At 70.4% G+C, this 111,907-nt stretch carries 116 protein-coding genes and 4 tRNA genes (2 of these 120 cut by a window edge); 54 read left to right on the top strand and 66 right to left on the bottom strand.

Annotated elements, in window-relative coordinates:
* Positions 1–114, bottom strand: partial view of a GNAT family N-acetyltransferase gene (locus tag FHR82_RS15005; protein ID WP_184810989.1) — the beginning only. Its footprint begins 1,047 nt before the window's first position; 114 of the gene's 1,161 nt are visible here — the first part of the coding sequence; its start codon is at positions 112–114; its stop codon lies off the left edge, out of view.
* A gap of 133 nt (positions 115–247) precedes the next feature.
* On the opposite strand from FHR82_RS15005, the gene FHR82_RS15000 reads away from it, so the two are divergent.
* Positions 248–775, top strand: coding sequence for a ferritin (locus FHR82_RS15000; protein WP_184810988.1), 528 nt, complete (start codon positions 248–250; stop codon positions 773–775).
* Here FHR82_RS15000 and FHR82_RS14995 read toward each other — a convergent pair.
* The 3 genes from FHR82_RS14995 to FHR82_RS14985 form a co-directional block, all read right to left on the bottom strand.
* The gene (locus FHR82_RS14995; RefSeq protein WP_184810987.1) at positions 772–1,590 is read right to left on the bottom strand and encodes a hypothetical protein; all 819 of its coding nucleotides are present in this window, start codon (positions 1,588–1,590) and stop codon (positions 772–774) included. The two genes, FHR82_RS15000 and FHR82_RS14995, sit on opposite strands and share 4 nt — an antisense overlap.
* Positions 1,590–2,141 (bottom strand): SigE family RNA polymerase sigma factor, encoded by a 552-nt coding sequence (locus tag FHR82_RS14990; RefSeq protein ID WP_184810986.1) that lies wholly within the window; start codon positions 2,139–2,141, stop codon positions 1,590–1,592. Before FHR82_RS14990 ends, FHR82_RS14995 begins: the two co-directional genes overlap by 1 nt.
* A 97-nt stretch (positions 2,142–2,238) precedes the next feature.
* The gene (locus FHR82_RS14985; protein WP_184810985.1) at positions 2,239–3,354 is read right to left on the bottom strand and encodes an MFS transporter; all 1,116 of its coding nucleotides are present in this window, start codon (positions 3,352–3,354) and stop codon (positions 2,239–2,241) included.
* A gap of 41 nt (positions 3,355–3,395) precedes the next feature.
* Between FHR82_RS14985 and FHR82_RS14980 the strand changes: the two genes are divergently transcribed.
* Positions 3,396–3,986: a TetR/AcrR family transcriptional regulator gene (locus tag FHR82_RS14980; protein WP_184810984.1), complete on the top strand. Its 591-nt coding sequence runs from the start codon at positions 3,396–3,398 to the stop codon at positions 3,984–3,986.
* A gap of 111 nt (positions 3,987–4,097) precedes the next feature.
* On the opposite strand, the gene FHR82_RS14975 is transcribed toward FHR82_RS14980, so the two are convergent.
* The 3 genes from FHR82_RS14975 to FHR82_RS14965 are packed head-to-tail and all read right to left on the bottom strand — an operon-like array spanning position 4,098 to position 6,034.
* Entirely contained in the window at positions 4,098–4,280 is a 183-nt protein-coding gene (locus FHR82_RS14975) for a hypothetical protein (RefSeq protein WP_184810983.1), read from the bottom strand.
* Between the two features lie 6 nt (positions 4,281–4,286).
* A complete protein-coding gene (locus tag FHR82_RS14970) occupies positions 4,287–5,228 on the bottom strand; it encodes a DUF5926 family protein (protein ID WP_184810982.1) in 942 nt (313 codons plus the stop codon).
* A gap of 11 nt (positions 5,229–5,239) precedes the next feature.
* Positions 5,240–6,034, bottom strand: coding sequence for a glycerophosphodiester phosphodiesterase (locus FHR82_RS14965; protein ID WP_311771085.1), 795 nt, complete (start codon positions 6,032–6,034; stop codon positions 5,240–5,242).
* A gap of 31 nt (positions 6,035–6,065) precedes the next feature.
* Here FHR82_RS14965 and FHR82_RS14960 point away from each other — a divergent pair, with 31 nt between their 5' ends.
* The gene (locus FHR82_RS14960) at positions 6,066–7,247 is read left to right on the top strand and encodes a cytochrome P450 (RefSeq protein ID WP_184810981.1); all 1,182 of its coding nucleotides are present in this window, start codon (positions 6,066–6,068) and stop codon (positions 7,245–7,247) included.
* 136 nt (positions 7,248–7,383) lie between these two features.
* On the opposite strand, the gene FHR82_RS14955 is transcribed toward FHR82_RS14960, so the two are convergent.
* The 4 genes from FHR82_RS14955 to FHR82_RS14940 are packed head-to-tail and all read right to left on the bottom strand — an operon-like array spanning position 7,384 to position 10,045.
* The gene (locus tag FHR82_RS14955) at positions 7,384–8,280 is read right to left on the bottom strand and encodes a DUF4328 domain-containing protein (protein ID WP_184810980.1); all 897 of its coding nucleotides are present in this window, start codon (positions 8,278–8,280) and stop codon (positions 7,384–7,386) included.
* Between the two features lies 1 nt (position 8,281).
* Complete coding sequence (locus FHR82_RS14950; protein WP_184810979.1) at positions 8,282–8,620, bottom strand: rhodanese-like domain-containing protein; 339 nt, start codon at positions 8,618–8,620, stop codon at positions 8,282–8,284.
* A gap of 47 nt (positions 8,621–8,667) precedes the next feature.
* Complete coding sequence (locus FHR82_RS14945) at positions 8,668–9,537, bottom strand: hypothetical protein (RefSeq protein ID WP_184810978.1); 870 nt, start codon at positions 9,535–9,537, stop codon at positions 8,668–8,670.
* A gap of 1 nt (position 9,538) precedes the next feature.
* Positions 9,539–10,045: a SigE family RNA polymerase sigma factor gene (locus FHR82_RS14940; RefSeq protein WP_184810977.1), complete on the bottom strand. Its 507-nt coding sequence runs from the start codon at positions 10,043–10,045 to the stop codon at positions 9,539–9,541.
* Between the two features lie 102 nt (positions 10,046–10,147).
* Between FHR82_RS14940 and FHR82_RS14935 the strand changes: the two genes are divergently transcribed.
* Positions 10,148–10,546 (top strand): SgcJ/EcaC family oxidoreductase, encoded by a 399-nt coding sequence (locus tag FHR82_RS14935; protein ID WP_311771084.1) that lies wholly within the window; start codon positions 10,148–10,150, stop codon positions 10,544–10,546.
* Between the two features lie 61 nt (positions 10,547–10,607).
* Here FHR82_RS14935 and FHR82_RS14930 read toward each other — a convergent pair whose 3' ends face one another.
* The 4 genes from FHR82_RS14930 to FHR82_RS14915 all read right to left on the bottom strand — a co-directional run bounded on the left by FHR82_RS14930 (position 10,608) and on the right by FHR82_RS14915 (position 13,702).
* Positions 10,608–12,215, bottom strand: a complete 1,608-nt coding sequence (locus tag FHR82_RS14930) for a monocarboxylic acid transporter (protein WP_184810975.1) — start codon at positions 12,213–12,215, stop codon at positions 10,608–10,610.
* On the bottom strand, positions 12,212–12,547 hold the full coding sequence (locus FHR82_RS14925) for a DUF485 domain-containing protein (RefSeq protein WP_184810974.1): 336 nt from the start codon (positions 12,545–12,547) through the stop codon (positions 12,212–12,214). Before FHR82_RS14925 ends, FHR82_RS14930 begins: the two co-directional genes overlap by 4 nt.
* Before the next feature lie 139 nt (positions 12,548–12,686).
* Positions 12,687–12,866 carry a DUF397 domain-containing protein gene (locus FHR82_RS14920; protein WP_311771137.1) on the bottom strand — a complete coding sequence of 60 codons (180 nt, stop codon included), beginning with the start codon at positions 12,864–12,866 and terminating at the stop codon, positions 12,687–12,689.
* An 11-nt stretch (positions 12,867–12,877) separates the two neighbouring features.
* A complete protein-coding gene (locus FHR82_RS14915; protein ID WP_184810972.1) occupies positions 12,878–13,702 on the bottom strand; it encodes a helix-turn-helix domain-containing protein in 825 nt (274 codons plus the stop codon).
* A 75-nt stretch (positions 13,703–13,777) separates the two neighbouring features.
* Here FHR82_RS14915 and FHR82_RS14910 point away from each other — a divergent pair, with 75 nt between their 5' ends.
* Entirely contained in the window at positions 13,778–13,993 is a 216-nt protein-coding gene (locus FHR82_RS14910) for a hypothetical protein (RefSeq protein ID WP_184810971.1), read from the top strand.
* Here the strand turns inward: FHR82_RS14910 and FHR82_RS14905 are convergent.
* From FHR82_RS14905 to FHR82_RS14870, 8 genes are all read right to left on the bottom strand, one after another.
* Positions 13,966–15,654, bottom strand: a complete 1,689-nt coding sequence (locus tag FHR82_RS14905; RefSeq protein WP_184810970.1) for a sodium/solute symporter — start codon at positions 15,652–15,654, stop codon at positions 13,966–13,968. The two genes, FHR82_RS14910 and FHR82_RS14905, sit on opposite strands and share 28 nt — an antisense overlap.
* A complete protein-coding gene (locus tag FHR82_RS14900; RefSeq protein ID WP_184810969.1) occupies positions 15,651–16,001 on the bottom strand; it encodes a hypothetical protein in 351 nt (116 codons plus the stop codon). Before FHR82_RS14900 ends, FHR82_RS14905 begins: the two co-directional genes overlap by 4 nt.
* Positions 16,001–16,756 carry a LytR/AlgR family response regulator transcription factor gene (locus FHR82_RS14895; RefSeq protein WP_184810968.1) on the bottom strand — a complete coding sequence of 252 codons (756 nt, stop codon included), beginning with the start codon at positions 16,754–16,756 and terminating at the stop codon, positions 16,001–16,003. The genes FHR82_RS14900 and FHR82_RS14895 overlap by 1 nt, the downstream gene beginning before the upstream one ends.
* On the bottom strand, positions 16,753–17,769 hold the full coding sequence (locus FHR82_RS14890) for a sensor histidine kinase (RefSeq protein ID WP_184810967.1): 1,017 nt from the start codon (positions 17,767–17,769) through the stop codon (positions 16,753–16,755). Before FHR82_RS14890 ends, FHR82_RS14895 begins: the two co-directional genes overlap by 4 nt.
* 101 nt (positions 17,770–17,870) lie before the next feature.
* Positions 17,871–19,661 carry a sodium/solute symporter gene (locus tag FHR82_RS14885; protein WP_184810966.1) on the bottom strand — a complete coding sequence of 597 codons (1,791 nt, stop codon included), beginning with the start codon at positions 19,659–19,661 and terminating at the stop codon, positions 17,871–17,873.
* A gap of 10 nt (positions 19,662–19,671) precedes the next feature.
* Positions 19,672–20,100 carry a hypothetical protein gene (locus FHR82_RS14880; RefSeq protein ID WP_184810965.1) on the bottom strand — a complete coding sequence of 143 codons (429 nt, stop codon included), beginning with the start codon at positions 20,098–20,100 and terminating at the stop codon, positions 19,672–19,674.
* Positions 20,101–20,173: 73 nt separating this feature from the next.
* Entirely contained in the window at positions 20,174–21,007 is an 834-nt protein-coding gene (locus tag FHR82_RS14875) for a LytR/AlgR family response regulator transcription factor (RefSeq protein ID WP_184810964.1), read from the bottom strand.
* Positions 21,008–21,064: 57 nt separating this feature from the next.
* Entirely contained in the window at positions 21,065–21,898 is an 834-nt protein-coding gene (locus FHR82_RS14870) for a S49 family peptidase (RefSeq protein ID WP_184810963.1), read from the bottom strand.
* Between the two features lie 47 nt (positions 21,899–21,945).
* Here FHR82_RS14870 and FHR82_RS14865 point away from each other — a divergent pair, with 47 nt between their 5' ends.
* Positions 21,946–22,248: a hypothetical protein gene (locus FHR82_RS14865; protein ID WP_184810962.1), complete on the top strand. Its 303-nt coding sequence runs from the start codon at positions 21,946–21,948 to the stop codon at positions 22,246–22,248.
* On the opposite strand, the gene FHR82_RS14860 is transcribed toward FHR82_RS14865, so the two are convergent.
* From FHR82_RS14860 to FHR82_RS14845, 4 genes are all read right to left on the bottom strand, one after another.
* Positions 22,245–23,486, bottom strand: coding sequence for a histidine kinase (locus tag FHR82_RS14860; protein ID WP_376706413.1), 1,242 nt, complete (start codon positions 23,484–23,486; stop codon positions 22,245–22,247). The genes FHR82_RS14865 and FHR82_RS14860 overlap by 4 nt on opposite strands.
* Positions 23,487–23,529: 43 nt before the next feature.
* On the bottom strand, positions 23,530–24,393 hold the full coding sequence (locus FHR82_RS14855) for a DNA-formamidopyrimidine glycosylase family protein (protein ID WP_184810961.1): 864 nt from the start codon (positions 24,391–24,393) through the stop codon (positions 23,530–23,532).
* A gap of 27 nt (positions 24,394–24,420) precedes the next feature.
* Positions 24,421–24,873, bottom strand: coding sequence for a DUF983 domain-containing protein (locus FHR82_RS14850; RefSeq protein ID WP_184810960.1), 453 nt, complete (start codon positions 24,871–24,873; stop codon positions 24,421–24,423).
* A gap of 72 nt (positions 24,874–24,945) precedes the next feature.
* Positions 24,946–26,352 carry a sigma-70 family RNA polymerase sigma factor gene (locus tag FHR82_RS14845; protein WP_184810959.1) on the bottom strand — a complete coding sequence of 469 codons (1,407 nt, stop codon included), beginning with the start codon at positions 26,350–26,352 and terminating at the stop codon, positions 24,946–24,948.
* A 183-nt stretch (positions 26,353–26,535) separates the two neighbouring features.
* Here FHR82_RS14845 and FHR82_RS14840 point away from each other — a divergent pair.
* Positions 26,536–26,611, top strand: a tRNA-Gly gene (locus FHR82_RS14840).
* 7 nt (positions 26,612–26,618) lie between these two features.
* On the opposite strand, the gene FHR82_RS14835 is transcribed toward FHR82_RS14840, so the two are convergent.
* Complete coding sequence (locus tag FHR82_RS14835) at positions 26,619–26,771, bottom strand: helix-turn-helix domain-containing protein (protein WP_184810958.1); 153 nt, start codon at positions 26,769–26,771, stop codon at positions 26,619–26,621.
* 147 nt (positions 26,772–26,918) lie between these two features.
* A complete protein-coding gene (locus FHR82_RS14830) occupies positions 26,919–27,152 on the bottom strand; it encodes a helix-turn-helix domain-containing protein (protein ID WP_184810957.1) in 234 nt (77 codons plus the stop codon).
* Between FHR82_RS14830 and FHR82_RS14825 the strand changes: the two genes are divergently transcribed.
* From FHR82_RS14825 to FHR82_RS14745, 17 genes are all read left to right on the top strand, one after another.
* A complete protein-coding gene (locus FHR82_RS14825; RefSeq protein WP_184810956.1) occupies positions 27,142–27,534 on the top strand; it encodes a hypothetical protein in 393 nt (130 codons plus the stop codon). The two genes, FHR82_RS14830 and FHR82_RS14825, sit on opposite strands and share 11 nt — an antisense overlap.
* A 19-nt stretch (positions 27,535–27,553) precedes the next feature.
* The gene (locus FHR82_RS14820; protein ID WP_184810955.1) at positions 27,554–28,873 is read left to right on the top strand and encodes an alginate O-acetyltransferase AlgX-related protein; all 1,320 of its coding nucleotides are present in this window, start codon (positions 27,554–27,556) and stop codon (positions 28,871–28,873) included.
* Positions 28,874–30,583, top strand: coding sequence for a hypothetical protein (locus tag FHR82_RS14815; protein WP_184810954.1), 1,710 nt, complete (start codon positions 28,874–28,876; stop codon positions 30,581–30,583).
* Positions 30,584–30,678: 95 nt separating this feature from the next.
* The gene (locus FHR82_RS14810; protein ID WP_184810953.1) at positions 30,679–32,424 is read left to right on the top strand and encodes a hypothetical protein; all 1,746 of its coding nucleotides are present in this window, start codon (positions 30,679–30,681) and stop codon (positions 32,422–32,424) included.
* A gap of 2 nt (positions 32,425–32,426) precedes the next feature.
* A complete protein-coding gene (locus FHR82_RS14805; protein WP_184810952.1) occupies positions 32,427–33,431 on the top strand; it encodes a glycosyltransferase family 2 protein in 1,005 nt (334 codons plus the stop codon).
* The gene (locus FHR82_RS14800; protein ID WP_184810951.1) at positions 33,428–34,135 is read left to right on the top strand and encodes a class I SAM-dependent methyltransferase; all 708 of its coding nucleotides are present in this window, start codon (positions 33,428–33,430) and stop codon (positions 34,133–34,135) included. Before FHR82_RS14805 ends, FHR82_RS14800 begins: the two co-directional genes overlap by 4 nt.
* 23 nt (positions 34,136–34,158) lie before the next feature.
* Positions 34,159–35,109: a lysylphosphatidylglycerol synthase domain-containing protein gene (locus tag FHR82_RS14795; RefSeq protein ID WP_184810950.1), complete on the top strand. Its 951-nt coding sequence runs from the start codon at positions 34,159–34,161 to the stop codon at positions 35,107–35,109.
* A gap of 45 nt (positions 35,110–35,154) precedes the next feature.
* The gene (locus FHR82_RS14790; RefSeq protein WP_184810949.1) at positions 35,155–36,264 is read left to right on the top strand and encodes a methyltransferase domain-containing protein; all 1,110 of its coding nucleotides are present in this window, start codon (positions 35,155–35,157) and stop codon (positions 36,262–36,264) included.
* Positions 36,261–36,872, top strand: a complete 612-nt coding sequence (locus FHR82_RS14785; RefSeq protein WP_184810948.1) for a hypothetical protein — start codon at positions 36,261–36,263, stop codon at positions 36,870–36,872. Before FHR82_RS14790 ends, FHR82_RS14785 begins: the two co-directional genes overlap by 4 nt.
* Positions 36,869–37,780, top strand: coding sequence for a hypothetical protein (locus tag FHR82_RS14780; RefSeq protein ID WP_184810947.1), 912 nt, complete (start codon positions 36,869–36,871; stop codon positions 37,778–37,780). The genes FHR82_RS14785 and FHR82_RS14780 overlap by 4 nt, the downstream gene beginning before the upstream one ends.
* Complete coding sequence (locus FHR82_RS14775; protein WP_184810946.1) at positions 37,777–38,886, top strand: acyltransferase family protein; 1,110 nt, start codon at positions 37,777–37,779, stop codon at positions 38,884–38,886. Before FHR82_RS14780 ends, FHR82_RS14775 begins: the two co-directional genes overlap by 4 nt.
* A gap of 71 nt (positions 38,887–38,957) precedes the next feature.
* Positions 38,958–39,578, top strand: a complete 621-nt coding sequence (locus FHR82_RS14770; RefSeq protein ID WP_184810945.1) for a hypothetical protein — start codon at positions 38,958–38,960, stop codon at positions 39,576–39,578.
* Positions 39,563–40,666, top strand: a complete 1,104-nt coding sequence (locus tag FHR82_RS14765) for a hypothetical protein (protein ID WP_184810944.1) — start codon at positions 39,563–39,565, stop codon at positions 40,664–40,666. Before FHR82_RS14770 ends, FHR82_RS14765 begins: the two co-directional genes overlap by 16 nt.
* The gene (locus FHR82_RS14760) at positions 40,663–41,769 is read left to right on the top strand and encodes an acyltransferase family protein (protein ID WP_184810943.1); all 1,107 of its coding nucleotides are present in this window, start codon (positions 40,663–40,665) and stop codon (positions 41,767–41,769) included. Before FHR82_RS14765 ends, FHR82_RS14760 begins: the two co-directional genes overlap by 4 nt.
* Positions 41,735–42,931 (top strand): SHOCT domain-containing protein, encoded by a 1,197-nt coding sequence (locus FHR82_RS14755; RefSeq protein WP_184810942.1) that lies wholly within the window; start codon positions 41,735–41,737, stop codon positions 42,929–42,931. Before FHR82_RS14760 ends, FHR82_RS14755 begins: the two co-directional genes overlap by 35 nt.
* 106 nt (positions 42,932–43,037) lie before the next feature.
* Positions 43,038–44,153 carry an SHOCT domain-containing protein gene (locus tag FHR82_RS14750; protein WP_184810941.1) on the top strand — a complete coding sequence of 372 codons (1,116 nt, stop codon included), beginning with the start codon at positions 43,038–43,040 and terminating at the stop codon, positions 44,151–44,153.
* A 34-nt stretch (positions 44,154–44,187) separates the two neighbouring features.
* Complete coding sequence (locus FHR82_RS14745) at positions 44,188–47,751, top strand: glycosyltransferase (RefSeq protein ID WP_184810940.1); 3,564 nt, start codon at positions 44,188–44,190, stop codon at positions 47,749–47,751.
* On the opposite strand, the gene yidC is transcribed toward FHR82_RS14745, so the two are convergent.
* The 4 genes from yidC to FHR82_RS14725 all read right to left on the bottom strand — a co-directional run bounded on the left by yidC (position 47,748) and on the right by FHR82_RS14725 (position 52,058).
* Positions 47,748–48,587, bottom strand: a complete 840-nt coding sequence (yidC, locus tag FHR82_RS14740) for a membrane protein insertase YidC (RefSeq protein WP_184810939.1) — start codon at positions 48,585–48,587, stop codon at positions 47,748–47,750. The genes FHR82_RS14745 and yidC overlap by 4 nt on opposite strands.
* A gap of 69 nt (positions 48,588–48,656) precedes the next feature.
* Positions 48,657–48,962: a DUF6412 domain-containing protein gene (locus FHR82_RS14735; protein WP_311771083.1), complete on the bottom strand. Its 306-nt coding sequence runs from the start codon at positions 48,960–48,962 to the stop codon at positions 48,657–48,659.
* 88 nt (positions 48,963–49,050) lie between these two features.
* A complete protein-coding gene (locus FHR82_RS14730; protein WP_184810938.1) occupies positions 49,051–51,048 on the bottom strand; it encodes a glycosyltransferase in 1,998 nt (665 codons plus the stop codon).
* The gene (locus FHR82_RS14725; protein WP_184810937.1) at positions 51,045–52,058 is read right to left on the bottom strand and encodes an SH3 domain-containing protein; all 1,014 of its coding nucleotides are present in this window, start codon (positions 52,056–52,058) and stop codon (positions 51,045–51,047) included. Before FHR82_RS14725 ends, FHR82_RS14730 begins: the two co-directional genes overlap by 4 nt.
* A 308-nt stretch (positions 52,059–52,366) precedes the next feature.
* Between FHR82_RS14725 and FHR82_RS14720 the strand changes: the two genes are divergently transcribed.
* On the top strand, positions 52,367–53,197 hold the full coding sequence (locus FHR82_RS14720; protein WP_184810936.1) for a class I SAM-dependent methyltransferase: 831 nt from the start codon (positions 52,367–52,369) through the stop codon (positions 53,195–53,197).
* On the opposite strand, the gene FHR82_RS14715 is transcribed toward FHR82_RS14720, so the two are convergent.
* From FHR82_RS14715 to FHR82_RS14705, 3 genes are all read right to left on the bottom strand, one after another.
* A complete protein-coding gene (locus FHR82_RS14715; protein WP_184810935.1) occupies positions 53,124–53,996 on the bottom strand; it encodes a hypothetical protein in 873 nt (290 codons plus the stop codon). The two genes, FHR82_RS14720 and FHR82_RS14715, sit on opposite strands and share 74 nt — an antisense overlap.
* 97 nt (positions 53,997–54,093) lie before the next feature.
* Positions 54,094–54,780, bottom strand: a complete 687-nt coding sequence (locus tag FHR82_RS14710; RefSeq protein ID WP_184810934.1) for a class I SAM-dependent methyltransferase — start codon at positions 54,778–54,780, stop codon at positions 54,094–54,096.
* Positions 54,777–55,709: an oxidoreductase gene (locus FHR82_RS14705; protein WP_184810933.1), complete on the bottom strand. Its 933-nt coding sequence runs from the start codon at positions 55,707–55,709 to the stop codon at positions 54,777–54,779. The genes FHR82_RS14710 and FHR82_RS14705 overlap by 4 nt, the downstream gene beginning before the upstream one ends.
* Before the next feature lie 228 nt (positions 55,710–55,937).
* On the opposite strand from FHR82_RS14705, the gene FHR82_RS14700 reads away from it, so the two are divergent.
* Positions 55,938–56,900, top strand: a complete 963-nt coding sequence (locus tag FHR82_RS14700; RefSeq protein ID WP_184810932.1) for an aldo/keto reductase — start codon at positions 55,938–55,940, stop codon at positions 56,898–56,900.
* A gap of 4 nt (positions 56,901–56,904) precedes the next feature.
* Here FHR82_RS14700 and FHR82_RS14695 read toward each other — a convergent pair whose 3' ends face one another.
* The 3 genes from FHR82_RS14695 to FHR82_RS14685 all read right to left on the bottom strand — a co-directional run bounded on the left by FHR82_RS14695 (position 56,905) and on the right by FHR82_RS14685 (position 60,055).
* Entirely contained in the window at positions 56,905–57,660 is a 756-nt protein-coding gene (locus FHR82_RS14695) for an SDR family NAD(P)-dependent oxidoreductase (RefSeq protein ID WP_184810931.1), read from the bottom strand.
* A gap of 20 nt (positions 57,661–57,680) precedes the next feature.
* On the bottom strand, positions 57,681–57,992 hold the full coding sequence (locus FHR82_RS14690; RefSeq protein WP_376706412.1) for a GNAT family N-acetyltransferase: 312 nt from the start codon (positions 57,990–57,992) through the stop codon (positions 57,681–57,683).
* A 422-nt stretch (positions 57,993–58,414) separates the two neighbouring features.
* Positions 58,415–60,055, bottom strand: a complete 1,641-nt coding sequence (locus FHR82_RS14685) for a TM0106 family RecB-like putative nuclease (RefSeq protein ID WP_184810930.1) — start codon at positions 60,053–60,055, stop codon at positions 58,415–58,417.
* A gap of 83 nt (positions 60,056–60,138) precedes the next feature.
* Between FHR82_RS14685 and FHR82_RS14680 the strand changes: the two genes are divergently transcribed.
* The 5 genes from FHR82_RS14680 (at position 60,139) to FHR82_RS14660 (ending at position 63,384) form a co-directional block, all read left to right on the top strand.
* Positions 60,139–60,621, top strand: a complete 483-nt coding sequence (locus FHR82_RS14680; protein WP_184810929.1) for a DUF6474 family protein — start codon at positions 60,139–60,141, stop codon at positions 60,619–60,621.
* A 100-nt stretch (positions 60,622–60,721) separates the two neighbouring features.
* Positions 60,722–61,099, top strand: a complete 378-nt coding sequence (locus tag FHR82_RS14675) for a hypothetical protein (protein WP_184810928.1) — start codon at positions 60,722–60,724, stop codon at positions 61,097–61,099.
* Entirely contained in the window at positions 61,096–61,251 is a 156-nt protein-coding gene (locus FHR82_RS14670) for a hypothetical protein (RefSeq protein WP_184810927.1), read from the top strand. Before FHR82_RS14675 ends, FHR82_RS14670 begins: the two co-directional genes overlap by 4 nt.
* Before the next feature lie 19 nt (positions 61,252–61,270).
* On the top strand, positions 61,271–61,945 hold the full coding sequence (locus FHR82_RS14665; RefSeq protein ID WP_184810926.1) for a response regulator transcription factor: 675 nt from the start codon (positions 61,271–61,273) through the stop codon (positions 61,943–61,945).
* Positions 61,942–63,384 carry a HAMP domain-containing sensor histidine kinase gene (locus FHR82_RS14660; RefSeq protein ID WP_311771082.1) on the top strand — a complete coding sequence of 481 codons (1,443 nt, stop codon included), beginning with the start codon at positions 61,942–61,944 and terminating at the stop codon, positions 63,382–63,384. Before FHR82_RS14665 ends, FHR82_RS14660 begins: the two co-directional genes overlap by 4 nt.
* Here FHR82_RS14660 and FHR82_RS14655 read toward each other — a convergent pair.
* Together FHR82_RS14655 and FHR82_RS14650 are read right to left on the bottom strand one after the other, a co-directional pair.
* On the bottom strand, positions 63,362–66,103 hold the full coding sequence (locus tag FHR82_RS14655) for an FAD-binding and (Fe-S)-binding domain-containing protein (protein ID WP_184810925.1): 2,742 nt from the start codon (positions 66,101–66,103) through the stop codon (positions 63,362–63,364). The genes FHR82_RS14660 and FHR82_RS14655 overlap by 23 nt on opposite strands.
* Before the next feature lie 11 nt (positions 66,104–66,114).
* On the bottom strand, positions 66,115–66,954 hold the full coding sequence (locus FHR82_RS14650; RefSeq protein ID WP_184810924.1) for an SDR family oxidoreductase: 840 nt from the start codon (positions 66,952–66,954) through the stop codon (positions 66,115–66,117).
* A 53-nt stretch (positions 66,955–67,007) separates the two neighbouring features.
* On the opposite strand from FHR82_RS14650, the gene FHR82_RS14645 reads away from it, so the two are divergent.
* Positions 67,008–67,370, top strand: coding sequence for a winged helix-turn-helix transcriptional regulator (locus tag FHR82_RS14645; protein ID WP_184810923.1), 363 nt, complete (start codon positions 67,008–67,010; stop codon positions 67,368–67,370).
* Between the two features lies 1 nt (position 67,371).
* Here the strand turns inward: FHR82_RS14645 and FHR82_RS14640 are convergent, their stop codons facing one another.
* The 5 genes from FHR82_RS14640 to FHR82_RS14620 all read right to left on the bottom strand — a co-directional run bounded on the left by FHR82_RS14640 (position 67,372) and on the right by FHR82_RS14620 (position 72,424).
* Positions 67,372–68,835 (bottom strand): tetratricopeptide repeat protein, encoded by a 1,464-nt coding sequence (locus FHR82_RS14640; RefSeq protein WP_221463788.1) that lies wholly within the window; start codon positions 68,833–68,835, stop codon positions 67,372–67,374.
* A 71-nt stretch (positions 68,836–68,906) separates the two neighbouring features.
* Positions 68,907–69,884, bottom strand: coding sequence for a glycine betaine ABC transporter substrate-binding protein (locus tag FHR82_RS14635; RefSeq protein ID WP_184810922.1), 978 nt, complete (start codon positions 69,882–69,884; stop codon positions 68,907–68,909).
* A complete protein-coding gene (locus FHR82_RS14630) occupies positions 69,881–70,654 on the bottom strand; it encodes an ABC transporter permease (protein WP_376706411.1) in 774 nt (257 codons plus the stop codon). The genes FHR82_RS14635 and FHR82_RS14630 overlap by 4 nt, the downstream gene beginning before the upstream one ends.
* Positions 70,651–71,784 carry an ABC transporter ATP-binding protein gene (locus FHR82_RS14625; RefSeq protein ID WP_311771081.1) on the bottom strand — a complete coding sequence of 378 codons (1,134 nt, stop codon included), beginning with the start codon at positions 71,782–71,784 and terminating at the stop codon, positions 70,651–70,653. Before FHR82_RS14625 ends, FHR82_RS14630 begins: the two co-directional genes overlap by 4 nt.
* Positions 71,777–72,424, bottom strand: coding sequence for an ABC transporter permease (locus FHR82_RS14620; RefSeq protein ID WP_184810921.1), 648 nt, complete (start codon positions 72,422–72,424; stop codon positions 71,777–71,779). The genes FHR82_RS14625 and FHR82_RS14620 overlap by 8 nt, the downstream gene beginning before the upstream one ends.
* A 119-nt stretch (positions 72,425–72,543) precedes the next feature.
* Between FHR82_RS14620 and FHR82_RS14615 the strand changes: the two genes are divergently transcribed.
* The 4 genes from FHR82_RS14615 (at position 72,544) to FHR82_RS14600 (ending at position 75,490) form a co-directional block, all read left to right on the top strand.
* Positions 72,544–73,080: a hypothetical protein gene (locus FHR82_RS14615; RefSeq protein WP_184810920.1), complete on the top strand. Its 537-nt coding sequence runs from the start codon at positions 72,544–72,546 to the stop codon at positions 73,078–73,080.
* Positions 73,081–73,147: 67 nt separating this feature from the next.
* Positions 73,148–73,903 carry a YcnI family copper-binding membrane protein gene (locus tag FHR82_RS14610; RefSeq protein ID WP_184810919.1) on the top strand — a complete coding sequence of 252 codons (756 nt, stop codon included), beginning with the start codon at positions 73,148–73,150 and terminating at the stop codon, positions 73,901–73,903.
* Positions 73,900–74,460, top strand: coding sequence for a copper resistance CopC family protein (locus FHR82_RS14605; protein WP_184810918.1), 561 nt, complete (start codon positions 73,900–73,902; stop codon positions 74,458–74,460). Before FHR82_RS14610 ends, FHR82_RS14605 begins: the two co-directional genes overlap by 4 nt.
* Positions 74,461–74,467: 7 nt before the next feature.
* Positions 74,468–75,490, top strand: a complete 1,023-nt coding sequence (locus tag FHR82_RS14600) for a CopD family protein (protein ID WP_184810917.1) — start codon at positions 74,468–74,470, stop codon at positions 75,488–75,490.
* Between the two features lie 150 nt (positions 75,491–75,640).
* Here FHR82_RS14600 and FHR82_RS14595 read toward each other — a convergent pair whose 3' ends face one another.
* The 3 genes from FHR82_RS14595 to FHR82_RS14585 form a co-directional block, all read right to left on the bottom strand.
* The gene (locus FHR82_RS14595; RefSeq protein WP_225944020.1) at positions 75,641–75,943 is read right to left on the bottom strand and encodes a hypothetical protein; all 303 of its coding nucleotides are present in this window, start codon (positions 75,941–75,943) and stop codon (positions 75,641–75,643) included.
* 201 nt (positions 75,944–76,144) lie between these two features.
* Positions 76,145–77,101: a phosphotransferase family protein gene (locus tag FHR82_RS14590; RefSeq protein ID WP_376706410.1), complete on the bottom strand. Its 957-nt coding sequence runs from the start codon at positions 77,099–77,101 to the stop codon at positions 76,145–76,147.
* Between the two features lie 10 nt (positions 77,102–77,111).
* A complete protein-coding gene (locus FHR82_RS14585; protein WP_184810916.1) occupies positions 77,112–78,503 on the bottom strand; it encodes an NsdA family TPR-like regulatory protein in 1,392 nt (463 codons plus the stop codon).
* Between the two features lie 270 nt (positions 78,504–78,773).
* Between FHR82_RS14585 and FHR82_RS14580 the strand changes: the two genes are divergently transcribed.
* The 3 genes from FHR82_RS14580 to FHR82_RS14570 all read left to right on the top strand — a co-directional run bounded on the left by FHR82_RS14580 (position 78,774) and on the right by FHR82_RS14570 (position 80,389).
* Positions 78,774–79,013: a hypothetical protein gene (locus FHR82_RS14580; protein ID WP_184810915.1), complete on the top strand. Its 240-nt coding sequence runs from the start codon at positions 78,774–78,776 to the stop codon at positions 79,011–79,013.
* 13 nt (positions 79,014–79,026) lie between these two features.
* Positions 79,027–79,380, top strand: a complete 354-nt coding sequence (locus FHR82_RS14575; RefSeq protein WP_184810914.1) for a hypothetical protein — start codon at positions 79,027–79,029, stop codon at positions 79,378–79,380.
* 406 nt (positions 79,381–79,786) lie between these two features.
* Positions 79,787–80,389 carry a TetR/AcrR family transcriptional regulator gene (locus FHR82_RS14570; RefSeq protein ID WP_376706409.1) on the top strand — a complete coding sequence of 201 codons (603 nt, stop codon included), beginning with the start codon at positions 79,787–79,789 and terminating at the stop codon, positions 80,387–80,389.
* Here the strand turns inward: FHR82_RS14570 and FHR82_RS14565 are convergent.
* Complete coding sequence (locus tag FHR82_RS14565; protein ID WP_311771080.1) at positions 80,386–81,597, bottom strand: amino acid deaminase/aldolase; 1,212 nt, start codon at positions 81,595–81,597, stop codon at positions 80,386–80,388. The two genes, FHR82_RS14570 and FHR82_RS14565, sit on opposite strands and share 4 nt — an antisense overlap.
* A 217-nt stretch (positions 81,598–81,814) precedes the next feature.
* On the opposite strand from FHR82_RS14565, the gene FHR82_RS14560 reads away from it, so the two are divergent.
* Entirely contained in the window at positions 81,815–82,600 is a 786-nt protein-coding gene (locus tag FHR82_RS14560; protein ID WP_184810913.1) for an SDR family NAD(P)-dependent oxidoreductase, read from the top strand.
* Between the two features lie 25 nt (positions 82,601–82,625).
* Positions 82,626–83,921, top strand: coding sequence for a D-arabinono-1,4-lactone oxidase (locus FHR82_RS14555; protein ID WP_184810912.1), 1,296 nt, complete (start codon positions 82,626–82,628; stop codon positions 83,919–83,921).
* Here the strand turns inward: FHR82_RS14555 and FHR82_RS14550 are convergent.
* The 3 genes from FHR82_RS14550 to FHR82_RS14540 all read right to left on the bottom strand — a co-directional run bounded on the left by FHR82_RS14550 (position 83,910) and on the right by FHR82_RS14540 (position 86,333).
* Positions 83,910–84,560: an SDR family oxidoreductase gene (locus tag FHR82_RS14550; protein WP_184810911.1), complete on the bottom strand. Its 651-nt coding sequence runs from the start codon at positions 84,558–84,560 to the stop codon at positions 83,910–83,912. The genes FHR82_RS14555 and FHR82_RS14550 overlap by 12 nt on opposite strands.
* The gene (locus tag FHR82_RS14545; protein ID WP_311771079.1) at positions 84,557–85,123 is read right to left on the bottom strand and encodes a hypothetical protein; all 567 of its coding nucleotides are present in this window, start codon (positions 85,121–85,123) and stop codon (positions 84,557–84,559) included. Before FHR82_RS14545 ends, FHR82_RS14550 begins: the two co-directional genes overlap by 4 nt.
* Positions 85,124–86,250: 1,127 nt before the next feature.
* Positions 86,251–86,333 (bottom strand) — tRNA-Leu (locus tag FHR82_RS14540).
* A gap of 115 nt (positions 86,334–86,448) precedes the next feature.
* Between FHR82_RS14540 and FHR82_RS14535 the strand changes: the two genes are divergently transcribed.
* The 8 genes from FHR82_RS14535 (at position 86,449) to FHR82_RS14500 (ending at position 97,117) form a co-directional block, all read left to right on the top strand.
* Positions 86,449–87,624 carry an FHA domain-containing protein gene (locus FHR82_RS14535; RefSeq protein ID WP_184810909.1) on the top strand — a complete coding sequence of 392 codons (1,176 nt, stop codon included), beginning with the start codon at positions 86,449–86,451 and terminating at the stop codon, positions 87,622–87,624.
* A gap of 57 nt (positions 87,625–87,681) precedes the next feature.
* Positions 87,682–88,140 (top strand): FHA domain-containing protein FhaB/FipA, encoded by a 459-nt coding sequence (locus tag FHR82_RS14530; protein WP_184810908.1) that lies wholly within the window; start codon positions 87,682–87,684, stop codon positions 88,138–88,140.
* Entirely contained in the window at positions 88,137–89,564 is a 1,428-nt protein-coding gene (locus FHR82_RS14525; RefSeq protein ID WP_184810907.1) for a PP2C family protein-serine/threonine phosphatase, read from the top strand. Before FHR82_RS14530 ends, FHR82_RS14525 begins: the two co-directional genes overlap by 4 nt.
* Positions 89,564–91,021 carry an FtsW/RodA/SpoVE family cell cycle protein gene (locus FHR82_RS14520; protein WP_184810906.1) on the top strand — a complete coding sequence of 486 codons (1,458 nt, stop codon included), beginning with the start codon at positions 89,564–89,566 and terminating at the stop codon, positions 91,019–91,021. The genes FHR82_RS14525 and FHR82_RS14520 overlap by 1 nt, the downstream gene beginning before the upstream one ends.
* Entirely contained in the window at positions 91,018–92,514 is a 1,497-nt protein-coding gene (locus tag FHR82_RS14515) for a peptidoglycan D,D-transpeptidase FtsI family protein (protein WP_184810905.1), read from the top strand. The genes FHR82_RS14520 and FHR82_RS14515 overlap by 4 nt, the downstream gene beginning before the upstream one ends.
* A gap of 2 nt (positions 92,515–92,516) precedes the next feature.
* Positions 92,517–93,977 (top strand): serine/threonine-protein kinase, encoded by a 1,461-nt coding sequence (locus FHR82_RS14510; protein WP_184810904.1) that lies wholly within the window; start codon positions 92,517–92,519, stop codon positions 93,975–93,977.
* Positions 93,978–94,056: 79 nt separating this feature from the next.
* Positions 94,057–96,048 (top strand): Stk1 family PASTA domain-containing Ser/Thr kinase, encoded by a 1,992-nt coding sequence (pknB, locus tag FHR82_RS14505; protein WP_184810903.1) that lies wholly within the window; start codon positions 94,057–94,059, stop codon positions 96,046–96,048.
* Between the two features lie 7 nt (positions 96,049–96,055).
* On the top strand, positions 96,056–97,117 hold the full coding sequence (locus tag FHR82_RS14500) for an NAD(P)/FAD-dependent oxidoreductase (protein ID WP_184810902.1): 1,062 nt from the start codon (positions 96,056–96,058) through the stop codon (positions 97,115–97,117).
* Here FHR82_RS14500 and FHR82_RS14495 read toward each other — a convergent pair whose 3' ends face one another.
* On the bottom strand, positions 97,118–97,765 hold the full coding sequence (locus FHR82_RS14495) for an aminodeoxychorismate/anthranilate synthase component II (RefSeq protein WP_184810901.1): 648 nt from the start codon (positions 97,763–97,765) through the stop codon (positions 97,118–97,120). It lies immediately after the preceding gene.
* 31 nt (positions 97,766–97,796) lie between these two features.
* On the opposite strand from FHR82_RS14495, the gene FHR82_RS14490 reads away from it, so the two are divergent.
* Positions 97,797–99,005 (top strand): APC family permease, encoded by a 1,209-nt coding sequence (locus FHR82_RS14490; RefSeq protein WP_184810900.1) that lies wholly within the window; start codon positions 97,797–97,799, stop codon positions 99,003–99,005.
* Here FHR82_RS14490 and FHR82_RS14485 read toward each other — a convergent pair.
* A complete protein-coding gene (locus FHR82_RS14485; protein WP_184810899.1) occupies positions 98,989–99,147 on the bottom strand; it encodes a hypothetical protein in 159 nt (52 codons plus the stop codon). The genes FHR82_RS14490 and FHR82_RS14485 overlap by 17 nt on opposite strands.
* On the bottom strand, positions 99,147–100,034 hold the full coding sequence (locus FHR82_RS14480; RefSeq protein ID WP_376706408.1) for a class E sortase: 888 nt from the start codon (positions 100,032–100,034) through the stop codon (positions 99,147–99,149). Before FHR82_RS14480 ends, FHR82_RS14485 begins: the two co-directional genes overlap by 1 nt.
* Before the next feature lie 170 nt (positions 100,035–100,204).
* Here FHR82_RS14480 and crgA point away from each other — a divergent pair, with 170 nt between their 5' ends.
* A complete protein-coding gene (gene crgA / locus FHR82_RS14475; protein ID WP_184810898.1) occupies positions 100,205–100,471 on the top strand; it encodes a cell division protein CrgA in 267 nt (88 codons plus the stop codon).
* A gap of 218 nt (positions 100,472–100,689) precedes the next feature.
* Positions 100,690–101,040 carry a PH domain-containing protein gene (locus FHR82_RS14470; RefSeq protein ID WP_311771078.1) on the top strand — a complete coding sequence of 117 codons (351 nt, stop codon included), beginning with the start codon at positions 100,690–100,692 and terminating at the stop codon, positions 101,038–101,040.
* Here the strand turns inward: FHR82_RS14470 and FHR82_RS14465 are convergent.
* The gene (locus FHR82_RS14465; RefSeq protein WP_311771077.1) at positions 101,037–101,924 is read right to left on the bottom strand and encodes a rhomboid family intramembrane serine protease; all 888 of its coding nucleotides are present in this window, start codon (positions 101,922–101,924) and stop codon (positions 101,037–101,039) included. The two genes, FHR82_RS14470 and FHR82_RS14465, sit on opposite strands and share 4 nt — an antisense overlap.
* 36 nt (positions 101,925–101,960) lie before the next feature.
* A complete protein-coding gene (locus FHR82_RS14460) occupies positions 101,961–102,518 on the bottom strand; it encodes a peptidylprolyl isomerase (protein ID WP_184810896.1) in 558 nt (185 codons plus the stop codon).
* A gap of 83 nt (positions 102,519–102,601) precedes the next feature.
* Between FHR82_RS14460 and FHR82_RS14455 the strand changes: the two genes are divergently transcribed.
* Positions 102,602–103,276, top strand: coding sequence for a hypothetical protein (locus FHR82_RS14455; RefSeq protein WP_184810895.1), 675 nt, complete (start codon positions 102,602–102,604; stop codon positions 103,274–103,276).
* 53 nt (positions 103,277–103,329) lie between these two features.
* Here FHR82_RS14455 and FHR82_RS14450 read toward each other — a convergent pair whose 3' ends face one another.
* Positions 103,330–103,866 (bottom strand): DUF2020 domain-containing protein, encoded by a 537-nt coding sequence (locus FHR82_RS14450; RefSeq protein WP_184810894.1) that lies wholly within the window; start codon positions 103,864–103,866, stop codon positions 103,330–103,332.
* A 106-nt stretch (positions 103,867–103,972) separates the two neighbouring features.
* Here FHR82_RS14450 and FHR82_RS14445 point away from each other — a divergent pair, with 106 nt between their 5' ends.
* A complete protein-coding gene (locus FHR82_RS14445; RefSeq protein WP_184810893.1) occupies positions 103,973–104,530 on the top strand; it encodes a DUF6506 family protein in 558 nt (185 codons plus the stop codon).
* A 29-nt stretch (positions 104,531–104,559) separates the two neighbouring features.
* Here the strand turns inward: FHR82_RS14445 and FHR82_RS14440 are convergent, their stop codons facing one another.
* The 7 genes from FHR82_RS14440 to gyrB form a co-directional block, all read right to left on the bottom strand.
* A complete protein-coding gene (locus tag FHR82_RS14440; RefSeq protein ID WP_184810892.1) occupies positions 104,560–105,855 on the bottom strand; it encodes a ferredoxin reductase family protein in 1,296 nt (431 codons plus the stop codon).
* 196 nt (positions 105,856–106,051) lie between these two features.
* Positions 106,052–106,124 (bottom strand) — tRNA-Ala (locus tag FHR82_RS14435).
* A 47-nt stretch (positions 106,125–106,171) separates the two neighbouring features.
* Entirely contained in the window at positions 106,172–106,300 is a 129-nt protein-coding gene (locus FHR82_RS45215) for a DLW-39 family protein (protein ID WP_376706407.1), read from the bottom strand.
* A 269-nt stretch (positions 106,301–106,569) separates the two neighbouring features.
* A tRNA-Ile gene (locus FHR82_RS14430) sits at positions 106,570–106,643 on the bottom strand.
* 51 nt (positions 106,644–106,694) lie between these two features.
* The gene (locus FHR82_RS45210) at positions 106,695–107,432 is read right to left on the bottom strand and encodes a DUF3566 domain-containing protein (RefSeq protein ID WP_184811523.1); all 738 of its coding nucleotides are present in this window, start codon (positions 107,430–107,432) and stop codon (positions 106,695–106,697) included.
* 223 nt (positions 107,433–107,655) lie between these two features.
* The gene (gyrA, locus tag FHR82_RS14420) at positions 107,656–110,289 is read right to left on the bottom strand and encodes a DNA gyrase subunit A (protein ID WP_184810891.1); all 2,634 of its coding nucleotides are present in this window, start codon (positions 110,287–110,289) and stop codon (positions 107,656–107,658) included.
* Between the two features lie 33 nt (positions 110,290–110,322).
* Positions 110,323–111,907, bottom strand: partial view of a DNA topoisomerase (ATP-hydrolyzing) subunit B gene (gene gyrB / locus FHR82_RS14415; protein WP_184810890.1) — the 3' portion only. The gene runs 383 nt beyond the window's last position; only the last 1,585 of its 1,968 coding nucleotides appear in the window; its start codon lies off the right edge, out of view; the stop codon is at positions 110,323–110,325.

Genomic DNA, 111,907 nt, shown 5'->3' with positions numbered 1-111,907 from the left:
CTCCGGGTCCACGCACTGCACAATCACCTCATCCACATCGGACAGTGCGTGGGCACGCAGCGTGATCTCGCCGTCGGTGAGCGTGGGGATGTCGTCAGGGAAGGAGAGCGCCATCACACCATCGTCGACGGCAGGCCGCCCCGGTGCAATCCAGTTTAGGAATGCCTTACCTGAATTGCATTCTGATAGGCTTGCCTAATTAATTGTTGAATTGCTCTCCAGTGCGCCGCCGCGTATTCTTAAAATCATGTCGAAGTTCAACACCATGCTGCAAGAGCAGATCCGAAACGAGTTCACCGCCTCCCAGCAGTACGTGGCGCTTGCGGTCTGGTTCGACGGCCAGGACCTGCCACAACTCGCCAAGCACTTCTACCGGCAGTCGCTGGAAGAACGCAACCACGCGATGATGATCGTGCAATACCTGCTCGACAACGACCTCCGGCCCGCCATTCCCGGCGTGGACGAGGTGCGCAACGATTTTTCCGACGCCGCCGATCTGGTCGCGCTCGCGCTCAAGCAGGAGAAGCAGGTCACCGAGGACATCATCGGGCTCGCCAAGGTCGCCCGCGACGAGGACGACTACAAGGGCGAGCAGTTCATGCAGTGGTTCCTCAAGGAGCAGGTCGAGGAGGTGGCCCAGATGACGACGTTGCTCAACGTGGTCCGCCGGGCCAACGGCAACCTGTTCGACATCGAGAACTTCCTGGCCCGCGAGTCCGTCGGCGACAGCGGTGGCGACCCACTCGCCCCGCACACTGCCGGTGGCGCCCTCTAGAAGCAGGGCTGAGCCGCGGTCTGCATCGTGACGCGCGTGATCTGGTCCACGTCGACGTCCACGAGCAGGCGGTAGGTGGCGCCCGGGTTCCCGGGTGCCGACACCACCGCGTACCGGTTGGCCTTGGCGAACCCCACGTCGAGGTCCGGGTACACGGCCGCGGCCTGCTCGATCGTCCATCCGAGACCGACACCCTCCGGTGTCTGCGCCTCGAACGGCATGATCGCGGCCACCCCGCTGCTGGAGAAGTACACCCAGCCGACGTGGACGGTGTCCACGAGCAGCTGGTACTCCGAGCAGCTGCCGTACGTCTCGGACGTCGGCACCCCGACCATGCCGGTGGCCTCCGCCTCCTCCTGCGTCTGACCCAGCTGGAGCACCTGGAAACCGGTCGGCCCGAGCACCGGGTAGCCGAGCACCGGTGGCGGATCCGCGCTCGGCGTGGTCGGGTCGGTGTTCTCCTCCTCGTTGGTGAGCGGCGGTTGCTCGTTGCCGCCGACGGTGCCCGTCGGCACGATCCGCGTCGTCGACGACTGCGTGAGCGGGCTGCTCGTCGTCGTGGTCGTCGTCGACGACGTGGGGGTGTTCTTGTAGCGGTTGGCGGGCGGCATCGCGTCCGGGTGCCCACCCGTCAGCAGCACACCGGCCGCCACCGCCGCCACCACGGCGAGCGTGCCGCTCGCCGCGACCGCGGTGATCCTGCGCCTGCGGACCCGCTGGGCGCCCGCCACGATCACGTCGTCGGCGCCCGGGCGTGCGGCTACCTCGAGCCGTTCGTCCGCGAACAGTCGCCGCAGCTCGTCGTCGAGGTCCATCACACACCTCCCACAGACGTGCCGAGCCGTGCCCGCAAGGTTGCCATCGCCTTGCTGGACTGGCTTTTCACGGTGCCGCGGCTGACCCCCAGGACGGCCGCGATGTCCGCTTCGGACAGATCGTCGTAGTAGCGCATGACCATCACCGCGCGCTGCCGTGGTGGCAGCCCGCGCAACGCCTCCCACAAGGGCTCGTTCTCGAACGGGTCGGGTGCCGTCTCCGCTGGGCGGTCGGGCAGGTCCGCGATCAGGCTCTCGCGGCGCGTCCGCCGCCACCGGCTGATGTGCGCGTTGGCCATGGACTTGCGTGCGTACGCGACCGGGTCGCCGGTCTTGCGCACCACGGACGGCCACCGCGACCCGAGCTTCTCGAGCACGGTCTGGACGAGGTCGGCGGCGTCGTGCGGGTTGCCGGTGAGCATGTGGCCGTACCTGAGCAGCCCGGGCAGCGCCTGCCGCACGAACTCCGCGAAGTCCTCCACCGCCGTGGCTCCACTTCCCCTGTCCAGGGTCACACGCCAGGGACCGGTCACCGGCTCCAGCGTGGACATGGCGTGCTCCTCCCGTCACCACGGACGATCGGAACACGCACCCAGGACGTCCCAGGTTGCCTCGCCGTTGCGGAGGATGCGCATCGGCAGCGCACATTCAGGTCCGCGACAGGCCGACCGCGACGAGCGCACACGCCGCGGCGAACACCGGCACGGCGCCCGGCGACATGCCGACCAGCAGCCCGCCCGCCGCGCCACCGGCGGCCGCACCCAGGTAGACCGTGCTGCTGACGACGGCCATCGCGGCGGTCGCGTGCTCCTGTCCGGCGCGCGCGAGCATGAGTGCCTGGATGGCGGGCGGCACGGCCCACGCAGCCGCGGACCACACGACGAGCAGCGGGACGGTCAGCCACAACGGCACCGGACGTGCGCTCCAGACCACCGCGAACACGGCCATGACCAGCGCGAACACGGCGGCGGCCGCGGCGAACGCGCGGTGTGCGCCGATCCGGTCGATCACGGTGCCCGCGAGCCGCGCGCCCGCGATGCCCGCCAGGCCGGCGACGACCAGCAGGACGCCGAGCACGGCCGGGGTGACTCCGGAGAGGCCGGCGAGGAACGTGGCGAGGTAGGTCTGGAACGCGAGGTTGCCCGCGACGGCGGCCACGGTCACCGCGAGCACCTTGAGCACCGGCGCGGTCAGCAGCCCGCGCGGTGACGGTGGCCGGTCGAGGGTGGTGCGGGGCAGCCAGGTGAGGAGCGCGAGCAGCCCGAGGGCGCCGAGCGCGCCGCCGAGCACGAACGTCGCCCGCCAGCCGAACGCGGCGCCGACCCACGTGCCCGCGGGGACGCCGAGGACGATCGCGCCGGTCATGCCCGCCATGACGGTGGCGAGGTGGCGGCCCGTGGCGCCTTCGGGTGCGAGGTGGGTGGCGAGCGCGAGCGCGGCAGGCAGGACGGTCGCCGCCGCGAGGGCCGCGACCACGCGCAGGGCCATGAGCAGCGGGTAGGAGTCGACGAGCGGGACGACGAAGTTGGCCGCGCAGAAGAGGATCAGCGCGCCGGCGAGGAGGGTGCGGCGGTCGAGGCGGCCGAGGAGCGCGGCGGAGAGCGGCGCGGCGAGGGCGTAGACGAGGGTGAAGACGGTGACGAGCTGACCGGCCGCGCCGGTGGAGACGCCCAGGTCGGCGGCGATGGCGGGCAGGACGCCGATGATCACGAAGTCGTCGGTCTGGACGGCGAAGGCGGCGAGGGTGAGGGCGAAGAGGTACACCTCATTAAGGTAACACTCGTTACCTTAATAGGGTTGTGGGTATGGCTCGGACCGCGGACCCGGCACGGCGCGTCGAACTGATCGACGCGATCATCGTGGAGCTGTCCGAGACGGGGCTGGCGACGTTTTCGCTGCGCACGCTGGCCGCGGCGCTCGGCAGGTCGACGCGGGTGCTGACGCACCACTTCGCGGACAAGGACGCGTTGCTGGCGGCGGTGCTGGCGCGGCTGGACGAGCAGCAGCACGAGGCGCTGCGGGCGACCGAGGGGTGGGCCGACCCGGCGATCGGCATCGGCACGATCGTGCGCGACGCGTGGCGGCGGCACCTGTCACCGGCGGAACTGCCGAGGACGCGGTTGATCCACGAGATCGAGGGCCTGGCGGCGGCGGGCAGGCTGGCGACGCACGTGCCCGCGTTCGTCAGCGGACGGGCGACGTTCGTGGCGGCGGCGCTGGAACTGCGGGGCTTGCCGGCGGCCGACGCGCTGACGAAGGCGACGTTGCTGAACAACGCGTACGCGGGCCTGCAGGCGGATTTCCTGACCACGGGCGAGGCGGCGAGAACGGAAGCGGCCCTGGCCGAACTGTGCGAGCTCGCAAACAGTTGGACCGTCCCCAGGACTGTTGCGTAAGCAGCCCCCACCCTTTCCCGGGGGCACCCCTGACGCCAGTCTATCGGGTGGGGGTGACGGTTTCGGGGTTGTGGATCTTGCCTGTGGACAACTGGTGCGGCTGTGGACAACTCAGTGCGGGAGCCACCCGTAGCCCGGCGCGAACGGTTCGAACGGGGCCGCTGGGGCCAGGGACCGGTGCAACGGGATCGGGTGAGCGACCCGACGGAGCGCGTCCGGGACCGTGTTCGCGGCGTGGGCGGCCGCCTGCTCGTCGTCGCCGAAGTTGGCCACGAGTTCGAAGACGACCGCCATCGCGCGCTAGCGGATCGTGACCTGGCGGCTGATCAGACCGTCGCGGGCGCGGCGCTCGTCGCTGGTCAGCGGGGTCTTCTCCAGTGAGGCCAGTGCCTCGTCGAGGCGGGCGCCCAGCTCCTCCGCCTGCGTGGTCCACTCGCGGGCGTGCTGCTCGCGGTCGAGGTCCCACACCGGCACCAGCAGGCCGTGCGCGCGGAACGAACCCGCGTACCGCGAACCCTCGCCCAGTCCCAGCTCGCCCTTCGCGTGCAGCCTGGCCAGCGCGAACAGCAGCTGCTCCTCCGGCTCCGGCCGCACCCAGCGCAGGTGCGCGCGGTCACCGGCGTCGACCCAGTACGCGGCCGGGCCGATGCGCTCCGTCGGCATGATGGCCTGGTTCGCGCGCTCCAGCGACAGCGCGACCTCGCCGGTCGGCTCCTCGTCCTCCGGGAGCCACCAGGAGAAGTCGCTGTGCAGCGTCGGGTTCAGCTCGGCCTTCACGTCCAGCAGGTCCTGCAGGCGCTCGCGCTCGCCGTCCTCGGTCTCCGGGCCGACGACCGACAGCACGTCACCCGGCTTCGCGTCGAGCGCCCAGCGCAGCGCGCGGGCCAGGTCGCGGCCGACGTCGCTGGAGCGGGTCTGCACCTGCAGCCCGACGAACGCGCTGCCGTCGGCGCGGACCAGCGCGGCAGCGGCCATCGGCAGGACCGTGGAAAGCGTCACCGCGCGGTCGGTGTTCACCGACAGGGCGAGCGGCGCGGTCGCCGACGGCACGAACTCACGCAGTGCGATCAGCTCGCACTCACCGGCGAGCCCCTCGAACGGGCGGCCGACCGGCACCTCGACCGGGCCGCCGGTCAGGCCGTGGCACGCCTTGTAGCGCTTGCCGGACCCGCACGGGCAGGCCTGCCTCGGGTTGATGCCGTCGGTGGTCTTCTTGCTCTTCACGGCGGAACGCTTGGCCATGGGGCGAGACGCTACCGGTTCAGCAGGCGCATGGTGCTCGCCGGGGAGTTCGTCGCGAGGAAGCGGACGCCGAGCTTCGCGCACAGGCTCACGTCGGCCGGTTCGTCGACGGTCCAGACGTAGGTCTCGTTGCCGAACGACCGCGCCCGTTCCACATAGTCCGGGTCGGTTCGCAGGAGGTGCACGCCCGGCCCGGTGTAGTCGGCGTACATCGGGAGCGCGCCGTCCCACCTGGCGACCGACAGGTTCTCGAGCAGCAGGACGGTCGGCAGCGTGGCGGTGTGCCCGCGCACGCGCCGGACCGCCCGCGACGAGAACGACATCATCACCACCTGCGAGTCCTCTTTGGACCTCGGCCGGGCGAGGCCGTAGCGGCGCAGCATGGCGACGAGCTTCGCCTCGACCAGACCGCCGTACCGCACGGGGTGTTTGGTCTCGACGAACAGTTTCACGCCCGGGTGTGCTTCCACCAGCTCCAGAAGGGACTCGAGCGTGAGCACGCCGCGTTCGGACTCGTCCGGCGGGCGCAGCACCAGCTCGTCGGCGTGCTCCGGCATCGCGGGACTCCAGCTGCCGTAGTCCAGTTCGGACAGTCGCTCGAGGGTGAGCGTGGAGACGACGCCACGCCCGGAGGACGTGCGGTCGACACGGCGGTCGTGGACGCACACGAGGTGACCGTCACGGGAGAGGCGCACATCGCACTCGAGGCCGTCCGCACCCTGCTCGACGGCGAGGGCATAAGCGGCGACTGTGTGCTCGGCTCGGTGCGCGGAGGCACCCCTGTGCGCGACAACAGCGGGCTGCACCGCGGGATCATCGCACAGCTACGGTGGAGGCATGTTCGACCCGCGTGACCCGGCGTTCCTCGCCGACCCGTACCCGGTGTTCGCGGCCCTGCGGGCGGAGGGTCCGGTGCACTGGCACGAAGGCCTCGGCGTCGCGGTGGCGGTGTCGCACGAGGCGTGCTCGGAGGTGCTGCGCGACCGGTCGGCTGGTCGCCTGTGGCGGGACAAGGAACCCGCTTCCGACTTCGTGGCGTTCAACCTGCTGCACCAGAACTCGCTGCTGGAGAACGAACCCCCGCGCCACACGCGGCTGCGGCGGCTGATCTCGGCGGCGTTCGCGCGCGGGCACACGGAGCGGCTGCGGCCGTGGGTGCGGTCGCTGTCGACGTCGCTGGTGCGGTCGCTGGCGTCGGCGATCAAGGCGGACGGTTCCGCCGACCTGCTGGCGCACGTGGCCGCGCCGCTGCCGGTCGAGGTGATCGCGGAGCTGCTGGGCGTGCCCGCCGCGGACCGACCACGGCTGCAGCCGTGGTCGAACGCGATCGTGAAGATGTACGAGTACGGGCTGCCCGCTCCCCTGGCCGCGGCCGCGGAGGAGGCGGCGAGCGAGTTCGTGGACTACCTGCGCTCGCTGGCGGCGACGCGGGTGTCGGCGCCGGGACCGGACCTGATCAGCGACCTGGTGGCGGTCCGCGACGGCACGGACCGGCTGACCGACGACGAGCTGGTGGGCACGGCGGTGCTGCTGCTGATGGCGGGCCACGAGGCGACGGTGAACGTCGTCGGGAACGGCGTGCTGGCGCTGCTCCGGCATCGTGCGGAGTGGGAGCGGCTGGTCGCGGACCCGGCACTGCTGCCGACCGCGGCGGAGGAGCTGATCCGGTTCGACGCGCCGCTGCAGCTGTTCGAGCGGACTGCCACCGCGCCGACGACGGTGGCCGGGTACGCGCTGGCGCCGGGCGACAAGATCGCGGCGCTGCTGGGGGCGGCGGCGCGGGATCCCGCGGTGTTCGAGTCGCCGGACCGGCTGGACGTCGGGCGGTCGCCGAACGCGCATCTTGGCTTCGGGGCGGGGATTCACTATTGCGTGGGTGCGCCGCTCGCGCGGGTGGAGATCGCGGCGGCGCTGGAGGCGCTGGTGACGGAGCTGCCCGGGTTGCGGCTCGCGTCGGAGCCGGACCGCAGGCCGGAGTTCGTGATCCGGGGTCTGCGGACGTTGCCGGTCACGACGTAGTCCGTCGTGGCGTGGATGTTCAGGCTCGGGACGCCGTCGGCGTTCCTGAGCGAGTTGTGGATCCGGCCGTAGGAGGTACCGGCGTCCAGCGAGGCGGACACCCCGGCGGCGGCGTCGACAGCTGATGGCGGTGCGGTCAGCGGCGTGAGGACAGGGTGCGGGAGGCGCGCAGTGGGGGTTCCGGGGCGCCTTCTACTCGGATGACCCGCAGGTAGCGGACGCTGTTGAGGTCCACCGGGGCCAGCAGTGTGGACAGGCGGCGGATCAGCAGGGCTGTCAGTACGGCCACCGCCGCCGCGGACAGGTCGGTCAGTGCGCTCAGGAGGACGCTGTCCGCGTGGGCCTGGACCGAGTCCCGGAAGCGCCACGCGACCGTCACCCCGAACAGGATTCCCGCCGTTGCCCACGCTGCCCACCAGATGGCGAGCGGCTTGGTCGGGCGGGGGCGGTCGGTGCCGGGGCGGCGGAGGACCTGGTGTTCCAGCTCGGTGAGGAGCACGCCGGCCATGGCCAGGTTCACGCCTGGGACCAGCAGGTACACCAGCACCTGCCAGTCCGGGCGGGTCACGTCCTGGTCCGCGAGGTCCGCCGCCGCGTGACGGGCCAGGTGCAGCCACCACAGGGCGACGATCGCCGCCAGCACGGTGAACGCCAGGGTCAGTACGCCCGCGATCGTCACCACCGCGTCCGACGTGCTCACCAGGCGGGAGGACAGTGCGCCGGTCCGGCTTCGCACCAGGAGCACGTAGCGCCAGATCTCGCCGCCCGCGGTGAGCAGGGCCAGGCATGCCAGGGCCCACATCATCGCGGAGGCGTGGCCCGCCACCGCCCGTACCCGGTCGACCGTCACCGGCTGGTCCGGGTTGGCGCCGGGGATGGTCGTCGGCCAGCGCCAGGCCAGTGCCGGGAAGCCCCATCGCGGTGGCGCGCTGTAGCCGGGCGGGCCCGGGTACGGCAGGCGCCTGCGCGCGCGTGGACGGCGGGTGCCCCCAGGGGGCACCGTCGCGATCCAGCGCTGGCGGGGCTGCGTCACGTCAGATTACCGTCGGGGTGCCGCTGTCGGCGGACATCGGGCGGCCAGCGGCCTGCCACTGCTGCATGCCGCCGTCGACGTTCTTCGCGTCCCAGCCGTTCGCGTTCAGGTACTGGGTGACGCGGGCCGAGCGGCCGCCGCTGCGGCACACCACGTACACCTCGTTGTCCGCGGGGAGGTCGTCCAGCCTGCCCGCCAGCTCCCCCATGGGGATGTGCACCGCGTCCGGGGCGTGCCCCGCGGCCCACTCGTCGGGTTCACGCACGTCGAGGAGCGTCACTCCGTCCGGCAGCGACTCCGGGAGGTCCGGGATGGTCACGGTCGGCACCTGCTGTGGCATCACACCTCGATGCTGCCACGTCGGACCGTAGGACGCGCGTGAGCCGGTCAACCCAGGTTCGCCACCAGCGTTGTCGCTATCTCCGCCAGTTGGGCGTCGTCGGTCGGCAGGTCTCTCCGGCCGCCTTCGATGGTGTAAGCGGTGCTTCCTGGCACCGGGACCATGTCCGCCTCGCTCCAGCCCGCCGACGTGACGATGTACTCGTGGCCGTCCGGGCGGAAGATCTGCAGGTGCTGCATCGGCTGTTCCGGGTCGAAGTTGTCGCGCTGGAACAGCTGCAGCACCGTGCCGTCCGGCAGCGTGTGCCGTGCCGGGGCCTTGCAGTCGCCGTAGGCGTACAGCGACGCGTCGGCCTTCGCCGTCGGGGTGCCGCCGTAGACGTAGGCCTCCAGCTGGAGCTGGCCGTTGCCGTCGCTCATGGGGATCTCGGTCACCACGTAGCCGCGTGGGCCGTCCGCCTTGGGCGAGTAGCCCTCCCACTGGGCGGTGGTCGCGCTCGCCCCCGGGCCGGTGACCGCCACTACCGCGTCGACGAACGCCGGTTCCACGACTGCCTGTGGCAGCAGTGCGTCCGGCGCGGTGCCCGGCACGTTGATCAACGGGTTCTGTTTGCAGGTCGCCTCGTCGATCTCGATGGTCCGCCAGCCCGGCAGGGGGCCCGCCGGCGCCGGGGGGGCCGTCGTCGGCTCGGCCACCCGCACGCCACCGTCGCCCGTCCCGCCTTGGCGCACCAGCACCGCCGTGACCCCGATCGCGGCCACCACCGCCACCACGCCTGCCACCGCGCTCACGCGCTGTGCGAGCACGCGTCGCCTGCCGCGCCGCAGCACCTGCTCGACCGTCGTGGTGGGGGGTGGGGCCGGCTCGTCGTTCAGGGTCTGGAGCGCGTTGCGCGCCGTGGTGTCGTCGTCGAACATGTCACGCTCCTCGCATCTCTAAGCTGACCTCGCCCTTGTGGTACGCGGCGCGCAGGGAGGCGAGGCCCCGCGCGGTCTGGCTCTTGACCGTCCCCGTCGAGCAGCCGAGGGTCTCAGCCACCTGGTCCACCGACAGGTCGGCGACGTACCTCAGCACCAGCACCGCTCGTTGTCCCGGCGGCACGGCGAGCAGAGCGGTTCGCAGCGCGAGTCGCTCCCCCGGGCCCGCGTCGGCCGGCGCGATCGTGTCCGGCAGGTCGGCCATGACCTGTTCACGGGCTCGGCCCCGTCTCTTCGTGTCCAGGAACACCCTGGTCAGGACCGTGCGCAAGTACGCGTCGACGGTCTCGATGCGGATCTTCGTCCACCGCGCGTACAGCTTCACGAACGCCGACTGCGCGATCTCCTCCGCGTCCGGCCAGCTTCCGCACATCGCGTACGCGATCCGCCGAGCCCCCTCGAAGCGCGCCGAGAAGAACTCGGCGAACTCCTGGTCCCGCCCTCGCACCCTGCGACCTCCTCATGATCTGCCCCTTCTACGCGGACCTCGGGCAGAGGGTTGCACGCGAAGGTTGACTTCGTGCTTGGTCGAGGTTCGAAGCTTGTAAGCGTGAGCGACAGCAGAGACATCGATGAGATCAGGCAGGTAGTGGCGGACGTCGAGGGTGGGTTCAACACGAACGACGCCGCACTGATGAACAAGCACGTCGCGCCGGACGCGACGCTCGTGAGCGCCATGGGCGTGCGGCTCGTTGGCCTCGACGAGGTGATGACGGCCAGCGAGGCGGGGCTCGCGGGGCCGTTGCGCGACCAGTTCGCCAGGTACGAGGTCAAGGACGTGCGCTTCGTGCGGCCGGACGTGGCGCTGGCCTACAAGGAGGCGTACGCGATCACCGCCGACGGCGAGCCGATCGACCTGGACCACACCATGTGCGCGCTGTACGTGTTGGTCAAGGACGACGGGCGCTGGCGCGTTGCGGCCAGGCAGAACACGCTGGTGCCACGCTGAACGTGATGAAGGACCCCTTCATCACGCTGGGCGTGACGAAGGGGTCCTTCAGTGCAGCGAGCTAGTGGGCCACCGCCTTCTCGGCGCCGGCGCCGGTCAGGCTGCGGACCTCCATCTCCGCGTACTTGGCCTCGTCCATCTCCTTCGAGGTCTTCGAGCCGATGTAACCCAGCAGGAACGCCACCGGGATCGACACGATGCCCGGGTTGGACAGCGGGAACCAGTGGAAGTCGACGCTCGGGAACATCGCCTTCTCGCCGCCGGACACCGCCGGGGAGAAGATGATCAGGCCGACGCACACGATCAGGCCGCCGTAGATGCTCCACAGCGCGCCGCGGGTGTTGAAGCCCTTCCAGAACAGCGAGTACAGGATGGTCGGCAGGTTCGCCGAGGCCGCGACCGCGAACGCCAGCGCCACGAGGAACGCGATGTTCTGGCCGCTCGCGACGATGCCACCAACGATGGCGACCGCGCCGATGACCAGTGCGGTGATGCGGGCGACCCGCACCTCCGCGGCCTTGTCGTCCGCCTCGCCCTTCTTGATCACGTTCGCGTAGATGTCGTGCGCGAACGACGCGGACGCGGTGATCGTCAGACCGGCCACCACCGCGAGGATCGTCGCGAAGGCGACCGCGGCGATGATGCCCAGCAGGACCGTGCCGCCCAGTGCGTAGGCGAGCAGCGGTGCCGCCGAGTTCACGCCGCCGGGTGCCGCGGTGATCACGTCGGCGCCCACCAGCGCGCCGGCGCCGTAGCCGAGCACCAGGGTGAACAGGTAGAAGATGCCGATCAGCCAGATGGCCCACACGACCGACTTCCTGGCCTCCTTGGCCGTCGGGACCGTGTAGAAGCGCATCAGGATGTGCGGGAGACCCGCGGTGCCGAGGACCAGCGCGAGCGACAGCGACACGAAGTCCAGCTTGGACGTGCCGGTGGCGCCGTACTGGTTGCCGGGGTCGAGCAGCGCGGCGCCGCCCTCGCCGACGCGGTCGACCGCCGCACCGAGCACGCTCGACAGGTTGAAGCCGTACTTGCCGAGCACCCACACGGTCATCAGGAACGCGCCCGCGATCAGCAGCGTCGCCTTGATGATCTGCACCCAGGTGGTGCCGCGCATGCCGCCGATGATCACGTACAGGATCATCACGACACCGACGACCGCGATCACCACCGCCTGACCGGCCTTGTTCTCGATGTTGAGCAGGAGCGCGACCAGGCCGCCAGCGCCCGCCATCTGCGCGAGCAGGTAGAAGAACGACACCACGAGCGTCGACGTGGCGGCGGCCGCGCGCACCGGGCGCTGCCGCATCCGGAAGCTCAGGACGTCACCCATCGTGTACTTGCCGGTGTTGCGGAGCAGCTCCGCCACCAGCAGCAACGCGATCAGCCACGCCACCAGGAAGCCGATGGAGTACAGGAAGCCGTCGTAGCCGTTCACGGCGATCGCACCCGCGATGCCCAGGAACGACGCCGCCGACAGGTAGTCACCGGAGATCGCGACGCCGTTCTGCGCGCCGGTGAAGGAGTGGCCGGCCGCGTAGTAGTCGACCGCGGTCTTGGACGAGCGGCTCGCACGGAACACGATCACCAGCGTGATCGCCACGAACAGCCCGAAGATGCCGATGTTGAGCCAGGTGTTGCTGCCTTCGACGCCTGCTGCCAGCTTCACTTGGCACCTCCCTCGACGTCCTCACGGATCTTGTCGGCGATCGGGTCGAGCTTCTTGTTGGCGTGCCGGACGTAGAGGCTCGTGATCACGAACGTGGAGACGAACTGCAGCAGACCGAAGACCAGGCCGATGTTGATGTTGCCGACGACCTTCGTGCTCATGAACTCGTGCGCGTAGTCGGACAGCAGCACGTACAGCAGGTACCAGGCCAGGAACGCGATCGTCATCGGGAAGACGAAGTTGCGCAGGCGGCGGCGCAGCTGCATGAACTCCGCGCTCTGCTGGATGGTCGCCCAGTCAGGGTCCGGTGGGCCCTGGTCGGTGGTGCTCACGTTGCCTCCATGGGGAATGAAACCGGGGTTCCAAACCCTATGGAGGTGGTCAGGTGGCGTGAATCACTCGTGGATCAACCGCTTGGTCGCACGACGAACGGTTGACGAACGGTGCTTATAGCGCGACGAGTGGCGCAGGTCACATTTTGGTGACGTGAAGAAAACGCGCCCAAGCAGGGGCGGACACGACCAGGATCCCTCGTTCGGGGGACTTCGAGTCACGGACCGCTACAGAGAGTCCGGGGTGCGCCACCTCGACACAATTGCCGTTCGTGTGGTCCTGGCCGCTGCGGCTGCTCTTCCGCCAAACAAGGTCCACTGTGGACACCTCTATCGTTCTTGGCTGATGCGCTTGATCAGCGCGATGGAGTCGTCAGGGCTCAGCGCTTCGACACCCAGCCGATCGAACTTGAGTCTACAGGCTCGGACCTCGCCTTCTTCCTCGATGTGAAGCGATCCCGTGGCGTATTCGACGTAGAGCAGGTCGGGCTCGTCGCGGTCGTGGAACGACAACAATGTGAAGCCTCCGTCGAGGGCGCTGTGCATCTTGAGCGGCAGCACCTGAAGGGAGACGCTGGGGAGTTCTGCCATCTCGATCAGTTGTCGGAGCTGTGTCTGCATGACGTCCGGGCCGCCGACTTCCCGCCGGAGCGCCGACTCGTCGATGATCACCGACAGTTCGAGCGGGTCTTGCGTGCTGGTGAGGCGTTCTTTGCGGATCAGGCGGACTTCGATGTCGTTCCGCAGTTGGTCGGGCGTGCGGCGTCGGCGGCTGTGGCCGAACAGGGCGTGGATGTAGGCCTCGGTGTGCAGCAGGCCGGGGAGCATGAGGCCGGAGAATTCCTTTACTGATGCGGCATAGGTTTCTACGTCGACATATCCCGCGTCCTCGATGCCGTAGGAGCGGAACCACGGGGGTTTCGCCGCTTCGCGGGCTTCTTCGACAAGAGTGGCGTCGTAGTGGTCGTAGACGTCCATGGCGGAGCGGATGAAATGCACGTCAGCGCGAGTGGCGCCGGTTTCGATGCGCTGTAATGCGCTGCGGGTTTTGTCCAAGCGCTTCGCGGCTTCGGCCAGTGTGAAGTTGGCGCCTTCACGGATCTCCCGCAGCCGGCGTCCCAGCCGCCGCCGGAGGAATGGTGCTCGCTTACCCACGACTCATGATCGCAGCCACCTGGCCCAACCTTGGGAAACCCAGTGCTGGCGAGTTCATCCGCACACTGAAATACCATGGAAGGACGACTCTTCACGCTGGTCAGCGCGGACAACGAGGAAAACGTGTTCGCGTGGGGAATGCAAATCACGACGACGAACGACCAGGAAGCGGTGACCTATTGCCGCAACCCGGTCACCAACCAGACAGTTTTCGGACTGCACTCGAACGCGGAATCCGCTTTGCGGCGGTACGGGACCACATTTCAGTTGCGGTTGGTCTGGGAGGACTGAGCGCGTTCACGCAGGGCCCGGAGGCGGTCGGCCGGGGTTTGTTCGCGGTCCTCGTTGAGGTGCAGGCGGAGCATGGCCGTACGTGCCCACGTCGGTGGCCTGCCGCGCAGCGACACGAGGACCATCGTGAGGAACGCGAGCGGGACCGACCAGGGCGCTGGTTGTGCGATGAGGATGGCGAGCCAGCCGGTGACCGGCAGGCCGAACAGTGTGCAGGCGATCGCGCCCGACGACGCGAAGAGGCCGGCGAGGACACCGGACATGGCGCCGGTGACCGTGAGGCGCGACCACCAGATGCCGAGCACGAGCAGTGGGCAGAAGGTGGAGGCCGCGACCGTGAACGCCCAGGTGACGAGGACACCCGCGTCGAGGCGGATCGCTTGCAGCGCAAGGAGGACCACGACCGCGGCGGCCACCACCACGGTGACGCGGAGGCCGCGGAGACCGCCGGACAGCAGGTCGTAGGAGATGGCGCCGGAGACGACCAGGAGCAGTCCGAGCGAGGTCGCGAGGAACGCGGCGAAGGCGCCGCCGGTGAGCAGTGCGGTGAAGAGGCTGCCGGGCCAGCCGGTGTCGACCTGCGCGGGGAGCGCGACGACCGCGGTGTCGGTGGCGCCGGAGAGGTAGAGCTGCGGGACGAGGACGCGGCCGAGGACGCCGTAGATGCCGGGGAACAGGTAGAAGATGCCGAGCAGCCCGACCGTGAAGGCGGCGGTGCGGCGGGCGGCGCGGCCGTCGGGGCTGGTGTGGAAACGCATGATCACGTGCGGGAGACCCATGGTGCCGAGAGCCAGCGCGACGGTGAGGGCCCAGGTGCTCAGCAGGGGGTGGTCGGCGTCGGCGATGTCGAGGAGGGGGCGGGACCAGCCTTCGCCGCCGGGCCGTGCCTCGCCGACGACCTGCGGAACCTCATCGCCCGCCGCGAACTCGACGGTGGCACCCTGGGGGACTTCCCAGCGTTCGCCGTTCAGTTCGAGGGTCGTGCCGATGCGGAACTCGACGGACGTGTCGGCCGCGAAACGCGTGAACTCGACGGGGTTGAGGGCGTCCTCGCGGGTCTGCGGGCTGACCTGGATGAGGAGCCAGATCGCGGGGACGATGAAGAGGACCAGCTTGAGGACGAACTGGAAGGCCTGCACGTAGGTGGCGGCACGCATGCCGCCCAGGGCGAGGGTGATGGCGACACCGGAGCCCGCGATGACCACGCCGACCCAGTACGGGGAGTTGCTGACGGCGGAGAGGACCAGGCCCGCGGTGCGGAACTGCGGGACCAGGTAGAGCCCGCCGATGACGAGGATCACCGCCGCCGTGACTCGTCGCAGGGCCGGGGAGGCCAGACGGGCTTCGGCGAAGTCGGGGACGGTGAGCGCGCCGGAGCGGCGCATGGGGGCGGCGACGAGGACGAGCATCGCGATGTAGCCGGCGGTGAAGCCGACCGGGTACCAGAGCGCGCCGATGCCGTCCTTGACGACCAGACCCGCCACGCCCAGGAAACTGGCCGCGGAGAGGTACTCGCCGGAGACCGCGGCCGAGTTGAGGAGCGGGGAGACGCGGCGGGAGGCGACGAGGAAGTCGGAGGTGGTGCGCATGGCCGCCACACCGCGAAGCCCGATGAGCAACGTGATGAGGACGACGGGGGCTACCGCGAAGGCGAGGATCACTCGGTGTCCTCCGCCTTTTCGGCGCGGCGGAGTTGCCACCCTGCCAGCAGGGCCAGTGCCGGGTACGGGAGTACCGCCAGCGCCAGCCACGACACGGGGATGCCCAGCAGGCGGATGTCGTCCAGGCCCGGGAACAGGGCGAACACCAGCGGCAGGCCCAGGATGCCCGCGAACAGCAACGCCAGTGGCGCCACGGCCAGGCGGAGTTGGCGGCGGTGCAACACCAGCGCGCGGTCGGCGCCGGGACCGTCCAGTTTGGGGACTCGCCAGCGGCCTCGTGCCCTGCGGCGGGAATGCGCCAGCCGTGTCTGCGGGCTCATCACCGCGATGCGCTTGTGGCCTGGCATTACCGGCGGTCCAGCTGGCCGGACTTGGCCGCGGACAACAGCTTCTCGCGCAGGTCCCGCGCGTGGCGGCGGGAAACCGGGACGTCCCCCAGGTCCGTGTGTGCCAGCAGGCCGCCCACTGAGTCGCTGCGCAGTTCCCGGACCGCGTCCAGTGCCACCAGGAAGCTCCTGTGCACTCGGACGAAACCCGCCGGGGCCCAGTACTCCTCCAGGCGCGAGATCGGCATGCGCACCTCGTGCACGCCCGACACCGCGTGCAGGCGGACGTAGTCGCCGTGGGCTTCGACGTAGTGGACCTCGGTGCGGCGGATGTACCGCGTGCGGCCTTCCGACTCCACCGGCAGCGCGGCCATCGCGTCCGGGGTCTCCTGGGCCGGGCTGGCGTCCGGGATCACCCGGTTGACCCTTGCCAGCGCGTCGGCCAGACGTTCCGCTCGTATCGGTTTCAGCAGGTAGTCGACCGCGCCGATGCCGAACGCGGCCACCGCGTGTTGTTCGTACGCCGTCACGAAGACAATCGCCGGGGCCTCGTTCAACCGCGCCAGCAGCGAAGCGAGTTCCAGGCCGTCCAGTCCCGGCATGGAGATGTCCAGGAACACCGCGTCGTAGCGGCCGTTCTGGATCATGCGCAGTGCGGACAGTGCGTCCGTCGCGCTCGCCACCGCCGAAACTTCCGGGGAGTCCGACAGCAGCCTGCACAACTCGGCGAGTGCGGGGGGGACGTCGTCCACGGCCAGCACGGACAGGCCCGTCATCCTGGCATCACTCCCGGTTGGAACCTCGGGATCCGTACCACCACGCGGGTTCCCTCACCTGTCGCCGTCTCCACCACCAGGCCGTACCACGGGCCGTAGACGCTCCGCAGTCGTCTGTCCACATTGGCCAGACCGACGCTGTCCGAACCGCCGCGGCCCGCCAGGATCTCCTCCGCCAGCGCGGGGTCCATGCCGAGGCCGTCGTCCTCCACGCTGATCACGCAGTCGTTCCCCTCCGCCTCGCCGCGGACCTGCACGTGCCCGGTGCCCGTGCGCGGCTCGATGCCGTGGCGGACGGCGTTCTCCACCAGCGGCTGCAGCACGAGGTACGGCAGCGCCACCGCGAGTACCTCCGGCGCCACCCGCACCTGCACCTGTAGCCGGTCCCCCAGCACCGCGCGTTGCAGCGCCAGGTATGTCTCGATCGCGTGGAACTCGTCCGCCACCGTCGTGTACTCGCCGTGTTTCGCCAGGCTGTAGCGGATGTAGTCGGCGAAGTCGAGCATCAGCTCACGCGAACGGTCCGGTTCGGAACTGACCAGCGCGGCGATGACCGTCAGTGCGTTGTAGACGAAGTGCGGCGAGATCTCCGCCCGCAGCGCACGCAGCTCGGCCTGCGCCGCCTGTTCGGCCGACGCCTCCAGCCTGCCGCGCTCCAGCGCCTCCACGACCCACTTCGACGCCTCCCGCACCGCCGCCCGCCGGGACGCGCCCGCCACCACCAGCACGCCGGCCAGCTCGTGGTCCACGTGCAGCGGCACCGCCACCAGCGGGGACCGGCCTTCGCGGTTCTCGCTGTGCAGCACGCGTTCCACCAGCGCGTTCGCGTCCGCGTAGAACGGTGGCTCGTCCGGTGCCCAGACGGCTCGGCCGGACAGGTCGGCCAGCGCGACGAAGTCGGCGTCCAGCAGCCTGCGCAGGCCGCGGGCCGCCGACCGCACGCCCGTGCCGGACAGGCCTTCTTTCAGCTCGTCCGCGATGTGGCGTGCCATGCCGAGCACTGACACCGCCATCCGGGGCTCCCATCGTCCACGACCGAGCTCGCCTAGATGTTAATGGCGGGATTGCCCGATCTCGCCACTCGAAAGGGGACTGACCACCGGTAGCGACCGCCTCACTCCTTGCGGTGGCGGCCGTCCGCCAGCCGGGACCGTTCCTCGGCCGTGCCGAAGCTCGCCACCGCGCGGTCGCGGGTCAGGCCCAGGTTGTCCGGGGCGTGCATGCGCAGCCGGATCTGTGCGACGTCGGCCGGGATCTTCGCGGGAGTCGCCTTGCTCACCAGGATCACCGTGAGGAACGCGGCCGGGACCGTGATGATCGCCGGCTGGCTGAACACGCTCGGTGCCCAGCCGCCCGTGAGGTTGCTGATCGTGTTGATCACCAACGAGGCCAGCACCAGGCCGCCGCCCACGATCATGCCCGCGGCGGCACCCACCCACGTGAGCTTCCGCCACCACACGCCGAGCAGGAGGATGGGGCAGAACGTGGACGCGGCCAGTGCGAACGACATGCCGACCGTCAGCGAGATGTCGGTCTGCCGCACGGCGATCGCCAGTGCCAGCGGTACCCCGCCCGCCACGGCCGTCGCGAACCGGAAGTCCCGCACGCGGCCGCGCAGCACGTCCGTGGACAGCACCCCGGACACGCTCACCACCAGGCCCGACGACGTCGACAGGAACGCCGCGAACGCGCCTGCCGTGAGCACCGCGCCCAGGATGTCACCGAGGATGCCCGGCGCGATGCTGTGCGGCAGGTTCAGCACCGCCGCGTCGGTCTGGCCGGTGACCAGCAGTTCCGGCACGTACAGGCGGGACAGCGCGCCCAGCATGATCGGGAACAGGTAGAACAGCGACAACAACAGCAGCACGTGCAGGGTGGTGCGGCGCGCGGCTCTGCCGTCGGGATTGGTGTAGAAGCGGACCAGCACGTGCGGCAGGCCCATCGTGCCCAGGAACAGCGCCAGGATCAGCGAGTACGTGCTGAACAGGTCGCCGCCGTTCGACGCCGGCGCCAGCCAGCTCTCGTTGTCCGCGGGCGCACCGGCGACCACCGGGACCGACGAGCCCTTCGAGAAGTGCAGCGTGGTGCCCGCGGCGACCTCGTGCGTGCCGGGACCCCAGTAGACCGTGCCCATCGCGGGTTCGCCGTCGGTCTCGCCGCGCGCCGCGAGCCACACCGGGTCCTCGACCCGCAGCAGCACCGGGGTGCGCACGTCGATCTCGGTGTTCTGCGTGAACGTCGGCGGCAGCGCCTCGGTCAGCGTCGTCGCCTGCCCGTCGCGCAGGCCGCCGTTGCCGATGAACAGCAGGCACATCACGAACGTCGGCGCCGCGATCGCGAACAGCTTCAGCCAGTACTGGAACGCCTGCACCACCGTGATCGCGCGCATGCCGCCGCCGAACACGTTGACGATCACCACGACCGTCACCACCGTCGCGCCGACCCACGTCGGCACCGGCAGGATGTTCGCCAGCGCCTGGCCCGCGAGCTGCAGCTGCGGGACCACGTACAGGATCCCGATGAACACCACGAACACCGCGGCAAGGCCACGCAGCGCGCGCGATCCCAGGCGGGCCTCGCAGAAGTCGGGCAGCGTGTACGCGCCGGAGCGGCGCAGCGGGGCGGCGACGAACAGCATGAGCGCCAGGTAGCCCGCGGTGAACCCGATCGGGTACCAGAGCGCGTCGGCGCCGTCCTTCAGCACCAGGCCCGCCACACCCAGGAACGACGCCGCGGACAGGTACTCACCGGAGACGGCGGCCGCGTTGCGGCGCGACCGCACGGTGCGGCGCGCGACGAGGAAGTCCTGCGCGGTGCTGGCCGTCCTGGAGGAGCGCCACCCGATGTAGAAGGTCGCGATGATGACCGCAAAGGCACCCGAAAGGGCCCAGATCTTTGCGCTCACCAGACCTCGGTTACTTCTCGACCATCGCGACGAAGTCGCGTTCCTGCCGCTCGGCCACCACGTTGTACCAGTACCCGACGCCGAACAACAACGGGAAGGGCAGCAGTCCGAGCACGAGCCACGGTAACCGGACGCCCGCGAGGGTGGTCTGGGACAGCTGCGGCAGGAAGAAGAACAGCGCGGGGAGTGCCAGGAAGAAGGCGAGCGTGGCCAGCCAGAACTTCATCGCCTGCTTGAACTGCGCGCGGATCAGCTGGCGGACCAGCTCCTCGCCGTAGCTGGTCTGTTCCTCCAGCTCGATGACGGTGCGCAGGCGGGTGACGGGGGCCCGGGAGTCGGCCAGTACGACGCGCTTGCGGCGGGGTTTCGTCGGCGGGTCCGTGTAGGACCGCCGCGGCCCCTGCTCTTCCCGGCCAGGACCCGCCGAATGCCTGCTCACGACCGCCCCTCGCAGGCTCGGTCCGGCCGCTCGCCGTCGCCCCGTGTTCGACTAGTCGCTCCGCAAGCTCCGCTCATAAGCCACCGCGGCGCACGATCCGGTCCTTCAGCTCACGCGTGTGCCGCCTGCTCACCGGCAGCTTGCGTTCCTCGTCGCCGATGACCACGTGGTAGCCGTTGCCGCCGAGCTGCAGCTCGGTGATCAGGTTGATCGGCACCAGGTACGAGCGGTGGATGCGGACGAACCCCGCCTTCTCCCACCGCTCCTCCAGCTGCGCGAGCGGGATCCGCACCAGGTGCGAGCCCTCGGTGGTGAACAGGCGCGCGTAGTCGCCCTGCGCCTCCACCCAGCGCACCGACGAGCGCGGGATGAGCTTCGTGTTGCCCGCCAGCTCGACCGGGATGACCTCGTCGTCCGCCGGTTCGGACGCGACCTGCGGCGCCTCGCCGACCAGCCCGTCACCGCGCAGCTTGGAGATCACCCGCTGCACCGCGCGGTCCATGCGGCCCTGGTCGCACGGCTTCGGGATGAAGTCGACCGCGCCGAGGTCGAACGCCTCGACCGCGTCGTTGCCCTCGCCGTGCCCGGTGATGAACACCAGCACCGGCGACGGCTTGAAGCCGGCCAGCACCTTCGCCATCTCCATGCCGGTCAGGCCGGGCATCTTCAGGTCGGAGAAGACCGCGTCCACGATCGGTTTGCCCGCGTTGCGGCGCGCGGTCAGCTCCTGGTCGTCGCCGCCGAGCTGGCGCAGCGCCTCGGTCGCGTCGAACGCCGGGATGACCCGGCGCACGTAGCGGTTCGCCTCGAGCCGTTCGACCATCAGGTCCATGCCGTCTTTCTCGTCGTCCACGGCGAGGACGACGAGACCGGGGGTGTTGGGTGGAGTACTCACTGTGACCCGCATCTTGCCGATGGGAAGTACCGTCTGTCCATGGTGTTGCCCCTCGTGGGTGACACGAGATCAGAGACCGAAGCGGGACCAGAGTGCCCGATGTTCGATGGCAGTGAGCAGTGACTGTGTCGCACCCCCCAGTCCGAGTCGCGCCAGCAGCGGGCGCTTCGGCTCCGCCACGACCAGTTCCGCCTCCGGAAAACGCGAGGTCAGCACGGCGCGGAGGTTGCCGACCCCGTCGACGAGACCCATCTCCTTGGCCCGCACGCCGGTCCACACCTCACCGGTGAACAGGTCCTCGCCGTCGTTCAGCCGGTCGCCGCGGCGGTCCTTCACCCACGACACGAACTGGTCGTGCAGCTGCGACTGCAGACCCTTGATCCACTCCACGTCCTCGTCCTTCTCCGGGCGGAACGGGTCGAGGCGCACCTTGTGGGCGCCCGCGGTGTAGACGCGGCGTTCGACGCCGACCCGTTCGAGCAGCCCGTTCAAACCGAAACCCGCGGTGACCACACCGATCGAGCCGACGAGCGACGACGAGTGCGCGAAGATCTCGTCGGCCGCGCACGCGAGCCAGTAACCACCGGACGCCGCGACGTCCTCGCAGAACGCGAGGACGGGCACCTTCTTCTTGTCGGCCAGCTCCCGGATCCGCTCGCTCACCAGCGCCGACTGCGTCGGCGCGCCACCCGGCGAGTTGATCGCGAGCGCGACCGCGGACAGCCGCTCGTGGTCGAAAGCCTTGGCCAGGGCCTGTTCCACGGTGTTGATGTTGATCGTGCCCCGGCTCAGCGGCGACGGGGTCGGAGTGATGACGCCGTGCAGCTTGACCACCGCGACGACAGGTTTTGCGGTGCCCCTGTTGATGGGGAGCCGGGCGGCCAGCTTTTCCGTGACACTCATGGAACCACCCTACGTATCCCGCGCGAGTTCGCCCGCTCATGTTCCGTATGGGGAAGCAGGTGCGCTGGCGGGCGTGGCTCGGCATGGGGGACGAGTCGCACCTGTCGCAGATCGACGTCGCCGAGTTCGCGTCGTGCGCGGCGGCGCGGGCATGGGTGGAGCGGCGGCTGTCGGCGGTGTGGGCGCGGCCGGGGCTCGCGGTGTTCGGCTCGGTGGACCGGGGCGTGTACCTGGACGAGACACCCGGCGCCGCGGCCCACTGGACGCTCGACCCGCACTGGGCGGGCATGGACGCGGACGTGGTCGACGGCCAGGTCCGCTGGCACCGCCCGGGCACCCGCTGCGACTAGGTCGGCTGGCTCGCCTTCGGTTCCGTGTCCTCACCGAACTTGGGGAGGTCCGGGCGGACGCCGGGGAAGAACTTGGGAACGCGCAGGATCACCTTCATGCCCGCGCCCGGCGCGGTCTCCGCCATCAGCGCGTACTCGTCACCGAACACCTGCCGCATGCGCTGGTTGATGTTCCCGATACCGACGTGCGACCCACTCTTGTGGGCGTCCCGCAGGTCGGCGAACAGGCGGTCGGCGTCCATCCCCACGCCGTCGTCCTCCACGCTGATCAGCGCCTCGTTGCCGTTGTCCTGCGCCACGACCGTGACCGTGCCGCCGCCCGGCTTCGGGGACAGGCCGTGCTGCACCGCGTTCTCCACCAGCGGCTGGAGCACCAGGAACGGGACCACCACTGACAACACCTCCGGTGCGATCTTGATGCGCACGTTGAGGCGGTCGGCGTACCGCTGGCTCTGGATCGTCAGGTAGCGGTCGATGTTGCGCAGTTCCTCCGCCAGCGTCGTGAACTGGCCGGAGGTCCGGAACGAGTACCTGGTGAAGTCCGCGAACTCCTGCAGCAGGTCACGCGCCCGCTCCGGGTCGGTGCGGATCAGCGAGGAGATCGAGTTCAGCGCGTTGTACAGGAAGTGCGGCGAGATCTGTGCCCGCAGCATCCGCACCTCGGCCTTCGCGAGCTGCTGCTTCGACTCGTCCAGCTTCGCGAGCTCCAGCTGGATCGCCACGAACTGCGCGACCTCGTCGGCGGCGCGGATCAGCCGCTTCGAGTTGATCCCGCCGACCACGATCAGCGTGCCCTCCACCTGGCCGTCCGGGATCAGCGGCACGATCACGGCCGTGCGCATCGGGCAGCGGCTGCGGTGGTCGCAGGACAGGTTCGTGTGGTGGATGGCCGCGCGCTGGCCGTTGCGGATGGCCATGTCGATCGCGCCGGTCAGGTCGGCGTAGTGCTCGTTGGCGCCGCCGTCCCACGACAGGAGGTGGCCGGTCGCGTCCGTGATCCCGATGGCGACGCACTTGAGCATCTCCACCAGGTGCTTGGCGGCCTGGTCAGCGGCCTCCTCGGTGAGCCCGCTGCGCATGGCGGGCGCGGCCTTCGACAACCGCTGGACCGCGTCCAGGACGGCGTCGTCGACCGAGTTGTCGGTTTTCCGGGACCGGATCCAGAAGGCGAACGCCGCGGCGAAGACGAGGATCGCGATCCCGCCGACGATGGTGCGTTCGTTCAACAGGTCGGTCACCCGGCAATGCTCCGGCCACGACACCCTCCGTGGCAAGCGCGGGTCACTTGAGCAACCTCGACAACCTCCGGTCAGCGAGCGGCTTCCCGCCCGTCTGGCAGGTCGCGCAGTACTGGAACGCCTTGTCGGCGAACGACACCTCGCGCACGGTATCGCCGCACACCGGGCACGGCATACCGGTCCGGTTGTGCACCCGCAGACCGGACCGCTTCTCGCCCTTCAGCGTCGCCGCGTGCTGGCCGACCGACCTGTTCACGGCGCTGGTGAGGATCTCGCGCACCGACTCGTACAGCCGGTCCAGCTGATCGTCGGCCAGCTTGCCCGCCGTCGCGAACGGGGACAGCTTCGCCATGTGCAGGATCTCGTCGGAGTACGCGTTGCCGATGCCGGCGATGATCCGCTGGGTAGTGAGCGCGTTCTTCAGGCGCTCGGTGTGGCCGGAGAGCACTGTGACGAACTCGTCACGGGTCAGCGCCAGCGCGTCCGGGCCCAGCGCCGCGATGCCCGGCACCTCTTTCGGGTCGGCCACGATCCACACCGCCAGGCCCTTCTTGGTGCCAGCCTCGGTGAGGTCGAAGCCGGGGCCCTGACCGGGCGGGCCGAGGTGCACGCGGAACGCGAGCGGGCCCTTCCCCGGCTTCGGCGGCACGGCGGAGAGGGTGTCGGCCCAGCGCAGCCAGCCCGCGCGGGCCAGGTGGATGATCAGGTGCAGGTCGCCGACCTCGACGTCGAGGAACTTGCCGTGCCTGCCGGCCCCCGTCACCTCCTTGCCGTGCAGCTCGGTCCACGGTGGGGTGACGGTCTTCAGCACGGACAGTGAGGCGACGTCGATCCGCGCCACGGTGCGACCGACACCGTGCTCGCGGATGTGCTGTGCGAGCGCCTCCACCTCGGGTAGTTCTGGCACGGCCCCAGTCTTGCCCGATTCCGGCGGTTACGCCACGGGTTGCAGCGGACCTTCGAGGCCCGGCTGCGAGTCGAGCTGGATGTCCTTGGCGATGCGGTTGACCTGCTGGCGGACCGTGAACATGCCGCGCACGGTGCCGACCCAGCGCTCCTCCGGCTCGCCCTCGCCGTTGTCGCCGGTCTCCGCGACGACCTTCCACGGCCGCCGCAGCGCCCAGCGGGCCGGGAAGAACAGGATCGCCAGCACGATGAGGAGGCCGAGCCACAGCATCTTGCTGCTCCACGGCGCGACGACGTCGTCCGGGATCGACACCACGAGCACCACGGCCAGGCCGATGACCAGCGCGAGCAGGACGAACGCGGACATGCTGCCGACGCTCACGTCGTGCTCGAAGTCGTCGTCAGTGGCGGGCTGCCGCCACTCCATCTCGCCGCGCAGGGTCCACATTCGTCCGTCAGCCCCGCGCACAACGCGCGTCATTCGATCGCCTCCCGGCGGCCGGCAACATCAACTTCAATGATGGCGCATACCGGGGGCGTTGTCAGGGCCCGGTCAGGTGGTTGGTGCCGGATCTGTCGCACTCATCGCGGTCGCGTGGCCGTCCTTGGGCTGTGTGTAGGTCGTCGTCGACTTCGTCGTGCGCGTCTGATCCAGGGAGTTGACCTCGGTGACGGTGGTCGTCTCCTGCACGAGCGTGTAGTCCTCGTACTCGTGGCTGTAGGTCTCGACCGTGGTCTCGCGGTACACGATCGGGGCGCTCTCGTCGAAGGCCGGGGTCTCGCTCGACATGGGCACGTCGTCGCGGCCGTCACCCTCGGTGGTCGTGGTCTCGGCGCCCTCCGCGGGCACGCCCGCGGGCGTCCCGGACGTGGGGGTCACGGGGGCGTCCGTGTCCTCGGCGCCGTACCCGCGGTCGGAGGTCTCGTCCTTCTCCGGCGGCGTGATCGAGTCCTCCAGGCTGCCGCGCCGCACGTCGACGGTGGTCCTCGGCTGGACCGGCTGGGCCGCCGCGTGGGTCTCGATGGCCCGCTTGCCGGCCAGCTCCATCGGCTTCGAGTCGTCCCCGCCACCCCACGGCGCGAACGCGAACCCGAGCGCCCCGGCCGCGGCCGCCGACGTCGCGGCGATGCCGACCTGGACCTTCGTGCTCGCGAGCAGGCCCTTGAGGGTGGCGCCGAGCTGCCAGAGCGCGGCCCCCACCACCGGCACGGTCGCGAGCGCGGTGTGCGGGCGCAGACCGACGAAGATGTCCCGCAGCTCGGCGTACATCGCGGTGCAGGACGTGCAGGTGGACAGGTGTGTGCGGATGCGACGGCGTTCGATGCCCGAGGTGGTCCCCGCGGTGTAGGCGCCGAGCTTCTCCAGCACGGACCGGCAGCCGACGGCACTGCGCTCGGACGCCAGGTGGGCCTGCAGGTAGGCGGCCCGCAGCCCCTGTCTCGCCCGGCGGGCGAGCGCGGCGGTCGCGTTGGGCGACAGGCCGAAGTTCGTGGCCACGGCCGCCGGGCGCTCGCCCTCGACCTCCATCTTCCAGAGCACGCGCCGCCACCGCTCCGGCAGCGACGTGAAGGCGCGGCGGATCAGGTTGCGCTCGGTGAACTGGCCGGAGGTGTCCGGGTTCGCGGGAGCGCGGTGGGTCAGCTCCTCGTCGGAGACCGGCATCTCCTTGCGCCGCAGACTCCACTCCCACGCCACCCGCCTGGCGACGATCAGCAGGTAGCCGCGCACGTTGTCGACGGGCCCCGCACCGCGCCGGATGGCCTGCAGCACCCGGAAGAACGCCTCCGCCGTCAGGTCGTCGGCCTCGGCCCGGTCGTTCACGAGCCCTAGCGCGAGCCGGAAGACGGCGGCGGAATGACGGGAGAACAGCTCACCGAAGGCAGCGTCCTCACCCCCACGAAGCCGCTCGAGCAGTGCTCGGTCCCCGCCTTCTGGTGCTTCCACAGCCTCGCTGGTCACGACACCTCCATCCCGACCGCCACGGGATTCGCCAAATCTGCCACACACCGTTTCGAGTGGACGGCAAACGTTAAGAACGTGAAGGCGATACCGACGAAGGTATTAGGCCAACCAGTCCAGGTCGCTGTGCCGAACAGCCCCATGCCAAAGGTGTTAAGGCCCTGAGGTATGCTTTCCGGCATTGCGGACGTGGCGCAGCTGGTAGCGCATCACCTTGCCAAGGTGAGGGTCGCGGGTTCGAATCCCGTCGTCCGCTCCACTCTTTCCTAACGCGGGCCGTAGCCCATCGCGTTCAGGTACCGGACCAGCAGCGGTTGCGCGGGGACGGTCCGGCCCATCTCGAAACTCGCCAGCTCCGCGTGTGACGTGCCCGCGAGTTTCGACAGCCGGGTGCGCGTCCAGCCGAGGTCTTCACGCATGGACTAAACGAGGCGGCCGTTGTCCTCCGCGTCCCAGCGGGCGCGCTGCGCTTCGGTCACGTCGACCGCGTTGAACCAGGTCGTGCTCATGGCGCGCATTCCACCACCCGCACGATCAACTACGCCAGGGTCACCCGGTGAGGGACGTCAGGCGGTGCGGCCCATCGCGCGCAGGAGGGTGGTCAGCATCGGTTCGACCGGGGAGACGCGGCCGGACTCGAAGAGGGTTACGTCCTCCTCCGGCACGTCCGCGGCCGACGCCAGCTGTGCGCGGGTCAGGCCCTCCTCGTTGCGGACGATCTCCACCAGCCTGCCGCAGTCCTCGGCCTCTTGGCGGGCCTTGTCCGTCGCCGGTTCGAACCAACCACTCGTGTTCGCCATGGCGCCACTTTACGGAGGCCGTGATACGAACTGGGGCATGAGCTGGCAGGAGCGGCTTCGGGAACTCGGTGAGCGGCTGGCGGCCGGGGAGATCTCGACGAACGACTACCGGAAGACGAGCGAGGAGATCCTCGCCGAGGCGGATGCGGAGGCGGCGGCAGACACCCAACCGGCAGACACACGACCGGCAGACACACGACCGGCAGATGCCGAACAGGCCGGGGAACCGGCCGCCGACAAGCCCAAGGTGCACATTCCCGTGTCCGCCGCCTGGGAGGCGCCATCCGGGGAGATGACCCAGATCGTGGGGACACAGGACAAGACCACTGTGGTCAACGCCTCGATCGCCGACAAACCGGAACCTGAACACCCCGCGACGTGAGACCCGTTAACGTGCACCTGTGACCATCGAGCTGCCACCCGTCCACGAGGCGTGGCTGCCCAGGGAGCACTCCCTGCACCGGCCCCGGCACGGCAAGCGGCAGCTCACGGCGCTGATCAGCGCGCTGGTCTTCCTCGCGACGCCGACGCTCATGTGGGTGTTCGGCATGCGGCCGAGCGAGATCGAGAACCACGAGCTCGCGAGCTTCCCCAGCGTCAGCGACGGCTGGGGGCTGTTCACCGGCATGGAGGGCTGGGCCACCGACAACCTCGTGTTCCGCGAGGAGGCCATCAGCGCCGCCGACTGGGTCAGCCGCACCTTCTTCGGTGAGCCCGCGCCGTTCGACCAGGGCGGCGGCACGCCGACCGGACCCCTGCCCGGCACGCCAGGTGAGCAGGACACGAAGCCCGGCGACGAGGAGGACACCCCCGTCCAGGGGCCGTCCGACGGGCAGGAGCAGGCCGGGTTCCGGACGGTCGTGGAGGGCGAGGACGGCTGGCTCTACTACGGCTCCGACGCCCTGTCCAAGTGCCGGCCGACGAAACCGCTGGCGCAGACCATCGGCCAGCTCGCCAAGCTGCGGGACGTGGTCGAGCGGTCCGGACGGGAGTTCGTGCTGGTCCTCGTGCCGGACAAGACCACGATGGTGCCCGAGCACCTGCCCGAGACCTACCCCGGCAAGGACTGCGCCGCGCCGGTCACACCCGAGCTGTGGCAGCAGTCCATCGCGGTCGCCGGCGGGCTCGACATGCGGCCCCGCCTCGCCGCCGCCGCGGAGCGCCACGACAAGCCCATGTACTACCCGCTCGACACCCACTGGACCGCGGAAGGCGCCCTCGAAATGGTGAAGGGCGTCGCGCTCGAGGTGAAGCCGGAGGTCGCCGACGACTGGCGCATCCAGGTCAAGAGCAGGGACAAGGTGACCGCGGACCTGCCGAGGCTGATCGGGCAGAAGGGCGAGAACAACGTCACCAACTACCGGTTCAAGCCGGACGGGCGCTACGACCGGGCGCGCAAGAACATCGTCGACATGGTCGAGCCGAAGCACTACGACTCCAAGGACCTGCCCGGCATGGTGTACGCGCCGACGGCGGTGCTGGGCGACTCGTTCCTCGTGAACGCGTCCGGCTACCTGCCCGCCGCGTTCGCCGACCTGACCATGCAGTACTACCGCTCGGCGGGCAACCGCCCGGACGAGGTGGTCGGCACGATCCGGGACGCCGAGATCGTCGTGCTCGAGGTCGTCGAGCGGAACGTCGCGGCCGGTGTCATCGACCTGCTCGACCAGAGCTTCCTCGACCGGCTCGACCAAGAGCTGCAGAAACACCCGGTTCGTTAGGTGCGGACGGACGGGGTCGGGTACGACACGTGGGCCGGGCAGGAACACGGCACCGGCTACGCACCCGTGCGCCAGTGGATGGCCGACCGGCGGCTCGCATTCGGCGTCGAGCTCCTCGCGGTGCTGCCCGCGCTCGCGATGGCGTTCGAGGTCGCCGCGTCCCCCCGGCTACAGCTGCTGGACTACTGGTCGGTGCTGCTGCGGATCACCAACCCCGACGGCAGCTACAACATCGACGGCGTCTGGGACCTCCAGAACGAGCACCCGCTGATCATCCCGTCGTTCTTCTACTGGGCCGACGCGAAGCTGTTCGGCGGCGACAACCGCATGCTCGGCTACCTCACGATCGTGATCGCCGTGCTCACGATCCTGATGCTGCGGTCCGCGCTGCCCAAGGTGCTGCCCGTCGTACTCCGCGCCGGGCTGGTCGTGGCGATGTCCGCACTGGTGTTCAGCCTGCACGGCATCCACAACTTCGCGCTCGGCATGAGCGGCGCGGCGTGGCTCACCGCGAACATGCTGGTGGTCGGGTCGCTGTTGCTCGCGAGGAAGCGGCGATGGCTCCTCGCGTGGCTGGTGGGCGTGCTGGCGTGCGCGAGCTACGGCACCGGGTTCGCCGTGTGGCCCGCGCTGTTCCTGCTGGCGTGCATGCACCGGGAACGGTGGTGGCGCCGGATCGCGACGCTCGTCATCGGCGCCGCGGTGGTCGCCGTGTGGCTGACCATGCGCCCGAGCGTCGTGCCGGGCAAGGACCCCGCGAACGACATCGGCAGCCTGCTGTACGCGTTCCTCACCCTCATCGGGCACGTGTGGACGGGCCGGTCCGCCGATCTCGCGGCGATCGCGGGCGGGGCCATCCTCTGCGGGCTCGCCGCGCTGCTGACCGTGCCGTCCGCACGGGCGGGGCGGTTGTGGTTCTGGTGGGCGGTCGCCTGCTACGGGGTGCTGGCGTGCGGGATGATCGCGACCGCCCGCGTCGACTTCGGTACCGACATCGGCCTGGCCAGCCGCTACACGTCGCTGTCGGTGCTCACCTCGGTGCCGCTGCTGGTGGTCGTCGCGACCGTCGCGTTCCGCCGGTCGCCGAGGAACGCGCCCCGGTTCGCGGTCGTGTCCGTCGCGATCGGGCTCGTCGGGTTCACGCTCGGCGCGCCGATGGTGGCGGTGGTCCGGGAAGCGCTCACCGACGTCCCCCTGCGCGCGGTCGCGCTGCGCGCCCAGCTGGACGACCGGTTCTGGTACGGCTTCCCGCCAACGGACCAGCTCGCGGGCAGGCTGGCGGCGCTGGACCACTACCCGTACACCGACGACTTCACCATCGGCTGCGGCGGCCCGGAGCTGGGCGACCGGCTGAAACTGTCCGACATGCGGCCCATGCTCGCCCCCGACGAGGACGAGCCGGGACCGACCGGCGCGGTCGACGCGAGCGAGACCCGAGGCGACACGACACTGCTGCGCGGGTGGGCCACGGACGGCCGCGAGGATGTCCGATGCGTCCTGTTCACCGACGCCAGGGGCGAGGTGACCGGCGGCGGCCAGTACCATCTGGCCAGGCCGGACGTGCAGAGCCTGCTCGAGTGGGCGCCGTCCGACACGGGATTCGCGGTGATCGCGCCAACCGATCCGGCTGGTCGGGTGGTCATCGTCCTGGACAGCGGCCGGATGCTGTGGCTCCCGGGGAAGGCAGTCGAGGGGGAACCTCCCGATTAATCGACAGCAATAATCGACAGTGACGGGCCGCGCGTCGCCCTGTTGCCGGACTTTGACAGGCTGGACGGCGTGGACCCGGCGCGGAGGAATGTGACGTGACGAGCACGGTGACGGACAAGTCGGAGCCGGATTCGGCGCCCGAGGAACGCGCCGGCGAGGCACCGGCAACCGCCGGCACCTGGTGGCAGAAGCTGGAGCGCTTCGCCACGACCCGCTGGCTCGCGCGCCTCATCGAGTTCCTCGCGCTGGTCCCGGCCGCCGCGATGACCATCGAGGTGGCGAGAGCGCCGGAGCTGCACTTCGTCGACTACTGGTACGCGCTGGTCCGGTTCGTGAGCCTGGACGGGTCGCTCAACTTCGGCGGCCTGTGGAAAGCGTCCAACGAGCACCTGATCGCGGTGCCGTCGATGCTGTACTACGGCGACGCGACGATCTTCGGCGGCGACCAGCGGATCCTGGGCTACCTGGACATCCTCATCGCGCTCGCGACCGTGGTGCTGATCCGGTTCGCGATCCCGAGGTCGCTGCCGGTCGTGGTGCGCGCGTCGATCGTGCTCGCGTCGTCCGCGCTGATCTTCAGCCTGCACGGGCTGCACAACTTCACCCACGCGATGAGCGGCGCCGCCTGGCTGACCGCGAACCTGATCTCGGTCGGCGCGCTGCTGTTCGCGGTCAAGGGCAAGTGGTGGCCCGCGTGGGGCATGGCGCTGCTCGGCAGCATCACCTACGGCACCGCGTTCGCCGTGTGGCCGTCGCTCGCGCTGGTCGCGATCCTGCGCAAGGAGCCCGTGTGGCGGCGGGTCCTGCCGCTCGCGCTGGGCGCGGTGATCGTCGTCGGCTGGATGTCGGTCAACCACAACGCGGCCGGGTCCGGCACCGAGAGCGACATCGGCACCGCCATCTACGGCCTGTTCGCGGTCATCGGGAAGGTCTGGACCGCGAACAACACCGGCATGGCGGTGTTCGCGGGTGCGGTGATCGTCGCCGGGTACGCCACGATGGCGACGGTGAAGGCGGCCAAGGCCCCTGAGCTGCGGTTCTGGTGGGGGCTGGGCTGCCACGGGTTCTTCGGTTCGGCGATGATCGCGGTCTCGCGCATCGACTTCGGCCTCGACTACAGCCAGCACAGCCGGTACACGTCGGTGTCCGTGCTGGTCTCGCTGCCGCTGCTGGTCATCATCGGCACCGTCGTCCACTCCTTCGCCGCGCGGCACTGGCGCAAGATCGCCGTCGCCTTCGCGGTCGCCGGCGTCACGGGCTTCGCGCTCGGCGTGCCGACCGCCGACACCGTGCGGGCCGAGAACGCCGACCACGAGATCAAGTCGGTGGCGCTGCGGGCCGGCTACCTCAACGCGTTCGGGTGGGCGCTGCCGCCGGAGGGCCACCAACTGGTGCCGCGGCTCGAGGCGCTGGGCCACTACCCGTTCAACGACGACTTCACGCTCGGCTGCGGTGGCCCGGAACTGGGCGACACCATCGACATGAGCGGCGTCGAGGAGATCGGCTTCCCGACCGGTGGCCGCACCCCCGCCTCGCCGGCCGGGGTGGTCGACCTGGTGGAGGAGAAGCCGGGGTCACGCCTCGTGTGGGGATGGGCGACGGGAGTGAAGGACCCGGTGCGCTGTACCGTCCTTGTCGACTCCTCGGACAAGGTCGTGGGCGGCGGCGTCAGCGACCGGGTGCGTTCGGACATCGCCCAGCAGTACCTGGGCATCAACGCGGACACCGGTTTCGGCATGGTGGGACCGGACGAGGACGACCTCCGGGTCGTGGTGATCCTGGAGAGCGGCGCGAAGCGCTGGATGCCGGCGGAAGTTCCGGACGACGAGGACCAGAAGTGAGTATGGAGACAGTGCCAGAGCCCCAGGTCAGCGTCCTGATCCCGGTCAAGGACGAAGAGGCGACACTGGCCACGTTGGTCGGCCAGATCGACGAGGCGTTCAAGCCTCTGGACACCGAGTACGAGGTCATCTTCGTCGACGACGGCAGCACGGACTCCAGCTGGGACGTCATGTCGCGGCTCGCCGAGGACAACCCGCGCGTGCGCGCCATCCGGTTCCGCCGCAACTTCGGCAAGGCCGCCGCACTGGCCGCGGCCGTCGACGAGGCCCGCGGCGAGCGGGTCGTCACGATGGACGCCGACCTGCAGGACGACCCGGCCGAGGTGCCGCGCCTGCTCGCCGAGCTGGACGACGGCGCCGACCTGGTCTCCGGGCACAAGGCGGACCGCAAGGACCCGCTGGGCAAGCGGATCCCGTCGAAGTTCTTCAACATGATGACCAACGTCATGACCGGCCTGAAGATCAACGACCACAACTGCGGGCTCAAGGCGGCGCGGACCGAGGTGTACCGGCGGGTGCCGCTGTACGGCGAGCTGCACCGCTACATCCCGGCGCTCGCGCACCAGACCGGCTACAAGGTCCGTGAGCTGCCGGTCAACCACCGGCCGCGTGAGCACGGCAAGTCGAAGTACGGCTTCGAGCGGTACGTTCGCGGCGCCATCGACCTGCTGACGGTCATGACGATCACCAAGTACGGCCGCCGTCCCGCGCACCTGTTCGGCGGGATCGGCCTGCTGTCCGCGTTCATCGGCTTCCTGACGCTGGCCTACCTGACCATCGTGAAGCTGTTCGGCGGTCAGGCGATCGGGGACCGGCCGCTGCTGATGCTCGGCATCCTGCTGGTCATCCTCGGTGTGCAGCTGATCTCGATCGGGTTGATCGCCGAGATCGTGCTGCACCGAACCGCGAACCGGCGAGAAGCCACCGATCTCATCCGGGAACGAACCCCTGCCGAGCCGACCGCCCGCGACGCGGAGGTCAAGGTTTCCGAGAAGGTTGAAGCATGAGCGGCGTGCGTGGCGCATACGTGACCGGCGTGAAGACCCTCCGCAAGGCGGCGGAGAAGACCGGGCTGCTCGGCAAGCTGGAGAACAGCGCCTCACCGAAGGCGCGACACGTCCGCACGCTGTTCTCGATCTTCGACGCGAACGACATGGTCCGCATGGACATGGCCTGGTGGAGCTACCCGGCCATGGAGCGGGTCGACGAGTTCCTGTCCGAGCGGCCGGAAGCGCGGATCTTCGAGTACGGCGCGGGCGCGAGCACCCTGTGGCTCGCCAAGCGCGCCGCGCGGGTCGACAGCGTCGAGCACGACACCGGGTGGGCGGAGTCGGTGCGCGGGATGCTGGCCGACTCCCCCGGCAACGTGAAGTTGCACGCCGTGGCGCCGACCGCGGCCACCGCCGACAGCGTCGTGCGCTCCGGTCGCGTCGGGCACACCGACCTCGACTTCGGCGACTACGTGTCGACGATCGACGAGGTCGGCGGGCCGTTCGACCTGATCGTGGTGGACGGGCGCGCCAGGGTCGACGCGTTCCGCCGCTCGCTCGACCACCTCGCCGACGGCGGTGTCGTCGTGTTCGACAACATCAAGCGCAAGCGGTACTGGGACGTCATCTCGGTCATGCCCGGCCTGCGCATCGAGCTGCTCAAGGGCGGCACGCCGACGCTGCCCTATCCGACGACCACTGGGCTGATCTGGCGTGACTGAGCGGAGCTTGCGGAGCGAGCATCGTGACTGACGAGCCGGCTGCCCCGAAACCGAGCCGGCGGGCGGACCTGCTGGCCCTGGTCTTCGTGGTGGTCGCCGTCGGGGTCGCCGTCTGGGCGCTGCGCGACGACTTCCCGTCGATGGTCGACGCGCTCGGGAAGATCTCGTGGTGGCGGCCGGTCGTGGCGTTCGCCGGGATCGTGCTCGGCCTGCTGGCGACCGCCGAGGTGTGGAAGCACTGCCTCGGCGCGCTCGGCGCACCGGTGACGTCCCGGGCCGCGCGGGAGATCTTCTTCCCCGCACAGGTCGGGAAGTACCTGCCCGGTTCGGTGTGGCCGTTCCTGGCGCAGATGAAGTTCGCGCGCGAGCGTGGCGTGCCGGGCGGCATGGCGTTGCTCGCCGGGTCGGTGTTCCTCGTCGTGCACACGGTGACGTCCGTGCTCGTCGGCGCGCTGCTGCTGGTGAGCCAGCCCGCGCTGGTGGACAGGTTCGGCTGGGCCGGGCTGTGCATCCCGCTCGCGCTGGTCGTGCTGCACCCCAAGGTGATCAACTTCCTGGCGCGCAAGCTCGCGAAGCGGTCCGGGGAGGAACCGCCGGTGCTGCGGTGGTCCGGCCTGGTGAAGCCGCTGCTGTGGATGCTGCCCGCGTGGCTGGGCTACGGCGTGGCCGGCTACGTGCTGGCGGACCCGTTCACGGACTCGGTGCTGCAGCTGGCGGTCGTGTGCACTGGCGCGTTCGCGCTCGGCTGGCTGGTGGGGCTGCTCGTGTTCCTGGCCCCGGCCGGTGTCGGTGCCCGCGAGGCGGTGCTGATCCTCGCGCTCACCCCGCTGCTGGGCGCCCCCGCCGCGGCCACCGTCAGCCTGATGCTGCGCGTGGGCCACACGCTCGCGGACCTGGTGCTCGCGCTGCGGTACGGGCTGATCCGCGCCCGCGCGAAACGTCCCTCGGAAGCAGAGCATCCGGCGGGCGTTTAGCCTTGCCGCTGTCAGCGGTCTACAGGTGTGTCGGGGGGAGCGGGCATGGCAGTCGATCGGCTGAAGTCGACGTGGGAGGACCTCGGGAGGACCGACCCGCTGTGGGCCGTGCTCACCGATCCCGGCCGGCGGCACGGCGGGTGGCAGGTGGACGAGTTCCTCGCCACCGGCGCCGCGCCGGTCGCGCAGGTGCGCGCGCGGGTCGACGAGGCCGGGCTGTCGCTCGGTGACCGGGTGCTCGACTTCGGGTGCGGCGCTGGCCGGTTGTCCAACGCGCTCGCCACGCACGCCAAGGAGGTCGTCGGCGTCGACATCGCGCAGTCGATGATCGACGAGGCGAACCGCATCAACCAGTTCCCGGACCGCGTCTCGTACGTGGCCTACGACGGGCACCGGCTGCCGTTCGACGACGAGTCGTTCGACGCGGCCGTCAGCCTCATCTCCATCCAGCACTCGCCGCCCGCGGTGCAGCTGGCGTGCCTCGTCGAGCTGCAGCGCGTCGTGCGGCCCGGTGGCGTGCTGGTGCTGCAGATCCCGTCGCGGCCGAGCAGGCCTGCCGAGCTGCCCGCCGAGGCCATGCGTGCCGGGATCGAGCTGCTGTCCGTGCCGACGCCGGTGGGCGCCGGACAGACCGCGCCGGTGCGGGCCAGGGTCACCAACGTCAGCGACCGGACGTGGCCCGCCGGGCAGCTGATCCGGCTCGGCAACCACTGGCACCGCGACGGCGAGACCGTGCGCTGGAACGACGGCCGCGCCGACCTGCCGCACGATCTCGCGCCGGGTTCGTCCGTCGAGCTGGAGCTGCCGGTCGTCGCGCCGGACGTGCCGGGGACCCACGAGCTGGAGCTGGACGTGGTCCAGGAAGCCGTGACGTGGTGGGCGGCGGCGGGCAGCACGCCGGTCCGCACGTCCGTCGAGGTCGTGGCCGACGAGGTCGCGGACATGCCGTCACTCGCGCCCGCCCAGGAAGTAGCGCCGCAGGCCGCGCCACGGGGGCGCAACGACGGCGGCATGGAGATGTTCGGCATGGACCCGCGGCTCGTGCGGCTCGCGTTCGCGCACTGCGGTTCCGACCTCGTGCACACCGTGGCCGACGGCATGGCGGGCGCGGAGTGGGAGAGCTTCACCTACGTGGTCCGCCGCGGCACGGTGTGAGAGCGGTTCTGCGCGTAGTCGGGGTGCACGTGCTGCTCGCGGGTCTGGCGCTGGGCGCCGTCGCGGTGTGGGGCACGGGCGCGGATCCCGCGCGTGCGGATCTCGCGGTGACCGTCCCCGACACCGATCCCCGCCTGCCGGTGAACCCGGAGCTGGTGGCGCTCGTGCGGCCGCCGGGTCTGGTGGTCATGGACACCACCAAGGAGAAGAACGGCGCCTGGCTCACCGCGGTCCTGCCCGAGAAGGAGGCGCGGTACTTCACCGACGCCGGTGTGGCGTCGGTGAAGGCGCTCGTGAGCCGGGACGGCGAGTTCAGCCAGGGCGTGTGGCAGTTCCCGGTCCGCGACGGCGCCGACCCCGTCGCCGCGTTGCGGGCGGCCGACGACTTCTACGCCGCCGGCGGCTGGGCGGAGGCGCCCGGCCCGAGGGACGTGCTGGTCCGCTCGCACGCGCCGACGCCGGAGCTGCCGCTCGCCGCGTACCGCGCCCACTACGTCCGGGGGCCGTACCTGATCCGCGTCGAGGCGTACGGGCCGGACGCCGAGCGCGTCCACCGCGAGTTCGAAGCGCTCGTGGACAGGCAGCTGGACCGGTGGCCGCCGACATGACGGCTGTCATCGCGACACGGACCGTTCCCGTCACACTGCTGCGGGCCGGTGGCGCGCTGCTCGGCGTCTACGGCTACCTCGTCGCGCTGTGGCCCACGCGGCACGGATCGGACCCGGCGCCGGTCGCGGTGGTGCGGGAGTGGGTCGCCCGGCCACTCGGCCTCGGCGAGGACTTCGGGCCGCTCGGCGTGCTGCTGCTGCTCGTGTGCACCGGCTGGACGGCCGGTGGTGCGCGGTTCCGCCCGCTGCGGCTGGTGGCCGTGTGCCTGCCCGCGGTCGTCGCTTCGGCGCTCGCGGTGGCCGGGACGCGGCTCGGGCTCGCGGACGTGACGACGATCGGCGGGGTGCTGGCGCCGCTCGCGTGGGTCGCCGGGCTGCAGCTGGTCGGGTGGGTCGTCGCGCTGGACCCGAGGACGTGGCCGTCCGTGCTCGCGACGCTCGTCGTGGTCGGCGTCCTGTCGGTGTTCGCGCGGGACGCGCTCGGCAGGCCGCTGCTGTTCCTGCCGCTCGTGCTGCTCGGGCTCGTGACCCGGCGCGTGCTGGACCGTGAGCTGGTGCCGTGGGCCGGGCTGCTGCTCGGCGCGGGCTGTGCGGCGGCGGTGATCGGCGCGGACCGGGCCTTCCCGGCGCTGGCGCAGTGGTGGTACCCGGTCGCCGCCACCTACGCGGTCCTGCTGTTCCTGGTCGCGGTGTACGTGCCCGGCGCGACCGCGACCGCGACCGCGCTCGCCGCGCAGCCGGTGACCCGCTGGCTCGCGGACCGGGCCGAGTGGCTGCTCCTGCTGGGCGGGGTCGCGGGGTTCGCCGTGCTCGGCGCGCTCCCGAACGCCGCGGGCATGGTCGCCGCACTGCTCGCCACTGGCGTCGCCGCCGACCTGTGCCACCGCCTCACCAGGAGGCCCGCGTGAAGAAACCCGGCTACTACCACGGTCTCGACGTGCTGCGGGTCGTCGCGTCGATCGCGGTCGTCTACGTCCACACCCGCGACTGGTTCACCACCGGCGGGCAGCGGTGGCGGTTCGACGAGGGCTTCACCGCCGCGGTGCTGGCGCCCCTGCACGTCGACGCCTACCTGGTGCCGTTCTCGATCAGTGCGTTCTTCCTGATCAGCGGGCTCGTGATCACGCACGCCGCGTTCCGGGAGAGCCCTGGGCGGTTCCTGTTCCGCCGGGCCGCGCGGACGCTGCCCGCGATGTGGGTCGTGCTGCTGGTCGTGTGGTTCGTGGCCCGTGCGGGCGTGCCGATCGGGGTGCCGGGCGAGGTCACCGTGCGCACGCTGGTCACGAACCTGACGCTCACGAACTTCTTCTTCTCGGGCAACCCCGGGCTCGACCTCGTCACGTGGACGCTGGTCGTGCAGTTCGCGTTCTACGTGCTCGTGGCGGCCATGATCCCGTTGCTGCGCCGGTGGCCGTGGCTGCCGCCCGCGCTGTCGATCACGCTCGTGTCGGTGCTGTTGTCGGTGGTGCGGACCGAGTCACCGGTCGCGATGCACACGCTGCGGGTGGTCGTCACGCTGCTGCCGGTCCTGTTCATCGGCCAGCTGATCGGCCTGGTCCGGCTCGGGAAGCTGCACCCGCTGGCGGGGCTCGCCTACGGCGCCCTGCACTGGCTGCTGCTCGTGCGCGGCGACCTCACCAGCGACTTCACCCCGGCCATCCCGGGATATCCGCAGCTGACGGCGTGCCTGGCGCTGCTCGTGATCGTCTGTTGCCTGCTGCCCGGCGGCATGGCGCCCGCCCGCTGGGTCCGGGCCGTGGCGAACCGGACCTACGCCGTCTTCCTGGTCCACGTGCCGGTGCTGTACGTGTCCCCGCACCTGGTCTCGGCACCCGCGGGCTCGACCCCGGCTTTCCTCGTCGCCATGGCGGGCACGGTGGTCACCGCGGAGCTCCTGCACCGGTTCGTGGAGGAACCGGTGGTGCGGTGGTGCCGCCGGCGGGAGCGGCCCGCCGCCACGCCAGCGCAGGACGATTCGCCGGAAAAAGCAAGCCCCATTCACCCGATCAGGTAACGCTCCCCCGCGTTTTTCGATTGTCGTGGTGGCGGGTGCCGGTCCACGTGCCCCGTCTCAGGAGGTTTGCTGTGAGGGGGGCACGGCCCACCGTTCCGGTGGTACTCGTCCACGCGCTGCTCGCGGTCGTCGTGCTCGGCGCCGTGGCGCTGTGGGGCACCGGCAGCGACCCGGCGGGCGCCGCCACGCAGGTCACCGCACCCGATCCGGACCCACGACTGCCCGGCCCCGAGTCGCTCGCGCTGGTGCGGCCGCCCGGCACGGTCGTGCTCGACAACACCAGGGTGAAGCGCGGCGACGTGCCGGCCACCGTGCTGCCGGAGGCCGAGGCGCAGGCCGTCACCGCCGCCGGGGTGGTCTCGGTCAAGGCGCTGGTCAGCCGGGACGGCGCGGTCAGCCGCGGTGTGTGGCAGCTGGCGGTCCGCAACGGCGGCGACGCGGGGGACGCGCTGCGCGCGATCGACGACCTGTACGCCGCGGGTGGCTGGCAGCCAGCGGACAGCCCGGCTCCCGGTGTCGTGGTCCGGGCCCAGGTACCGGGCGACGGACAGCCGTACTCCGGCTACCGAGCCCACTACGTCCGCGGCCCGTACCTCATCCGCATCGAGGCCTACGGGACCGCCAAGGCACTCGTCGACCGCGAGTTCGCCGCGCTGGCGCGGCGGCAGCTGGCCGAATGGCCACCGCGGTGACCGCGCCGCCGGCCGGTCCGCCGACCAGCCCGGCCATCGCCGTCCCGGCAGCCGGAACCGTCCCCGCGGCCGACCCGGCACGTGACCGCGCGGGCAGGCCGCTCGCCGTGCCGGTCACCCTGCTGCGCGCGGGGGCCGCGCTGCTCGGCGTGTACGGCTACCTCGTCACGCTGTGGCTCGCCAGGCACGGGTCGCACCCCGAGCCGATCGCCACCGTCCGGGAGTGGCTCAACCGGCCGCTCGGCGTGGCGGAGGACTTCGGTCCCCTGGCCGTGATGCTGCTGCTCACCGCGACCGGGTACCTGGCGGCGGCCAGGGGGTTCGGCGGGTGGCGGCTGGTACGCGCGTACCTGCCGGTGCTCGTGGTGACGGTCCTCGCCGCGGCCGCCGTCCTCGCCGGGATCGACGTGTGGACCACCCCGCCGGACGCCTCGGTCACCGCGCCGAACGTCGTGGCGAACCTGACGTTCGCGAGCCACCTCGTCGCCGCCAAGACGGTGCTGGTGCCGCTCGCGTGGGTCGCCGGACTGCAGCTCGTCGCGTGGCTCGTCGCACTCGACCGGCGGACGTGGCCGACGGTGCTCCTGCTGCTCGTCGCCACCGGGGTGCTGTGCCTGTTCGCGGGCGACCTCACCCACCTCGGCAGGCCGCTGCTGTTCCTGCCGCTGGTGCTCGTCGGGCACGTGACGTGGCGGGTGCTCGACCGGACCCTGCCCCTGTTGGCGGGCATGCTGCTCGTCGCCGCCTGTCTCGCCGCGATCATCGCCGTCGACCGGACCTTCGCCGGGCTCGAGCAGTGGTGGTACCCGGTCGCCGCCACCTACGCGGTGCTGCTGTTGCTCGTCGCGGTCCGCGCGGCAGGCCCGACCGCCGCCACGATCGCCGCGCACCCGGTGACGCGCTGGCTCGCCGACCGCGCCGAGTGGCTGGTCCTGCTCGGCGGCGTCATCGGGTTCGCCGTCCTCGAACCGCTGCGCGGAACCGTCCCCGTGCCGCTGGGCATGGTCGCCGCGCTCGCCGCCGTCGGACTCGCCGCCGAGGCGTGCCACCGGCTCACCGGCGTGATCACGAAGGCGGAGCGGGCATGAGACCTGGGTACTACCCCGGCCTGGACGTCCTGCGCATCGTCGCGGCTCTCGTCGTCTTCTACGACCACGCCCGCGACTGGTTCACCTCCGGCGGGCAGCGGTGGTGGTTCGACGACGTCTTCACCTCGGGCGTGGTCGAACCCCTGGCCCTCGGTGACCACCTCGGACCGCTCGCGATCAGCACGTTCTTCGTCGTCAGCGGCTTCGTGATCACCAACGCCGCGTTCCGCGAGAGCCCGGGGCGCTTCCTCGCACGCCGTGCCATGCGCATCGTGCCCGCGCTGTGGGTGGTGCTGCTGATCATCTGGTTCGTCGCGCGGGCAGGGGTCCCGATCGCGGTGACGGGCACCGCCGACACGAGCACCCTGCTGACGAACCTGACGCTCACCAACCTCTTCTTCTCCGGCGAACCAGCGCTGGACGCCGTGACGTGGTCACTCGTCGTGCAGGTCGTCTACTACCTGTACGTCGCGGTCACCATCCCGTTGCTGCGCCGCTGGCCGTGGCTGCCGTCGATACTGGCGGTCGCACTGGCGGGCGTGCTGCTGTCGGTGGTCCGGGCCGAGGTCCCGGTCGCGGCCCACACCGTGCGCGTGGTCGTCACCTTCCTGCCGATTCTGTTCATCGGGCAGCTCATCGCCCTGGTGCGGCTCGGCAAGCTGCACCCGCTGGCGGGCACGGCCTACGGCGTCCTGCACTGGCTGTTGCTCGTGCGTGGTGATCTCACCAGCTATTTCACCCCGGCTGTTCCGGGCTATCCCCAATCGGTGGTATGCATAGCCCTGCTCGTGATCGTCTGCACCCGGATATCCGGCGGCGAGGTGGCCGGGCGCTGGGTCAGAGCCGTGGCAAACCGAACTTATGCCGTCTATTTGGTTCATGTGCCGGTGCTCTACGTGACACCTCACCTATTGTCGACATCCGCGGGGACGACCCTGGCCTTCCTCACCGTGGTGGCAGGTACGGCGGTCACGGCTGACCTGCTGCACAGGGTTGTCGAGGTACCTGCGGTCCGGTTGTTCCGCAGGTGGGAAAATCGTGGACAGTACACAGCTGAAAGGGCACCGGATGACGTGGCAGGAAGAGCTGAGGCAACTCGATAGCGCACTTGCCGGCGGGGAGCTCTCAGCCAACGAGTACCGCAAGCGCCGGGACGAGATCCTGGCGGCCGCGTCGTCCGCACAACCGCCGTCTCCGCTGCTCGGCGCACCGGCCGAGCCGCCGCCCGCCCAGGCGGACAACGGTGACCAGGCCGGTGACCAGGCCGAGGTCACGCAGATCGTCAACGTCGAAGAGTCCGAGGCCGACCAGACCCAGATCATCGACGCCGCGACGATGACAGGCGTCAAGGCGGGCGGCAACGGCAACGGCGGTGACAACAATGCCGACGCCGATGCCGAGCGCACGCAGGCGGTGGCGGCGAAGGTCCAGCCCGCGCTCCCAGCCCAGCCCGCGGCCCAGCAGCCCGCACCACAGCAGGCCGCGCCGCAGCAGCCCGTGTGGGCGACCCAGCTGCCGGAGCCGAACGCTTCCGCCGGGATGTACCCGCCGCCGCCGCAGGCGATCCCCGGTATGCCCGGGCCCACGGTGACCCCCCACGACGCGCAGGACCTGTTCACCAGCAACAAGCCGCCCCGCGGCAGCAAGAAGCCGTTGCTGATCGGCCTCGTGGTGCTGGTGGTGCTCGCGCTCGCCGGTGGCGCCGTGTGGTTCTTCGGCTTCAGCGGTGACGACGACCCGCAGAACACGGCCGAACAGACGAGCACGCCGGCCGAGCCCGCGCCGGAGCCGGTCGACATCACCAAGATCGAGCTGCCGGGCAAGCCCGCCGACAACGGCGGCGAGATGGACATCGCGCGGGCAGGCGAGCTGAAGGTCCTCGCCCCGGCGGAGGCAGCGCTGATCGCGGACGCGGGCGCCGACACGGTCGTCTACTCCGGCACCGCGGAGGGCGACTACCGCTACCTCCTGTACGCGTACAACACCGCGGACCAGAAAGCGGCCGAGGAGCTCACCGGCAACCTGCTCGACATTCAGAAGCAGCTCGGCTTCGAGGACACCGAGGTCGGCGAGGTGCCGGACAGCGTGCACGTGTCCACGGTCAGCAACCCGCAGGCCTCGGCGATGCGCGGGGTGTACACCTACGGGGACACCACGATCCAGCTCTCCGTGCTCCAAGTGCCCGCCGGCGGCATCGACGAGCTCCGGGTCCAGTTCCAGCGGGCGATGACGGCCGTGACGGACGCGGCACCACCCGGGAACTGACCCGACCCACCCCGGGGTTTGACCGCACCCCGTACCCAATACTCTTTCTGAGGCCACAGCGGGGCACTGAGCTGGCGGCCATTTCATCTGGTTGGAGGGCGACTTCATGTCCTGGCAAGACGAGCTCGCACAGCTCGACAGCGCTTTGGCGTCCGGCCAGATCTCCGCGGACGAGTACCGCACCCGGCGCGACCGCGTGATCGCACAGGCGTCCGGTCAGAGCGCGCCGGAGCAGCAGCAACAACAGCAGCCGCAGGGGGCCGAGCCGACCGCGGTGTTCCGGCCCGTGCAGCCGCCGCCGCAGCAGGCTGACCGCACGCAGGTCGTGTCCGGTCAGGGGCCCGGCAACGAGCACACACAGGTGGTGGGCCGCCAGGACGCGGACAGCACCCAGATCGTGCCGAACATACAGCAGCAGCCGCATTTTCCGCCGCCGCAGCCGCCGCCCCCGTGGGAGAGCCAGCAGCCGCACCCGCAGGCCATGACCCCGCCCCCGTGGGCGAACGAGGACCTGCCGCCGGAGTTCGGGCAGCAGAGCTGGCCGCGGCAGGGTCCCGAGGTCTTCGCGGAGAAGTCCGGCGGCGGCACCGGCAAGGTCGTCGGCATCATCGTCGCCGTCGTCGTGGTGCTCGCGCTCGCGGGCGGCGCGGTCTGGTTCTTCGGCTTCAAGGACAGCGGGAACAACCAGGCCGACAACAAGACCACCGAGCAGACCCAGCCGGAGACCACCAGCTCGAAGCCGCCGCCCCCGGACATCCCGGAGGGCCCGTTCCTCGACCTGCCCGGCGACAAGGTGTTCAACCGCACCGTGCCGATCGCGCAGGCGGTGGCCGAGAAGCTGCCGACCGAGACCGAGGCGAAGCTCCTGCAGTCCGTCGGGGTGTCCGAGGTCAGCGGCCTCGTCGCCGAGGACAACGACCTGCGCTCGGGCCTCTGGGCGTTCAAGGTCGACGAGACCGGCGACCCGGCCGCGGTGCTGGCCGCGATGGACCAGCTCTACCAGCAGGCCAAGTACGAGCTGGTCAGCGAGGAGAACGGGGTCAAGGTCCGCAAGCTCGCGGCCGCCACCCCGGACGCGCCGACCGTGTTCCGCGCGCACTACGTGACCGAGGACGGCTACCTGGTGCGGGTGGAGGTGTACGGCGCCGACTCGGCGAACGTGGAGTCGACGTTCAACGACCTGCTCGCCGACGAGACCGACGAGTTCGCGCCGGTTTCGTGACCGCTGGCGTGACTGTCTCGACGGCGACGCGCTCATGACGATCGACTACGCCGACGGAGCCGAGTCGGCGGTGCTGGCTGCCCTGCGGTCCGCGCACGACGTGAGCGCGGGATCCACCGAGCTGTCACGGCTGGTCGAGACGTGGGAGACGGCCTACCACTTCTCCCCCGCCCGGCTCGGCCTGCTCGCACCGCTGCGGATCGCACCCGGTCTGCGGGTCGTCGACCTCGGCTGCGGGTCCGGCGTGCTGTCCAGGGCGCTCGGCGAGGCAGGCGCGTCGGTGCTCGGCATCGAGGGCGTGCCCGACCGGGCCGCCGCGGCGGCGGAACGCTGCCGCGACCTCGCCGACGTGCGGATCGTCCAGGCCACGCTGGCCGACGGGCTCGCCGGCGCGGCCGGACCGTTCGACCTCGCGATGGTGTGCGGGGTGCTGGAGTACAACGACCCGGCCGCGCTGCTGCCGCCCGTGGTGAACGCGCTGTCCGACGACGGTGTCGTGGTGCTCGCGATCGAGAACCAGCTGGGTTTGCGGTACCTGCTGGGCGGCGTCGAGGACCACCACGACAAGGCGTGGGTCGGGCTGGCGGACTACCCGGGTGCCAAGCGCAGCCCGCGCACGTGGACCCGCCAGGCGCTCGGCGAGCTGCTCGCGGGCGCCGGGCTCACGGCGCAGCGGTGGCTGTTCCCGTACCCGGACTACAAGATGCCGAGGGTGGTGCTGGACGAGTCCGCGTTCCGGCACGGGCCCGAGCTGGTGGAGAAGCTCGTCCGCGACCCGCTGCAGAGCTCGTTCGGCGGCAACGACGGCGTCGTGTCCGGCCGCATCGCGCACCGGCTCGCGATGGCCGAGGGCATGGGCGTCTCGGTCGCGCCGTCGTTCCTGGTCGTGGCGTCGAGATCGCCGGAGGCGCTGGCGAAGGTGGCCCAGCCGGGGCTCGCGTGGCTGATCAGCGGCGCGCGCAGACCGGTGTGGCGGCGGACGCGGCGGGTGGGCGCCGACCACACGCTCCAGACCATCCACAGTGGACTCGGCGACTCCGGTTCGTGGCTGCGCCAGGAACACGTGGTGACCGAGCCCCTGCACCCCGGCCGCGCGCTCGACGCGTGCCTGCTCGACGCCATGCGCACCGCCGACCACGACGAGCTGACCCGGCTGTTCGACGTGTGGCGCCGCACCTGCACCGCGCGGGCGAGAGCGCTGGAGCCCGCCGACCTGGCCCACCCGTACCTGCCGCACCGCGACGACGTGCCCGTGCTGCCGCCGGACCACCTCGACGTGCACCCCGGCAACCTGATCATCGGCCCGGACGGGTCGGTCACCCGCGTCGACCTGGAGTGGCACGCGGGCCAGGGCGTCGACGCCGAACTGGTGATGCTGCGGGCACTGCTCGAGTTCGCCCGCGAGACCGTGCAGGGCCACGCGCCGCACCCGTGGCCGGACCGCACGAGCGTCCGCGGGGTGCTCGCCGAGCTGTGCGCGCTGACCGGGCTGACCGCCGCGCTCGAGGACCGCTGGGCCGAGCTGGTGGCGGCGGAGGCCGCGCTGCAGGAGCAGGTGACCGGTCACCCGGCCGCCCGCATCGCGGCCGCGCTCGAACACGACGTCGACGCCGACTACGGCGACCCGCTGTGGCAGCTCCCCGGCGGGATGCGGCGGCTGCGTGCCGACCACGACGCCTTCCGGGCGGCCGAACACGAGCGGGACACCGCGCTGCGGCGTGAACACCACCTGACCGGTGAGCTGACCGCGCACCGCGAGCAGGTCGCGGACCTGACCGAACGCCTCGCGCAGGCCGAGCACGGGCTCGCGATGACGCGGTCCGAGATGGACCTGAAGGACGACCGCATCGGGCAGGCGTTCAACGACCTGACCGCCGCGGTCGCCGAGGCCGCCGCGGCGTGGCAGGCAGGCGAGCGGACCGAGGCGGCGCGCGCCGCGCTCGACGCGGAGACCGCGAGCCTGCGGGACCGCCTGCACCGCACACGGTCCCGGCTGGACGCGCTCGAGAACGCGAAGCTGGTGCGGGTCGCGCACAAGTCCCTGTGGCCGGCGGGCCGCCTGGTCCGCGGGGTCCGCGACCTGGCGCTCGGCAGGCCGGGCGACGAGCCGGACGGCCTGCTGCGCAAGCTCGGCCAGAAGTCCCCGGGCCTGACACGCAAGCTGGCTTCGCGGTACCGGCGTTCCGCCGGGTCCGCGCGCGAGGCCGGGCTGCACTACGACTTCCAGGTGCCGGACACGCTGCCGGTCGGCGCGGGTCAGGTGCTGGAGCTGGACGGCTGGGTCACGCACGCCTCGCTCGGTGTGCGGGCGGTGTCCATGCGGGCCGGGTCGCGGCACGTGCCCGGCAGCCTCGGCCACCACCGCCCGGACGTGGCGGCGGCGCTGCGGCCCGGCGGTGTGCGGGTGCCCGACGGCAGCGGTGTGTCGTTCCGGATTCCCGTCGCGGGCGCCGACGCACCGGGGCGGCTGGCGTTGACACTGGTGGTGGAGCTGGTCGACGGGACAACGCTGACGCGGCAGCTGCCGACGGTGGAGCTGGCGCCCGCGAACCTCGCGCCGTCGGCCGTGCGCTGGCCATCGGACGGCGCGAAGGTCGCGATCTGCATGGCGACCTACCGGCCCGACCCGGACTTCCTGGCGCACCAGCTCGACTCGATCCGCGCGCAGAAACACCCGAACTGGGTGTGCGTGATCGCCGACGACGCGTCCGGCGACGAGCACGTCGCCACGATCCGGCGCCTGGTCGACGGCGACGACCGGTTCGTGGTGCTCGCCCATGACGAGAACGTCGGCTTCTACCGCAACTTCGAGCGCGCGATGACCCACGTGCCCGCCGACGCCCAGTTCGTGGCGCTGTCCGACCAGGACGACGTGTGGGACGCCGACAAGCTGGACACGCTGCTGGAGCGGTTCGACGACCCGGCGGTCACCCTCGCGTACGCCGACATGCGGCTGATCGACGAGCACGACGAGGTGGTGGCGTCGTCGTTCTGGCGGCACCGGCACAACCAGTGGACCGACCTGGACGCGTTGCTGCTGCTCAACACCGTGACCGGCGCGGCGGCCATGGTCCGCGCCGACGTGGTGCGCGACCTCGTGCTGCCGTTCCCGCCCGGGACGCCGTCGGCGTTCCACGACCAGTGGATCGCCGCGACCGCCATGGCCGCGGGCCGGCTCGAGTTCGTGGACCGGCCACTGCACTCCTACCGCCAGCACGGCGGCGCGATCACCGGCCGCCGCGACAACCGCCTCGACGACGGCCTGCCCACCGGGCTCGGCTGGCTGGGTCTCGCGATGGGCGCCCGCCGCGACGACGCCGAGCTGGAGGCGGTCGCGGAGTACGAGCTGCGGCGCGTCGCCCAGTTCACGACCGTGCTGCTGATGCGCACGTGGCACCGGCTGGGCGACGTGCGGGAGAAGCTCGCCGAGCTGACCCGGGTGGAACGGGACCTGACGCCGCTGGTGCGCCGCGCCCGCGCCGACCGCCAGGAGACGGCAGGCGCGGAACGACGGCTCCTGGCCGCGGCGGTGCGGTGGAAGTCGTTGCGCGGCAAGCGGTTGCGCATCCCGGTACTCCCACCGCACCCCGTGGACTAACGCCGCTCCGGCTTCTGTCCCGGCCGTGGGCCGACCGCCTTGGGCTTCTCCGGGGTCGCCGCCGCTTCCTCACGGTCGACCTTCGCGGTCAGGACGTGCTGCTGCCCGAACGTCCACACGTTGCTGGCCAGGAAGTACAGCAACACCCCGATCGGCACCGGGAAGAACAACCCGGACCCGAGCATGCCGGCGGGCGCCAGGTACATCATCGCCTTGCTGATCCCCGCCACCTGCGGGTTGACGTCGACCTGCCGCTTCAGCGACATCCGCATCGACAGGAACGTGGCCGCGCTGGCGATCAGCATCAGCGGGATGCCGACGGCGAGCATGTGCGCCTTGTCGGTGCCGAACGCGGCCAGCTCGGCCACCGGCTGACTGACCCAGTTGCCCAGCTTGGCGCCGAACAGGTCCGCGTTGAGGAACGACGTCACACCGGCCTGGTCGAAGACGTGGTTGGCCGTGGCGCCGGGCGTGAAGTCGCGCAGCACCCAGTACAGGCTCAGGAAAACGGGGATCTGCAGCAGTGCGGGCAGGCAGCCGCTGAACGGGCTGGTGCCGTGGTCCGCGTGCAGCTTCTGGATCTCCTGCGCCATGCGCCGGCGGTCCTTGCCGTACTTCTCGCGGATCTTCTTCATCCGCGGCGCGAGCTTCTGGGTGCGCCGCCCGGCCCGCAGCTGACCGAGCGCCGGCCGGACGAGCAGAGTGCGGATGGAAAAGACGAGGAACACGATGGCGAGCACCCACGCCGCCCCGCTGTCGGGACTGAGCAGGGCGCCGAAAACGGTGTGCCAGAACCAGAGAATGGCCGAGACCGGGTACAGGAAGATGTCGAACAAGGGTCGCTCCAGGAGTTCATGCGAGGTGACATGGGCAGGCGGGAGCGACTGCCTTACTCAGAAAGGGTTTCAGGCAGCCGCGCTGCCGAGTCCAGGAGCTCGTGGCCGGGTGCGTCCCGGCGCGTCGGGATCGCGCAACCGCAGGAAGACGGTCAGTTTCGCGCGTTCACGCAGGCTGAGCGTGCGGACCGCCGTGGGTACGGTCGCCGGCGGCACGTGCAGCACGACGGCGACGACCAGCGCGGCGGCGAGACCGACGGTGAGCGCACCGGCGAGGTCGCCGAGTCCGCCGGCCGCGGGCAACGCGATGAACAGGGCGGGCAGGAAGAGGGCGAGTACCAACCTCGCCCGCACCAGCACAGAATCCCGCCCCACGGGCTCCACTGTACTGGGATCTGTCTCGCAGGTCTTTTGCCGAGGTGCGTACCTGATCAGCAGTTACCTCAGGGGAACGTGACGGCGCTCAGCCACCAACCGCCTGCGGTCCGCCGGTGGCGCTGGGTCGGGACCCACACTTGAAAATGCGGGGAGGCGGAACAGCCGGCGGGACCGCGCACGCCACCAGCACGTCCCGCATGCGGCGGCGGAACTCCGCGGGCGAGAAGTGGATGCGGCAGATCTCCATCAGCCCCTGCTGCACCTCGGTCCACAGCACGGGGTCGGTCAGCAGCTTGTGGCACAGCTCGACGTGCTCGGCCGGCGACGCGCCGATCAGGTGCCGGGCCGTCCAGCCAAGGTGCAGGCCCTCGCCGCCGACCGGGGTGGTCACGAACGGCAGCCCGGCCGCCATCGAGTCCACGAACTTGATCTTCACGCCCGCGCCGTACCGCATCGGGACCACGTGCAGCAGCGCGGACTCCAGCAGCGGCCGCGGGTCGGGCACCTTGCCGACCACCTCGATCGCCGGGCCGTCCAGCGCCAGCACCGCGGGCGACGGGTCCGCGCCGACCACCCGCATCCGCAGGTCCGGGTGCCGCTCGCGCAACGGCGGCAGCACCTCGCCTGCCAGCTCCAGCACGGCGAACTCGTTGGGAGTGCGCGGGGTCGCGTCGAACCCGCCGAAGAACACGATGTCGCGCCGCGCCGCGAAACCCGGCACCTCGTCCGGCACGTGCGCCGGGTAGCACGCCACGTGCACCGACGAGCCCGGCGCGACCCGGCGCGCCCAGTGGGCCTCCTCCTCGCTCACGCACACGGCGACGTCGGCCCACGTGAACGCGTCGACCTCCTGCTGGCGCAACAGGTCTGCCTGCACGGCCCACGCGCGGCGGTCCCGTACCTCGTCGGCGGTACCGAAGTGCTGCTCCGGGCGGCGGTGGAACAACGCCTCCGCGTCGTACACCTTCACCGCCTGCGGCTGCGCCTCGGCGATCGGCTTGCCGTAGCCGACGAAGTTGTGCGGCCGGAACACGACGACCACGTCGTACAGCCCGGCCCGTTCGCGGGACCAGCGGCCGGGATCGCCGACCCCGTACACGACCTCGATGCCCTTCGCGGCGAGCGCGGGCGCCACCTGCTCGGCCCGTTCCGGCGACACCGCGAAGAACGTGACGCGGGCGCGCGGGTCGGCCTCCCGCCACGCGTCGACCACGGCCATCGTGCGGCCGTCGCCGCGGCCGCGGTCCGGCTGCGGGACGCGGTCGTCGATCAGCAGCACCCGGTACGGCGCGATCTGGTCACGCAGCCACCACTTGCGGTGTGGGTGCTCGTCGAGGCCGACGACCGGCGCGCGGCGGGCCAGCTCGGCGGGCCACCGCTTGACGAACGTGGCGTGGTTGAGCCGCATCAGCTCGTTCGCCCGCTCCGACGAGCTGCTGCCGTGGCGTTCGTGCACGACCGCCGACGCGGGTTCCAGCCACGTCTGCCAGCCGTGCGCCCGGAGCGACAGCATCAGGTCGACGTCCTCGAAGTACGCGATCTCGTACTCCGGCGAGAACCCGCCCGCCGCCAGGAAAGCCTTGCGCCGCACCACGAGGCAGGCGGCGGAGGCGTAGTCGACCTCGCGGGTGAACACCGGGCCCGCTGTCATGCCGGCGTCGACGGCCCGGCACCAGCCGTCGCCGCCGATCACGCTGCCCGCCTCCTGGACCGTGCCGTCCGGGTTCAGCAGCACCGGCGACACGGCGGCGGCTTCCGGCCTGGTGTCGAGGAACGACAGGAGTGGCTCCAGCCAGCCCTCGGTGACCTCGATGTCCGCGTTGAGGAAACACAGGAGCTCGGTGTCGGCGTGCCGCACGGCCAGGTTGCCGCCCGCTCCGAACCCCAGGTTCTCCGGCATCCGCAGGACCGTCGCGCCGGTCAGGTTCTTCTCGAGCCACTCGCCGGTGCCGTCCGGCGACGCGCTGTCGGCGACGATCACCCGGTAGGGCTGGGGCGTGTGCTCGGCGAGCAGCTCCAGGCACCGCACCACCAGCTCGCGCCCGCCGTAGGACACGAGCACGAAGGTGATCCTCGGTGTCATCCGCGCGCCTTCCCGTAGGCGTCGCGCAGCGGCCGGGTCCAGCGCACCAGCTTCGTGCCCTGCCAGGCGGACAGCTCGCTCTCGACGTGCGCGAGCCGCGCGGCCAGCTCCTCGTTCTGCCTGGCGAGCTCGCGGTTGCGGTCCCGCAGCCCGGCGGCCTCGTCGACCGCCTCGTCCCGCTCCCGCCACGTCTCGGCGAGGGGCTCGACCAGGCGCTGCCGCTCGACGAGCATCCGCTCCCGCAACAGCCAGTGCGCCAGCCGCAGCGCGTGGTTCTCCTCGGCCAGCACGGCCATCCGGGTCCCCAGGTCGCCGCCCTGCTCGGCGAGCGTCTTCTCCGCGAGGGCGGCGAGCCGGTCCAGCTCGTCCCGCAGCTCGGTCACGGAACCACGCGGCGCGGGCCCAACGCAGGACACACCGAGCGCGGCACACGCGGCCGCGACGTGCTCGTCGTCGGTGGTCACCGATCGCGCGCCGGAGAGGATGGCGAGCCGGTCCTCGAACACGACACCCGCCGGGAACTCGGACACGTCGTAGTCGCCGTCGGGCAGCTCACCGAGCTGGCGCAGCTGCGCGACCCGCACCGGCAGTGTCTCCAGGCCGACCACGTGGTCCAGCAGGAAGGCCGGGTCGGCCTCGGCGACGAACGCGGCCCGTGCCGCGAGCACCGCGGGCACCTCCCGGACCCCGAACGGCACCACCGGGTGCGCGGGATCGAGGCGAGTGGCGAGCTCGAGCGTGAACGGGTCGTCGGAGCACACGACGGTGAGCGTCGCGGCCGCGGCGAGTTCGTCCGGCGAGCGGTCACGCAGCGGTTCGGCGACGAGCCCACCGTCCGCCACGGCAGGGCGACGCCAGCCGTCGGGTGAACAGAGGGTCATCCGCCAGCCCGGCAGCCGCGCGAGCAGCTCCTGCTGGATCACCCGTCCGAGTAGCTGGTCTCCGAGGCCGGGCTGGTCGGCCGATGTCCAGATCGCGACCGCGCCCACCCCGGTGCTTGGTGCTGGCACGGCGAGACTGTACCCACTTCGGGAACCCCGCCGATACCGACCGTGTTCAGCCGATCGAGTTAACCCCTCCGGCGTGTCCCCCGTCACATCCCGGGCTCGCCGTGGGAACGGTAGAACGATCACTCCCGTCGCAGTCAGGTCCGTACGAGCAGGAGGCGACACCGTGGTGATGCAGATCCTGGTCGTCAGCGTGGTGGCCGTGATCTTCCTGGTACGGCTCACGGTCGCGCTGTACGACCGCCCTTCGCGGCAGGGGAACCAGGACGGCTAGATTGTCCCGCGCACCTGAGGCGAGGGGACGGCAGGACATGACCAGTGCGGCGACGGACCTCTACGCGCGGCCCCGCGAGGTCGAGGGCGTGGCGGACTGCTACTTCTACCACTCGATGGAGATCCCCGGGCACGGTGACGTGACCGGCGAGTGGGACCTGCGCGGCGACGAGCACCGGTATCTGGGCGGCGTCGACCTCGGCGGCAAGCGGGTGCTCGAACTCGGCGCCGCGAGCGGCTTCCTCACCACCTACATGGAGCGCCAGGGCGCCGACGTGGTGGCCTACGACCTGTCGGAAGAGCACTCCTGGGACGTGGTCCCGTTCGCGGGCAACGACCTGGCCCGGTTCGACACGATCCGCCGCGACCACCTGCGGAAGATCAACAACGGCTTCTGGCTCAACCACAAGGCGCGGAACCTCTCCGCGAAGCTGGTCCACGGCACCGTCTACACGGTGCCGGAGGAGATCGGCCAGGTCGACGTGGCCACGTTCGCGAGCATCCTGCTGCACGTCCGGGACCCCTTCCTGGCGTTGCAGACCTCGCTGCGGCTGGTCCGCGACATGGTGATCGTGACGGACGTGTACCCCGCCTCGGAGTACCACCTGGTCGGCGACTTCGTGGACGCCCCGGACAGCGAGGTCCCGACCCCGCTCCCGCCGGAGGCCCACGGCCAGCCGAAGGCGACGTTCCTGCCGCAGTACTGGGACCACGCGTACGGCGACACCTGGTGGCACATGAGCCCGGAGACCATCCGGCGGTACGTTGGCGTGCTCGGCTTCGAGAACACCGAGATCACCTACCACCACGCGTACGCGGGTGGCCGGCGAACTCTGCTGTACACGGTCGTCGGTCACCGCACCCGCTGAGCAGCACCAGCGAGGTCAGCCCGATCGTGAGCCCGCCGGCGGTCCCGAGCAGCGCGGGCCACGCGGGCGCGCCGCCGTCGAGGAACGTGTCGCCGAGCGAGTTGACGGTGGCCCACGCACTCCAGGAGAACATGGCCCCGGCCCCGACCCAGGTGACGACGACGGGCACCCAGAACCGCCCACGGATCCGGTTGGTCATGACGACCGTGCCCGCGGCGGCACCCAGCGCGAACGCCCCGAACAGGATGTCCTGGAAGGTGCCCTGGGCGATGAACCGCACCCCGCTGGCTGCGGCGAGCAGTGCCCCCACGTGTGCGGCAACGGCCCGCACCGGCCCGGCCGCGGGAACGTCAGCGGTGTCGAGCCGGAACACGAACGGCCACCGGTGCGACGCGTAGAACACGAACGCGATCGCGAGCATCACGCCCTGCCAGGCGAACCCGCCGTAGACGAGCGGCTGCACCCACGGTGCGAGGAACGGCTGCGGATCCCCGAAATCCATGCTGGGCAAGAGGATCGCGATCGGCGCGAGGAACCCGGTCCCGATCCAGATCGGGACGAGGACGAAGAACCCGGGCACCCGCAGTCCCCACGAGTAGGTGAACGCGAGCGCCACGAGTATCGCGACGGCGTCCATGGCGGCGGTGACCGCGTTGAGCACCAGGACGCTGGTGTCGTCGAACAGCGCGGGATCGGTGACCCCGATTGTGCCGCCGGACAGCCAGATCGCCTTCAACAGCAGGTAGGGAAGCGTCCCGAGGACAGCGGCCCAGCCGATCGCGTGCCTGACAGTGATCATGCACCCCAGCGTGCTCCGCCGAGCCCCGCGAAACGTCCCGCCGAAGCGCGAACCGGCTCCCCCGCAGGTATGACGGCGCGGCCTACGTGCGCTGGGCCTACGTGCGCTGGAACAGGGCCGTCCACAGGAACGGGACGCCGTAGTGCGGGGAGTCGGCCGGTTCCGAGGTCATCCGGCGCAGCTCGATCTCGGTCAGGTCCTCGAAGATCCACCGCAGGGAGTCCTCCGAGTACCCGAGGCCGCCTTCGAGCCTGCCGCGCCGGTACAGCTCGGTGTCCGGCACCACCGACCCCATCGACCCGGCCGCGAAGCACGCGAGGCCGAGGTGCCCGCCCGGCTTCAGGCAGCGGTCCAGCAGCGACAGGTAGCTGACCCGGCGGTGCGGCGGCAGGTGGTGGAAGCACCCCGAGTCGTACACGAAGTCGTACTCACCCAGCTCCAGCGTGAACGCGTCGCCGCACAGGAACCGGACCTCCGCCTCCCCCGCCCGTTCCCGCGCCCACTCGATCGCGGCGGGCGACAGGTCGACGGCGTCCACGGAGAACCCGGCCGCGGCGAGGTGCAGCGCGTTGCGCCCCGGGCCGCAGCCGAGGTCGAGCGCCCGGCCCGGCGACACGAGGCCGCGCTCCAGGTACGACACGAGGTTCTCGTCCGGCTTCGCCGCGAAGAACGGGACCGGCCTGTCGCGGTCACCGTAGAAGTCCTGCCACTTCGGGGTGTCCACGAAAAGACCGTCGAGGAGTGCCAGCAGGTCCTCGACCGAACGCACGTCCCGGCCCGTCACGGGGTCAGGTCGATGTGCACTCCGGTCAGCTCCTCCGAGATGTCCCACAGTCGTTTCCCCAGTTCACGGTCTCGTGCCTCGTCGAGCGGTTCGACGAGCGTCGGGAAGCCCTTGCTCTCCTTGCGGCCGTCCGGTCCCCAGAACTGACCGCTCTCCACATCAGCGCCCACCGCCGCGTAGACCTGCGGAAGCGCGCCCATCTCGACCTCCTGGGCCATGACCCGGTTGGTCACCTTCAAGATCAGTTTGCCAACCCCGGTCGGGCCTGCGGACTGCAGGTTCGTCGCCGCGTAACCGGGGTGGGCGAGCACGCTGCGCAACGGGAAACCGCTGGTGCGCAGCCGCCGGTGCAGCTCGAGCGCGAACACCACGTTCGCGAGCTTGGACTGCGAGTAGTACTTGGTGCGGTGGTAGCCGTGCTCGCCGTGCAGGTCCTCGAAGTGGATGCGACCGCGTTTGTGCAGGCCGGAGCTGACCGTCACCACGCGCGGGTCCTCGGCCTGCAGCAGCGTGTTGAACAGCAGGATCGTGAGCGCGAAGTGCGCGAGGTGGTTCACGCCGAACTGCAGCTCGTAGCCCTGTTCGGTGAGCGTGCGCGGTGGCATCATCACCCCCGCGTTGTTGACCAGCACGTCGACGTGCTCGACCCCCGCGGCGAACTCCCGCACCGAGTCCAGGTCGGCGAGGTCGAGGTGGCGCAGGTCGAACCGGCCGTCCGGTTGTTCGGCACGCAGTGCCTCGACCGCGGCCGCACCCTTCTCGGTGTCCCGCACGGCCATGATCACACTGCCGCCGAGCGCACCGAGCGCACGCGCGGTCTCCAGACCGAGCCCGCTGTTCGCGCCGGTCACCACGAAAACGCGTCCGACCTGGCTCGAAACGTGCTCGGTGAGCCAGTCCGCCGCCGACGGTCTGTCCCCCTCAGCCACGATTTTCGCTCCACAAGTCCCGCTCAGCCACGATGCTCGCTCCACAAGTTCCGCTCAGTCACGATTTTCGCTCCACAAGTTCCGCTCAGATGCCTTGCCCATGCTCCACAGCCTGCCTCACTGATCCCCGGAATTGATCGTGCTGATGGGAATACCCGATGTGTCGAATGTCAATACCAACCCGATTGGCAGCTGGATCGAAGGCGGCACTCTCAGTAGCCTGTCGCCGTGGAACTCCGTCACCTGGGAGAATCCGGGCTCGTGGTCAGTGCGGTCGGTCTCGGCTGCAACAACCTGGGCCGCCCGGGCACGGCTGCGGAGTCACTGGCCGGTTCCCGGGCGCTCATCGCCGCCGCGGTCGACGCCGGCGTCAACCTGTTCGACGTCGCCGACGTGTACGGCGCGCCCCGTGGCCGCAGCGAGGAACTGCTCGGCCAGGCGCTGTCCGGCCGCCGCGACAACGCCGTGATCGCGACCAAGTTCGGCGTCGACATGCAGGGCATGAACGGCCCGGACTTCGGCGCCCGCGGCTCGCGGCGCTACGTGAAACGTGCGGTCGAGGCGTCGCTGCGCAGGCTCGGCACCGACTGGATCGACCTGTACCAGCTGCACCGCGCCGACCCGACCACCCCGATCGAGGAGACGCTGTCCGCGCTGGACGACCTCGTGCGTGAGGGCCTGATCCGGTACGCGGGCGTCTGCAACCTCGCGGGCTGGCAGGTGGCGGACGCCGTGTGGCTGTCGCGCACCAACCACTGGGCGGGCGTGGTCGCCGCCGAGAACCACTACTCGCTGCTCGAACGCGAGGCCGAACGGGACGTGATCCCCGCGTGCCAGCGGTTCGGGCTCGGGCTGCTGCCGTACTTCCCGCTGGGCAACGGCCTGTTGACCGGCAAGTACCACCGCGACACCGACCCGCCTGCGAACGCGCGCCTCGCGGGGCGCTCCCGCCTGCTGGCCGACGCGCCGTGGGACCGCATCGAGAAGCTGCGCGCGTTCGCCGAGGAACGCGGCCTGCCGATGGCGACGGTCGCCATCGGCTGGCTGGCCGCGCAGAAGCCGGTCGGCTCGGTGATCGCGGGTGCCACCACGCCGGACCAGGTGGTGGCGAACGCCGCCGCGACCCAGTGGCACCCGTCCGACGACGACCTCATCGCACTCGACGAGATCTGCCCGCCCGGCAGGCGGTGACCGCTCAGCGCGGCGCCATCCGCAACGCGCCGTCGAGGCGGATGACCTCGCCGTTCAGGTAGTCCTGCGCGATGATCGACAGCGCGAGGGTCGCGTACTCCTCGGGGTTGCCGAGCCGCTTCGGGAACGGGATCCCGGCGGCGAGCCCGGCCCGGAACTCGTCACTGACGGTCGCGAGCATCGGGGTGTCGATGATGCCGGGCGCGATCGTGCAGACCCGGATGCCGGACGTCGACAGGTCACGCGCGGCAGGCAGGTTCATGCCGACGACGCCGCCCTTGGACGCCGCGTAGGCGACCTGCCCGATCTGCCCGTCGAACGCCGCGATGGAGGCGGTGTTGATCACGACACCGCGCTGGCCGTGCTCGTCGGCCTCGGTCTTGGCGATCTCTTGCGCGGCGAGGGTGACCACGTTGAACGTGCCGATCAGGTTGATCTCCACGACCTTCTTGAACAACGCGAGGTCGTGCGGCCCCTTCTTGGACAGGATCCGCGCCGACGGCCCGATACCCGCGCAGTTCACCACGGTCCGCAACGGCCCGTGCGCGGCGGCCGCGTCGACGGCGGCCTGCACCTGGTCGGGCTCGGTCACGTCGGCCCCGACGTAGGTGACCCCGGCGACCTCTGGCGCCCTGTCGATGGCGACCGGCAGGTCGACGGCGAACACACGGGCGCCCTGGTCGGCCAGCGCCTTGGCGGTCGCACCACCGAGCCCGGACGCGCCCCCCGTCACGATGGCGGAAGTGTCACTGATCAGCATGCCGACAGGTTAACGCTCGATCACTTCAGCTCGGTCGACAGCAGGTCCATGAGCAGGCCGTCGTGCCAGCCCCTGCCGTCCGGGTCCCGCTCGTAGCGCCGCAGCACGCCGACCGGCCGGAACCCGACGGCCTCGTAACACCGGATGGCGGCGACGTTGTCGGCGGCGGGGTCGATGACGATCCGGTGGTGCGCCCGGTCGTCGACGAGGTGCCGGGCGAGCGTCCGCACCGCGTCCTTGCCGATCCCGCGGCCGTGCACTGCCGGGTCCACGTAGATGTCGATGGAGGCGTGCCGGTAGTCCGGGTCGTCCTCCTCGCCGTACTGGACCATCCCGCGGACCGCCCCGCCGACGAAGATCGCGAAACAGGTGACGTCGTCCTCCGTGCCGTCGTCGGCAGGCGCACCCCCCGCGCCCGCACCTCGGGCGTGGCCCGGATCCGCCGCAGTTCCGGCAGGTGTTCCGGGGTCAACGGGACGAGCTGGACAACAGCACCTTGGAGCACCCGGTCACGCTATCTCCGGTCCCGTGGTTTTCGCGGCCATTTTCTGCTACCCCTCGCCGTCCGAATGACGTTGTGTGACGTGGAGCAGGAGCACCAAAGGGATGGCGGCGAGGAGGGCGAGCCCGACGAAGAGACCGGCGGCGGCGAGGAGTTCCATGACATCCACCCTGGTAGGAGGACCGCTGCGCGCGCGTCCCCCAAGAGGGGTGATCTGCCATCCTTCCGGGGGACGAGTCAAGTCACCGTGTGCTACAGATCACCCACGTACGGCACGTCGTACACAGCCGGTGACGACATCCAGTGCCGCAGGGCGTGGGTGGCCCGGACGTCGTCCTCGTTGTACTCGAGCAGGCGGATCCGCTGGTCGTCGTCCGGCGCGGAGCCGTCCATACCGACCGCGTCGCGGTACCAGCGCATGCTGTTCTCGCCGCTGGCCTCCGAGTCGCGCCACGAGAAGCCCGCGGCGGGCGCGATCGTCTTCAGGCCCTTGCCGCGCGAGCACAGGAAGTGGTCACGGACGCTGCCGAACAGGTCGAACCACGCGTCGGACGTGATGAACGACTGCACCTGCGCGGTCGTCGGGATGCCGGGCTTGCCCGCGAAGCGCTTCGCGGACGACAGGAGCCAGCGGTTCTCCGCCAGTTCGTTGTAGCAGTACGCGCGGAAGCTGAGCCCCCGCGCCCGCGCACGGAGCCGCACGACTGTGAGCCACTGCCAGAACGCGGCGAACGACCGCGCCTCGTCGTCGGTCGGCAGCGGTTCCCACGTCGCGAACGCGCGGTAGCCCTGCTTCTCGCCCACGTCGGCGCCGGTCAGCAGCGCGCCCCACAGGTAAGCGCCGGAGTCGCCGAAGCTCTCCATGTCGACGTCGACCTCGACCTCGGCACGCGGCACGTGGATGTCCGGCACCCTGCGCACGACGGTCAGGTCCGCGAGCCACGCCTTCGCGAGGCCCACCGCGTCGGACATCGGCATGCCGGTCGGCGGCAGCGACTCGTCGTCCGGGTCGAGCACGGCCAGGTCGTCGACGGTGCGGACGCCGACGGCACGCAGGCTCGCGGCCTCCTCGCCTCGCACCACCAGGCTGACGTCCCTGGCCTTCTGCAGTTCGACCTGGCAGATCGGCCACCACGGGCACGACCGGCACTCGACGATCCGCGACGGCTGCGCGAGCGCCTCCGCGCCGGTCGCGGCCGCGTTCGCCACGGCGAGCCGGTCGGCGAACCTGGCGTCGTACTCGGCGAGCGCGTCCCGGCCACCCGGCCAGGTCGGCGCCTCCAGGTCGTGCCACACGACGACGTCGCCGTCGAGCCCCACCACCCCGGCGACCGCCGGGCCGGGCGCGGCGCGCCCACAGGCCTGCAGCAGCCGGTAGGTGTGTGCGAGCCGCAGCACGTCGCGGGGCTGCGGGCGCACGCGGCGGCGCTTGTCGGACCGCCTGGCGTCCGGCCACGGCTTCGACAGCGGCGAGGTCTGCGCACCGGAACCGGGATCGCTCACCTTGTGCCGCACCACGAGCACCGGCACGTACCCGCCGTCGACCGCGACCAGCAGGTCCATGTGGCCGCGCCGGCCACCTGCCTCGTCGCGCGGCAGCTGGGGGGCCCAGATGAACCGGGCGCCTTCCGCCATCGCGTCCAGCGTCATCTGCTCGCGGTCGCTCGCGCGCACCTCGGACCCGCGCGGGATCTCCGTCCAGCCCGGGCCGACCAGGCCCGCGATCTCGTCGGCGATCGAGCGACGGTGCGCGGCCGCGTCGGCCTTGCGCTGCTCGCCCGTCGGATCGGGCGGCGCGGTCGGTGCGTCGGCCATCGTCGGGTCGTGCTCGAGGTGCACCCGACGGCGGCAGCGGTTCACCACGCCTGAGTCGAGAAGCACCGATGTCGTCACGGTACGCAGTCTAGGCGGGACCACCGACAGAACCTGGTGGGCAGCGGGTGCCGAGGCTGGTCAGCACCGATAAGTTGAGTGCCATGGCACTGAGGAAGCGCAAGGCCGCGGGTGGTGTCGGCGGTGGCGCGGAGTCGAGGTTCACGCCGAAGCGGACGAAGAACGCGATCGCCGTCGTCAAGATCATCGGCCCGGCCGTGATCCCGGTGGTCGCCCCGCACGTGCTGCGTGCGCTCGGTGAGGTGCGCGACCGGTACGACCGGGGCCGGGCCCGGCGCCTCGGGGTGCCCCTCGATGAGCTGTCCCGCTTCTCCGGCCGCGGCGGCGCGCTGCACGCGCGGATCTCCGGTGCGGCCGACGCCGTCAACGAGCTGCGGGACCGCCCCGACGCGTCGGCGGACGACAAGGCGTTCGCGAACCGGAGCGACACGACGCTGCGCCAGCTCGCCGCCGCGGTCCGGGCCGCGGAGCGGATGCCAACGGCCCGTCGCAAGGCCGCGCACAAGGCCGCGTCGACCGAGCTGGACCAGCTCGAGGAACGTCTTCTGCATCGTCTCGGCGTGTGAGCCACAGCGTCTGACCACACAGCGTCTGACTGCGTCTGACTTACAAACCCCGAACATTCCCCTGTCCTTCTGCTCACCTTGGCACGCCAAAGTGAGTCCCATGCGAAACCACCTCACCACCGCTGCCCTGACCATCGGCCTCGTGCTGGCCGGCGCGACCACCGCGGCGGCACAGCCGACCGACCCGGTCACGATCACGCTCAGCCCGGAGCAGGTGCAGCACCTGTGCGAGAAGCGCCTGCCGAAGATCGAGAAACGTGCCGACCGGTTGCTCGAGCGCATCAACGGCGGACCGGAGGTCCGCGGCTCGGCGGAGTGGCTGCGCGCTCGCGCGACCAGGGAACGCGAAGCAGGCCGCGAGACCACCGCACAGTTACTCGAGGAGCGAGCCGACCGCCGGGCGGGCCGGGTCGACGACCTCACCAAGGTCAAGCAGTGGGCCACCGACTTCCGCACCGACCACTGCGAGGCGAAGTGAGGCGGCTGGCAGGCACGCTGGCGCTGCTCCTGTCGCTGACCGCCGGCTGCCGGGGCGACAGCGCCCCGGCGCCAGGCGGCGGCGTGGACCAGCAGGTCGGCGACATCGAATCCACATTGGACGCCGTCGAATCCGAAATGGCCGGTGACTGAATGAGTGCTATACAAAACCATGTCCGATGATGGCCGCGGCCTGATCCTGGTCGTGGAGGACGACCCGGCCATCGCCGACCTGGTGCAGCGCTACCTGCTGCGTGAGGGCTTCGGCGTGCACCTCGAGAAGGACGGCGCGGCAGCACTGGCGGCGGTCCGCAGACTCCGCCCGGCAGCCGTAATCCTGGACGTTGGCCTCCCGTCGATGGACGGCATCGAGATCTGCCGAACCCTGCGAGCAGACGGCGACTGGACCCCGATCCTGTTCGTCACGGCCCGCGACGACGAGGTGGACCGGGTGCTGGGCCTGGAACTGGGTGGCGACGACTACGTCACGAAGCCGTTCAGCCCGCGCGAGCTGGTGGCGAGAGTCCGGACGGTGCTGCGCAGAGGCCCGACGGCGGCGGAGGTGCTGGAGGTGGGCCGAGTCCGCGTGGACATGACCCAGCGCCGAGCCTGGGCGAACGAGGTGGAGATCGCGCTGACCTCCACCGAGTTCGACCTGCTGGCCCAGCTGATGCGCCGCCCGAACCACGTCTTCGAGCGGAGGCAACTCCTGAGCACGGTGTGGGGCTACTCGGTGACGGGCACGAGAACGGTGGACGTCCACGTGGCGCAACTGAGGGCCAAACTGGGTGAGGCCAGCCCCATCCGCACGGTACGGGGCATCGGCTACGCCGCGGACCGCCCGTGACCACGCCACCAGGGCCGGCGCGACCGGAGTCCCCGCCGCCGCGGGGGCCGGTGGGCGCCGGTGGCGGGAAGGTGCGGCGGCAGGCGGCGCAGCGGTCCTCGTTGTGGGTGCGTACCTACGTGCTGGGGCTCGTCGTGGCCGGGGTGACGGCGTTGGTCGCCGGGGTGGTGTCGGTTGGGCTGGTGATCAGGCAGTCGCGGGATGTGTTGCGGGAGCAGCTTTCCGCGCAGGCCGACGTGGTGTCCGCGCAGCTCGGGGACGTGCCGGTGGCCGCGCGGCGGGTGACGGAGATCCTCGACCGGCTTGACGTGGACGTGGTGCGGCGTGGGCCCAACGGTGGCATCGCGGGTGCCGACCAGCAGGCCGTGCGTGCCGCGCGGCGGGCCGGGTTCGCCAAGGTGACCGTCGACCGGCCGCTGCACGGCAGGGTGACCATCGCCGGGGTCGAGTTCCTCGTCGAAGGGCGGGCGCTGGCCGATCGTGGGGCGGTTGCGCTGGTTCAGCCCGTCGACGTCGCCCGTGGGACCGGTCGTGAGTTGCTGCGCAGTCTGCTGTTCGCGTTGTGCGTCGGCATCGTGGTCGCGGCGATCGCCGGGGTGGTGCTGGCACGGTTGCTGGCCCGGCCGCTGCGCCGCACTGCCGAGGTCGCCGTCAGCATGAGCCACGGGCGGCGTGATCTGCGCGTACCACCGGAAGGGCCCAAGGAACTGGTCGAGGTCGGCGAGTCGATCAACGTGCTGGCCGACGCCCTCGCCCGCAGCGAAGCGCGGCAACGCGAGTTCCTGCTGTCCGTCTCGCACGAGCTGCGCACGCCGCTCACCGCCGTCCGCGGTTTCGCCGAGTCGCTCGCCGACGGTGTGGTGACCGGTGCCGAGGTGCCCGCGGTGGGCCGCACCATCGAGACGGAAGCCGAGCGGCTCGACCAGCTCGTGTCCGACCTCCTGGACCTCGCGCGGCTCGGTGCCGACGACTTCCGGCTGGACCTCGTCGACGTCGACCTCACCCAGCTGGTCGCCGAGTCCGCTCGGGTGTGGGAAAGCCGGTGCGCCGCCACGGGTGTGCTGTTCCGGGTCGAGAGCCCGGCCGGCGCGGTGGTGGTGCGGACCGATCCCCGGCGGGTTCGTCAGGTCGTCGACGGGCTCGCGTCCAACGCTGTTCGTGCCACCCCGGCCGGGGCCCCGGTCGTGCTCGCGTTGCGCACCGTTCCCGGTGCCGCGGTGCTCGAGGTCCGCGACGGCGGCCCCGGCCTGTCAGAAGAGGACTACCGCAACGCCTTCCAGCGCGGCGTGCTGCACTCGCGCTACCACGGGATCCGGCCCGGCGGCACCGGCATCGGTCTCGCACTCGTGCACGGACTGGTCACCCGCCTCGGTGGTGGCGTCGACGCCGGGCCCGCACCAGAAGGAGGCGCCCGGTTCAGCGCGTCCCTTCCTCGGTGAGTCCTGCCGCCAGCACCTCCGCCAGGTGCACGGCCGTGCGGTCGGTGCCGTGCGCCACCTGTGTCCGGCAGCTGAAGCCGTCCGCGATCACCACCGCGTCCTCTGCCGCCGTGCGTACCGCGGGCAGCAGTGCGCGTTCCGCCAGTGCCTGTGACACCTCGTAGTGGTCGCGTTCGAAGCCGAAGTTGCCTGCCAGGCCACAACATCCCGACGGGACCGACGTCATGTCCACGCCTGCCTTCGCCAGCAACTCGGTCTCCGCCGCGTAACCCAGGGTCGCGTGCTGGTGGCAGTGCACCTGCATGAGCGCCTCGCGATCCACCGGTGGTGGCGTCCACTCCGGAGCGTAGGTCTGCAGGAAACCCGCCAGCGTGAACGTGTTCGACACCGTGCGGTCGTCGCCCGTCAGTTCCGGCACGTCCGTCTTCAGCGCCGACAGACAGCTCGGCTCCAGACCGACGATGGGCGTGCCCGCGTCCAGGTGCGGGGTCAGCACCCGCAGGCTTCGCCGCATCACCTTGCGTGCCACCGAAAGCTGGCCCGTCGACACCCACGTCAGACCGCAGCACACCGATCCCTTCGGCAACACCGGGTTGAACCCGGCGGCCCGCAGCACCGTCACCGCCGCGATGCCCGCCGAGGGGGTGAAGTAGTTCGTGAACGTGTCCGGCCACAGCACCACCGGGCGACCGGAACCCGGATTCCGGCTCAACCACCGGGTGAACGGCTCCGGCGCGACGACCGGCAGCGCGCGTTCCTTGGCGATCCCGCCCATGCGCTTCACCAACGGCGCCATCCGGCCCGACAGCGCCGCGTTCGCCACCCGAGGCATCCGCGCCGCCAGCCGCAGCCAGAGCGGCAGCCACCCCATCGAGTAGTGCGACGCCGGCCGCAGCCGCCGCTTGTAGTGGTGGTGCAGGAACTCCGCCTTGTACGTCGCCATGTCGACGTTCACCGGGCAGTCGCTCCTGCACCCCTTGCACGACAGGCACAGGTCCAGCGCGTCCCGCACCTCCGTCGACCGCCAGCCGTCGGTGATCACGTCGCCTGCCAGCATCTCGTACAGCAGCCGCGACCGGCCGCGGGTCGAGTGCCGCTCGTCGCCCGTCACCTGGAAGCTCGGGCACATCACCGAACCGGAATGGTTGCGGCACTTCGCGACGCCCACGCACCGCCGCATCGCCTGGCCGAAGTCGCCGTTGTCGTGCGGGTACGAGAACGCGGTGCGCACCGACGACAACGGCACGAAGCGCAGGTTCTCGTCGATCCGGTACGGCCGCACCACCATGCCCGGGTTCATCCGGCCCTTCGGGTCCCAGAACTCCTTGAACCGCGCGAACATGGCCATCGCCGACGGGGAGTACATGCGCGGCAGCAGCTCCGCGCGGACCTGCCCGTCGCCGTGCTCGCCCGACAGCGAACCGCCGTGCCTGGCGACCAGGTCCGCGCCCTCCTCGAGGAACCGGCGGAACACCGCGCGACCGTCGTCGTGGACGAGGTCGAAGTCGATGCGGATGTGGATGCAGCCCTCGCCGAAGTGGCCGTACGTGATCCCGCGCAGACCGTGCTTCTCCAGCAGCGCACGGAGTTCCCGCAGGTAGGCGCCCAGCCGGTCCGGTGGCACGGCCGTGTCCTCCCAGCCGGGCCACGCCTCCGAACCGTCCGCCATGCGGGTCGAGATCCCCGAACCTTCCTCCCGCAGCCGCCACAGCGCGCGCTGCGCCACCGCGTCGGTCAGCACCTGGTGCGGCGCAGCGACCACGTCGGCGATGGCCTGTGCGGCCGCCACCCCGTCGACCTCGACGAACAGCCACGCACCACCGTCGGGCAGCGCGGGTGGCCGCTCGGGATTGCGGGCGGCGCGCAGGGCGATGATCCGCTCGTCCATGCTCTCCACGGTCAGCGGCCGGTGCGGCAGGATCGCGGGCACCGTGTCGGCCGCGGCGACGTCGTCCGCGAACCCGAGCACCAGCAGCACGCGTTCCTTCGGCACCGCCACCAGGCGGACCGTCGCGCCGAGCACCGTCACGCACGTGCCCTCGGTGCCGACCAGCGCCTTCGCGAGGTCGCGCCCGTGTTCGGGCAGGAGGTGGTGCAGCGCGTAGCCGGACACCTGCCGCCCAAGCCTGCCGAACTCCGTGCGCAGCACCGCGAGGTTGTCGTCGACCAGTTTCCGCAGTTCCGGCGGCAGGTCGTGGTCGCGGCCGACGGTCATGCGGGTGCCGTCATAGGTGAGCACGCTTAGCTCGACGACGTTGTCGAGCGTCGTGCCCCACGCGACCGAGTGCGCGCCGCACGAGTTGTTGCCGATCATGCCGCCGAGCGTGCAGCGGCTGTGCGTCGACGGGTCGGGACCGAACGTCAGCCCGTGTTCGGCGGCCGCGGCCCGCAGGTCGTCGAGCACCACACCGGGCTCGACCCGCGCGGTGCGCGCGACGGGGTCGATGGTGAACCCGCGCAGGCGGGTCAGGTCCAGCACGAGCCCGCCACCGGTCGAGTTGCCGGCGAGGCTGGTGCCGCCGCCCCGCGGCACGACCGGCACGTCGTGCGCACGCGCGGCGGCGACCGCGGCCACCACGTCGTCGACGGTCGCCGGCCGCACCACCCCGACCGGCACCTGCCGGTAGTTCGAGGCGTCCATCGTGTACAGCGCTCTGGTGCCCGCGTCGAAGCTGACGTCGCCCGACACGGTTTCGGTCAACCTGCGCTGTAGATCCATGGACTCCGATGCTAGGCGGAGAGGACCGACTCGATCGTGTCGGCGACCGGCGTCGTCGGATGTCCGATCAGGGTCCGCAGGTGGCCGGGCGTGTCGGCGAGGGTGCCGTCGGCGATGTTCTGCTCCAGCGCGGCGACGAACCCGGCGACCTCGGCGGGCGTGCCCTGGTCGACGAGGAGCTGCTGGAACTCGGCGGGCGGGAGGCTGCGGTAGGTGACGGACTTGCCAGCGACCTTGCCGATCTCGTCGGCGAACTCGCTGAACGTCCACGCGGTGTCGCCGCTCAGCTCGTAGGCCTTGTTCTCGTGCCCGCTGCCGGTGAGCACGGCGACCGCGGCGTCGGCGAAGTCCTTGCGCGCGGCGGACGCGACCCGGCCGTCCCCGGCGGCGCCGACGATCTCTCCGGTCTTGGCGCCCTGGGCGATCTGGTCGAGGTAGTTCTCGTGGTACCAGCCGTTGCGCAGGAAGGTGTACGGGAGCCCGCTCGCGAGGATGGCCTCCTCGGTCGCCTTGTGCTCCGGCGCGAGGACGAGCGGCGTGGTGTCGGCGTGCAGAGCGCTGGTGTAGACGAGCTGGCGGACCCCGGCCCGCTTGGCGGCGTCGACGACGGCCGTGTGCTGCGGGACGCGCTTGCCAGGCTCGGAGCCCGAGATGAGGAGGACCTGGTCGGCGCCGGCGAGCGCGGCGTCGACGGTCGCGGGCCGGTCGTAGTCCAGCTCCCGCACCTCGACACCGAGGTCAGCGGCGGCCGCGGGGTTGCGCGCCCCGGCGACCACGGTCGCACCCTGCTTGCGAAGCCCTTCGACCACGAGCCGCCCGAGCTGCCCGGTAGCGCCTGTCACGACGATCATCGACACTCTCCAATGGTTAGTACTATCTGTCAGTTAGTACTACCATATACCTCATGGACGAGTTGGTGTTCGACGTCTTCGCCAGGAACTGCACCTCGCGGGAGACGATGGAGCACGCGACCGGCCGCTGGGGCACGCTCGCGCTGGTGGCACTGCTGGACGGCACGACCCGCTTCAACGCGCTGCGGCGCCGGGTCGACGGGATCAGCGAGAAGATGCTGAGCCAGACGTTGCAGGCGCTGGAGCGGGACGGGCTGGTGCTGCGGGAGGCGCGGCCGACGATCCCGCCGCACGTGGAGTACAGCCTCACGGGTCTGGGCACGGACGTGGCGAAGCAGCTGCACACGCTGGTCGAGCTGCTGGAGAGCCGCATGCCCGAGGTGATGACGGCCCGCGAGGCCTACGACGCGCGGTAGCTCACGGGATGAGCAGCGGCCGGAACGCGGCCTGCACGTCGGCGGGACTGGCGGCGACGTACTCGCTCGACGGCGGCGTGACGGAGCCGTACCAGCTCAGGAAGGCCGGACAGCTCCCGCCGCCGATCTCCACCTTGAACGAGGCGACCAGCCGCCCGGTCCGCACCTCGAAGACGCGCAGCGGGATCGCGATCTTCCGGAACGTGACCCAGCCCGAGACGCCGGGGTCGGTGGTGGAGTCGTACAGGCAGGTGTCGACGGAGGCGCCGTACTCGGACTCGCCAGCACAGATCACCACGACCGCGTCCGTGACGTCGCGAGCCAACCAGCCCGGGGGGATCTTGTTCGTGTTGGGTTCGCTCCCGTACACCAGCGCGCGGTTCGGCCGGTTGGGCACGTACGGAGCGGCGCCGCTGTAGGGGGCCGGGCTGTCGCAGTACCGGGGCTGGCCGCCCGTGGGCGCCAGCAGGCCGCGCACGTTGTCCAGTTCGATCGCCAGCGTGGCCTTCCGCACTCCCTGCTGGGCCGTCGGCGCGAGCTCGTGCTCGGGGTACTCGTCGAGCAACTGCCGGTAGTGGTCGCGGGCCACGCCCCAGTCGTTGGCCGCCATGAGCCGGTCGCCGCAGCCGACGATCGCCCGCGGCGCGACGCGCGGGACGATGTCGGCGGCAGGGGCGAGCTCGCCGCCGGGCTTGTGCTCGCGCAGCCAGTCGGTGACCGTCGTGGCGATGCACGAGTCCACCACCGGCAGGCGGTCGAGGAAGCCGTCCAGTGCCGTGGCGACCATCTGCTCGTGCCCCGGCCGCTCGGCGAGCACCTCGGACAGCGTGGCGAAGCCGGTCTGGAGTGTCTCGATGTCGCCGGTCAGCGCGACGCTGAGAGCCTTGGCGGCCGCACGCAACCGCTCGCACGCCGCGATGGTCTCCTCGGCACGGACGACCAGCGGCGCGTCGACCACGCGGTGCCCGAACCCCAGCTGGTCCGTGGCGGTCACCGCCTGGCGGCAGTCGCCCGCGCCGCGCGCCTCGGTCACGTCCTGCTCGATCCCGGCCGCGTCGAACCGCAGCACGCCGAACGCCGCCAGGACCGGCACCGTCACGGCGAGCGCGACCACCCGCCTCCCCCACGGCCGGGCGGGTCGCGGACGCCTGCGGGCGAGCAGCCAGCCGTGCGCGATGAGGGCCGCCCACCACAGGACCACGACGACTTCCAGCCAGACCTCCGGCGTGCTCCCGGTGAGGACGATGACCAGCACGACCGTGACGACGAGGGTCAGGACGGCGAGCCAGGTCCTGCGCAGCAACAGGTAGCCGACGCCGAGCAGCGAGGCGTTCCCGAGCGCGACGGCGAGCGGGTCGGCCGGCCGAGGCGGCTTGGTGTCCACATCGGACATGACGGGCAGGACCTCGGTGTCCGGCTCCGACGTGGGTGTCCAGGCGTGCTCCGGCTGCGAGGCGGGGTCCATCGTGGTTCCTTCCCGGAGGAACTGGCGAGACCCGCGTAGTTTCGGGCCTCCCCGCCGGGACCGGTCCCCGCTCAGTCCGCCGGGATGGTCACGAAGCCTTCCTTCGCCAGCCAGTCGCGGGCCACCACCGCCGGGTCCTCGCCGTCGCCGTCGATCTTGACCGACAGTTCCAGGATCACGTCGTTGTTCAGTTTCGCCGACACCGGTTCGAGCACGTCCGCGATCGCCGGGTAGCGGTCCAGGAACTCCTTGCGGACCGTCACCGCGGCGTTGTACTGCGGGAACGTCTTCTTGTCGTCCTCGAGCACCGCCAGGTCCAGGGTCAGGATGCGGCCGTCCGTGGTGAAGACCTCGCCGAAGTTGCACGTGCGGCCCGTCGCGAGCGTCGCGTAGATGGCGCCCACGCCGAAGGTCTTGATGTCGCGGTCCGGCACCTCGAAGCCGTACTTCTGTTCCGCGCCAAGCAGTCCGTCCTGCCGGTTGATGAACTCCGACTCCATGCAGAACGTGCCGAGCGACGGGTCCCGCCGCAGCAGCGCCGTCATGTCCGACATGGTCTTCAGGCCGTGTTGTTCGGCGAACGCGCGCGTTGTCGCGAACGCGTACTTGTCGTTCACCGGCGAGTAGTCGAGCCACGCCACGCCGAACCGCTCGAGGTCGGCCTTCTTCACCGCGTCGTACTGCTCCTGCTCGTCGGGAATGGGCTCGGTCTGTTGCTGGAAGTTGATCCAGCTCGTCCCCGTGTACTCCCAGTACAGGTCCAGATCGCCCACCTCCAGTGCCTGCCGCACCGGCGTGGAACCCTGGATGTTCGTCATGTCCTCGACGTCCGCGCCCGCCGCGGTCAACGCCACCTCGGCGATGTAGCCCAGCAGGATCTGCTCGGTGAAGTTCTTCGAGCCCACCCGGATCGGCACGTCCCGCAGCGTCGGTTCCGCCTTGATCGAACCCGGGCCGACGTCGAACGGCAGCGTGGCGCCCGCCTCCAGGCCGCAGCCACCCACCAGCACCGTGCACGCCGCGGCCAGCGCGGCCAGCCGCCGCCTCATCGCAACCCCTTCGGGCCGAGGTACCGCTCCGCCAGCGCGCCAAGCCAGTCGATCAGCAGCGCCAACCCCACCGCCAGCGCGGCGCCCGTCAGCAACACCGTCGGGCGGGCCACCTTGTAGCCCGAGTCGATCACGAAGCCGAGGCCGCCGCCGTTGACGAACAGCGCGAGCGTCGCCGTGCCCACGGCCAGCACCAGCGACGTGCGCAGGCCGGCGAGGATGAGCGGGATCGCCAAGGGGAGCTCCACCCGGCGCAGCACCGTGAACGACGACATCCCGATCCCCCGCCCCGCGTCGACGAGCGCGGGATCGATCTGCTGGATGCCGACGATCGTGTTGCGCAGCACCGGAAGCAGGGACACGAAGGCGAGCGGCACCGCCGCCGCCCACAGCCCTTCCTGTTCTGTCCACAGGAAGTACAGCACGATCACGCCGATCGCCGGCGCCGCCTGACCGATCGTCGCGACGCCGAGGAACACCGGGGCGATCCACCGCGCCCACCGTCGCGTGAGGACGATGCCGAGCGGGATCGCCACCACCACGACGAGAACCGTCACCGCCGCCGTGATCAGCACGTGCTCGCCGGTCGACTTCAACAACGTCGCCGCGTTGAGCGTCACCACCTCGATCGCGTCCAGGTCCTGGCTGAACGCCCACACCAGCACGGCCCCGACGAGAACCAGTGCCGCGATCGGTTGCAGGAACAGCCGTACGACCTCCGCGCGACGGGTGCCGGACTCCATCGAGACCACCGCGTCGGTGACGGTCACGACTGGTGCTCCTCACGCAGCTCGCGGATCTTCGCGACCACCGTGTCCAGCTGCACCGTCCCCGCGTACTCGCCGCGCGGGCCGGTGACGACCGCGTCGCCGCCCTCCGTGAGGATCGCCTCCAACGCGTCCTGCAGCGTCGACTGCGTGGACACCACGTCGCCGACCGGTCTGCCGATCCCGGCCAGCGACGCGCCGCCGAGCTGCCGGTCGTGCACCCATCGCAGCGGCCGCCGCCGGTTGTCCAGCACCAGCGCGAACTTGCGGCCCTCGGTCGCCATGCGCTGCCGCACCGAGGACGGCGCCTCCTCGACCGACGCGGTGATCGCCGAGCCCAGCACGATGTCCCGCACCCGCAACAAGGTGAGCTGCTTGAGCGACGCGCCCGCGCCGACGAAACCCGCCACCGTGTCGTCCGCCGGGTTCGCGAGGATCGCCTCCGGGGTGTCGTACTGCAGGATCCGCGAGCGGTCACCCAGCACCGCGATCCGGTCGCCGAGCTTCACCGCCTCGTCGAAGTCGTGGGTGACGAACACGATCGTCTTGTGCAGCTCCGCCTGCAGCCGCAGCAGCTCGTCCTGCAGGTTGCCGCGCGTGATCGGGTCGACCGCGCCGAAGGGCTCGTCCATCAGCAGTACCGGCGGGTCCGCCGCGAGCGCCCGCGCCACCCCGACGCGTTGCTGCTGCCCACCGGACAGCTGCCGGGGGTACCGGCGGAGGAACTCCTCGGGCTCCAGGCCCACCAGCGACAGCATCTCCTCGACGCGTGCCTCGATCCGCTTCTTCGGCCACTTCAGCAGGCCCGGCACGACTCCCACGTTCTGCGCCACCGTCAGGTGCGGGAACAGGCCGGCCTGCTGGATCGCGTAGCCGATGCGCCGCCGCAGGTCGTCCGCGTCGAGCGACAGCGCGTCGTCGCCGCCGATCACGATGCGGCCGGACGTCGGCTCGATCAGCCGGTTGATCATCCGCATGGTGGTGGTCTTGCCGCAGCCGGATGGGCCGACGAAGATCGTCGTCTCGCCGGGGTTGATCGTCATCGTGAACCCGTCGACCGCGGGCTCCCTGCTCCCCGGGTACCGCTTCGTGACGTCGGCCAGCTCGATGCCCACGCTGGTCTGCTCAGGCACGAATCCCCCTCGAGGTGGTCAGGCGGGCGACCAGCAGGTACAGCCCGTCGATGAGCAGCGCCATCAGCACGATCCCGAGCGTGCCCGCGAGCGCCTGGTTGACCGCGTTGGCGGCGCCCGCGCGGTTCAGCCCGGAGAAGATCTCGGTGCCGAGGCCCGGCCCCTTCGCGTACGCGGCGATCGCGGCGATGCCCATCAGCATCTGGGTCGCCACCCGCATGCCCGCGAGGATCGCGGGCCACGCGAGCCGCAGTTCGACGAGCGTCAGCACCCGCATGCGGTTCATGCCGATGCCGCGGGCCGCGTCCGTGACCGCGGAGTCGACTCCGCCTAGGCCGACAATGGTGTTGCGCACGATCGGCAGCAGCGCGTACAGCACGAGCGCGGTGACCGTCGGCGCCACCCCGAGCCCGACGAGCGGGATCAGCAAACCGAGCAGGGCGAACGACGGGATGGTCAGGATCGTGCTCGCCAGTGCGGTCGCGATCGTGGACCCGATCGGGCTGCGGTAGACGGCGACACCTGCGAGAACGCCGACGAGCGTGGCGATGAGCGTGCACTGGATGACGACGCTGGCGTGCTGGTAGGCCTCGGCTGCGAGCCGGGGCCAGCGGTCGGTGACGAACTCCCACAGACTCACCTTGATCACCGTGGTCTAGATCACCTCGGGAAGCAAGTACCCGAAAGTCGGGCGTGCCTCGCCCAGGGACACCGATCCGACCAGTCACAGAACCACGGTTTCGTCCTACTCTTGGGCCCGTGAACGGGAGACGAGTGCGACACGAGGGCGCTGGTGGCGTCCTGCTCGCGTCGTCCTCGGCCGCGCTCGCGATCGCCGCGCACGGCATCGGCGGCGGCGCGGTGTCCGACTCCCTGTTCACCGTCCTGCTGGCCACGCTCCTCGCGTGGGGCGGCTCGACACTCGCCCACCGCGGCGGCATCCCGGCGCTCGTGGGTGTCCTCGGCGTGACACAGCTCTGCCAGCACCTGCTGCTCACCGAGCTCGCCAGAGGGCACGGGCACCAGCAGTCGCTCTTCGACCCCTGGACCATGTTCACCGCGCACGCCGTCGCCACCGTGGTCACGGCCGTGCTCCTGACCAGGGCGGGCGTCGCGCTCCGCCTGGTCACGACCGCGGCCGCGTGGCTCCTGGCGCGGCTCACCGCGCTGGTCGCCGGCCCGGTCCGCCGCACCGCCCGGCCCGGCGGCTCCCCGCTGCCCGCCCGCCCCGGCGCCTTCCTCGAGGTGCTGTTCCGCGAGGTCTGCGCACGTCGCGGCCCACCAGTCCACTCCTGAGAACCCAGACACCCCACCGGACGTGCGAAGGAGTGCGCCCGGAATCCCCGTTCATCTCAGGAGAGACATGTCCACCACACGTTTCATCGCGCGCGCCGGTGTCGTAGCCGTCGCGGCCGGTGTCGCCACGCTGCTCGGCTCCGGCCTCGCGTCGGCCCACGTCACCGCGAAGGTTCTCGGCGAGGCCGCGCAGCAGGGCGGCTACTCGAAGATCACCTTCCGGGTGCCGAACGAGGACGAGGCCGCGGGCACCGTGAAGCTCGAGGTCAAGATGCCCGCCGACACCCCGGTCACCTCCGCGCGCACCCGGCCCATGGCGGGCTGGACCGCGCAGATCACCAAGGTCGCGCTGGACAAGCCGGTCAAGGTCCACGGCGCCGAGATCAAGGAGGCCATCAGCTCGGTCACCTGGACCGCGGCCGCGGGCACCCGCATCGCACCGGGTGAGTTCGAGGAGTTCGAGCTGTCCGTCGGCCCGCTGCCGGAGACCGACCAGCTGGTCATGCCCGCGATCCAGACCTACGAGGGCGGCAAGGTCGTCGCGTGGGACCAGCCGCCCGCCGAGGACGGTGCCGAACCGGAGCACCCGGCGCCGGTGATCGCGCTCGCGCCGGAAGGCGAGGACCACCACGGTGGTTCGGCGGCATCGGTGGACGCTCAGAACGCGGCCTCGGAGTCCGATGACGCCAACGCGGCCGCGGCCTCCGGTTCCGACGACACCGCCCGCTGGCTGGGCGGTGCCGGCCTCGTGGTCGGCGCGCTGGGTCTCGGCTTCGGCGTCGGCGCCACCTTGCGGGCGCGGAAGGCCACGAGCCGGTCATGAGGAAGTTCGCCAAGGCGCTGTCCGTGCTGACGCTGGCGGGGCTGGGGCTGTTCGCCCTGGCCGCGCCCGCGTCCGCGCACAACTCCCTGACCGGCAGCAACCCGGCGGACAAGGCGGTGCTCGACGCCGGCCCCGCCGAGATCGTGCTGACGTTCGACCAGCCGGTCCAGGAGGGCGAGGGGCTCAACTCCATCGCCGTCACCGGACCCGACGGCGAGCAGTGGCAGGGCGGCTCGGCGTCCGTCGACAGCAACGTCGTCAGCGCACCGGTTCGTGAGCTGGGCCCGTCGGGCACCTACACGATCGGCTACCGGATCGTGTCGGCCGACGGCCACCCCGTCTCCGGGGAGCTGACGTTCAACGTCAACACCGCGGGCAGCGGCACCCCGGCGGCCGAGGGCGACCCGGGCTGGATCGACATGGACCCCAGCGCGGGCGGCGGCAACGGCGACGACGGCGGGATGCCCATCTGGGTGTGGCTCGTCGGCGCGGTCGTGCTGCTCGGTGCCGGGTTGTTCGTGGCGCTGCGCATCGGCGGCGGCAAGCAACCGGAATGACCGTGACGTGAAGGAGGCCCGGACCACCGCGGTGTCCCGACTGCACCTGGTCGGGATCGGGATCGGCGCGGCACTGCTCGCGGTGCTGGCCGGTCTGCTGCTCACCCCCGTGCGCCCGATCACGGGCGTGCTCGAGCCGGACGCGGTGGTCCGGTACGGCCTTCCGGTCGTCCGGGTCCTGTTCGACCTGGCCGCCGTCGCGACCGTCGGGCTGAACCTGCTGCCGATCCTCGTCGGGCTGTCCCGGCCGAAGGGTGCGGAGCGGGTGCTGACCGGCGCGCGGCGGGCGGCCGCGTTCAGCGCGCTCGCGCTCGCCGTGGCGGCGCTCGCCACGCTCGTGCTGCAGACCGCGGAGGTGCTGCCGCACGCGGCGGGCATCTCGTTCTCGCGGGTCACCGAGTACGTGGCGACGGTGAGCGCGGGCAAGGCGCTGGTGTTCGTCGCCGCGGTCGCGCTCGTGTCGTTCGGCCTGTCGCTGTGGTCGGTGCGTGCCGGTGAGGCGGTGCCCGCCGAACTGCGGGCGGCGGTCGCGTTGTTCGCGTTGCTGCCGCTGCCGGTCACCGGGCACGCCACCAACTGGCGGTGGCAGGACTACGCGATGATCTCGATGGAGCTGCACGTGCTAGGCGCGGCCGTGTGGACCGGCGGACTCGGCGCGGTCGTCATCGCGCTCGCCGCGAACCGCACGCTGCTCGCCCACACGCTGCCCCGGTTCTCCAGGCTCGCGACCGCCTGCCTGTGCGTGGTGGCGGCGACCGGGCTGTTCAACGCGGCGGTGGAGCTGACCTCGGTGACGGGCCGGGGCCTGGTCGACGTCCTGTTCGGCACCGGCTACGGGCTGCTCGTCATCCTCAAGCTCGCCTGTTTCGCCGGGCTCGCCGCGCTCGGCGCCAACATCCGGTGGCGGCTGCTGCCCGGGATCGTGCGCCACCAGCGGACCGCGCTCATCGGGTGGGCCGCGTTGGAGATCGCTGTCATGTGCGCGGCCTTCGGGTTCGCGGTCGTGCTGACGCGGACGCCGGTCGCCTGACTTTCCGTTGCTCGTCTTTCACGATCAAGTGCACAGTTAGGCCGGGGCGAACGGTAAACGGCGCATCGGCGACCGTTCGTCGTTCCACCGCCACTGTGTGCCGCGCCACACGGGCGCGCGAGAGCGGAAAGGAAGACCAACGGTGAGTGGTCAGTCCTGCTCGGTGAACTGCGTGGACGACTGCGGCGAACGCTCGCGGATCCTGGACAGCTTCCGCATCGTCGAATGACCGCGCCGCTCCAGTTCGCGGCGGCTGATCCAGCCCTCCGCGTGGTGCCGGTAGGCCTGCGACAGCAGGACCAGCTCGGCGAGGAAGTCCGCGGCCCGCGTCCTGCTGCGGCCTTCGGGCAGACGGGCGACAAGCGGGAGCTGATTCTCGACCACCTGGTCGAGAACCCGCGCCGATGCGAGCGCGCGGCGCGCGCTGCGACGTTGCCTGATCACCCTAGCCACCAGAAGGACACCTCGTTCGGGGAGCGGACAGAGGCTAGTACCACTCAGCGTAGCGTGCTTCGCGCGGACGGCTACCCTTCCCCATCACCCGAACGAATGAACTTCGCTCGGACCGGCGACGACGTGCGAAGACGTCCTCACGAGCACATGAAGATGGTCGGTTCCCGGCGACGCAGCGTTACGGCCTTTGCGCCAGACGAGTCAGGTGTACCGGGCCCAGCGCGCCGAAGTGTTACCCGAACGGACATCCGCCAAACGCCGGAACAGCTCCGCACGCACCGCGGGCCGCGTTCCGATGATCGGCAGGACGCTGGTGATGAGCTTCAGCTCCCGCACCGCACGCAACACAGGGAAACCCGGCCACCGCGTCACGTCCATGCCGTAGGTCCTGACCAGCTCCTGGTACCGGCCCGCCGGCTCACCGAACCGGACCACGCCAACGGCCAGCGGCGTCAGGTCCCATTCTGGCGGGCCGAGGCTGGAGGAGTCGAAGTCGCACAGGACCGGGCCCGCCGGACCCGGGATGAGGTTGCCGAGGTGTGCGTCGCCGTGCACCAGCGAGGGCGCGGACGGGAACTCCAGCCTGGCCAGCTGGTCCGCCACGTCGTCGTAGCGGTCCTTCAGGAACGCCATGTCGGCGGGGTCGATGCCGGCGTCGCGGTCGGTGGCCTCGCCGATCCGCGCGGCCACGTCGTCGAGCGGCCGCCAGTGCGGCAGCCACGACGCGGGCTCCGGCAGGTCGTGGATCCGGCGCAGCAGTTTGCCCAGGTCACGGCCGCGTGGCCGCTTACCGCCGTGCGGCACCGCCTCCCAGACGGTGGCGACGTAGCCGTCGTAGGTGACCGGCTGCGGCACCCCGGGCAGCAGCCGCACCGCGGGGACGTCGTGTTCGGCCAGCCAGGTGGCCACGTGGACGACTTTCTCCACGCGGTGGTTCAACGCCGTCGAGGCGCCGATCCGGACCACCACGGGCGCGCTGGCGAGCCGGAACACCGCGTTGGCGGTGCACTTGATGAGCGTCGCGCCCTCCGGGTCCAGCCCTGCCGCCGCGCACACCCCGGTCAGCGCCGCCGCGAGGCGTTCCCCGGAGAACGGACCGCCCGTGTCCGACAGGGACGCCGCGGATTCTGCGGACTCCGGGGTCGGCAGCACCGTCACGACGGCCTCGTCACACCGCGTTGGATTCGGGGCTGCTGTCGGAGAACCGGCCGATCAGGTCCGCCAGGTCGCGGGCGTCGACGAAGTTGCGCCGCTTGTCCGCCTCGATCCGCAACGGCTCCAGCCGGTCGCGGACGCGCTTGGACTTCAGGTGCTGTGCCAGGTCGACGGCCTGCACACCCACCCTCGCGCCGTGGTCGATGTCGCCGTCGAGCAGGTGGTTCGTCGCCAGCGAGGACAGGTTGAACGCCTTGTTGCGGGCGACCTCGTCGCCGTAGGAGTCGATCGCCCTGGTCAGCGCCGGGATCGCGTACTTCGTGTGCCGCGAGTCGACCTTCTGGGCGAGCACCGTGTGCACGGTGCCGATCATCGAGTAGACGTCGTCCTCGTTGAAGAACTTGACCCAGTCGGCGGCCTCGCCGTGGTTGGCGCGGGCGAACTCGTCACGGGTCCTGCCGATGAGCTTCATCGTCTGGTCCTCGTGCCCCATCATCGCGTAGGCCCAGGCCTGGTTCGCGCAGATGACCGCGACAGCCAGTTCCGAGCCCGACTGCTGGGCCGCGATCTGCCCGAGCTGGAACATCTTCAGCGCGTCGTCCGGAGCCTCTTTGTGCAGGTAGACCCGGCCCATGCGGTACAGGATGTTAGCGACGAGCTCGTCGCTCTCCCCGGCCTTCGCGAGCTCCAGTGCACGGCCGAAGTGGTTGCGCGCGGAGTCGATCAGGCCGACGTCGAACGACGTCCAGCCCGCGAGGTTGTGCAGGTCGGCGAGCGCGACGTGCAGTCGCTGCTTCACCACATCGGTCCCCGACGAGTTCAGCATCTGCTGGCCCCACGACAGCTGGGCGACCACCGCGTCCCGGCAGAATCCGCCCCCGTACTGGTAGTCCAGCGAGCGGAGTGCCCTGGTCGCGGCCTCGACCTGCCGGACATCGGTCATGCCGATCCGGCCGGGCGCCGGCGTCAACACCGGGTTGGACACCCACGATCCTGAGTCGGCGCCGAGCACATGCGCACCCACCGCGACCGCGGCGGCGTGCGCAAGGAACTTCCGACGCTTCACGTTCTCCGGCTCCTCAGCCTCCGGGGTCTCCCGCGAGTCGGCCACCCGCTGAGCGGTGACTTCGTCGTACGCGAGGCCCATGTATCCCCTGGGGACACCCAGGCCGTCGGCGATCCGGACCAGGACGTCGTAGGCCATGACCTGACGACCCTTGAGGATCTCCGACACCTCGGACTGTGACTGACCGGTCATCGCGGCGATCTGGCGTTGGGACACGCCTTTCCGTCGCAGCAGCTTGTAGATCGTGCTGACCTCCCGCGCGGCGAGCGCGTTCCGCATCTCCGCGTCTTCCCACGCCTCTGGCGTAACAGAAGAGCTCTGAGACCCGATGGAGTTCATTCCGCCCCCTCACAGTCCGCTGGGCGTCAGGCGCAGAGTAAGCGCACTTCACGAGCCGCTGAAAGTCCAGATCGGTGAACCTGATCGGCCCGACCGAAGTTACCCGACCGCTTACCGTGAAACGGCCGCCGATCGGCGCTATGACGCACCAATCTGTGTCTCAAGCCACCAATGTAGTTGGTTGTAAGCGTACGAGCACGGAGGGAAGCCGAGACTGTGGAACTGGTCAGGACGGCACCACCCCGACTTGAGGCACCAGGACTTGAGGCCATGGCCGACGAGGTGGACGCGAACCACCACGGCGAGCTGCACGGCTCCGCCCTCGGGCGGAAGGTCTGGCGCATCAACTGTGGTGACGTCGTCAACCGGGAGCGCTGCCTCACCGTGCTCGTAGAACGTAATCGGGTGGTCCTCGTCGGACCGCCGGGCGAAACCGCGGTACTGACATCTGGCCAGCTCGGCCAGCTGCGGACCGCGCTTCGTGAGGCCGCCGAGCAGGCGGAAAGGTAGCGGTGACGTTTCGATGGACGAGATCCTCGGACAGGTACTCCGCAACGCGGTGTGGGAACGGCTCGACATGCTGTCGGAGCTGGCCAACCGCGCGGACGCACCGTCCCTGCTGTCCGTGGCACGTTCCGAGCTTCCCAGGCTGACGGAGGGCTGGCGGGCCATGCTCGCCGCCCACGAGCCGGACGAGAAGGGAAACTGCCCCGCGTGCTCGTCGCGGTGGCGGCAACAGAAGGCGCCTTGCTCTGTCTGGCAGGCCGCCTACGAGCACCTGGTTGCCGGTGGGCTCGCGCCTACACCGCAGCCCGCCCGTCACGCGACCCGCACACGCGTGACGCACACCGGCCGGCTGGCCACGGGCGCCAGGTAAACCAGGGCGCTCCCTCGCCCGCCGCGACCCCGCGCGGCGTGTGGCCGAGAGGGACGCCACCTGTGGCCGGCGGTTCGTTTCGTACGCACCCCCGAGCGAGACGGAACGAACCGCCGCCACAGCTTCTCTGCCGATTTCCCCAATCTCCGCGAACCGGTGCTGCAGTTTCCCCTCCCCCGACCAGCATCGGTTCGCGGCTCCACTCGCGAAGAGCGACCTGCGTCCGCGGCAGCGGACCAGGTCGCTCGTTCGTGGTTCCGTCCGAGCACGTCCACGCCGGTTTACTGGCCGTGTGCTGTGCCACTTGTCCGACGGTCCTGCGTCCTTCGGCCGATATCGAATACACAATCTGGTGGTAGGTCTGGTCCAGTCGGGGCAGGATGGTGTTGTGTCGACCCAGGTACCGTTGCGAAAGCAACCCGTGCAGCAGCGCAGTGCGAAGCGCGTCGAGCAGATGCTCAAGGCGTGCGCTGAGCTGATCGACGAACTCGGCTATGACGGCGTCACGACCACGTTGATCGCCGAACGCGCCGGCGTCGCGGTCGGGTCGCTCTACCAGTTCTTCCCCGACAAGCGGGCGGTCGTGCAGGCACTCACCAAACGCCACCTCGACCACTTCACGAGCCAGATCGACAAGCGGCTCGACTGGGAGCACCTCGAGCACTGGTGGCACGGCGTCGACACGATCATCGACATCTACGTCGAGATGTACCGGACCATCCCGGGCTTCAGCCACGTCCGGTTCGGTGACGTCATCGACATCCGGCTCATCGAGGACGGCCGCGACAACAACTCCGTCATCGCCGAGCAGATCGCCAAGGTCGTCGCCGGGAAGAACAACGTGCCGGTCGAGAGCCTGTACCGGCAGATCACCGTCGCGAGCGACATCGGCGACGCCATCCTCGCCCTCGCCTTCCGCCGCAAGCTGTTCCCGGAGGAAGACATGGTCAACGAGGCGAAGCAGGTGGTCAGGGCGTACCTGGCCGGGCAGATGTACCGGCAGGACTAGCCGAAGCAGCGCCCTTCGCCGCGGTAGGTCGGCACGGTCCTCGTGACCCGGTCGCCCTCCAGTACGTGATACTCGATGAACCGTTCGGCCAGCTCACCGGCTTTCGTGTGCCGCAGCCACACCCGGTCGCCCACCCGCAGGTCACGGGCCGCGCGGCCGGTCACCGGTGTCTGCACCTCCCCGGCGCCTTCCGTGCCGACGAGCGACAGGCCGGCGGGCAGGTACGGAGCCGGTGAACGGTCCTTGCCGGGCGGGCCGGAGGCGATGTAGCCGCCGGAGAACAGGGTCGCGGTCTTCTTCCTCGGCTTGCGGACCACTGGGAGCGCGAACAAAACCGCCGGGTCCGGTGCGAACCCGCGGTAGTTGTCGAACAGGGTCGGCCCGATGAGCCCGGACCCGGCGGCGACCTCCGTGACGGAGTCGTCGAAGCCGGTCGTCTCGATGCTGCCGGTGCCACCGCCGTTGACGAACTCCAGGTCACCGATGCGGCGCACGGCTTCCGCCCGCCGACCGGTCAGCTCCCGCGACGAACGGTCCTGCATCCAGCGCAGGACGGCACCCATGACGGGTTTGCCGGTGGGTTCGTCCCCGAGCCCGGCGATCTGGCCCTCGTAACCCATCAGGCCGACGAGCCGGAACCCCGGCCGTTCGCGGACGACCTTGGCCAGCGCCTCGGCCTGGGCGGGCGTGAAGACGGGTGATCGACGAGTGCCAATGTGAGCGAAGTCACGACCGAAGAAGGGTCGCCAGGACACGTCCAGCTCGAGACAGACCCGGATTTCGGGGTGCCCGTCACCGAGCGCGGCGTCCACCAGATCGAGGTGCGCGACGGAGTCGACCATGATCGTGATCAGGCCGATGGCGCGGTCGTCGGCGGCGAGCCGCCGCAGGGCGGTGTGGTCGACGGTCGGGTAGGCGACGAGGAGGTCGACGTCGTCGAGATCGGTGCCGGCCCATTCGCCCGCGAGCCAGAGCGCCTCGGGGAGGGAGTAGGCCATGACGCCCTCGAACCCGTCACGGCGCAACACCCGCTCGAGCAGGAACCGGCAGCGAACGGACTTGCTGGCCACCCGGACCGGCCGCCCAGCCGCCCGCCGGAGCAGATCGTCGGCGTTGCGGTCGAAAGCCGCGAGATCGACGACGGCGAGGGGAGCTTCGAGCTGCTTGGTGGCCGCATCGAGGCGGGCACGCAACGTCTCATCGGGCACGACGCCAACAGTACGACCAGCCCCACAACCAGGACAGCCACACCAGAGCCCCGCGCGCGATACCCAACCCCCACCCTGTCCCGGGGGCGTCCCGCCATGCCAGTCTACCAGTGGGTGCCGGCGATTTCCACCTCGCGAGCCGAACTGTGGATAACTCCCCCTGCTGTGGATAACTTTGATCGCGAGCGCGCCGTGACCATCCTCGGAAGGACCAGCCATGACCATCCTGATCACCGGCGCCACCGACGGCCTCGGCCGCGCGCTCGCCGAGCGGTTCGCGGCCGATGGTCACTCGCTGATCCTGCACGGACGCGACGCGGGCAAGGTCGCCAGGACCGCCGATTCCTTGCCTGGCAACGATGTCCGGACCGTCGTCGCCGATCTCGCCGAACTCGAACAGGTGCGGCGGCTCGCGGCCGAGGTGCGGGACAGCACCGGCCGGCCCGACGTGCTCGTCAGCAACGCGGGCATCGGCTCCGGCGAGCCCGACGGCCGGCACCGGCGAACCAGCGCCGACGGCCACGAGCTGCGGTTCGCGGTCAACTACCTGGCCGGCTTCCTGCTCACGCTCGAACTGCTGCCGCTGCTGCACCGCGTCGTCAACGTCGCCTCGCTCGGCCAGCACCCGATCGACTTCGCCGACCTCATGATCGAGCGCGGCTACAGCGGCATCCGGGCGTACGGGCAGAGCAAGCTGGCGCAGATCATGTCCGGCTTCGAGCTGGCCGCCCGCGTGCCGCGGGTCGCGGTGAACAGCCTGCACCCCGGCACCTACATGCCGACCAAGATCGTGCTCCAGGAGATCGGCCACACCGTCGACACCCTCGAGTCCGGTGTGGACGCGGTGCACCGGCTGGCCGTCGGCGAACCGGGTGCGGTGACGGGCCGGTTCTTCGACCGCACCCGGGAAACCACCGCGAACGCGCAGGCGTACGACGAGAACGCACGCCGCGAACTGTGGCGCCGCAGCCTCGAACTCGTCGGCCACCCGGGCATCGACTGACGCGACGGCCTGCGAAGATCCCCCCATGACGACGGCATGGCGCAACTGGGCCGGCACCGAGGCAGCGGTCGCCACCGAGGTCGTGCGGCCGAGGGACCTCGAGGAGCTGACCGTCGCGGTCACCGGCGCCGGGCAGACCGTCCGCGCCCGCGGCAGCGGCCACTCGTTCACCGCGGTCGGCGCCGCGCACGACCGGGCCGTCGACCTGTCCGCGTGGACCGGCGTCGTGTGCGCGGACGTGGACTCCGGTCTGGTCACCGTGCGGTCGGGCACCACGCTCAAGGCGCTGAACGCCGAGCTGGACCGCCTCGGCCTGGCCATGACGAACCTCGGCGACATCGACGCGCAAACGATTGCGGGCGCGATCTCCACCGGCACGCACGGCACGGGCGCCCGGTTCGGCGGGATCTCCACGCAGGTGGCGGCGCTGGAGCTGGTGCTGGCGGACGGGTCGGTCGTCACCTGCTCACCCGACGAACGGCCCGAGTTGTTCGCCGCGGGCCGGGTCGGGCTGGGTGCGTTCGGCGTGGTGTCGGCGGTGACGCTGCAGACCGAGCCGTCGTTCGTGCTGGCGGCCGAGGAGCGGCCGGAGCCCCTCGACGACGTGCTCGCGGGACTGGACGAGAACTGTGCGGAGAACGACCACTTCGAGTTCTACTGGTTCCCCTACGGCCGCAACGCGCTGACCAAGCGAAACAACCGGCTCCCGGCCGGGTCGACGCCGGAACCGCTGTCCCCGGCACGGCAGTTCGTCGAGTACCGGTTCATGGAAAACACCCTGTTCGGCGCCGTTTGTCGTGTGGGGAGGGCCGTTCGTCCACTCGTGCGACCGCTCAACCGTTTGTCGTCGGCCGTGCTGTCAGCGCGGGCGTATTCCGACGTGTCGCACAAGGTGTTCGTGACGAACCGGGACGTGCGGTTCGTGGAGTCGGAGTACGCGGTGCCCCGGGCCGCGCTGCCCGAGGTGCTCGGTGAGCTGCGGAAGCGGGTGCCGGAGCTGGCGGATCCGGTGATGTTCCCGGTGGAGATCCGGGTGGCGGCGGCGGACGACATCTGGCTGTCGACCGCCTACGAGCGGGACTCGGCGTACATCGCGGTGCACCAGTTCACCGGCATGCCGTACCGGGCGTACTTCGACCTGTTCGAGAAGGTCGCGGGCGCGGTCGGCGGGCGGCCGCACTGGGGGAAGATGCACACGCTGGGCGCGGACGACCTGCATGCCCGCTACCCGAGGTTCGACGACTTCACCCGGCTGCGGGCGGAGCTGGACCCGGAGGGCAAGTTCCTGAACCCGTACCTGAAGCGGGTGCTAGGCGCCTAGCGCGTCATCGATCGGGGTGTCGCCGCCGACCAGCTCGTACACGCGGTTCGCGGTGTCCGGCCGGTCGAGGAGGGCGACGAGCACGGCGGCCACGTCGCTCCTGGTCACGGCACCGGGCGGGACGCTCTCGGCGAGCGTCACGGTGCCGACCGCGGGGTCGTTGGTGAGACGACCCGGCCGCAGGATGGTCCAGTCGAGCCCGTCGCGGGCCATGACGTCCCGGTCGGCGGCGTCCTTGGCCCGCAGGTAGACGGCGAAGACCTCGTCCAGCGACGGGTCGTCGGCCCGGTCCAGCCCCATCGCGCTGACCTGCAGGAAGCGCCGCACCTGAGCCGCTTCTGCCGCGTCGGCGAACAGCACGGACGCGGCCCGGTCGACGGTGTCCTTGCGGGCGACGCCACTACCCGGGCCCGCACCGGCGGCGAAGACGACGGCGTCGGCCCCCGTGAGCGCGGTGGCCACCTCGTCGACGGTTGCCTGCTCGAGGTCCAGGACGACCGCGTCGCCACCGGCTTCCCGCACGTCAGCGACGTGATCGGGGTTCCGGACGATGCCCACGGCGGTGTCGCCGCGTCGAGCGAGCAGCGCGGTCAACCGGAGGGCGATCTGTCCGTGACCGCCCGCGATGACAACCCTCACGCGGCGGCGAGGATCTGCTCGTAGGCCAGCTCACCGAGCCAGCGGTGGGTGCCGTCGACGTCGGCGGGCACGCGGTCCGCGCGGCCGGGGAGGTCCATGCGGACCTCGGGCCCCGGCGAGGCGGAGGCGATGGCCACGCCGTAGGCGCGAGCCCGCGGCAGGCAGTTGACGAGGTAGTCGTTCGTGATGACGACCGACATCGGCAGCACCATCGCGGCGTCGCAGTACCGCAGGAACGGCACGGCGTTGATGAGCCCGGTCCGCCAGTGGCGGGCGACGGCGATGGCGCCGACGATCCGCACGGCAGGTGCGGGCACGCGCCCGTTGAACTCCGGCCACACCCAGGTGGCGACGGTGGCGCGATCCACCTCGGGCGCCTGGCCCAGGCAGATGCGTTCGGCGTGTGCGTCGGGCATCAGCTGCGCGACGAGGGAAATGCGCCGACCGAGCAACTTCATCTCGGGGAGGACGATGCCCTGCCACCCGAGGTCACGAGCCGCGGCAGCCGCCAGCTCGTCCGCCTTGGCGGGAAGCTCGACGGGGGGGACGAGCGGCGATGGCACCGCCGTCAGGTTGTCCGAAACCGCCGTGCGTCCTGGTATGCCCGTCACGAACCCAGCCCTCTCCACTACCGCCGTGCCGTCGGCTCGCCATCCCCTGCCAAGCGCGGCGTTTTTGGTTACCTCACTGTCCTACCTCCCCCGCCCCCACCAACCGCAGACGGAAACGACCCCCCTGCGACCGGCGGCGCTGAGCGGTCGGTGACCGGTCGACGACCGGCATTAGGACTTCTGCCCGACGGTGCCGCCGTCTGGGTGAGTCATAGGCCGGGCGGTTGAACAGAGGGCAACACCCAAAGTTGCGGCCAGCAATTTGCACATGCCACCCCTCACCAGCAAGAAGATCAACAGGCCCTCCCCGTCCACACCCGACACACGCCCGTCTGCGAAACGCGGGACAGCGCAAGAAAAACCGAAAGATCCCGCCACCGGCGAAATCGAACGCACCCCCGGAAACGATCGACAAACCCCGCACTCACAAATGCGAAGCAAACCCGGCAAAGGTCCAGACCACCAGCGAGAACACCCCATCGCCTCGACCACGAACACACGGAGACACCGACCCGGGAAACCCAGATAGAAATGACCGCAAACGAAGAAGGAGAACACGACCGCAAACTGGCCCGCGGCCCCAAGGAAGACGACCAAGACGAGGCGCCGAGCCCGCGAACACCCGCGCCGAGCCCCGCGAGGCCCGGGCGGGCGGGCGGGCCGAGCGGGGCCATGCCGAGCGGTGGCGAGGCGAGCGGGGCCGCCGAACCGGGCGGGCCGAACCGAGTCAGGCGGGACGAGCCGGGTCAGGCCAGCGGGGCCGGACGACGCGAGGCAACGCCGAGCGGAGCGAGGCGGAGCGAGGCGGAGCGAGACAAAACGAGGCACACTCACCATGGAGAGAGGAACCAGGCAAGGAGATTGCGTGGTCAACCAACCGAACGGCCGCCGAACGACACCGCTTGCGAACCGCAACAGAACCCGACAGGAACAGGCCAACATCAACGTGACGAACGCAACCCCACCACGCTGGGTCAGGACCCACCCGCACCGTGGGGGGCATGGGGGGCTCGGCCCCCCAAAATAAAAACGACCGACAAGGCCTGCGCTCTCCGCAGGCATACGTCGGCCGTCGGTCGTGGGCGAGGAGGGAGTTGAACCCTCACGTCCTTTCGGACACACGGACCTGAACCGTGCGCGTCTGCCATTCCGCCACTCGCCCCGAGTGGTGTGCGCCGAAGCCTACAGGGTCCGCAATCGGGTTTGCACATCGCCCTGTCCTTGGGCCCGGACCCAGATACGATCGAACGAGGAGCACACGACGGAAGGAGGGACCCATGGGCCTCGGGCAGCGGTTGAACCGCAAGTTGGAGAACGCCGTGGGGAACACCTTCGCGCGTGTGTTCGGTGGCAGTGTGGTGCCCCAGGAGCTGGCACAGGCGCTGCTGCGTGAAGGTGAGGTCAACCTCCGTGAGCTGGCTGGCGGCCGGCTCCTGGCGCCCAACCACTACATAGTGCAACTGGGCGAGCAGGACTTCGGCAACTTCGCCGGGGAGGCCGACCGCACCACCGCGCTGCTCGCGGACTGTGTCGAGGAGTATCTCGCGGAGCAGCAGTGGGACACATACGGTGACGTCGTAGTCTCCCTGGAGCGCTCCGACGCGCTGCACACCGGACAGTTCCGAATACGCTCGACTGTCGACCCGGATGTCAAGGCTCCGGCCAGGGCACCTGGGGACGCACGGTCGGCACAACCCCGCAACGCAGGAGACCGATCCATGAGCCAGCCTCCCGGCTACGGCCAACCGCCCGAGGGCGATCCTTACGGACAGCAGTACGGCTATGGCCAGCAAGGCCAGGGCTACGGGCAGCAGCAGGGCTACGACCAGGGTTACGGCCAGCAACAGCAGGGCTACGACCAGGGCTATGGCCAACAGCAGGGCTACGACCAGGGTTACGGCCAACAGCAGCAGGGCTACGGCCAGCAGGGTTACGACCAGGGTTACGGCCAGCAGCAGCAGGGCTACGACCAGGGCTACGGCCAACAGCAGCAGGGCTACGGCCAGCAGGGCTACGACCAGGGTTACGGCCAGCAGCAGCAGGGCTACGACCAGGGCTACGGCCAACAGCAGGGTTACGGCCAGCAGGGCTACGGCCAGGGCGGCGGCGACCCGTACGCACAGCAGGGTTACGCGCCCCCCGCTGTGCAGACCGGCCCGCGCCAGCTGAACGCCAGCCTGCAGCTCGACGACGGTTCGAACCGCACCTACTCGCTGAAGCAGGGCGGCAACGTCGTGGGCCGTGGCCAGGACGCGGACTTCCGGCTGCCGGACACCGGGGTCTCCCGGCGGCACCTGGAAATCACGTGGGACGGCCAGTCGGCGACTCTGGCGGACCTCGGTTCGACCAATGGCACTACGGTGAACGGCACCCCGGTGCAGACCTGGCAGCTGGCCGACGGTGATGTGATCCGCATCGGTCACTCGTCGTTGGTGTTCCGTACTCAGGGCTGACACGGTCTAGACCGGGCGGTCTCACCTATCCCCTCAAGGCGGGAGCGTTCGCTACAGGTGCCAGAGCTGGTTGTGCAGCTGACCAGAGCAGGGTTTCTCGCCCTGCTCTGGTTGTTCGTGCTGGCCGCGTTACGGGTGGTTCGTTCCGACCTGTACGCAGCTGCCGGCATCCGGGTAGCTGTCCCCGGTTTCCGCCGTTCGGCGGCAAATAAGACCAGGGGGAAAGCGCCCCGCCAGCTTGTGGTGACGCACGGGGCGCTCGCGGGCACGCGCATCTCCCTGGACGGCAGGCCGATCATGATCGGCCGCGCGGATGACTCGACGCTGGTGCTGGACGACGACTACGCGTCGACCCGCCATGCGCGGATCTCGTTGCGCGGAACGGACTGGTACGTGGAAGATCTGGGCTCGACGAACGGCACTTACCTGGACCGGGCTAAGGTCACGGCACCCCTCCGGGTGCCCCTCGGGGCCCCGATCCGAATCGGCAAGACGGTGATCGAGCTACGGTCATGACCCTCGTCCTTCGCTACGCGGCCCGCAGCGACAGGGGCCTGGTGCGTTCGAACAACCAGGACTCCGTGTACGCGGGCCCTCGCCTGCTCTCTCTCGCCGACGGGATGGGCGGACACGCGGCAGGTGAGGTGGCCAGCAAGGTCGTCATCGCCGCGCTGGCCCCCCTCGACGACGACGAGCCAGGTGAGGACCTCCTCGGCAAGCTCCGGGAGGCGACCAACGCCGGCAACGGCGCCATCGCAGAACTCGTGGCCAGCGACCCAGAGCTGGACGGCATGGGCACGACGCTGACCGCGATCCTGTTCGCAGGCAGCCGGATCGGCCTCGTCCACATCGGCGACTCGCGCGCCTACCTCCAGCGCAACGGCCAGTTCGCGCAGATCACGCACGACGACACGTTCGTCCAGTCGCTGATCGACGAGGGCCGCATCACCGAGGACGAGGCGGCGACCCACCCGCAGCGTTCGTTGCTGCTGAAGGCGTTGACCGGCCACGAGGTCGAGCCGAACCTGACGATCAGGGAGGCACGGCCGGGAGACCGCTACCTGCTGTGCTCCGACGGCCTTTCCGGTGTGGTCAGCCACGAGACCCTCGCCGACACGATCAAGATCCCGGACGCGCAGGCGTGCGCGGACCGGATGATCGAGCTCGCGCTGAAGGGCGGCGGACCGGACAACGTGACGGTGATCGTCGCGGACGTCGTCGACATCGACTTCGGTGAGGACGCCCCGATCGTGGGCGGCGCCGCGGGCAACGGCCAGGACCAGGGCCAGCCCGCGGACTCACCAGCGGCGCGGGCCAGTGCGATCACCGGTCCCCGTGAGATCCCGAAGCCGGTGGCGCCCCCGCCACCGCCGCCGGACCCGAAAGCCAAGCGCCGCAGACGTTTTCGCGTGTTCGCACTCGTCTTCGTGGTGTTATTGCTGCTCGCGGGCGGTGGTGTGGCCACGTGGGTCGTGGTGAACAAGCAGTACTTCGTCGGTGAGGCGGACGACGGCGAGATCGCGATCTTCCAGGGGGTGCGGGGCAGCATCTTCGGCATCTCCCTGAACCGCCAGGTGCAGGGATCGTGCGACCCGGCGGTGCCGACCTGCGACAAGTTCTTCGTCGACGACCTCAAAGAGCTCGGCCGCGACACGGTTCGCGAGGGCACCGAGAGTTTCGACAACGTCCCCGACGCCCGCCAGTTCATCCGCGACCTGCGCACGAAGTACCCGCTGCCGCCGTGCGACACGCTGATGAAGGAGCAGGAGCGCAACGCTGGCCAGCCGTCCGGCACGCCGACACCCGGCCAGCCGACGACGCAGCCCGGTCAGACCTCGGGCGCGGCCCCCACGACGACCACCGGGGGCCAGGCCTCCGACACCAGGGTCGAAGCCAAGCCGGGCGTGAACTGCCGCGAACCCCGTGAGGGCGGCGGCTGATGACACAGCCGGGCTCGGCGGGGTTGCTGGCGGGGCAGTCCGGCGACGCGCAAGGCACGACCGCTCCGACCCGGCGCGGCACCGAGCTGTCCATGCTGGCGTTCGCGGCAGGGCTGGTGACGGCCGCGCTGATGCTCGTCGAGGCCAACCAGAACGAGTCGCTGACGTTGCGCATCGTCTGGTACGGCCTCGCCTACCTCGCCCTGTTCGGCGTCGCGCACGTCGCGGTCCGCAAGTGGGCGCCCTACGCCGACCCGCTGATCCTGCCGTGCGTCGCGCTGCTCAACGGCATCGGTCTGGTCATGATCTACCGGATCGACCTGGCCAAGGCCGAGGCGGCGCTGCAGACGGAGTCCGAGTGGGAGAACGCGGTCCCGAAGCAGATCCTGTGGACCGCGATCGCGGTGGCGATGTTCCTCGCGGTGCTCTACGTGATCAAGGACCACCGCACGCTCACCCGCTACGGCTACACGTTCGGTCTGGTCGGGCTGTTCCTGCTGGCGCTGCCCGCGGTGCTGCCGAGCGTGATCGCGCCGACGATCAACGGTGCGAAGATCTGGCTGCGCCTCGGCATCCTGTCGATCCAGCCCGGTGAGTTCGCGAAGATCCTGCTGCTGATCTTCTTCGCCGCGTTCCTCGTGTCCAAGCGTGACCTGTTCATCGCCGCGGGCAGGCGGGTGCTCGGCGTCGACCTGCCGCGTGCGCGTGACCTCGGGCCGATCCTGTTCTGCTGGGGCGTCTCGGTGATGGTCCTCGTCGCCGAGAAGGACCTGGGCACGTCGCTGCTGTTCTTCGGCACCGTGCTCGTGATGTTGTACGTGGCGACCGAGCGGGCCATCTGGATCGGTGTCGGGCTCTCGCTGTTCGCGCTCGGCTGCCTGCTCGCCTACCAGCTGTTCGGCCACGTGCAGGTGCGTGTCGAGACCTGGCTCGACCCGTTCGCCGACCCGAACGGCCGCGGCTACCAGATCGTGCAGGCGCTGTTCGGGCTCGGCACCGGTGGGATCGCGGGCACCGGTCTCGGCGCGGGACGGCCGGACATCGTGCCGTTCGCGAACAGCGACTTCATCACGGCGGCCATCGGCGAGGAGCTCGGGTTCATCGGGCTCGCCGCGTTGCTGCTGGTCTACATGCTGCTGGCGATGCGCGGCATGCGCAGCGCGGTGGCCGTGCGCGACACGTTCGGCAAGCTGCTCGGCGGCGGGCTGTCGTTCGCGCTCATCATGCAGGTCTTCGTGGTCGTCGGCGGGGTCACCAAACTGATCCCGCTCACGGGTATCACCGCGCCGTTCCTGTCCGCGGGTGGCTCGTCGCTGCTCGCCAACTACGTCCTGGTCGCGTTGCTGCTGCGGATCTCGGACGCGGCCCGGCGGCCGCAGACCGGGCAGAAGCCCAAGCCGGTGAACCAGGCGCCGATCGCGGAGGCACATACCGTCATGGTGGAGCGGCCCCAATGAACACCCCGCTGCGCCGTGTCGGCCTCGCCATGCTCGCGATGATCGTGCTGCTGCTGGCCAACGCCACGTACATCCAGATCGTGAAGGCCGACGACTACCGCACCGACTCGCGCAACCAGCGGGTCCTGCTCGAGGAGTACGCGCGGCAGCGCGGCAAGATCCTCACCTCCGACGACCAGATCATCGCCAACGTCAAGTCGACCAGCGGGCGCCTGCAGTACCAGCGGACCTACCTCGACGGCCCGCTGTACGCGCCGGTCACCGGCTTCTACTCGGTGCGCTACGGCTCGACCGGGCTGGAGAGCGCGGAGGACGAGATCCTCAACGGCTCCGACGACCGGCTGTTCGTGCGGCGGCTGTCCGACCTGATCACCGGCCGCGACCCGCGTGGCGGCAACATCGTCACCACGGTCAACTCGAAGGTGCAGAAGGCCGCCTACGACGCGATGATGGCCAACGGCTTCACCGGCGCCGTGGTGGCGATCAAGCCGGACGACGGCCAGATCCTCGCGATGGTGTCCACGCCGTCCTACGACCCGAGCGGTCTCGCGAGCCAGGACGGTGAGCAGCAGCAACAGGCCTGGAACAGCTACCAGACCGACGAGAAGCCGATGCTGAACCGCGCGATCTCGGAGAACTACGCGCCGGGTTCGACGTTCAAGCTGGTCACCGCCGCCGCCGGGCTCGCGGACGGCAAGAACAAGGACAGCCGGGTCACGACCGCCGCTGGCATCAACGTGATCAACGGCGACACGAACTGCGACACCGACGAGAACACCTGTCTCGCGAACTACAGCCGCAGCACCTGCGGTACCGGCTCGCTGGAGTCCGCGCTGCAGAACTCGTGCAACACGGCGTTCGCGCAGCTGGCCGACGAGCTCGGTGAGGACAAGCTGCGGGACCAGGCGGCGAAGTTCGGCATCGGTGAGACCGACCTGCGGATCCCGATGTCGGTGGTGCCCTCCTGCATCGGACCGCGCGCCGACGACCAGTGCATGGTGATCTCCGACCGGGCGGCGCTGTTCCAGTCCGGCATCGGTCAGAAGGACGTCCGCATGACCGCGCTGGAGAACGCGTCGATCGCGGCGTCCATCGCCAACGGCGGCGAGCGGATGCGACCGCAACTCGTGCAGCGGATCCTCGCGCCGGACCTCGACGAGATCTCCGGCTACGACGAGGAGTCCCTCGGCGAGGCCATGTCCAGCGACGACGCGGCCGAGCTGCGCGACATGATGGTCAAGTCGGAGGAGAACACCGGCGGTGGCGGCAAGCGCGACGACCTGACCATCGCGTCGAAGACCGGCACCGCCGAGACCGGCGTCGACCCGAAGAACGCCCCGCCGTTCGCGTGGTACGTGGCGTTCGCACCTGCCGATAACCCCCAGATCGCCGTCGCCGTGGTGGTAGAAAGCAAGGACGTCGCCGCGACCGGCGGCAAGCTGTCCGCGGCGGTCGGGCGGGCGACGATCGAAGCGCTGGTCGGGGGGAGCTGAGCATGCTGACGTCAGGGCAGCTCCTGGCCGACCGCTACCGGCTCGCGAACCGCATCGCCGTCGGCGGCATGGGCGAGGTCTGGGAAGCGGCGGACACGCGGCTCGACCGGGCCGTCGCCATCAAGGTGCTCAAGCCGGAGCTGTGCGGCGACGCCGAGTTCCTGCACCGCTTCCGCACCGAGGCCCGCACGACCGCGTCGCTGAACCACCCCGGCATCGCCGCGGTCCACGACTACGGCGAGACCGCGGCGATCGTCGACGGCCCCAAGGACACCGCGTACCTGGTGATGGAACTGGTCGAGGGCGACCCGCTCGCGGCGATCCTCGCCAAGGACCGGCGGCTGTCCGCGGAGTACACGCTCGAAATCCTGGAGCAGGCCGGCAACGCGCTGCAGGCCGCGCACGAACGTGGTTACGTCCACCGGGACGTGAAGCCGGGCAACATCATGGTCACCCCCGGCGCGGACGGCCGCATCGTGGTGAAGCTGACCGACTTCGGCATCGCGAAGGCCGCCGACGCGGCACCGGTGACCCGGTCGGGCATGGTCATGGGCACCGCCCACTACATCGCGCCGGAGCAGGCCTTGGGGCACGAGGCCTCGCCGGCCAGCGACGTGTACTCGCTCGCGGTGGTCGGCTACGAGTGCCTCGCCGGGCACCGGCCGTTCCTGTCGGAGAACGCGGTGACGGTCGCGATGATGCACATCCGCGACGCACCGCCGCCGCTGCCGCCCGACGTGCCGATGTACGCCCGCGCGGTGATCGAGGCAACACTGGTGAAGGACCCGGCGCAGCGGTACGCGAGCGGTGGCGAGTTCGCGGCCGCGGTGGCCGCGGTGCGTGCCGGGCACCCGCTGCCCGCGCCGTCGGGCCGGGTCGCGCAGTACGTGGGCGCCCCGGGTGCCAGCAACCCCAGCATGCTTCCGATCGGGCCGCCCAGCGCGCCGCACGCGACGGCGGGCACGGGGTCCTTCCCCATGGGGCCCCCTCCGCGGCCGCCGCGGCGCGGGAAGGTCGGACTCTGGGCTCTGCTCATCGTCCTCGGTGTGGTACTTCTGGTGCTCGCCGTGCTCGGCGTGGCATCGTTGCTCGGCGCCGACCGGGACACCGACGGCAGATCGACGCCGGAGAGCACCTCGGCGCCGGCGGGCAACGACGAGAATCCTGTCAACGAAGACGAGGACAGCGGCGAAGAGGCACCAGGCAACCCGCCGATGACCGGCATCCCGACGAAGAACAAGTACGTGGAGGTCGACGAGGGTTTGTTCGTCGGCCGCACGGCCGCCTTCGCCTCCGACACCCTGGAGAAAGCCGGCTTGGTCCCGACGGTGACGAACCAGTTCGGGGAACCGCCAGACGACATGAGCCGGTGCACGGTGACCGAGGTCGCGCCGGAAGGGCGGATGCCGGTGGAGACCGAAGTATCAGTGCGCTGCGAGGAAGATGAGGAACCGCCGCGATGACTCACGGCGTTCACCGGAACCGGACAGGCATCATGGGCGCGAGCGGCGCACACCCGACGAGGATCGAGACGAAAGACCGATGACCACACCGAGACTGCTCTCGAACCGCTACGAACTGGGCGACACGCTCGGTTACGGCGGCATGTCCGAGGTGCACAAGGGTCGCGACGTCCGTCTCGGGCGTGATGTCGCGGTGAAGGTGCTGCGTCAGGACCTCGCTCGCGACCCGCAGTTCCAGGAGCGGTTCCGGCGCGAGGCCCAGAACGCGGCCGCCCTGAACCACCCGGCGATCGTGGCCGTGTACGACACGGGCGAGACCAGGACCGAGCACGGCCCCCTCCCGTACATCGTCATGGAGTACGTGGACGGGCGGACGCTGCGCGACATCGTGAAGACCGAGGGCCCCCTCCCCGGTCAGCGCGCCATGGAGATCATGGCCGACGTCTCCGCCGCACTGGACTTCTCACACCGCCACGGCATCATCCACCGCGACGTCAAGCCGGCCAACGTCATGATCACCAAGACCGGTGCGGTCAAGGTGATGGACTTCGGCATCGCCCGCGCCATCCACGACGGCCAGGCCGCGGTCACGCAGACGGCCGCCGTGATAGGCACCGCCCAGTACCTGTCCCCCGAGCAGGCCCGCGGCGAGCAGGTCGACGCGCGAAGCGACGTGTACGCGGCGGGCTGCGTGCTGTTCGAGCTGCTCACGGGTGAGCCGCCGTTCACCGGTGACTCGCCGGTCGCGGTCGCCTACCAGCACGTGCGGGAGGACCCGAAGCCGCCGTCGGCGCTGAACCCGAGGGTCAACCCGGCGCTGGACGCGATCGTGCTGAAGGCGATGGCGAAGGGCGCGCCGAACCGCTACCAGTCGGCCGCCGAGATGCGCACCGACCTGGTCCGCGTGCTGTCCGGACAGCGACCGCTCGCACCGATGGTGATGACCGACGAGGACCGCACCACGATCCTGTCGCAGGGCAGGACCACCGCGATGCCGCCGCAGCGCGGCAGGCACCGGCCCGCGGCGCTCGCCGAGGACCCCGACGACTACGACCCGTACGAGGACGACGAGGAGGAGCGCAGGCGCAAGCGCCGCAAGGGCTGGCTGATCGCGCTCCTCACCGTGCTCGGCGTGGCGTTGATCGCGGTGCTGATCTGGCTGATGAGCACGGCGTTCGGCGACGAGCCGGCGTCCGAGCAGGTGACGGTGCCGGACGTGGTCAGCCAGACGGAGATCGACGCCCGCGAGGAGCTCCAGGGCCGCGGCTTCGAGGTGCGGATCGACGAGGTCTTCTGCCAGCCGACGCCGACGAGCGAACCGGGCCAGTGCGGGCCGGACTCCATCGGCAAGGTGGTGGAGACCAACCCCGCGCCGGGCACGAAGGTGAGCAAGTCGTCGGTGGTCGTGCTGCGCGTCGGCCGGGAGGCGCCGAAGAAGACGGTCCCGGAGCTGAGCGGCAAGACGCCGGACGAGGCCCGCGCCGAGCTGGAGAAGGCCGGCCTGACCCTCGACCCGACGACCACCGAGGAAGAGGTCGACGACGAGTCGCTGGTCGGCAAGGTCGTCGCACAGGACCCGCCGAGCGGCACCCAGGCCGCGCAGAACGCGCCCGTCAAGATCACGATCGGCAAGGCCAAGGAGCAGTCCTCGGTCCCGAACCTGATCGGCCAGGACTTCGAAACCGCCAAGGGCAACCTCGAGAGCCTCGGGTTCACCGTGAAGCGCGAGGAGCAGTCGTCCGACAAGCCCGCCAACCAGGTGATCGACCAGAACCCGAAGGGCGGCGAGCACGAGCCGGGCACCGAGATCACGCTGGTCGTGTCGAAGGGTGACCAGCAGAACGACAAGATCTCGATGCCGAGCCTGATCGGGTTGACGGAGCAGGACGCGGAACAGCTTCTGCGGCAGCAGGGCTGGACCGGCAGCTTCGACACCGAGGAGACCGACACCCAGAACCCGGCCGAGTTCGACCGGATCCTCGATCAGGAACAGGGCGCGGGCTCGCAGATCGACAAGGACCAGGACGTGGGCATCATCGTCGGCAAGCCAGGAATCGGCGGAGGACGCTGACCGGCTCATGCAGATGCGTACCGCCGTCGTCGGGGCTGGCGTAGTCGGCCTGTCGACGGCGTACGCGCTCCTGCGGCACGGCTCCGAGGTGGTCGTGTACGAGACGGGTGCCCCGATGGCCGCCAGGTCGGCGGGCAGCTCCCGGATCTTCCGCCTGGCCCACGGCGACCCGGGCCTGGTCGCGTACGCGGCGGCGGCCGCGGGTCTGTGGGCGGACTGGACGCACCGGGCGGGCAACCGCCTGCTTGGCCAGCAGACCGTGGTCGTGACCGGCCCGATCGCCGAGGAATGGGCCGACGCGATGGAAGACGCGGGCGCCGACCACACCTTCGTCGACGAGGACGACCTGGACACGGCCGAACTGGGCCTGCCGGTGGAGGCACTGCCGGGCCCGGCACTGATCGACCCGGCGGGCGGCGTGATCGACGCCCCGGCGACCGGCAGGTTCCTCCGTGCCGCGATCGGCAACCGCATCCGCCGGGAACACATCCACCGCATAGAACCCCACGAGGACTGGGTGGAGCTGCACGGTTCGAACGGTGTGCACGAGGTCGACCACGTGGTCGTGGCGGCGGGCCGCGGCTCGGTCGACCTGGCGGCACAGGTGGACCTGTACCTGCCGAGCCAGCTGTCCCACCACGTGCGGTTCACGTTCCGGCTGAAGGACCCGGACGTGACACCCCCGTGCTGGATCGACGACACCCAGTCCTGGCGCGACGGCGTGACGAGCTACCAGCACATGGCGGGCCCTGGCCTGTGGACGGTGGGGCTGCACCTGCCGACAGAGCTGGAGTTCTGGGAACGCGGCCGCGCCGAGGTGATCGACCACTCCCGCGAGCTCGCGCTGACCTACATCCACGACACGCTGGTAGGCGTCGACGACGAGATCGTCGAAGAGGTCTACTGCGACACCCCGACCGTCCTGAGGGACGGCGTCCACGTCTCGACCACGGGCCCGGTGACGGTGGTCTGGGGCGCGCACCTGTTCAAGCACGCACCGGCGATCGGTCAGACGCTGGCGAGCGCCGCCGTGCATGGCGGGTCGCCGCAGGTGCCGCGCTCGGAGTGACTACGCGCGAGCGGCCTCAGCCAGGTTTCGCATGGCGTTCTCCAGTTCCCGCACCCGCTCCTCGCGCACCTCGAACCCGGCGATCCGAAGCCAGTTGGCCAGCATCCGGTGCCCGCCCTCGGTCAACACGGACTCGGGATGGAACTGCACGCCCTCGATGGGCAGCGACCGGTGCCGCATGGCCATCACCACCCCGGAATCCGTCTCCCCGGTCACCTCGAACTCGGCGGGCACCGTTTCGGGCAGCACGGTCAACGAGTGGTACCGGGTGGCCGTGAACGGATCCGGCAGCCCGGCCAGCACGCCGACGCCCTTGTGCTGCACCCGGCTCGTCTTGCCGTGCAACAGCTCCGGCGCCCGGTCGACCGTCCCGCCGTAGGCGACCCCGATCGCCTGGTGACCGAGGCACACCCCCAGCAACGGCCGGCCCGCGGCGGCGCACCAGCGCACGACATCGATGCTCGCCCCGGCGCGCTCCGGCGTGCTGGGTCCTGGGCTCAGCAACACGGCGTCCACGTCGTCGACCACCGACGACACCAGCTCGGGAGCGTCGTTGCGCAGGACGACACACTCCGTTCCCAGCTGGGCCAGATACTGGACCAGGTTGTAGACGAAGCTGTCGTAGTTGTCGACCACCAGCACGCGCATACCCCAGACGATACTGCCCCGGGAGCCCTCCATGACCGACCTGGCCCGTCGCCTCGGCACGCTCGACGCGACCGCCATCGGGCTCGGGTCCATGCTCGGCGCCGGGGTGTTCGCCGTGTTCACCCCCGCCGCGGCCAGTGCCGGGGGCTGGTTGCCCGCGGCGATCCTCATCGCCGGGTTCGTCGCCTACTGCAACGCGGTGGCCTCGGCTCAGCTCGCGGCCGCCTACCCGTCCTCCGGAGGCACCTACGTCTACGGCCGGGAGCGGCTCGGGCCCTGGTGGGGGTTCACCGCCGGGTGGGGCTTCGTCGTCGGGAAGACCGCCAGCTGTGCGGCCATGGCGCTCACGTTCGCGACGTATGTCGCGCCGGGAGCGGCCAAGCCGGTGGCGGTCGCCGCTGTCGTGCTGCTCGTCGTGGTGAACCTCCGCGGGATCACGCGTACCGCTCTCGTCACCAAAGTGCTGCTCGTCGTCGTGCTTGTGGTTCTGTGCGGCGTGATCGCACTGTCGCTTGTGGATGGACCGCGAGCCACCGGGCCCGCGGCGGACCCGCCCGGGCCGCTGGATGTGTTGCAGGCGGCCGGTTTGCTCTTCTTCGCGTTCGCCGGGTACGCGCGCATCGCGACACTCGGCGAGGAGGTGCGTGAGCCGAGGAAGACCATCCCCCGCGCGATCCTCGCCGCGCTCGCGGGCGCCTTGCTCGTCTACCTCGCGGTCGGTCTCACCCTCCTGCACACCCTTGGGGCGCAACGGATCGCGCAGGAGGACGCCCCGCTCGCCGCGGCCGTTCCACAGTGGACCGCCGTGGTCACGGTGGGCGCCGCGGCGGCCAGTCTCGGTGCACTGCTCGCGTTGATCGCGGGTGTCGGGCGCACCACGCTCGCCATGGCTCGTGAGCGCGACCTGCCCCACTGGCTCGCGGCAGTGCACCCGCGCTTCGCCGTGCCGCACCGGGCCGAACTGGTCGTCGGCGTGCTCGTGTGCGTCCTGGTGCTGACGACCGATCTCCGCGCCGTGATCGGCTTCTCGTCGTTCGGCGTGCTGGTCTACTACGCGATCGCCAACCTGTCGGCCGCCACCCAGACCGGCGCCGACCGGCGGTGGCCGAAGGCGCTCAACGTCATCGGGCTCGCGGGCTGCCTGCTGCTCGCGGCCACGCTGCCGCTCGGCTCCGTGCTGGTGGGGCTCGCCGTGTTCGCGGTCGGACTCGGCGGCCGCGCGCTCACTGCTCGGTCGTGACGTTGTTGAACGGCAGCAGCGGCTCCGCCCATGGGAACACCACGAACATCAGCAGCGAAACCGCGCCGGCCACCAGTGCCAGCGCGAGCACCAGCCGCACGGCGAAGGGCCCCGGCAGGTGGTTCCAGATCCACCCGTACATCAGGCGGTCTCCTTCATCTCCGGCGGCGTCCAGCCCTGCTTGCCCGGATCCTTCTGCCACTGCTTGACCAGCACCGCGTGCACGATCAGGCGCTCCTTGTCGGAGAAGCGGGGGTGGCACGTCGTGAGCGTCATCAGCGCCGCCTGCTCGCCCGCGCTCGGCACCACGTCCGAGCCCGGCACCGGCGCGATGACGGAGCCGTCGGTCGGCGGCACGATCTGCTGCCCGATCACGTTCTCGTACGGGCCGCCGAGCACCGAGACGCCCTTGCACTGCGCCTCAGAGCCCCGCCCCTCGGCCCAGCCCGCCTTCTCCTCCTCCTTCGGCAGCGCGCGGTAGACGAACCAGTTGTCGGCCGTCTCCACGACGATCGCGTCGCAGGAGTTGATGAGGTTGATGTCGTTGAACGGCGCGCCCTTGCCGACCCGGTGCCCGGCGACCGCGAAGTTGCCGCTCTGGCCCGGGTACGCGGTCTGGGTGTAGTGGCCGGGGCCGATCTCCAGGCTCGCCGCCGTGGTGCCCTCGACGATCGTGAAGTGGTAGTCGGCGCCGAACGCGGGGATGTACATCTTCGCGAAGCCGTCGCCCTCGCCGAGGCCGGTGAAGTGCTCCTCACGCTCCTGCTGCCACTTGTCGTCGAGCGCGGTCGTCGCGTCCTTCTGCTTGCCCGCGGAGATCACGTCGGTCCAGTAGACCTCGTAGACCACGAACAGCAGCACGACGATGCCCAGCGTGATCAGGACCTCGCCGAAGGTCCGCACGGCGGTGCGGACCGGGTCTTTCGACGGCGCGGGCGGCCGCGCACGGGGTCGCGGAGACGGGATCAGGTCACCCAGATCGCCTGAGATGCGACCCGCGCCGCGACCGATGTGCTCCACGGTGCCCACGCGCGCTCCTCTCGGTCCCCGACCTATTGGTTCGCCTGTTAGTTCGCCGAGCCCTCGGCTACGTTAACGTGTTGCAGAGTGGTGTTCGTGCCGGTTCCTACGCATGAGGCGCGCGTGGGGTTCAGGCACGACACTGTCGCGCCCAAAGTTACACGCCAGTGAGGACTCCGATGCCCAAGTCCAAGGTCCGCAAGAAGGCGGTCTACACGCCACCCACCGATCGCCGTACCCCGGTGAAGGTGAAATCCGCGGGTCCGTCCCACCCGATCTACGTCGCGGTGATGCTCGGCGTGATGGTGCTCGGCCTGGCGTGGCTGGTGGTCAACTACATCGCAGGGGAGAGCATCCCCTTCATGGCCGACCTCGGCAACTGGAACTTCGCGATCGGCTTCGCGCTGATGATCGGCGGGCTCCTGATGACGATGCGGTGGCGCTGAGCGCGCGTCGCTCTACCGTCGGTTGGCCGCGGTACACCCGGATGGCCCAGCGTAGTTGAACCACAAGGGTGTAAGTCATCCCCAGTGTGGACAACTGCTGTGGATAACTCCGGTTGCCGCGTTCGCAGATTCGGAACGTGAGGTCGCCCGTGGCCCCGCCACCAGCGAAAACGTGGGCTCCGCAGCCCTCGGTCGTGGTTCTGGCCTGGGCTCTGGCCGTGACGGCCGGAGCGGTGGCGGCGTTCACCCATGACCCACCCGGTCGGGTGTTGCTCGGGGCGGTCGCGCTGCTCCTGGCCTTCGCGGGGGTGTACACCTCCGTCGCCCGGCCCCGGCTGGCCGCCGACCAGGACGGGATCACGATCCGCGGGCTGACCGGCACCCGGCAGTGGACGTGGGCCGAGGTGAACGTGCGGCTGGTCCGCACGCGTCGCCTCGGCCGCGACACCGCCACCGTGGAGGTCGACGCCGAGAACGCCGAGCCGCCCGCCCTGGTGGTGCTGGGCAGGCTGGATCTCGGCGCCGACCCCGAGGACGTCGTCGGGGAGCTGCTGGCACTCCGGACCTAGGTCTGGAAGCAGCTCAACAGCTCGCTCGACGTGACCTCGCAGCTCATGTCCATGGTGGCCGCGCTCGTCACCAGCATGGCCACGATCAGCACGGCGATCGCCGCCACCGCGATCGTCTGGAACCGGACGAGGTTCTGCCGCGGCGCGTACACCAGCGCGGCCGTCGCCAGCGCGCCGACGACGAGCCCGCCAAGGTGGCCGAGCAGGGAGATGCCCGGCAGGGCGACGCTCAGGAAGATGTTGACGCCCAGCAGCATCAACACCGGCGTGGGGTTCAGCTTCGCGCGGAACACCACGACGGCGATGCCGCCGAACAGGCCGTAGATCGCACCGGACGCACCGGCCACACTGCCCAGCGGGTCACCGAACAGCATGACCGCCGTCGACCCGCCCAGCAGCGCGAGCAGGTAGACAACCAGGAACCGGACCTTGCCCAGCGCCACCTCGAGGTCCCGCCCGATCACGTACAGGGCGAACATGTTGAAGACCAGGTGGACCGGCCCGTAGCCACCGTAGTTGCCGAAGTGCAAGAACCCGGAGGTCAGCAGGCGCCAGAAGTCGCCGGCCGCGACCGTGCTGGGGATCAGCGTGCCCTGCACGAACAGCTCGGACCGCTGGTTCTGGGTGATGCTCCCGGCCTGCACCGCGGTGATCGCGAAGATCAGCACGTTCAGCCCGATGAGCACCGGCACGACGACCAGCGACCGCGCGCTGCTCCTGGTCCGCGCACCGCCGGTGTTCCTGGCGGGGCGGACCGACTTGTTGCCCTCGGCCACGCAGTCGACGCACTGGTAGCCGACGGACGCCTCACGCAGGCAGTCCGGACAGGCCGGCCGTTCGCACCGCACGCAGCGCAGCCCGGTCGGCCGGTCCGGATGTCTCACGCAGGCTGGCAGGTCCTGCTGCCTGTTGACGGACACTCAGCCCTCACGTTCGACGCTGACCCGCTCCACGACGATGTCCTCGATCGGCTTGTCAGCCGGCGGCGCGGTCTTCGTCGTCGCGATCGTGTCGACGACGTTGCGCGACTCCTGGTCCGCGACCTCACCGAAGATCGTGTGCTTGAAGTTCAGCCACGTCGTCGGGCCCACGGTGATGAAGAACTGCGAGCCGTTCGCGTCCCGGCGGCCGGGGTTGGCCATGCCGAGCAGGTAGGGCTTGTTGAACTGGAGCTCCGGGGTGAACTCGTCCTGGAACTCGTAGCCGGGGCCACCGCGGCCGGTGCCGGTCGGGTCACCGGTCTGGATCATGAAGCCGTCGATGACACGGTGGAAGATCATGCCGTCGTAGAACGGACCGGAAGTCTCGCCCTTGGCGTTGCGGGGGGCGTACTCCTTGGTGCCCTCCGCCAGGCCGACGAAGTTCGACACGGTTTTGGGGGCGTGATCAGGGAAAAGGTTGATCCGGATATCGCCCTTCGAAGTGTGAAGGGTTGCCGATACCTTCACCCCGACAAGGGACTCGTTGCTGTCTGCCACCCGGCCATCGTGCCATCCACAAGCAGGATCGGTCCGGAAGGGGCAGGATGGTAGGTGTCCGACAAGCCACCCTGGAGCAGACTATGAGCGATACGAAGGCCATGACCCGGGCCGGAGAGACGGTCGGCAAGGCCGTCGGCTCCGGCTGGCGCTCGGCGCGCCACAACGCGAAACGTGCCGGTGTCGCCGGTGCGGAGGCCACGTCCCGGGCCGCGCAGGCCGCCGACCGCAAGCTGACCGAACGGGGCTTCGCGCCACGCCAGGTCGCGGAGGCAATCGCAGAAGGCGCCGAGGTCGCACGCCAGGAGGTCGCGAAGACCACCCGTCGTGCACGCAAGAAGCTCGGCAAGACGGCCAAGCAGACCCGCAAGGACCTGGCCAAGGCCGCCAAGCAGGCACGCAAGGACGCCGCCAGGAGCAAGACGTCGAAGCGCGCCCGCAAGTCGGCCAAGCAGGCGAAGGCGGACGCCAAGGCGCTGAAGGCCCAGTTCAAGACCGAGGCGAAGGCGCTGCGGTCGCGTGCGGCGGAGGCGCTCGCCAACGAGCCGAAGCCCAAGCGGCGGTGGCCGAAGGTGGTGCTGTTCGCGATCATCGCGGGTGGCATCGCGTACGTGGTCAGGAGCAAGGCCGCGGAGCGGCAGGAAGCCGTGCCGGAGCCGCGTCGGGACGCACCGGCCGAGCCGGAGACGCAGAAGCCGGACGCTGCCGCCAACGGGCAGCTGAACGGTCAGACACAGAAGTCGTCCGCGAAGAACTAGTGGTGACAGCCGAAGGGCCCGCCGGTCACGTGCCGGCGGGCCCTTCGGTGTGTCTAGAGGCCGAGTGCGGTGATCGTCTCCTGCGCGATCTGCTTGGCCTTGATGGTCTGCCCCTGGTTGGTGGAGACGACGACCGCGGTGGCTTCCTTGGCGACCGCGTACACGGCGCCGGACTCGGTCGCCTCAGCGCCGCCCTGCCAGCCACCGGACAGCTCCGCCGGGTTCGAGCTCGCGACCGGTGTCGAGGCGTCCACCAGTGCCTGGGCGACCGGCGCCTCCCCGGTGTAGACGCGCACGGTCAGCTGCACGCCGCCGTCCGGGCGGTAGAAGAAGCACGCGGGCGGCTCGTCGGCCGAGGTCTGCACCTTGGACACGCGCTGCCCGTTGGTCTCCTCGACGAGGGCCTCGTCCAGGTACGGGCACGGCCCGTCGGCGGTCGGCTGCGGTTCCGGCGGGAGCGCGGCCTGCGGGACGCTCGTCGTCGACGCGGGCGGGGTGTTCGTGGCCACGGTCGGGTCGTCGGTCTCTTCCTGAGCACACGCGGCGAGTGCGACCAGCAGCAGGGGACCGAGCAGGAGGACGCGTTTCATAGGCCGTGGAGTCAACCACATCGGTTCTCGAACGGGTGGAGCAGTGCACGCGGAGGATCGGCTGTGCCAGCTTGGTGTTGAACAGTTCGATGCCAAGGGAGTTGCGATGTTCCGGAACCTGTTCCTGGTGCTGGTGTCCGAACCCGCGGAACGCGTCGTCCACGCGGACGACCTGTCGTCGACGACGATCGTGCCGGTGACGTCGGCGGAAGAGGGTGCGGCGGTCGCGGCGGCCAGCGAGTGGGACCTGGTCGAGCTGTACGGCGGCCTGGGATTGGACGCTGCCGCAGCCGTCGTCGCGGCCCTTGTCGATGCGGCGCCAGGGGTGCCGGTGGGCTTCCCCGGGGACGTCGGCCCGTCGCCGTCGCCGGTGGTGCTGTTCGAGGACCCGGCGGCCGACCAGGAGAAGCACCGCTGGCGGTTCGGCTCGACCACGGTGATCGCGGTGCCGTCGACCGACGAGGTGCCCGCGCTCGCTGCCAGGCTGGCCGAGGAAGGCGCGACGCGGATCGAGCTGTGCGGCGGCATGGGGCCGGTCCCGGCGGCTGCGGTGCGCGCGGTGGTGGACGTGCCGGTGACGACGGTGTTGTTCGGTTTCGAGTCGCTGCCGTCGGCGGCGGCCTACCGTGCGCGGTTCGAGGCGTCACTGACGACACACGACTGATTGCACAGCGTGCCCATCGGGACCGGGAGCTACGCCAGCGCGAAACGTTCGGAGTGCACCTGCCGCTCCGGCACCCCGAGCGTCTTGAGGCTCGCGAGCACGGCCGAGGTCATGGCGGTCGGCCCGCAGACGTAGACGTCGCGGCCGGTCACGTCCGGTACCAGCGTGCGGAGCCCGTCCGGGGTGAACGGCCGGGCTCCGTCAGCCGTGCGGCCGGTGAGCAGGTGCAGCCTGCCGCCCCGCGAAGCGACGAGCGACCGCACCTCACCGAGCAGCACCGCGTCCCGCTCGTCACGCACCCGGTACAGCACGACCACGTCCCCGGTCACGTCCTCGAGGAGCGCGCGGATGGGCGTGATGCCGACACCACCGGCGATCAGCAGCACGCCGCGACAGGCCCGGTGCGCCGAGGTGAACGCGCCGTAGGGACCTTCGAGGAACACCTTGCTGCCGACCGGAAGGCTTCGCAGCCCGGCACTGGTGTCGCCGACGGCCTTGGCGGTGAGCCGGAGCGAATGCCCGCGCGGCGCCGCCGACAGTGAGAACGGGTTGGCCCGCCACCACGAGTGGTGTCCGGGGAACCGCCACACGAAGAACTGCCCGGCCCGCGCGGGGAGCCGGTCGAGCTGCCGCCCGGTGACGTACACGGACACCACGTTGTCCGACTCGGGCACGACCGCCTCGACCCGGAACTGGTGCCGGGCGTTGCGCAGCAGCGGCAGGACGACCCGCCCCGCCAGCAGCGCACCGACGGCGAAGATCCACAGCACCCACCAGTAGGCGAAGGCGAGCGCCGACGACGTGAACGTGGTCGTCTCGAGCAGCTGGTGGACGAAGGCGAGCGCGAGCACCAGGTAGACCAGCATGTGCAGCGCGTGCCAGGTCTCGTACCGCAACCGCCGACGCACCGGCCGCAGGGACACCGCCGCGGTCACGACGACGAGCAGGGCCGCGCACATGCCGAGCAGCGACGCGGGCACCCCGGCCAGTGCGAGGAACGTCCTGGCCATGGTCGCGTCGTCGAGCACGGCGTACCCGAGCACGACGATGAACGCGTGGGTCAGGATCGTCCAGAAGAGACCGAACCCGACCCAGCGGTGCCACACGGTGAGCCGGTCCATGCCGATGCGCCGGTCGAGCCACGGCAGCCTGGCGATGAGCAGCAGTTGGAAGAGCAGCAGCAGCGCCGCGTGCAACCCGAAGAACTTGGCGACCGTGAGCACGCTGTTCTTGCCCGCACCCGCGGTGAAGAACAGCACCTCGACGATCAGGATGTTGACGGCGACGAACGTCCACAACGCCCACCGTGCCTGCGCGACCATCATGACTCCCGTCCCCGTTTGACAACCAGTGACACGCGGGAAAGACGAGAAGGGTTCAGAAGCCGCAGCACATGGTGGGCGCTGGCGCTCTTGTGTTCCACGTGGAACAGCGCCTCGAACAAGCGAGCTGACGCGAACGGCACAGCCGGGAGAGGGACAGCCCAGCTGACCCAGGGTCTCTTGCCCTAGGTGGTCTTCGTGGAGACGAGGGGAATCGAACCCCTAACCCCTGCCTTGCAAAGGCAGTGCTCTGCCAATTGAGCTACGTCCCCGGACGTGCGTCGGGCCGAGGCCCGCGCACGTAAGACTGAAAGGTGGCTCAGGCCTTCTTGCCCGCGGGGGCGGTGGCCTCGCGCCAGAGGTCGTTCTGCGCCTTGGCCGACTTGTTCCGGCGCACCACGAAGAGCACGGTGCCAGCGACAGCCACCAGAGCGAAAAGCTTCTTCACTTTCGTTGCCTCCTTCGGCAAAACAAGATCTAGCCCAACCACGACCCCTGCGATCCCCGCGGCCGGGGCCCCACAAGTCTGCCACAACCACCTCACCCGAGGAGGGGAGGAGCCGGAAGGCGGACAAGCCCGATGTCCGAGACCGGAGCACGACCACGCTGGGTCAGTAACCGACCGCACCGTGGGGTTTGAGGGCTCGGCCCCCAAATGAAACGGACGACCCGGCGAGGCAGTTGGCTGCCGAGCTGAGTCGTCCAGAGTCCGTACCGTGGGCCTAGGAGGACTTGAACCTCCGACCCCTTCGTTATCAGCGAAGTGCTCTAACCGCCTGAGCTATAGGCCCCTGGTGCGAGTGGAACTTTACAGGACCGGATTCGGGGCTCTCAAACCGGTATCACTCTCGCTCGGCGAGGGTGACCTCCAGGCCTCCGGCCAGGTCAGCCGACACGTTGTAGATGAACGCGCCCACTGTGGACAGGGCGCTGAACAGCACGATGTTGACGGCGCCGATGATGGCGGCGACGCCGAACACGCGGCCCGCGCTGATGAGCGGGGTGCCCGTCTCGTTGGAGCCCTGCAGCAGCTCGTCGGAGATGCCGTTCAGGTTGTCCCACACGCCCATGCCGTCCAGGACGGCGTACAGGATGCCGACCGCGACGAGCCACACGAAGAACAGTGCGACACCGAGCACGAGCGACAGCTTGAGCACCGACCACGGGTCGAAGCGCTTGATCTGCAGGTTGGCCCGGCGGGGGCCGCGACCCGGCCTGCGCAGTGCGCTCGGGGCGGCCGCGCTGGTACCCACGGCACGCAGCGGGCCGGTGGACGGATTGCCGCTGTCCAGGTGCACGGTCGTGCGGGCGGCCGACGGGATGCCGCCGGGCGGGGTGCCCGGCGTGATCGGCAACGACTGCGGGACGCCGATGGTCGGCGAGTCCACACCGCTGCCGAACAGGCGGTTGGCGGCGGAGCCGGTGACCACCGGGCGTTCGACCTGCACCGTCTTCTCCCCCGGCGGGTCGGCCGGGCGGGCAGGCTGCTGGTGGGGTGCCGTCGCCTGCGTGTCGGTGGTGACGCGCTGCCACGGCGGTGGGGTGCCGTGGCTGAGCTCGAGGTCCTCCGCGCCGGCCACCTGTGCGGTGGCCGACGCGTTGCCATTGCCGTCAGTCCTGCCGTCAGTCCTGCCGTCAGTGCTGCCATCAGCTCGGCCGTCGTGGTTCCCACCGGCCTGGTCGACCTGCTGGGCCTGGCCGCTCGTCGCGACGGCGGAGGTGTGCTCCGCCTCCGCTCCCTGGCCGGTGCGTCCGGGCTTGTCGGGTGGTGTCACGCGGGTCCCCTACGTGTCTCGCGGCTTGTCACGACTCGGTCGGCGGCTCGTCGTCCGAGTCCTCGGGTGTACTGGTGATGACGCCTTGATCCGCATCGGCGTTGCTCTCCGCCGGTGATTCGTCGGTCACCCCGTCGATCACCCCGTCGATCACCTCGGCGTCGACACCGGCAGCGGTCTCGATGCCGTTCTCGCTCGTGTCCTCGGCGCTGCGGGCGATCGCGACCAGGGTCGTGCCCTCCCCGAGATTCATGAGGCGCACCCCCTTCGTCTGCCTGCCTGCCTTGCGGACCTCCCTGGCCGAGGTCCTGATGACCCCGCCCGCGGAAGTGATCGCGAACACCTCGTCGTCCTCGTCGACGATGAGCGCACCCACCAGCCTGCCACGCTTGCTGTCATATTGAACGGTGAGCACGCCCTTGCCACCCCGTCCCTGAACCGGGTAGTCCTCGATCGGGGTGCGCTTCGCGTAGCCGCCGTTGGTCGCGACCAGCAGGAACGTGTCCGCGCGGACCACGCCGAGGGTGAGCAGCTCGTCCCCGTCCTTGAACCGCATGCCGAGCACGCCGGACGTGGCGCGGCCCATCGGGCGCATCGCCTCGTCGCTCGCGTGGAACCGGATGGACTGGGCGCCCGCGGACACGAGGAGCAAGTCGTCCTCGGCGGCACACAGCACGGCGCCGACCAGTTCGTCGTCCTCGCGGAGGTTGATGCCGATGAGGCCACCAGCGCGGTTCGAGTCGAAGTCGGACAGCCGGCTCTTCTTCACGAGACCGTTCTTGGTCGCGAGCACCAGGTACGGCGCGACCTGGTAGTCCTTGATCTCGATGATCTGCGCGATCTGCTCGTCCGGCTGGAACGCGAGCAGGTTGGCGACGTGCTGGCCGCGCGCGTTGCGGTTGGCCTCCGGCAGCTCGTACGCCTTCGCCCGGTACACCCGGCCCTTGTTCGTGAAGAACAGGATCCAGTCGTGGGTGGAGCACACGAAGAAGTGCGCCACGATGTCGTCCTGTTTGAGGCCTGCGCCCTGGACGCCCTTGCCGCCGCGTTTCTGCGCGCGGTACAGGTCGGTCTTGGTGCGCTTCGCGTACCCGGTGCGGGTGATGGTGACGACGACGTCCTCGACCGCGATCAGGTCCTCGATCGAGACGTCGCCGTCGAACGGGATGATCTGGGTGCGCCGGTCGTCGCCGTGCTTGTCGACGATCTCCATCAGCTCTTCGCGCACGATCGCGCGCTGCCGCTCCGGCTTGGCCAGGATGTCCTGCAGGTCGGCGATGACCGTCTCGATCTCCGACAGCTCGTCGATGATCTTCTGCCGCTCCAAGGCGGCGAGGCGGCGCAGCTGCATCTCGAGGATGGCGTTGGCCTGGATCTCGTCGATGGTGAGCAGGTCGATCAGGCCGGACCGGGCCACGTCGACGGTCGGCGAGCGGCGGATCAGCGCGATGACCTCGTCGAGCGCGTCGAGCGCCTTGACCAGACCACGCAGGATGTGGGCCCGCTCCTCCGCCTTGCGCAGCCGGTAGCGGGTGCGCCGGACGATGACCTCGACCTGGTGCCGCACGTAGTGCCGGATCATCTGGTCGAGGCGCAGCGTGCGCGGCACGCCGTCGACCAGCGACAGCATGTTCACGCCGAAGTTGTGCTGCAGCTGGGTGTGCTTGTACAGGTTGTTCAGCACGACCTTGGCGACCGCGTCCCGCTTGAGCGTGATCACGATCCGCATGCCTGCCCGCTTCGACGACTCGTCGTCGACGTTGGCGATGCCACCGATCTTGCCGTCGCGGACCAGGTTCGCGATGTTCTCGATCAGGTTGTCCGGGTTCACCTGGTACGGCAACTCGGTGACGATGAGGATCGTGCGGCCCTTGGCGTCCTCGTCGACCTCGACGACCGCACGCATCCGGACCGAGCCGCGGCCAGTGCGGTAGGCGTCCTCGATGCCCTGCGTGCCGAGGATCAGGGCGCGGGTCGGGAAGTCCGGGCCCTTGATCCGCATCATCATCGCGGCCAGGGTCTCGTCGTCCGAGGCGTCCCAGTTCTCCAGCGCCCACACGACACCGGACGCGACCTCGCGCAGGTTGTGCGGCGGGATGTTGGTCGCCATGCCGACCGCGATGCCGTTGCTGCCGTTGACGAGCAGGTTCGGGATGCGCGACGGGAGGACGTCCGGTTCCTGCGTCTTGCCGTCGTAGTTGTCCGAGAAGTCGACGGTCTCCTCGGTGATGTCCTGCAGCATCGCCATCGCGAGCGGCGTCATGCGGGCTTCGGTGTACCGCATGGCGGCCTGCGGGTCGTTGCCCGGCGAGCCGAAGTTGCCCTGGCCGTCGATCAGCGGGTACCGCATCGACCACGGCTGGGCGAGCCGGACGAGCGCGTCGTAGATCGCGGAGTCGCCGTGGGGGTGGTAGTTACCCATGACGTCACCGACGATGCGCGAGCACTTGACGTGGCTGCGCTCGGGCCGGAGGCCGGTGTCGTACATCGAGTAGAGGACGCGGCGGTGGACGGGCTTGAGGCCGTCACGGACGTCCGGCAGCGCTCGGGACACGATCACGCTCATCGCGTAGTCGATGTAGGAGCGCTGCATCTCATGCTGGATGTCGACCGGCTCTACGCGGTCGTTGTCCGGCGGCACGGGCGGCAAGGTCTCGGTCACGAAACGGGGATTCCTTTCACACGCGTCCCTCGACTACACGTCGAGGAAGCGGACGTCCTTTGCGTTGCGGGTGATGAACGAGCGGCGGGCCTCGACGTCCTCGCCCATCAGCACGCTGAACAGCTCGTCCGCGGTGGCGGCGTCGTCCAGGGTGACCTGCAGCAGCAGGCGGTGCGCCGGGTCCATCGTGGTCTCCCACAGCTCGTCGGCGTTCATCTCGCCGAGACCCTTGTACCGCTGGATGCCGTCATCTTTGTTGATCTTCTTGCCTGCCGCGAGGCCGGCCGCCATCAGGCCGTCCCGCTCGCGGTCGGAGTAGGCGAACTCCGGTTCCGCGCGCTGCCACTTGATCTTGTACAGCGGGGGCTGCGCCAGGTACACGTACCCGTGCTCGACGAGCGGGCGCATGAAGCGGAACAGCAGGGTCAGCAGCAGGGTGCGGATGTGCTGGCCGTCGACGTCGGCGTCCGCCATCAGCACGATCTTGTGGTACCGCAGCTTCGACACGTCGAAGTCCTCGTGGATGCCCGTGCCCAGCGCGGTGATCAGGCTCTGGACCTCGGTGTTCTTGAGGACCCGGTCGATGCGGGCCTTCTCCACGTTGATGATCTTGCCGCGGATCGGGAGGATCGCCTGGAAGCGGGACTCCCGGCCTTCCTTGGCCGAGCCGCCCGCGGAGTCGCCCTCCACGATGTAGAGCTCGCACTCCTCCGGGTTGGTGGAGCGGCAGTCCTTCAGCTTGCCCGGCAGGCCGCCGATGTCGAGCGCGCCCTTGCGGCGGACCAGCTCCCTCGCCTTGCGGGCCGCCATCCTGGCCTGCGCCGACGACACCGACTTCGTGACGATGGTCCGCGCGTCGGCCGGGTTGCGCTCGAGCCAGTCGGCGAGCAGCTCGTTGCAGGTGGTCTGCACGAACGTCTTCGCCTCGGTGTTGCCGAGCTTCTGCTTGGTCTGCCCCTCGAACTGCGGCTCGGCGAGCTTGATGGAGATGATCGCGGCGAGGCCCTCGCGGATGTCGTCACCGGTGAGGTTGGCGTCCTTCTCCTTGAGCAGCTTCTTGTCGCGCGCGTACACGTTGACCACGCGGGTCAGCGCGGCGCGGAAGCCCTCCTCGTGGGTGCCGCCCTCGGCCGTGTTGATCGTGTTGGCGAACGTGTAGACCGACTCGCTGTAGCCGGTGTTCCACTGCATCGCGACCTCGACCTCGAGCCCCTCACCCTTGGCCTCGAAGGCGATCACGCCGCCGTGGATGGCCTCGCGCGTGTGGTTGATGTGCTTGACGAAGTCCTCGAGCCCGCCCGGGTAGTGGTACGTGCGCTCCTTGACCCGCGCGGCGTGGCCCTCGGCGTCCTCGGCGGCCTCCTCCTCAGCCACCCGCTCGTCACGGAGGACGATCGTGAGGCCCTTGTTGAGGAACGCCATCTCCTGGAGGCGGCGGGCGATCGTCTCCGCGTTGTACGTGGTGGTCTCGAAGATGTCGCCGTCGGCCCAGAAGGTGACCGACGTGCCGGTGCCCTCGGTCTCGCCGTGCTCGGTCAGCGGGCCCGGCACCGAACGGTCGTAGTGCTGGCGCCAGATCTTGCCCTTGTAGTGGATCTCGACGTCGAGTTTGGTGGAC

Origin of the sequence: Actinophytocola algeriensis (assembly GCF_014203735.1) — a bacterium.
In the GTDB taxonomy this organism is placed as follows: domain Bacteria; phylum Actinomycetota; class Actinomycetes; order Mycobacteriales; family Pseudonocardiaceae; genus Actinophytocola; species Actinophytocola algeriensis.
The sequence above is the reverse complement of the archived record's forward strand: the minus strand, read 5'-3'. Positions and strand labels throughout refer to the sequence as shown.

Coding starts and splice junctions, on each gene's coding strand:
- FHR82_RS14640 (WP_221463788.1), bottom strand. CDS start 68,835: ATGGACCCCGCCTCGCAGCCGGAGCACGCCTGGACACCCACGTCGGAG.
- FHR82_RS14970 (WP_184810982.1), bottom strand. CDS start 5,228: ATGGCCAAGCGTTCCGCCGTGAAGAGCAAGAAGACCACCGACGGCATC.
- FHR82_RS14990 (WP_184810986.1), bottom strand. CDS start 2,141: ATGTCCACGCTGGAGCCGGTGACCGGTCCCTGGCGTGTGACCCTGGAC.
- FHR82_RS14870 (WP_184810963.1), bottom strand. CDS start 21,898: ATGAGTGTCACGGAAAAGCTGGCCGCCCGGCTCCCCATCAACAGGGGC.
- FHR82_RS14440 (WP_184810892.1), bottom strand. CDS start 105,855: ATGATGGTCGCGCAGGCACGGTGGGCGTTGTGGACGTTCGTCGCCGTC.
- FHR82_RS14650 (WP_184810924.1), bottom strand. CDS start 66,954: ATGATCGTCGTGACAGGCGCTACCGGGCAGCTCGGGCGGCTCGTGGTC.
- FHR82_RS14500 (WP_184810902.1), top strand. CDS start 96,056: ATGCAGATGCGTACCGCCGTCGTCGGGGCTGGCGTAGTCGGCCTGTCG.
- FHR82_RS14950 (WP_184810979.1), bottom strand. CDS start 8,620: ATGCCACAGCAGGTGCCGACCGTGACCATCCCGGACCTCCCGGAGTCG.
- FHR82_RS14495 (WP_184810901.1), bottom strand. CDS start 97,765: ATGCGCGTGCTGGTGGTCGACAACTACGACAGCTTCGTCTACAACCTG.
- FHR82_RS14560 (WP_184810913.1), top strand. CDS start 81,815: ATGACCATCCTGATCACCGGCGCCACCGACGGCCTCGGCCGCGCGCTC.
- FHR82_RS14960 (WP_184810981.1), top strand. CDS start 6,066: ATGTTCGACCCGCGTGACCCGGCGTTCCTCGCCGACCCGTACCCGGTG.
- FHR82_RS14555 (WP_184810912.1), top strand. CDS start 82,626: ATGACGACGGCATGGCGCAACTGGGCCGGCACCGAGGCAGCGGTCGCC.
- FHR82_RS14605 (WP_184810918.1), top strand. CDS start 73,900: ATGAGGAAGTTCGCCAAGGCGCTGTCCGTGCTGACGCTGGCGGGGCTG.
- FHR82_RS14450 (WP_184810894.1), bottom strand. CDS start 103,866: ATGAAACGCGTCCTCCTGCTCGGTCCCCTGCTGCTGGTCGCACTCGCC.
- FHR82_RS14575 (WP_184810914.1), top strand. CDS start 79,027: ATGGACGAGATCCTCGGACAGGTACTCCGCAACGCGGTGTGGGAACGG.
- FHR82_RS14745 (WP_184810940.1), top strand. CDS start 44,188: ATGACGATCGACTACGCCGACGGAGCCGAGTCGGCGGTGCTGGCTGCC.
- FHR82_RS14790 (WP_184810949.1), top strand. CDS start 35,155: ATGGCAGTCGATCGGCTGAAGTCGACGTGGGAGGACCTCGGGAGGACC.
- FHR82_RS14760 (WP_184810943.1), top strand. CDS start 40,663: ATGAGACCTGGGTACTACCCCGGCCTGGACGTCCTGCGCATCGTCGCG.
- FHR82_RS14755 (WP_184810942.1), top strand. CDS start 41,735: ATGACGTGGCAGGAAGAGCTGAGGCAACTCGATAGCGCACTTGCCGGC.
- FHR82_RS14490 (WP_184810900.1), top strand. CDS start 97,797: ATGACCGACCTGGCCCGTCGCCTCGGCACGCTCGACGCGACCGCCATC.
- FHR82_RS14895 (WP_184810968.1), bottom strand. CDS start 16,756: ATGACGGGCCTGTCCGTGCTGGCCGTGGACGACGTCCCCCCCGCACTC.
- FHR82_RS14720 (WP_184810936.1), top strand. CDS start 52,367: ATGACCAGTGCGGCGACGGACCTCTACGCGCGGCCCCGCGAGGTCGAG.
- FHR82_RS14875 (WP_184810964.1), bottom strand. CDS start 21,007: ATGCGGGTCACAGTGAGTACTCCACCCAACACCCCCGGTCTCGTCGTC.
- FHR82_RS14510 (WP_184810904.1), top strand. CDS start 92,517: ATGCTGACGTCAGGGCAGCTCCTGGCCGACCGCTACCGGCTCGCGAAC.
- FHR82_RS14910 (WP_184810971.1), top strand. CDS start 13,778: ATGGAAGGACGACTCTTCACGCTGGTCAGCGCGGACAACGAGGAAAAC.
- FHR82_RS14520 (WP_184810906.1), top strand. CDS start 89,564: ATGACACAGCCGGGCTCGGCGGGGTTGCTGGCGGGGCAGTCCGGCGAC.
- FHR82_RS14945 (WP_184810978.1), bottom strand. CDS start 9,537: ATGTTCGACGACGACACCACGGCGCGCAACGCGCTCCAGACCCTGAAC.
- FHR82_RS14890 (WP_184810967.1), bottom strand. CDS start 17,769: ATGGCGGTGTCAGTGCTCGGCATGGCACGCCACATCGCGGACGAGCTG.
- FHR82_RS14780 (WP_184810947.1), top strand. CDS start 36,869: ATGACGGCTGTCATCGCGACACGGACCGTTCCCGTCACACTGCTGCGG.
- FHR82_RS14515 (WP_184810905.1), top strand. CDS start 91,018: ATGAACACCCCGCTGCGCCGTGTCGGCCTCGCCATGCTCGCGATGATC.
- FHR82_RS14830 (WP_184810957.1), bottom strand. CDS start 27,152: ATGGCGAACACGAGTGGTTGGTTCGAACCGGCGACGGACAAGGCCCGC.
- FHR82_RS14635 (WP_184810922.1), bottom strand. CDS start 69,884: ATGAGGCGGCGGCTGGCCGCGCTGGCCGCGGCGTGCACGGTGCTGGTG.
- FHR82_RS14645 (WP_184810923.1), top strand. CDS start 67,008: ATGGACGAGTTGGTGTTCGACGTCTTCGCCAGGAACTGCACCTCGCGG.
- FHR82_RS14585 (WP_184810916.1), bottom strand. CDS start 78,503: ATGAACTCCATCGGGTCTCAGAGCTCTTCTGTTACGCCAGAGGCGTGG.
- FHR82_RS14715 (WP_184810935.1), bottom strand. CDS start 53,996: ATGATCACTGTCAGGCACGCGATCGGCTGGGCCGCTGTCCTCGGGACG.
- FHR82_RS14750 (WP_184810941.1), top strand. CDS start 43,038: ATGTCCTGGCAAGACGAGCTCGCACAGCTCGACAGCGCTTTGGCGTCC.
- FHR82_RS14580 (WP_184810915.1), top strand. CDS start 78,774: ATGGCCGACGAGGTGGACGCGAACCACCACGGCGAGCTGCACGGCTCC.
- FHR82_RS14805 (WP_184810952.1), top strand. CDS start 32,427: ATGGAGACAGTGCCAGAGCCCCAGGTCAGCGTCCTGATCCCGGTCAAG.
- FHR82_RS14980 (WP_184810984.1), top strand. CDS start 3,396: ATGGCTCGGACCGCGGACCCGGCACGGCGCGTCGAACTGATCGACGCG.
- FHR82_RS14975 (WP_184810983.1), bottom strand. CDS start 4,280: ATGGCGGTCGTCTTCGAACTCGTGGCCAACTTCGGCGACGACGAGCAG.
- FHR82_RS15000 (WP_184810988.1), top strand. CDS start 248: ATGTCGAAGTTCAACACCATGCTGCAAGAGCAGATCCGAAACGAGTTC.
- FHR82_RS14655 (WP_184810925.1), bottom strand. CDS start 66,103: ATGGATCTACAGCGCAGGTTGACCGAAACCGTGTCGGGCGACGTCAGC.
- FHR82_RS14675 (WP_184810928.1), top strand. CDS start 60,722: ATGCGAAACCACCTCACCACCGCTGCCCTGACCATCGGCCTCGTGCTG.
- FHR82_RS14695 (WP_184810931.1), bottom strand. CDS start 57,660: ATGCTGATCAGTGACACTTCCGCCATCGTGACGGGGGGCGCGTCCGGG.
- FHR82_RS14485 (WP_184810899.1), bottom strand. CDS start 99,147: ATGTACGGGTGGATCTGGAACCACCTGCCGGGGCCCTTCGCCGTGCGG.
- FHR82_RS14835 (WP_184810958.1), bottom strand. CDS start 26,771: ATGCGTGAAGACCTCGGCTGGACGCGCACCCGGCTGTCGAAACTCGCG.
- FHR82_RS14765 (WP_184810944.1), top strand. CDS start 39,563: ATGGCCACCGCGGTGACCGCGCCGCCGGCCGGTCCGCCGACCAGCCCG.
- FHR82_RS14455 (WP_184810895.1), top strand. CDS start 102,602: ATGAGCGATACGAAGGCCATGACCCGGGCCGGAGAGACGGTCGGCAAG.
- FHR82_RS14610 (WP_184810919.1), top strand. CDS start 73,148: ATGTCCACCACACGTTTCATCGCGCGCGCCGGTGTCGTAGCCGTCGCG.
- FHR82_RS14730 (WP_184810938.1), bottom strand. CDS start 51,048: ATGACACCGAGGATCACCTTCGTGCTCGTGTCCTACGGCGGGCGCGAG.
- crgA (WP_184810898.1), top strand. CDS start 100,205: ATGCCCAAGTCCAAGGTCCGCAAGAAGGCGGTCTACACGCCACCCACC.
- FHR82_RS14690 (WP_376706412.1), bottom strand. CDS start 57,992: ATGGTCCAGTACGGCGAGGAGGACGACCCGGACTACCGGCACGCCTCC.
- FHR82_RS14525 (WP_184810907.1), top strand. CDS start 88,137: ATGACCCTCGTCCTTCGCTACGCGGCCCGCAGCGACAGGGGCCTGGTG.
- FHR82_RS14445 (WP_184810893.1), top strand. CDS start 103,973: ATGTTCCGGAACCTGTTCCTGGTGCTGGTGTCCGAACCCGCGGAACGC.
- pknB (WP_184810903.1), top strand. CDS start 94,057: ATGACCACACCGAGACTGCTCTCGAACCGCTACGAACTGGGCGACACG.
- FHR82_RS14900 (WP_184810969.1), bottom strand. CDS start 16,001: ATGCCAGGCCACAAGCGCATCGCGGTGATGAGCCCGCAGACACGGCTG.
- FHR82_RS14535 (WP_184810909.1), top strand. CDS start 86,449: ATGGGCCTCGGGCAGCGGTTGAACCGCAAGTTGGAGAACGCCGTGGGG.
- FHR82_RS14680 (WP_184810929.1), top strand. CDS start 60,139: ATGGCACTGAGGAAGCGCAAGGCCGCGGGTGGTGTCGGCGGTGGCGCG.
- FHR82_RS14995 (WP_184810987.1), bottom strand. CDS start 1,590: ATGGACCTCGACGACGAGCTGCGGCGACTGTTCGCGGACGAACGGCTC.
- FHR82_RS14865 (WP_184810962.1), top strand. CDS start 21,946: ATGGGGAAGCAGGTGCGCTGGCGGGCGTGGCTCGGCATGGGGGACGAG.
- FHR82_RS14850 (WP_184810960.1), bottom strand. CDS start 24,873: ATGACGCGCGTTGTGCGCGGGGCTGACGGACGAATGTGGACCCTGCGC.
- FHR82_RS14800 (WP_184810951.1), top strand. CDS start 33,428: ATGAGCGGCGTGCGTGGCGCATACGTGACCGGCGTGAAGACCCTCCGC.
- FHR82_RS14665 (WP_184810926.1), top strand. CDS start 61,271: ATGTCCGATGATGGCCGCGGCCTGATCCTGGTCGTGGAGGACGACCCG.